Source organism: Streptomyces herbicida (assembly GCF_032656585.1).
Taxonomy (GTDB): domain Bacteria; phylum Actinomycetota; class Actinomycetes; order Streptomycetales; family Streptomycetaceae; genus Streptomyces; species Streptomyces herbicida.
Genome location: NZ_JAUYWJ010000003.1, coordinates 57333 through 168451 on the forward strand (window position 1 = coordinate 57333; position 111119 = coordinate 168451).

Here is a 111119-nt window from a genome sequence, read left to right on the forward strand (position 1 = left end):
TCGGACTGTGACCGTGTGCACAGAACGCGCTTGCTCCCCGGGGCCCGCGCACGGGCCCTCGCGTCACCCGGCGTCCCGGCCTACGCGTCATTCGTCCTGGGCTCAGCGTCATCGGCTTCGCGTCACCCGTCCCGCGCGATCCGCCGCAGCACGTCCATCCGTACGATCCGCAGCGTCCGCCGCCCGGTGACCACCACCCCGCGGTCCCGCAGCTCCTTCAGCAGTCGCTGGACCATCTCCCGCGACGCCCCGACCGACCCGGCCAGCTCCTGCTTGCTGAGGGGCACCAGGAGCTCGACGCCGGTCTCGGTGTAGCGGGCGTTCGTGCGGGCCAGCTCCAGCAGGAGGGCGGCCAGGCGCTCCCGTACGTTCATGGAGGCGAACTCCAGGCGGCGCTGGTCGGCCGCTCGCATCCGGTCCGAGGTGAGGCCGAGGAGGGCGTAGGAGACGTCGGGGGAGCGCCCGAGGAAGTCGGTGAAGCGGTCCCGTTCGACGGCGACCGCGCGGACCGGCTCCAGGGCGGTCACGGTGGCCGAGCGCGGACGTCCGGTGAGCGCGGCCGACTCGCCGACGATGTCGCCGGGGCCGCGCAGGGCGAGCAGCGCCTCGTAGCCGTTGACGGCGGCCGCGGTGACCTTGGTCCAGCCGTGGATGACGAAGAGCACGTACGAAGAGGGCTCGTGCTGGTGGAGCAGCACGTCCCGGGGGCGGAAGGCGAGCTCGCGGCCCAGGTCGAGCAGCGTCTCGCGGTCCCCCTTCTCCAGGCGTGCGAGGAAGGGCACCCGGTCGTCGAGACCGGTCCCGTCGGGTAAGTCGGCCGCCGTCATCTGTTCCCCCCGTCCCCCGCGATCGGTACAGCAACCGTTCAACGTACTGAACAAGCCGTTGGCATGGGCACGGAACGGGGCGAAAGCCCTCCGACCTTCACTCCGGGCCCACGATTGCAAGGGTGACAAACCCGGCGTGTCGGGGCGCACTCCATTTGTTTTGACCGAAGTCCGTGAGGTAGGTACGCTCAGACCTTGTGCCTGGGGTGTGCCCTGGCTCTCGTGCGTGCCTTCAACCGCATGGCGAGCCGACACCGGCCACCGTGATCTGCGCCCTTTTTCGCCTTGCGGCAAAGGTCCGCGGGATTCGACACACCCGACCGCGTGGGTCGGCGACGTTCCAGGTTAGCTGTACCTATCGGCACACAGAAACCGGAGAAGTAGTGCCTACGATCCAGCAGCTGGTCCGCAAGGGCCGGCAGGACAAGGTCGAGAAGAACAAGACGCCCGCACTCGAGGGTTCCCCTCAGCGTCGTGGCGTCTGCACGCGTGTGTTCACGACCACCCCGAAGAAGCCGAACTCGGCCCTGCGTAAGGTCGCGCGTGTGCGTCTGACCAGCGGGATCGAGGTCACCGCTTACATTCCGGGTGAGGGACACAACCTGCAGGAGCACTCCATCGTGCTCGTGCGCGGCGGCCGTGTGAAGGACCTGCCGGGTGTTCGCTACAAGATCATCCGTGGTTCGCTCGACACCCAGGGTGTCAAGAACCGCAAGCAGGCCCGCAGCCGCTACGGCGCCAAGAAGGAGAAGTAAGAATGCCTCGTAAGGGCCCCGCCCCGAAGCGCCCGGTCATCATCGACCCGGTCTACGGTTCTCCTCTGGTGACCTCCCTCATCAACAAGGTGCTGCTGAACGGCAAGCGCTCCACCGCCGAGCGCATCGTCTACGGCGCCATGGAGGGTCTGCGTGAGAAGACGGGCAACGACCCGATCATCACGCTGAAGCGCGCGCTGGAGAACATCAAGCCGACCCTCGAGGTCAAGTCCCGCCGTGTCGGTGGTGCGACGTACCAGGTTCCGATCGAGGTCAAGCCCGGTCGCGCCAACACCCTCGCGCTGCGCTGGCTCGTCGGCTACTCCCGCGCCCGTCGCGAGAAGACCATGACCGAGCGTCTGCTCAACGAGCTCCTCGACGCCTCCAACGGCCTCGGTGCCGCTGTGAAGAAGCGCGAGGACACGCACAAGATGGCCGAGTCCAACAAGGCCTTCGCGCACTACCGCTGGTAGTCGCAGTCCACATCGAGACCGAGAGAAGACTGAAGCCTTATGGCTACCACTTCGCTTGACCTGGCCAAGGTGCGCAATATCGGCATCATGGCCCACATCGACGCGGGCAAGACGACCACCACCGAGCGGATCCTGTTCTACACCGGCGTTTCCTACAAGATCGGTGAGGTCCACGACGGCGCTGCCACCATGGACTGGATGGAGCAGGAGCAGGAGCGTGGCATCACGATCACCTCTGCTGCCACCACCTGCCACTGGCCGCTGGAAGACGTCGACCACACCATCAACATCATCGACACGCCGGGCCACGTCGACTTCACCGTCGAGGTGGAGCGTTCCCTGCGCGTGCTCGACGGTGCCGTGACGGTGTTCGACGGCGTCGCCGGCGTTGAGCCGCAGTCCGAGACCGTGTGGCGTCAGGCGGACCGTTACGGCGTTCCGCGTATCTGCTTCGTCAACAAGCTCGACCGTACGGGTGCCGAGTTCCACCGCTGCGTGGACATGATCAGCGACCGGCTGGGTGCCCAGCCGATCGTCATGCAGCTCCCGATCGGTGCCGAGGCCGACTTCAAGGGCGTCGTCGACCTCGTGACGATGAAGGCCCTGGTCTGGTCCGCCGAGGCCACCAAGGGCGAGATGTACGACGTCGTCGACATCCCGGCCACGCACACCGAGGCTGCCGAGGAGTGGCGCGGCAAGCTGCTCGAGGCCGTCGCCGAGAACGACGAAGAGATCATGGAGCTGTACCTGGAGGGCACCGAGCCTTCCGTGGAGCAGCTGTACGCCGCGATCCGTCGCATCACCATCGCGTCCGGCAAGTCCAAGGACACCACGGTCACCCCGGTGTTCTGTGGCACCGCGTTCAAGAACAAGGGCGTCCAGCCCCTGCTCGACGCGGTCGTGCGCTACCTCCCCTCCCCCCTGGACGTCGAGGCCATCGAGGGCCACGACGTCAAGGACCCGGAGACGGTCGTCAAGCGCAAGCCGTCCGACGACGAGCCGCTGTCGGCGCTGGCGTTCAAGATCATGAGCGACCCGCACCTCGGCAAGCTCACCTTCGTCCGGGTCTACTCGGGCCGCCTGGAGTCCGGCACCGCCGTGCTGAACTCCGTCAAGGGCAAGAAGGAGCGCATCGGCAAGATCTACCGCATGCACGCGAACAAGCGTGAGGAGATCGAGTCGGTGGGCGCCGGCGACATCATCGCCGTCATGGGTCTGAAGCAGACCACGACCGGTGAGACGCTGTGCGACGACAAGGCCCCGGTCATCCTGGAGTCCATGGACTTCCCGGCGCCGGTCATCCAGGTCGCCATCGAGCCCAAGTCGAAGGGCGACCAGGAGAAGCTGGGCGTCGCGATCCAGCGCCTGGCCGAGGAGGACCCGTCCTTCCAGGTCCACTCGGACGAGGAGACCGGCCAGACCATCATCGGCGGCATGGGCGAGCTGCACCTCGAGGTGCTGGTCGACCGTATGCGCCGTGAGTTCAAGGTCGAGGCCAACGTCGGCAAGCCGCAGGTCGCGTACCGCGAGACGATCCGCAAGGCCGTCGAGCGCGTGGACTACACCCACAAGAAGCAGACCGGTGGTACCGGTCAGTTCGCCAAGGTGCAGATCGCGATCGAGCCCATCGAGGGCGGCGACGCCTCGTACGAGTTCGTGAACAAGGTGACCGGTGGCCGTATCCCGAAGGAGTACATCCCTTCGGTGGACGCCGGTGCTCAGGAGGCCATGCAGTTCGGCATCCTCGCGGGCTACGAGATGACCGGCGTGCGCGTCACGCTGATCGACGGTGGCTACCACGAGGTCGACTCCTCCGAGCTCGCCTTCAAGATCGCCGGTTCGCAGGCCTTCAAGGAGGCCGCGCGCAAGGCCAGCCCCGTGCTGCTCGAGCCGATGATGGCCGTCGAGGTCACCACGCCCGAGGACTACATGGGTGAGGTCATCGGCGACATCAACTCCCGCCGTGGTCAGATCCAGGCCATGGAGGAGCGGGCCGGTGCCCGCGTCGTGAAGGGCCTCGTGCCCCTGTCGGAGATGTTCGGCTACGTCGGCGACCTCCGTAGCAAGACGTCGGGTCGCGCAAGCTACTCGATGCAGTTCGACTCCTACGCCGAGGTTCCGCGGAACGTCGCCGAGGAGATCATCGCGAAGGCCAAGGGCGAGTAACGCACCGCGTTCACACGCTTTAGGCTTGACTCCGGAGCCTCAAGGGGCAAACACCCACATACCGGGATGTTTGCCCCCGGTTCCGGGCTTTCCAGCAAAGATCACCTGGCGCCGATGAAGTAAGGCGTACAGAACCACTCCACAGGAGGACCCCAGTGGCGAAGGCGAAGTTCGAGCGGACTAAGCCGCACGTCAACATCGGCACCATCGGTCACATCGACCACGGTAAGACGACCCTCACGGCCGCCATTACCAAGGTGCTGCACGACGCGTACCCGGACCTGAACGAGGCCACCCCGTTCGACAACATCGACAAGGCGCCCGAAGAGCGTCAGCGCGGTATCACCATCTCCATCGCGCACGTCGAGTACCAGACCGAGGCGCGTCACTACGCCCACGTCGACTGCCCGGGTCACGCGGACTACATCAAGAACATGATCACCGGTGCCGCGCAGATGGACGGCGCGATCCTCGTGGTCGCCGCCACCGACGGCCCGATGCCGCAGACCAAGGAGCACGTGCTCCTGGCCCGCCAGGTCGGCGTTCCGTACATCGTTGTCGCCCTGAACAAGGCCGACATGGTGGACGACGAGGAGATCCTGGAGCTCGTCGAGCTCGAGGTTCGTGAGCTCCTCTCCGAGTACGAGTTCCCGGGCGACGACGTTCCGGTCGTCCAGGTCTCCGCTCTGAAGGCGCTCGAGGGCGACGCCAAGTGGACCCAGTCGGTCCTGGACCTGATGAACGCTGTCGACACCTCCATCCCGGAGCCCGAGCGTGACGTCGACAAGCCGTTCCTGATGCCGATCGAGGACGTCTTCACGATCACCGGTCGCGGTACGGTCGTCACCGGCCGTATCGAGCGCGGTGTCCTCAAGGTCAACGAGACCGTCGACATCATCGGCATCAAGACCGAGAAGACCACCACCACGGTCACCGGCATCGAGATGTTCCGCAAGCTGCTCGACGAGGGCCAGGCCGGTGAGAACGTCGGTCTGCTGCTCCGTGGCATCAAGCGCGAGGACGTCGAGCGCGGCCAGGTCATCATCAAGCCGGGCTCGGTCACCCCGCACACCGAGTTCGAGGCGCAGGCCTACATCCTCTCCAAGGACGAGGGTGGCCGCCACACGCCGTTCTTCAACAACTACCGTCCGCAGTTCTACTTCCGTACGACGGACGTGACCGGCGTTGTGACCCTCCCCGAGGGCACCGAGATGGTCATGCCGGGTGACAACACCGAGATGACGGTGGAGCTCATCCAGCCCGTCGCCATGGAAGAGGGCCTGAAGTTCGCCATCCGTGAGGGTGGTCGCACGGTGGGCGCCGGCCAGGTCACCAAGATCAACAAGTGATCTTGAACTGACCCGGCCAGGTCTCTGACCTGGTAGCTGTCGAAGGGGCCCGTACGACTTCGGTCGTGCGGGCCTCTTTGCGTTGTATGGGGTGGCGCTGCAGTGCAGGCGGCTTCGATGGTTGCCGTGGGCCGCCCGCTTCTTGGGCCGGTGTCGTCCTTCCACGCCGGGCGGGCTCAGCGGCTTGCGGAGAGTGACCGATCAGGCCCTCGGGAAGCGACTGGAAGGAATCGGCCGGCCGGGAACCCAACTCCGGATGCGAACGCAGCCCACCTGTGCTTGATATTCGGCGTCGGTAAAGACCTTTGCCCGGGTCGTGCTTCACCGGGACGCGGCGCCGCACCGCGAGACGGTCAGCTCGGCCCAGACCGTCTTGCGGGGACGTGGTCCCGGGACAACGCCCCACCGGTCGGCGAAGGCCTCGACGAGGACGAGGCCTCGGCCGGACTCCGACTCCGGCGGATCCTTGAGCTGCGGTATGCCACCATCCGGGCGCAGGCTCTCACGCCTCGGGAGTCGATGGCCTTCATCGAGCAAGTGCTGGGAGAGACATGATCCGCAAGGCTTCTGCCGACCGTACCGAACTGACGTGGTTCAAGAGCAGCTACAGCGACGGCCCCGACGGCAACTCCTGCGTCGAGATCGCCCCTACCCCCGCCACTGTCCACGTGCGGGACTCCAAGAACGCCGGCGACGGCCCCCGGCTCACCTTCCCGCCCACCTCTTGGACCGCGTTCGTCGCGTACGCGGCCGGTGAGTGAGATCCATCCCCTGCAATTCGTCCGCGAGGTCTTCGCGCCGCTCGGCTGCGTGCTGGGCGTCGGCGCGGTGAACGCCACCGGCACGTGGTCGCTCCACGACGCCTCGGTGGGCGCCTTCCTGGAAAGCAGGCGTGAGGACGTGGAGCGCGTCTTCGCGGGGATCTGTTCGGTCTGCGGTTTCGGCGACGAAGCCTTGGAGATCGCGGGCGGAATGGCGTATTTCCGTGACTACACGGTGTCGTTGGCGGACCTGCTCCTGTGGTCCCGGGGCGTCACCGGAGTCCCTGATCCCGTCGAAATGCTTGAGGATCCGCCCACGGTGCGCCGCATGTGCCGGATGGCTGCGGACGTGCAACTGACCGACTTCCTGGACGAGTTGCTCGGCGTGGCCATCGGGGCCGCAGGTACGGAAGCTCGCGAGGGGGCGCCCCGGGTCGCCGGCATTCTCCGGACCGCCTGCGACCTGGCGGACCCCGCCGGCCGCAGTGCTGCCCCGCGCCAGGTCTACCGCATGTGGCGGGTGGCCCACCTGCCGGGCGTCCTCCGCCCTGGGGCAGATCCGTCCGAGGGGGTGAAGGCGGGCTACCGGGCCTACGACGAGGCGCTGGAGGAGCTGTTGGCCGAGCCTGTTCAGTAGCCGTGCCGCATGCAGCCCCCGTCCGCGCGTACGACGGGCTTGCCCGAGTACCAGTCCGGGCGGAAGGAGACCTCGACGCCCTGTTCGTCGGTGGTGGTGAGACCCGGCAGCCCCGCACCGGGCTCGCCCTTGCCGGGGGCCGGTACGTCCTTCACGGTCAGCCCCCGCCGCTTCCACTCCCGTCGCAGATCATCGACGGCGGCGAGGTAGTCGCCATGCCCGGCGAAGGTCAGTTCCCAGAAGAAGATGGGCTCGTCCCGGGTCACGCCGCCGTCGTCGACTCCGAAGTCGTCCACGCAGGACGTACTGCTGCCTGTCTGGGCGATGTCATCGAGCGTCCTCCCCGGCGGCTCCGCGGCCTCCTCCGGAGCCGGAGCAAGCGCACGTACCGCCGCCATGCCCGCCTGCTTCGTCTGCGCCACCCGTTCCCGGTACTCGGCGTCCGACCGCACGGGCCCGCCTTCCAGCGACTGGCAGGCGTACGCGCCGAAGCCGATGACGGCGACGAGGAACGCGCCGATCAGGGTGATGGTCCGGTACCCGTGGAGGAAGGGACGCGGCGACGTGGCGGAAGCGTCCGTGTGCATGCCACCTATCGAAGCCGCGGACCGGGCGCACCACAGCCGTAGAGGTACTCAGTAACCGCTGAGTATCGCGACCGGGACTGCGGACAGGCCCTAATCCGCCTTCTTCTGCGCCTTGCTCCGCTTGTCCTCCGTCCTCACCGCGTCGTTGACCTTCTTGGCCAGCTCGTCGTCGAGCTTCTTGAACTCGCGGACGACGGTGTCGGACATGTCGGCGAGGGCGTCGAGCTGCTGGGTGATGTCCTCGCGGCCGTCCTCCCAGTTGGACTCGAAGTCGTCGAGGGCGTCGTTGACTTTGCCGCTGCCGATGTCGTCCTGGTACGACTCGAAGAGCTTCTTGGTGTGGTTGAGGCGCGTCTTGATCGATCGGAGCCGGCGGCCGTAGTCCTCCAACTCGGTCAGCGGCAGTGAGAGATTCAGCATGGTGCCTGAACGCGCGCTGGCAGGTGCAGCGCGTCATCGCCACCGAGCCCGCGCCGGGGCTCCGGGGGCAGGCACGACCGACGGGGCGCGACGGGTGACGGGCGGAGAGGAAAGGGCGGTCATGGCGTCCGGATGGGACTGGGAGAGCGGCACGGGACTGCTGGGTCTCGATGACCCCGAGGAATGGGACGCCGCGTTCGAGCGCGGTGAGCGGCCTCTCGGCACGGCGGCGATCGGGCCGGCGTTCAATTGCTCGCTGGAGGAGGCGTCGCCCCGGATCGTGCGGGCGACGCGGTTGCCGGACCGCGCTCAGCGAGGATTCGCCTTCACGGCGGCCGGCACCGCGGCACGGCTGAACAACGCGCTCACACCCGAGCTGTACGAGGCGCTGCGTACGGAGGGGCGCCGCGGCTTCGCCGAGCACGCCATCGACGACACGCTCGACTACGTGCCGTTCCGGGATCTGCCACCGCGCTTCAAGTGGTGGAGCGTGCTGTCGACAGGGAGCAACAAGGTGCTGCGCGTGTTGCTCTGGCCCCAGGACACGTTCTGGGGGGCTGCGGGAGACCCTGCGCAGGCGCCGCTCCTGAGCGCTCGCCCCGGACATCGCAGCCCACCCGGCCCCGTCCGGCCCCTGCGCCCGGTGTTTGACCTACGTCACCCTGGGGGTATTCTCTCCGGCCCGATTGGCCAGCCCCCTGCCCCATATGGCAGACTGTCCGAGTTGCTCGGTCGAGTGTTGATGCTGCGCGCCTCCCGCCGGGAGGACCGGAAGCGAGTCCCACAGTACTCGTCGCCCTAACTGCCTGTGGGCAGCACTGGGGCGGACGTACGGGAATCTTCCGGGAAGTGTGGGCGCGGCACCGGCCAGGCGCCCGGTGGGCCTTCCGCCCCCGGCCTGCGGTTCCGGTAGGGCCGTGTGCAGTCCCGTAGGGATGTTCGAACAAGGGGCATCTCTGTCAGCGGGAGCGCGACACGCCCGACCGCGTGGGTCGGAGGACGGGAAGAGGAACACCGGGTTCCAGAGCGTTGAAGAGACAGGACTACTGAGTAGCCATGGCGGGACAGAAGATCCGCATCCGGCTCAAGGCCTACGACCACGAGGTCATCGACTCCTCGGCGAAGAAGATCGTCGAGACGGTGACCCGCACTGGTGCGTCGGTCGCGGGCCCGGTGCCGCTGCCCACTGAGAAGAACGTGTACTGCGTCATCAAGTCGCCGCACAAGTACAAGGACTCGCGCGAGCACTTCGAGATGCGCACGCACAAGCGCCTGATCGACATTCTCGACCCCACCCCCAAGACCGTTGACTCTCTGATGCGACTCGACCTCCCGGCCGGTGTCGACATCGAGATCAAGCTCTGAGGGTCGGTGAGCTGAGAATGGCTAAGCAGATCAAGGGCATCCTGGGCGAGAAGCTCGGCATGACGCAGGTGTGGGACGAGAACAACCGCGTTGTTCCGGTCACCGTCGTCAAGGCCGGCCCCAACGTCGTCACCCAGGTCCGTACGAACGATGTCGACGGCTACGAGTCCGTCCAGATCGCTTTCGGCGAGATCGACCCGCGCAAGGTGAACAAGCCCCTCAAGGGTCACTTCGCCAAGGCCGACGTCACCCCCCGTCGTCACCTCGTCGAGATCCGCACCGCGGACGCCTCCGAGTACACGCTCGGCCAGGAGATCACCGCTGAGGTGTTCGAGGCCGGCATCAAGGTCGACGTGACCGGCAAGAGCAAGGGCAAGGGCTTCGCCGGTGTCATGAAGCGTCACAACTTCAAGGGCCTCGGCGCCGGACACGGCACCCAGCGCAAGCACCGCTCGCCCGGTTCCATCGGTGGCTGCGCCACCCCGGGCCGCGTGTTCAAGGGCCTCCGCATGGCGGGTCGCATGGGCAACGAGCGGGTCACCACCCAGAACCTGACCGTCCACGCCGTTGACGCGGAGAAGGGTCTGCTGCTCATCAAGGGCGCGGTTCCCGGTCCGAACGGCGGCCTCGTCCTGGTCCGCACCGCGGCCAAGGGGGCCTGAGGTAACCGATGAGCACTGTTGACATCCTTTCGCCGGCGGGCGACAAGGCCGGTTCCGTCGAGCTCCCCGCGGAGATCTTCGACGCCAAGGTCAGCGTTCCGCTGATCCACCAGGTCGTCGTCGCGCAGCTGGCCGCTGCCCGCCAGGGCACGCACAAGACGAAGACCCGTGGCGAGGTCCGTGGTGGCGGCAAGAAGCCGTACCGCCAGAAGGGCACCGGTCGCGCCCGTCAGGGTTCGACCCGCGCGCCGCAGTTCGCCGGTGGTGGCGTCGTGCACGGTCCCGTGCCGCGTGACTACTCGCAGCGCACCCCCAAGAAGATGAAGGCCGCCGCCCTGCGCGGTGCCCTCACCGACCGGGCGCGTCACAACCGCATCCACGTCGTCTCCGGCGTGGTCGAGGGCGAGAACCCCAGCACCAAGGCCGCCAAGAGCCTGTTCGGCAAGATCTCGGAGCGCAAGAACCTGCTCCTGGTCGTCGAGCGCGCCGACGAGGCCGCGTGGCTGTCCGCCCGCAACCTGCCCCAGGTCCACATCCTGGAGCCGGGCCAGCTGAACACGTACGACGTTCTCGTCTCGGACGACGTGGTCTTCACCCAGGCCGCTTTCGAGTCCTTCGTGTCCGGCCCGAAGGCCAATGACACCGAAGGGAGCGAGGCCTGATGGCTACGCGTCACCCGAGCATTGCCTCGAAGGCCGCCAAGGCCGCCAAGGCCGCGCGCGTCGCCAAGGCGCGTCGCCACGCCACCGAGGGCAAGAACACCGTCGAGACCCCGCTGAGCAAGTCGTACACGGACCCCCGTGACGTCCTGCTGAAGCCGGTTGTCTCCGAGAAGAGCTACGCGCTCCTCGACGAGAACAAGTACACGTTCATCGTCGACCCGAACGCCAACAAGACCCAGATCAAGCAGGCCGTCCAGGCGGTCTTCTCGGTCAAGGTCACCGGGGTCAACACGATCAACCGCCAGGGCAAGCGCAAGCGCACGAAGACCGGTTTCGGTCAGCGTGCCGGCAGCAAGCGCGCGATCGTGACCCTCGCCGAGGGCGACCGTATCGACATCTTCGGCGGTCCGACCGCCTAAGGGCGGTCCGGATCGTCCGATATCGGACGAGGACTGAGAAATGGGAATCCGCAAGTACAAGCCGACTACGCCGGGCCGTCGTGGCGCCAGCGTCGCCGACTTCGTCGAGGTCACGCGGTCCACGCCGGAGAAGTCGCTGGTCCGCCCCCTGCACAGCAAGGGCGGCCGTAACAACGCCGGTCGTGTGACCGTTCGCCACCAGGGTGGCGGACACAAGCGCGCCTACCGCGTGATCGACTTCCGTCGTCACGACAAGGACGGCGTGCCGGCGAAGGTCGCGCACATCGAGTACGACCCCAACCGCACCGCGCGCATCGCGCTGCTGCACTACGCCGACGGCGAGAAGCGCTACATCCTCGCCCCGCGCAACCTGCAGCAGGGTGACCGCGTCGAGAACGGTCCCGGGGCCGACATCAAGCCGGGCAACAACCTGGCCATCCGCAACATCCCGGTCGGTACCACGATCCACGCGATCGAGCTCCGTCCCGGTGGCGGTGCCAAGTTCGCCCGCTCCGCCGGTGCCTCCGTGCAGCTGCTCGCGAAGGAGGGCTCCTACGCCCACCTGCGCATGCCGTCCGGCGAGATCCGCCTGGTCGACGTCCGCTGCCGCGCCACCATCGGTGAGGTCGGCAACGCCGAGCAGAGCAACATCAACTGGGGTAAGGCCGGCCGTAAGCGGTGGCTGGGCGTTCGCCCGACCGTCCGTGGTGTCGTGATGAACCCGGTTGACCACCCGCACGGTGGTGGTGAGGGCCGGACCTCCGGTGGTCGCCACCCTGTGTCCCCGTGGGGCAAGAAGGAAGGCCGTACTCGTTCGCCCAAGAAGGCGTCGAACAAGTACATCGTCCGCCGCCGCAAGACGAACAAGAAGCGCTAAGGACGGGTTGAGATGCCTCGTAGCCTGAAGAAGGGGCCCTTCGTCGACGACCACCTGATCAAGAAGGTGGACGCCCAGAACGAAGCCGGCACCAAGAACGTCATCAAGACCTGGTCCCGCCGCTCGATGATCGTCCCGGCCATGCTGGGCCACACGCTCGCGGTGCACAACGGCAAGACCCACATCCCGGTGTTCGTCACCGAGTCGATGGTCGGCCACAAGCTCGGCGAGTTCTCGCCGACCCGCACCTTCCGGGGCCACGTCAAGGAAGACCGGAAGTCGAAGCGCCGCTAGTAGCGGATCGCATTCAGACACGTAAGTAACTGAAGGGACAACCATGGAAGCCAGGGCCCAGGCGCGGTACATCCGCGTCACGCCCATGAAGGCCCGCCGCGTGGTGGACCTCATCCGTGGCATGGACGCCACGGAGGCCCAGGCTGTTCTGCGATTCGCTCCGCAGGCAGCCTCCGTGCCGGTCGGCAAGGTGCTTGACAGCGCCATTGCCAACGCCGCGCACAACTACGACCACACCGACGCCGACAGCCTCTACATCTCCGAGGCGTACGTCGACGAGGGTCCGACCCTGAAGCGGTTCCGTCCGCGCGCCCAGGGCCGTGCCTACCGGATCCGCAAGCGGACCAGCCACATCACCGTGGTCGTCAGCAGCAAGGAAGGAACCCGGTAATGGGCCAGAAGGTAAACCCGCATGGGTTCCGGCTCGGTGTCACGACCGACTTCAAGTCGCGTTGGTACGCCGACAAGCTGTACAAGGACTACGTCAAGGAAGACGTCGCCATCCGTCGGATGATGACGTCCGGCATGGAGCGCGCCGGTATCTCGAAGGTTGAGATCGAGCGCACCCGTGACCGCGTGCGGGTGGACATCCACACCGCTCGTCCGGGCATCGTCATCGGCCGCCGTGGCGCCGAGGCCGACCGCATCCGCGGCGACCTCGAGAAGCTCACGGGCAAGCAGGTCCAGCTGAACATCCTCGAGGTCAAGAACCCCGAGACCGACGCTCAGCTGGTTGCCCAGGCCGTTGCCGAGCAGCTCTCCTCCCGCGTCTCCTTCCGCCGCGCCATGCGTAAGAGCATGCAGTCGGCGATGAAGGCCGGCGCCAAGGGCATCAAGATCCAGTGCGGTGGCCGCCTCGGCGGCGCCGAGATGTCCCGCTCGGAGTTCTACCGCGAGGGCCGTGTGCCCCTGCACACGCTCCGCGCGAACGTGGACTACGGCTTCTTCGAGGCCAAGACGACCTTCGGCCGCATCGGTGTGAAGGTCTGGATCTACAAGGGCGACGTCAAGAACATCGCCGAGGTCCGCGCCGAGAACGCTGCCGCCCGTGCGGGTAACCGCCCGGCTCGCGGTGGCGCCGACCGCCCGGCCCGTGGTGGCCGCGGTGGCGAGCGGCGCGGTCGCAAGCCGCAGCAGGCTGCCGGCGCCGAGGCCCCCAAGGCCGAGGCCCCCGCCGCTCCGGCTGAGAGCACCGGAACGGAGGCCTGACCGACATGCTGATCCCCCGTAGGGTCAAGCACCGCAAGCAGCACCACCCGAAGCGCCGTGGTCAGGCCAAGGGCGGTACGACGGTCGCGTTCGGCGAGTACGGCATTCAGGCCCTCACGCCGGCGTACGTGACCAACCGCCAGATCGAGGCGGCCCGTATTGCGATGACCCGCCACATCAAGCGTGGCGGCAAGGTCTGGATCAACATCTACCCGGACCGCCCGCTCACGAAGAAGCCGGCCGAGACCCGCATGGGTTCCGGTAAGGGTTCGCCGGAGTGGTGGATCGCGAACGTGCACCCGGGCCGGGTCATGTTCGAGCTGTCCTACCCGAACGAGAAGATTGCGCGTGAGGCTCTCACTCGTGCGGCCCACAAGCTGCCGATGAAGTGCCGCATCGTCAAGCGCGAGGCAGGTGAAGCGTGATGTCGGTCGGTACCAAGGCGTCCGAGCTGCGCGAGCTGGGCAACGAGGAGCTTCTGGGCAAGCTCCGCGAGGCCAAGGAAGAGCTGTTCAACCTCCGCTTCCAGGCGGCGACGGGCCAGCTCGAGAACCACGGCCGTCTGAAGGCGGTCCGCAAGGACATCGCGCGGATCTACACCCTGATGCGCGAGCGTGAGCTGGGCATCGAAACGGTGGAGAACGCCTGATGAGCGAGAAGAACGTGACTGAGCAGACCGAGCGCAACGCACGGAAGACCCGTGAGGGTCTGGTCGTCAGCGACAAGATGGACAAGACCGTCGTCGTCGCCGTCGAGGACCGCGTGAAGCACGCGCTGTACGGCAAGGTCATCCGCCGTACGAACAAGCTCAAGGCGCACGACGAGCAGAACGCTGCCGGCGTCGGCGACCGTGTCCTCCTGATGGAGACCCGGAAGCTGTCGTCCAGCAAGCACTGGCGCGTCGTCGAGATCCTCGAGAAGGCCAAGTAATCCCTGCGGGGCTTCCCGCAGGACAGACCGGCCGCCTCGGCGGGGGTCCGTGGAACGACTCACGGATCCCCGCCGGGAACCGGCTGAGCTGCGTGAATCACTCGCGCTTCGCGCGCGCGTGTTTCACGCGGCCCGCTGGGCGGCCCACGTAATTCCTGCGGGGATCCACTCGCAGGACAGTTCCGCCAGGCTCTCCGGGTCAACCCCCGGAGGGAACCGGCAGACACACAGGAGATAGACGTGATCCAGCAGGAGTCGCGACTGCGCGTCGCCGACAACACTGGTGCGAAGGAAATCCTTTGCATCCGTGTGCTCGGTGGCTCCGGTCGCCGCTACGCGGGCATCGGTGACGTCATCGTCGCCACCGTCAAGGACGCGATCCCCGGTGGCAACGTGAAGAAGGGTGACGTCGTCAAGGCGGTCATCGTTCGCACCGTCAAGGAGCGCCGCCGTCCGGACGGCTCGTACATCCGCTTCGACGAGAACGCCGCCGTCATTCTGAAGAACGACGGCGACCCTCGCGGCACCCGCATCTTCGGCCCGGTCGGCCGTGAGCTGCGCGAGAAGAAGTTCATGAAGATCATCTCGCTCGCGCCGGAGGTGCTGTAAGCATGAAGATCAAGAAGGGCGACCTGGTCCAGGTCATCACCGGCAAGGACAAGGGCAAGCAGGGCAAGGTCATTGCCGCTTTCCCGCGCGAGGAGCGTGTCCTGGTCGAGGGTGTCAACCGGGTCAAGAAGCACACCAAGGCCGGTCCGACCGCTCGCGGTTCGCAGGCCGGTGGCATCGTCACGACTGAGGCCCCGATTCACGTGAGCAACGTTCAGCTCGTCGTGGAGAAGGACGGCAACAAGGTCGTCACGCGTGTCGGTTACCGCTTCGACGACGAAGGCAACAAGATCCGCGTTGCCAAGCGGACGGGTGAGGACATCTGATGGCTACCACCACCACTCCGCGTCTGAAGCAGAAGTACCGCGAGGAGATCGCGGGCAAGCTGCGTGACGAGTTCAAGTACGAGAACGTCATGCAGGTTCCCGGCCTCGTCAAGATCGTGGTCAACATGGGTGTCGGCGACGCCGCCCGTGACTCGAAGCTGATCGAGGGCGCGATCCGCGACCTCACCACGATCACCGGTCAGAAGCCGGCCGTCACCAAGGCCCGCAAGTCCATCGCGCAGTTCAAGCTGCGTGAGGGCCAGCCGATCGGTGCTCACGTCACGCTCCGTGGCGACCGCATGTGGGAGTTCCTGGACCGCACCCTGTCGCTCGCGCTGCCGCGCATCCGCGACTTCCGTGGTCTGTCCCCCAAGCAGTTCGACGGCCGTGGCAACTACACCTTCGGTCTCACGGAGCAGGTCATGTTCCACGAGATCGACCAGGACAAGATCGACCGCGTCCGGGGTATGGACATCACCGTGGTCACCACGGCGACCAACGACGCTGAGGGCCGCGCGCTCCTTCGTCACCTCGGCTTCCCGTTCAAGGAGGCGTGAGCGAGATGGCGAAGAAGGCTCTGATCGCTAAGGCTGCTCGCAAGCCCAAGTTCGGTGTGCGTGGCTACACCCGCTGCCAGCGCTGCGGCCGTCCGCACTCCGTGTACCGCAAGTTCGGCCTGTGCCGCGTGTGCCTTCGTGAGATGGCTCACCGTGGCGAGCTGCCGGGCGTGACCAAGAGCTCCTGGTAATCCCTAAATAGGGGATTCCTGAAGCTCTCGGTAAGCATCTGGGTCGGCAGGGGCCCTTCTCCGCATGCCTTAGGCTTGTGGGGTTGGGCGTCTGTCGCGCCCGTACGACTTACTACGCCGTAGGTCCACCGCGCCGCACCCGTCCCGTCTCGGATCGGGGAGAGGGATGGCGCACCAGGAAACCCCGGCGAGAGAGGCCGAAGGCCAATTCATGACCATGACTGATCCGATCGCAGACATGCTTACGCGTCTGCGGAACGCGAACTCGGCATACCACGACTCCGTGACGATGCCGGCGTCCAAGATCAAGTCTCACATCGCGGAGATCCTCCAGCAGGAGGGCTTCATCACGGGCTGGCGCGTCGAGGAAGCCGAGGTCGGCAAGAACCTCGTCCTCGAGCTGAAGTTCGGCCCGAACCGTGAGCGCTCCATCGCGGGCATCAAGCGGATCTCCAAGCCCGGTCTCCGGGTGTACGCGAAGTCCACCAACCTGCCGAAGGTGCTCGGCGGCCTGGGCGTGGCGATCATCTCCACGTCGCACGGGCTCCTCACCGACAAGCAGGCCGGCAAGAAGGGCGTGGGTGGGGAAGTCCTCGCCTACGTCTGGTAACGGAAGGGAACGGAGGAAACAGCTATGTCGCGTATTGGCAAGCTCCCCATCACGGTTCCCGCCGGCGTGGACGTCACCATCGACGGCCGTACGGTCTCGGTCAAGGGCCCCAAGGGCTCGCTGACCCACACCGTCGTCGCGCCGATCGACATCGTCAAGGGCGAGGACGGCACCCTCCAGGTGACCCGCCCGAACGACGAGCGTCAGAACAAGGCCCTGCACGGCCTGTCCCGCACGCTGGTGGCGAACATGATCACCGGCGTGACCCAGGGTTACGTGAAGAAGCTCGAGATCAGCGGTGTCGGTTACCGCGTGACGGCCAAGGGCTCGAACCTCGAGTTCGCGCTCGGCTACAGCCACCCGATCGTCGTCGAGGCGCCCGAGGGCATCACCTTCAAGGTGGAGACCCCGACCCGCTTCCAGGTCGAGGGCATCGACAAGCAGAAGGTCGGCGAGGTTGCGGCCAACATCCGCAAGCTGCGCAAGCCCGACCCGTACAAGGCCAAGGGCGTCAAGTACGAGGGCGAAGTCATCCGCCGCAAGGTCGGAAAGGCGGGTAAGTAAGCCATGGCATACGGGCAGAAGATCCTCAAGGGCGACGCCTACAAGCGCGCCGCGATCAAGCGCCGTCACATCCGGATCCGTAAGAACCTTTCCGGTACGGCGGAGCGTCCCCGTCTGGTCGTTACCCGCTCCAACCGCCACATCGTGGCGCAGGTGATCGACGACCTCAAGGGCCACACCCTGGCGTCCGCGTCCACCCTGGACGCGTCCGTCCGCGGTGGCGAGGGCGACAAGTCCTCGCAGGCCAAGCAGGTCGGCGCCCTGGTCGCCGAGCGCGCCAAGGCCGCCGGTGTCGAGGCTGTCGTGTTCGACCGTGGTGGCAACCAGTACGCCGGGCGCATCGCCGCCCTGGCGGACGCCGCCCGCGAAGCCGGGCTCAAGTTCTGAGCCTGCCGTAGCTAGCGGAAACAGAGAGAGGTAATTCCAATGGCTGGACCCCAGCGCCGCGGTGGCGGTGCCGGTGGCGGCGAGCGGCGGGACCGGAAGGGCCGTGACGGCGGCGCTGCTGCCGCCGAGAAGACCGCGTACGTTGAGCGCGTTGTCGCGATCAACCGCGTCGCCAAGGTTGTGAAGGGTGGTCGTCGCTTCAGCTTCACCGCGCTGGTCGTGGTGGGCGACGGTGACGGCACCGTGGGTGTCGGTTACGGCAAGGCCAAGGAGGTGCCGGCCGCCATCGCCAAGGGCGTTGAGGAGGCCAAGAAGCACTTCTTCAAGGTCCCCCGGATCCAGGGCACCATCCCGCACCCCATCCAGGGTGAGAAGGCTGCCGGCGTCGTGCTGCTCAAGCCCGCGTCCCCCGGTACCGGTGTTATCGCCGGTGGCCCGGTGCGTGCCGTGCTCGAGTGCGCCGGTATCCACGACGTGCTGTCGAAGTCGCTCGGCTCCGACAACGCGATCAACATCGTGCACGCGACCGTGGAGGCCCTCAAGGGCCTGCAGCGTCCCGAGGAGATCGCGGCCCGCCGTGGTCTGCCGCTCGAGGACGTCGCCCCCGCGGCCCTGCTTCGTGCGCGTGCCGGGGCTGGTGCGTAATGGCGCAGCTCAAGATCACGCAGACGAAGTCGTACATCGGTAGCAAGCAGAACCACCGTGACACCCTGCGGTCGCTTGGTCTCAAGGGGATCAACACCGTGGTCGTCAAGGAGGACCGCCCCGAGTTCCGCGGCATGGTGCACACCGTCCGCCACCTCGTGACGGTCGAGGAGGTCGACTGATCATGGCGGAGCAGAACCCGCTCAAGATCCACAACCTCCGTCCCGCCCCGGGCGCCAAGACCGCCAAGACCCGTGTCGGTCGTGGTGAGGCGTCGAAGGGTAAGACGGCCGGTCGTGGTACCAAGGGTACGAAGGCCCGTTACCAGGTTCCGGAGCGCTTCGAGGGTGGCCAGATGCCGCTGCACATGCGCCTCCCGAAGCTGAAGGGCTTCAAGAACCCGTTCAAGACCGAGTTCCAGGTCGTGAACCTCGACAAGCTGGCCGCGCTCTACCCCGAGGGTGGCGAGGTCACGGTCGAGGGTCTGGTGGCCAAGGGTGCCGTTCGCAAGAACAGCCTCGTCAAGGTCCTCGGCCAGGGCGAGATCTCCGTGGCGCTGCAGGTGACGGTCGACGCCGTCTCCGGCTCCGCCAAGGAGAAGATCACCGCCGCCGGCGGTACGGTCACCGAGCTCGTCTGATTTCTTCAGGCTCCTCGATGACGTAGACGATCCCGACCGGGGATACCTCACAATGGGGTATCCCCGGTTGGTCGTTCCGGGGGAGGCAGTGTCGCCGGTAAGGTGGCCTGCACTGTTCTTTTTCTGTATCCGTCGAACCTCAAGACCGTCACCCTTGACGCAGTTGCGCGGGGGTCGCAGGAGGCACCGTGCTCACCGCGTTCGCCCGGGCGTTCAGGACGCCCGACCTGCGCAAGAAGCTGCTCTTCACGCTCGGCATCATCGTGGTGTATCGGGTCGGCACCCACATTCCGATCCCGGGCGTCGACTACAAGAACGTCCAGACGTGCATCGAGGTGGCCAAGGGCAACCAGGGCCTGTTCGGTCTCGTCAACATGTTCAGTGGCGGGGCGCTGCTGCAGATCACGATCTTCGCGCTCGGCATCATGCCGTACATCACGGCGAGCATCATCCTGCAGCTGCTGACCGTGGTGATTCCACGCCTGGAAGCCCTCAAGAAGGAGGGCCAGGCCGGCACCGCGAAGATCACGCAGTACACCCGTTATCTGACCGTGGCGCTGGCCATCCTGCAGGGCACCGGCCTGGTGGCCACGGCCCGCAGTGGCGCGCTGTTCTCCGGTTGCCCGTCCGCGAGCCAGATCGTGCCGGACCAGTCGATCTTCACCACGATCACGATGGTCATCTGCATGACCGCCGGTACGGCCGTCGTCATGTGGCTCGGTGAGCTCATCACCGACCGCGGCATCGGCAACGGCATGTCGATCCTGATGTTCATCTCGATCGCCGCGACCTTCCCGTCCGCGCTGTGGGCCATCAAGAAGCAGGGCACCCTCGCCGGCGGCTGGATCGAATTCGGCACCGTCATCGCCGTGGGTCTGTTCATGGTGGCGCTCGTCGTCTTCGTCGAGCAGGCGCAGCGCCGGATTCCGGTGCAGTACGCGAAGCGCATGATCGGCCGCCGTTCCTACGGTGGTACGTCCACGTACATCCCGCTGAAGGTCAACCAGGCGGGTGTGATTCCCGTCATCTTCGCGTCGTCGCTGCTCTACATTCCGGCGCTGATCGCGCAGTTCTCCAAGGACAACTCGGGCTGGAAGCAGTGGATCCAGTCCAACCTCACCAAGGGTGACCACCCGATTTACATCACCCTGTACTTCTTGCTGATCGTTTTCTTCGCGTTCTTCTACGTGGCGATCTCCTTCAACCCCGAGGAAGTCGCCGACAACATGAAGAAGTATGGTGGCTTCATCCCGGGCATCCGGGCTGGCCGACCGACCGCTGAGTACCTCAGCTACGTGCTCAACCGGATCACCTGGCCGGGTTCGCTGTATCTGGGTCTGATCGCTCTCGTACCGACGATGGCGTTGGTTGGCTTCGGGGCAAGCCAGAACTTCCCGTTCGGCGGGACCAGCATCCTGATCATCGTGGGTGTGGGTCTCGAGACGGTGAAGCAGATCGAGAGCCAGCTCCAGCAGCGCAATTACGAAGGGTTCCTCCGCTGATGCGTATCGTCCTCGTCGGACCGCCGGGTGCCGGTAAGGGAACGCAAGCCGTTCGCCTCGCCGAGAAGCTGCACATCCCGCACATCTCCACGGGCGACCTGTTCCGCGCCAACATCAGCCAGCAGACGGAGCTCGGGAAACTCGCGAAGTCCTTCATGGACGCCGGAAACCTCGTCCCGGACGAGGTGACCATCGCCATGGCCAAGGACCGCATGGAGCAGCCGGACGCCGAGAACGGCTTCCTGCTCGACGGCTTCCCGCGCAACGTCTCGCAGGCGGAGGCACTGGACGAGCTGCTCAAGACCGAGGGCATCAAGCTCGACGCCGTGCTGGACCTCGAGGTTCCCGAGGAAGAGGTGGTCAAGCGCATCGCCGGCCGCCGCATCTGCCGCAAGGACTCCAGCCACGTCTTCCACGTGACGTACAGCCCGCCGAAGAAGGAAGGCGTCTGCGACGTCTGCGGCGGCGAGCTGTACCAGCGCGACGACGACTCCGAGGAGACCGTCCGCAAGCGGCTGGAGGTCTACCACACGCAGACCGAGCCGATCATCGACTACTACAAGGCGCAGGGCCTGGTCGTGACGATCTCCTCCCTGGGCCCGGTGGACGAGGTCACGCGGCGGGCGCTGGAAGCGCTCAAGCGTGACAAGGACGACGAGAAGTAGTTCTCGGGCCGTTCCGGCCGCGGTGCCCCCTCGGGTGCCGCGGCCGTACTGTTGTGTACGTAATCGGTTGACGTGAGTGACGGAGAGCGCAGGCCCCCATGGTGCAGATCAAGAGCCCCGAGCAGATCGCGAAGATGCGTGCGGCGGGGCTGGTGGTCGCCGCGATCCACGCGGCCACGCGGGAGGCGGCGGTTCCCGGGGCCAGCACCAAGGATCTGGACGAGGTCGCCCGCAAGGTGCTCGCCGAGCACGGTGCCAAGTCGAACTTCCTCGGTTACGGCGGCTTCCCGGCGACGATCTGTACCTCGGTGAACGACGTGGTGGTTCACGGCATCCCGTCCGACAAGGTCGTCCTCAAGGACGGCGACGTCATCTCCATCGACTGCGGCGCGATCGTCGACGGCTGGCACGGTGACGCGGCCTACACGGCCTTCGTGGGCTCTGGTCACGCCCCGGAGCTGATCGAGCTCTCGCGGGTGACGGAAGAGTCCATGTGGGCCGGTATCGCCGCGATGAAGCAGGGCAGCCGGCTCGTGGACGTCTCCCGTGCGATCGAGACGTACATCCGCCGCCAGCCGAAGCCGGGCGGCGGCCGCTACGGGATCATCGAGGACTACGGCGGCCACGGCATCGGCACCGAGATGCACATGGACCCGCATCTGCTGAACTACGTCGACCGCCGCCGCGGCAAGGGCCCCAAGCTGGTCCCCGGCTTCTGCCTCGCCATCGAGCCGATGGTCTCCCTCGGCACCCCGAAGACCGAGGTCCTCGAGGACGACTGGACCGTCATCACGACGGACGGCACCTGGTCCTCCCACTGGGAGCACTCGGTGGCCCTGATGGAAGAGGGCCCCCTGGTGCTGACGGCCCCCGACGGCGGCAAGGCGAAGCTCGCGGAGTACGGCATCACGACGGCCCCGGACCCGCTGGCCTGAGCTGGTCGCGTAATGATCTATCCCGTTGGGCAGACTTCCACGATTCGTGTTTCCGGGTGCGCTGACGTAGACTGACTCGTCGGCTCCCGTGCATCCGCATGTCCGCATGCGCCCTTGAGGGAAAGTGTGGGAGTCGATCAAGGTAGTCGATTCGAAGGGCGAAGCGTGGCCAAGAAGCAAGGTGCCATCGAGATCGAGGGCACTGTCGTCGAGTCTCTGCCGAACGCCATGTTCAAGGTCGAGCTCCAGAACGGCCACCAGGTCCTGGCACACATCAGCGGCAAGATGCGTATGCACTACATCCGCATCCTCCCTGACGACCGGGTCGTGGTGGAGTTGTCTCCGTACGACCTGACGCGTGGCCGGATCGTCTACCGCTACAAGTAGATCTTGCCCACGTCCCGTGTGAGCGGGACCGCCGGCAACTGACCCGGAGAACCTCACACCCATGAAGGTCAAGCCGAGCGTCAAGAAGATCTGCGACAAGTGCAGGGTGATCCGCCGTCACGGTCGGGTCATGGTCATCTGCGAGAACCCGCGCCACAAGCAGCGCCAGGGCTGACGCAGGACCGATCCCTCTGCATCCATCGCAGAGATTCGCGCGACGCAAGCTGAATATGTTCATACGCAGAACCCAAGCGAGCGATCGCTTGACACCCCCGGCTCGGAGGCCGGGGACCCAGTTCGTACCTCGTACGGCGGCTGGGAACCGGTTCTGCGGAAGACCTCCGAAGATCACCAGGAGCCATTGAATGGCACGCGTTTCCGGTGTTGACATCCCGCGCGAAAAGCGCGTGGAGGTCGCCCTCACCTACGTGTTCGGCATCGGCCGGACCCTCTCGAAGGAGACGCTGGCTGCGACCGGCGTCGACCCGAACACCCGCGTTCGTGACCTGTCCGAAGAGCAGCTGGTCGCGATCCGCGAGTACGTCGACAACAACATCAAGACCGAGGGTGACCTCCGTCGCGAGATCCAGGCCGACATCCGCCGCAAGGTCGAGATCGGTTGCTACCAGGGTCTCCGTCACCGTCGTGGTCTGCCCGTCCGCGGTCAGCGCACCAGCACCAACGCTCGTACCCGCAAGGGCCCGCGTCGCGCCATCGCCGGCAAGAAGAAGCCGGGCAAGAAGTAGTCCGCAGCGGACACCTGTCCACGGTCTTCGCTGTAGGACCGACCACCTCCCGTAGGAGTTAGTAGATGCCCCCCAAGGGACGTCAGGGCGCTGCCAAGAAGGTGCGCCGCAAGGAAAAGAAGAACGTCGCTCACGGCCACGCGCACATCAAGAGCACGTTCAACAACACGATCGTCTCGATCACGGACCCGTCCGGCAACGTGATCTCCTGGGCCTCCGCCGGCCACGTCGGCTTCAAGGGCTCCCGGAAGTCCACGCCGTTCGCCGCGCAGATGGCCGCCGAGTCGGCTGCCCGCCGCGCCCAGGAGCACGGCATGCGCAAGGTCGACGTGTTCGTGAAGGGCCCGGGTTCCGGTCGTGAGACCGCGATCCGCTCCCTGCAGGCCACGGGCCTCGAGGTCGGCTCCATCCAGGACGTCACCCCGACCCCGCACAACGGCTGCCGTCCGCCGAAGCGTCGTCGCGTCTGACCTCGCTCCGACAGGGCATTTCGGGCGGTACGGCTCCGGCAGGGGCCGTACCGCCCGTACCCTTGCAGTACCCGCACTTTCCATGGGTGCGGTTTCCGTCGGACGTCAAATAGCGGGCGTCCACGAAAGAAGGATCTGATCCACACATGCTGATCGCTCAGCGTCCCTCGTTGACCGAAGAGGTCGTCGACGAGTTCCGCTCCCGGTTCGTGATCGAGCCGCTGGAGCCGGGCTTCGGCTACACCCTCGGCAACTCCCTGCGTCGTACTCTCCTGTCGTCGATCCCGGGTGCGGCGGTCACGTCCATCCGTATCGACGGCGTCCTGCACGAGTTCACCACCGTGCCGGGCGTCAAGGAGGACGTCACCGACCTGATCCTCAACATCAAGCAGCTGGTCGTCTCCTCGGAGCACGACGAGCCGGTCGTGATGTACCTGCGCAAGCAGGGCCCGGGTCTGGTCACCGCCGCCGACATCGCGCCCCCGGCCGGTGTCGAGGTGCACAACCCCGACCTGGTCCTCGCCACGCTCAACGGCAAGGGCAAGCTGGAGATGGAGCTGACCGTCGAGCGCGGTCGCGGCTACGTCTCCGCCGTGCAGAACAAGCAGGTGGGCCAGGAGATCGGCCGTATCCCGGTCGACTCCATCTACAGCCCGGTGCTGAAGGTCACGTACAAGGTCGAGGCGACCCGTGTCGAGCAGCGCACCGACTTCGACAAGCTGATCGTCGACGTCGAGACGAAGCAGGCCATGCGTCCGCGTGACGCCATGGCGTCGGCCGGCAAGACCCTGGTCGAGCTGTTCGGTCTCGCCCGCGAGCTGAACATCGACGCCGAGGGCATCGACATGGGTCCGTCCCCGACGGACGCCGCGCTTGCCGCGGACCTCGCTCTGCCGATCGAGGAGCTGGAGCTCACCGTTCGGTCCTACAACTGCCTCAAGCGTGAGGGCATCCACTCCGTGGGTGAGCTCGTTGCCCGCTCCGAGGCCGACCTCCTCGACATCCGCAACTTCGGTGCGAAGTCGATCGACGAGGTCAAGGCGAAGCTGGCCGGCATGGGCCTGGCCCTGAAGGACAGCCCGCCCGGATTCGACCCGACCGCCGCCGCGGACGCCTTCGGCGCGGACGACGACGCAGACGCCGGGTTCGTCGAGACCGAGCAGTACTGAGAGCTCGGGACCGACTGCCGGTTCTTGGCTGCGGGACCGTTGTGATTGGTCGCGCAGTTTCCCGCGCCCCTGGGGGCGCGGGGACTCCGGGTGTCCGAAAGGGCACCCGGATCTTCGACAGACAACCGTCTGCTCGGATACTGACCCCGGTACCTGACACGGCCGGGGCAGACACACAGGAGAAGAACAATGCCGAAGCCCACCAAGGGTGCCCGTCTGGGCGGCAGCGCCGCGCACGAGAAGCTGCTCCTCGCGAACCTCGCGAAGTCGCTGTTCGAGCACGGCCGTATCACCACCACCGAGGCGAAGGCCCGCCGCCTGCGCCCGTACGCCGAGCGTCTGATCACCAAGGCGAAGAAGGGTGACCTTCACAACCGCCGTCAGGTGCTCCAGGTCATCACGGACAAGGGCATCGTCCACACGCTCTTCACCGAGATCGGCCCGCGTTACGAGAACCGTCCGGGTGGCTACACCCGCATCACCAAGATCGGTAACCGCCGTGGCGACAACGCGCCCATGGCTGTGATCGAGCTGGTCGAGGCGCTGACGGTGCAGCAGAAGGCCGTGGGTGAGGCCGAGGCCGCCACCAAGCGTGCGGTCAAGGAGGCCGACGAGGCCAAGGTCGAGGAGACCAAGGCCGACGAGGTCGTCGAGGACGCGGCTGGTGAAGGCGACAAGGACGCCTGAGGCTCTGCCTGCAGTGAACGGGTCCGCCCTTCGGGGCGGGCCCGTTCCGCGTTTCCTGAGAGGATCCAGGAGTGAGTGACGAAGTACAGCCCGGCCACGTCCGTATCCGCCTCGACCTGTCCTACGACGGCACGGACTTCCACGGCTGGGCCAAGCAGGCCGGCGGCAGGCGGACCGTGCAGGGGGAGATCGAGGACGCCCTGCGCACGGTGACCCGCTCGGGGGGCACGACGTACGAGCTGACCGTCGCCGGGCGGACCGACGCCGGGGTGCACGCCCGGGGTCAGGTCGCGCATGTCGATCTGCCCGAACAGGTCTGGCGTGAGCACCACGAGAAGCTGCTCAAGCGGCTCGCCGGGCGGCTGCCCAAGGACGTACGGGTGTGGGCCCTCAGGGAGGCGCCCAGCGGTTTCAACGCCCGTTTCTCGGCGGTCTGGCGGCGTTATGCGTACCGGGTCACCGACAACCCCGGCGGTGTCGACCCGCTGCTGCGCAACCATGTCCTGTGGCACGACTGGCCGCTCGACGTGGGCGCCATGAACGAGGCCGCCCGGCGGCTCCTCGGGGAGCACGACTTCGCCGCCTACTGCAAGAAGCGCGAGGGCGCGACCACGATCCGTACGCTCCAGGAGCTGAGCCTGGTGCGCGGGGGCGACGGGATCATCACCGCCACCGTCCGGGCCGACGCCTTCTGCCACAACATGGTGCGCTCGCTGATCGGGGCGCTGCTGTTCGTGGGGGACGGGCACCGGGCGCCCGACTGGCCGGGGAAGGTGCTCGCGGCGGGGGTCCGGGACTCGGCGGTGCATGTCGTACGGCCGCACGGGCTGACCCTGGAAGAGGTCGGCTATCCCGCCGACGAACTGCTGGCCGCGCGGAACAAGGAGGCGCGGAACAAGCGGACACTGAGCGTGGCGGGCGGCTGCGAAACCTGTTAGTTGCCTGTATTTCACAAGAATATAACGGTCATGTCAGGACTTACCTGGCGTAAGTCCCTTGTCGCCTCTTACGTCGTTCTTACAGTTCGGTTAGTCTTGCCCGGTGCGGCCCCGTGTTCGATTCGGGGTCGTTTTTGGTGGGGGTAACACGGGTTCTCGGGCCCGGAGGGTAGGAATGTCATCCATTGACTCTGCCCGCATGGCCGAGGCGGCCGGCGCTGGGGGGCGCCGGGCCGCACGGCACGGAGGACGGCGTGGCGGTGCCGAGCGGGCACCGCTCGGGCTGCTGCCCGCGCCTCCCACGCATGCGGAGAAGTACTCGTACGTGAAGCGGCGGCTGTGGGTGCTGACGCTGGCGTCGATCGTCAGCTTCGGCTGTCTGACCGTCAGCCAGATCGCGCTCGCCCAGGCCTCGCCGCTCACCTGGATCTTTGCGCCGCCGTTGTTCTTCACGGTCGTCTACTACCTGATCTCGCTGCGCGTCAACGGCTTCACCAGGGACTTCGACTTCGACCACCACCAGCGGCTGGTGCGCGGCTGGCGGCCCGCGGTCTATCCGAGCGTCGATGTCTTCCTGCCGGTGTGCGGGGAGCCGATCGAGGTGCTGCACAACACCTGGAGCCATGTGCGGCAGCTGGCCGACCGGTACCCGGGGACGTGTGTGCCCTTCGTGCTCGACGACGGTGCCAGCCCCGAGCTGGAGGCGATGGCCCGCGACTTCGGCTTCCGCTACGGGGTCCGGGAGAACCGCGGCTGGTTCAAGAAGGCCGGCAACCTGCACTTCGGGTTCGACCAGTCCGACGGCAAGTACATCCTCATCCTCGACGCCGACTTCACGCCGCGCTCCGACCTCCTGGAGGAGCTGCTGCCGTACATGGAGACGGACGAGCGCATCGGCATCGTGCAGTCCCCGCAGTACTTCCGGGTCCTCGACTCGCAGAACTGGATCGAGCGGGGCGCGGGCGCGGTCCAGGAGCTCTTCTACCGGTCCGTGCAGGTCTCCCGGCAGAACAGCGAGGGGGCGATCTGCGTGGGCTCCTGTGCCATCTACCGGCGGGCGGCCCTGGAGACCAACGGCGGTACGACCCTCATCGAGCACTCCGAGGACGTGCACACCGGGTTCGATCTGCGCGGGCTCGGCTGGGACCTGAAGTACGTGCCGGTCGCGCTGTCGACGGGCGTGTGCCCGGACACCGCCGGTGCCTTCTTCAACCAGCAGTACCGCTGGTGCTCGGGCTCCATGTCGCTGCTCGGCAGCAAGAAGTTCTGGGACGCGCAGATACGTTTCTCCAGCCGTCTCTGCTACATGTCCGGCTTCTTCTACTACATCCACACGGCGCTGTTCACCTTCATCGCGCCGCTCGTGCCCATCGTGCTGCTGCTGACCAGCCCCGAGATGCTCCAGGTCAAGCATCTGGTGTGGGTGCTGCCCAGCATCCTCTACACCACCGTGATCTTCCCGATGTGGCACAAGGCGCCGTACCGGCTGGAGGCCTGGTCGGCGCGGATGATGTACGGCTGGGCGCACGTCTTCGCCATCTGGGACATCCTGCGCAAGCAGCGGATGGGCTGGCAGCCGACCGGCTCCAAGGGCGCCAAGAAGAACAAGACCCGGCGCTTCTGGCTGGGGCTGTGGATCTGGGGCGGCGGCACCGCCGCGGTCTGGGTCGGCGCCGCCGTGTACCGGCTGTTCACCGGCTTCCCGCCGGACTTCGCCCTCGTCCTGTCCTCCGGGCTGTTCTATGCGCTGGTCGTGGCCCGCGCGCTGATCCAGCCCAAGGAACACCGTGCCCTCGCAGGTGACGCAGCATGATCCGAAGATTTCTCCGCCCCCTCGCCGTGGCCCTGCTGACCGCCACGGCAGCCTCCGGCTGCGGCCTGCTCGGGGGCTCCGGCGACCCGGCCGCCGACGCCGCCCGTGAGCCGTCCGCCTCCGCGACGGCCGCGCAGCGGCTGCCGTACGACGTGAAGCCGCTGCTGCACCCGAAGAAGGAGTACTTCGGGGTCGCGGTCGACGGCGCGCCCAGCTCGACGAAGCCCGTGGACGCCTTCGCGAGGACTGTCGGCAAGCAGCCGAACATGGTCGGCTCCTACTCCTCCTGGGGCGACGGCTTCAACGCCCACGGCGCCCAGAACGTGTTCGACGACGGCGGGCTGCTGTATGTGTCCTGGGAGCCGTTCCCCGGGCTCGACAAGATCGCCGACGGGTCTCAGGACACGTACATCAAGAAGTACGCGCAGAGCGTCCGCGAGACGAACGTCCCCGTCGCGATCAGCTTCGGGCACGAGATGAACGGTCACTGGTACCCGTGGGGGACCAAGGACACCACGGCCGTGACCTTCGTGAAGGCCTGGCGGCACATCCACGACCTCTTCCAGGACGTCGGCGCCACCAACGTGATCTGGGTGTGGAGTCCCAACGTCGTCAACCCGGTGCCGTCCGTGAAGCTGAAGCCGTACTGGCCCGGTGACGCCTACGTCGACTGGGTCGGCATCGTCGGCTACTGGACCACGACCGGCGCCCACACCTTCGACACCCTCTACGGGCCGACCCGGCGCCAGGTGGCCGCGTTCACCGACAAGCCGGTGCTGATCAGCGAGACCTCGGCGGAGCCGGGGGAGCGGCGGCGCGCCGATGTGCGCGGACTGCTCCAGGGCGTCGCGCAGGACGACGACGTCATCGGCTTCCTGTGGTTCAACATCCCCAAGCGGGCCGACTGGCGCATCCAGAGCAGCCCGCTCGCCCTGGCCGAGTTCAAGCGCCTCATCGCGGACGACGCCTTCGGATTCGAGGTGCCGCGCTCATGAGCACGCCCCCCTATGGGCAGGGCAGGCAGCAGTACCCGCCGTACTACGGCGCCCAGCCGTACTACGACGAGCACTACTACGGCGGCGGTCAGCAGCAGACGTACGACCCCCGCGTCTCCTACGCCGCCGACCCCGAGGAACCGGACGCCGACTACTACGTCCCGCACTACACCGTCCTCGACCCAGAGCCGGAGCCCGAGCCCGAGCCCGGCTATGTGCTGCCGGAGGTCCCGGTGTCGGCCTGGTCGGTGGACAACAGCCGCTCGGCGTGGATCAGCCGTGGCGCGCTGCTGCTGATCCTGCTGGTGCAGGCCGGGCTGTCCTACCGGCTCGACGGGAGCGCCTTCGCGCAGGAGGCGAAGTTCCTGCTGTCCGACGGGCCCGTGTCGGGCGTGCTGGCCGGCACCGGTCTCGCCGGGGCCCGGGCGCTGAGCCTGGTCTGGGCCCTGGGGGCGACGGCCCTGGTGTTCGGCGCGACCCGGCTGCTGTTCAACCCGCGCGCCGGTCTCGCGGCCGCCGCCATGTACTCCGTACTGGAGTCGACAGCCTTCACCGGCCGCTACGCCTCCCTGCACTCCCTGTCGCTGTTCCTGCTCGCGGCCGCCCTGTGGCTGCTGGCCAAGACCCGGCAGGCCGGCCCGGCGGCCGTGCTGCTCGCGGCTCCCTTCGCCGCGCTGGCGCCGTTCGCCGCGTACTCGGCCGCGCTGTATCTGCCGACGCTGACCGTGCTCGCCGTACTGACCGCCTACCGCTTCCGCGGCGCCGGTGCGCTCGCGCGCGGCGCCCTGTTCGCGGTGGCCACCGGAGCCCTGTGCTTCGCGGGCGTGACCCTGCACGGCATGCCGCGGGGCTGGAACGCACACGGCACACAGGGCGTGGCGGGCCTGCTGACGGACAGCGCCGAGTGGGGCGGGCTCGTCCTGCTGGTCGCCGTGATCGGCGCCGTCGGTTACGCCCGGCGGGCCCGCATGGGCGAGATGCCGTGGGCCGAGGGCGAGGCCCCGGGCACGGTCCGCAGGTCGGCCCTGGGCCTGACGATGTGCGCCACCGCCCTGCTCGCCCCGCTCTACCAGGCCTGGCTCGGCAACGGCAGCTCGCTCCACATCCACCTCGGCTTCGGCCTGCTCTTCGCGGTGCCGATGGCGGGCCTGGGTGTCTCGCGGATGATGGGCGCCCACTTCCGGTACCCGCAGATCGGCATCATGATCTACGTTGCCGCGCTGGTCGTCGGCATGGCGCAGACGCGCGACCTGTACCGGCCGCCGGACTCGGCCGGGATGATCGGCGCCCTGCGCCAAGTGGCCGACGCCAAGGGCAGCTATCTGACCGACGACCCGGAGATCTCCGCGTACTACCTCCGCGCACAGACCGAGCCCGGCCAGTGGCACCCGGCACCGCGGGGCACGGCCCTCGCGGCCGCCGTGAAGAAGGGCTCGTACGACGCGATCGTGCTGCGGGCCGCCGCCGTGCCCGGGCAGCTGCGCGGGGCCGAGCACTACCGGCTGCTGGCCGTGCTCCGGCCGTCCGGCGAGGACGCCGGTCAGGCGCCGTACCGGATCTGGGTGAAGCGATGACGACGGACACACGGACCGCGCCGGCTGCCCCGGAGACCGGCGGCCACCGGGCGCGCAGACGCCGTTCCGGCGGCAAGGGCTCCGCGCTGCTCGTCTTCGCGCTTCCCACACTGGTCGCGCTGGCCTGTGTGCTGCCCGGTCTCGGGCAGCGCCAGCTGTGGCGCGACGAGCACGCCACCTGGTGGGCCTCCACGCTGTCCTGGCACTACCTGGGCCGGCTGATCGACAACATCGACGTCGTCTTCACGCCGTACTACGCGTCCATGCACCTGTGGATCGCGGTGGCCGGCGACTCCCCGGCCGCGCTGCGGCTGCCGCAGGCGCTGGCGATGGGGGTCTCGGCCGGTCTGGTCGGGCTCCTCGGGCGGCGGATGTTCGCGGTGCGCACCGGGCTGCTCGCCGGACTGCTGTTCGCGGTGGTCCCGGCGATCACGCGATACGGGCAGGAGACCCGGCCGTACGCCTTCGCGACGCTCTTCGCCCTGCTGGCCACGCTGCTTCTGCTGCGTGTGCTGGACCGGCCGAGCCTCAAGGGCTGGACGCTGTACGCGCTGGCGATCGCGGCCACCGGCTTCGGCCATCTGGTCGCGATGTCGGTGCTCGCCGGGCACCTGGGGCTGGTGATCCTGGCCAGGCGGCGCGGCGACCGCATCGCGCACTACGCCTTCGCGGGTGCCGCGCTGCTCGGCGTGTCGATCACCTTCCCGATGGTGGCGCAGGGCACCGGGCAGAGCGGCCAGATCGCCTGGAACACCACCACGACTCAGGACCTGCTCGACTTCCCGGAGACCCTGTTCGGGTCGTGGATCACGGGCGGCGCGGTCATGGGCGCCGGCGTGTTCGGGCTGCTGCTGGCCCGCCGGTACGCCCTGCTGCTCGGCGCCTGGGCGGTACTGCCGCCGGTCCTCACCTTCCTGACCGCCGACCAGCTCCACCTCTTCCTGCCGCGCTATCTCCTCTTCACCATCCCGGCGTGGACGCTGCTGGTGGCGGCGGCCGTCACCCGGCTCGCCGGGCGGCTCGACCCACAGGCCCGCAGGGGTGCGGGAGCGCACGTGTTCGGCGGAGCGCTGGTGACCGCGGTCGCGGCGGCGTACGCCTTCGTCGCCTGGCCGGGGATCGGGGACGCGAAGAAGGACCTGCCGATGGAGCCGGACTACCGGGCCGCGGCGAAGGTCGTCGCGGCGGGGGAGAAGCCCGGCGACGGGATGGTCTTCAACGGCGGAATGTCGGAGCGCCGGGCCATGGCGTACGAAATGCGGGACCGCAAGGCGCCCAGGGACGTGCTCATGGAGTGGACCCCGCAGCAGAACGGCTCGTACGGCGCCAGCGAGTGCAAGCGCCCGGCCCGCTGCCTCAAGGGTGTCGACCGGCTCTGGCTGATCTCCACGATCAGCGACGGGCGCCCGCTGCTCACCGGCATGGACGAGAAGACGGCGGCCGTGCTGGAGAAGGACTTCGAGGCCGTGCGCACGGTCAGGCTGAACCACGTCGTGGTGCGGGTGCTGGACCGCACGTAGCGGCAGCGGCACACGAGCGCAAAGAACCAAGGACACGCAGTAAGGAGGCCGCGCGGCATGCGGCTCACTGTCATCGGCACCGGCTACCTCGGTGCCACCCACGCCGCCTGCATGGCGGAACTCGGCCACGAGGTGCTCGGCGTCGACGTCGACCCCGACAAGGTCGCCGCGCTGCGGGCGGGGCGGGTGCCCTTCCACGAGCCGGGGCTGCCCGAGCTGATCGCGAAGCACACGGCGAGCGGCCGACTCCGCTTCACCACTTCCTACGAGGAGGCCGGCGCCTTCGGCGAGGTGCACTTCGTCTGCGTCGGCACCCCCCAGCTCAAGGACTCCGAGGGCGCGGACCTGACCTACGTGGACGCGGCCTTCGCGGCGATCGCGGAGCATACGGCGCCGGACGCCCTGCTGGTCGGCAAGTCGACGGTGCCGGTGGGGACGGCGGGGCGGCTGGCGGCGGCGTACGACGCCGAGGTCGCGTGGAATCCGGAGTTCCTGCGGGAGGGCTTCGCGATCGAGGACACGCTGCGCCCGGACCGGCTGGTGTTCGGCGTGGGGTCGGCCCGTGCCGAAACGATTCTGCGCGCGGTGTACCAACCCGTCCTCGCCGCCGGTACCCCGGCCGTGACCGCCGACTTCCCGACGGCCGAGCTGGTGAAGACGGCCGCGAACGCCTTCCTCGCGACGAAGATCTCCTTCATCAACGCGATGGCGGAGGTCTGCGAGGCCGCGGGCGGCGACGTCACGAAGCTCTCCGAGGCGCTCGGCCACGACGACCGGATCGGCCGCCGTTTCCTGCGCTCCGGTATCGGCTTCGGCGGCGGCTGCCTGCCCAAGGACATCCGCGCCTTCGCCCACCGCGCCGACGAGCTCGGCGTCTCCCTGGCCTTTCTGCGCGAGGTCGACGCGATCAACATGCGGCGCCGGGACCGTGCGGTGGAGCTGGCGCGCGAGCTGTGCGGGGGAGACGTGCTGGGCGCCCGCATCGCGGTCCTGGGCGCGGCCTTCAAGCCCGACTCGGACGACATCCGCGACTCGCCCGCACTGAACGTGGCGGCCCGGCTCAGACTCGACGGGGCCGACGTCACGGTGTACGACCCGGCGGCGATGGACAACGCCCGCAAGGCGTTCCCGCTGCTCGGGTACGCGGTGTCGGCCGAGGAGGCGCTGGGCGGGGCCGACCTGGTCCTGCATCTGACCGAGTGGGCGCAGTTCCGGGCGATCGACCCGGAGCGGGCCCGGTCGCTGGTGCGCCGCCCGCGGATCGTGGACGGCAGGGGAGGGCTCGACGCGGACCGCTGGACCGCGGCGGGCTGGCGGTTCTCGGCGCTGGGTAGACCCGCGCCGAATGGGGAGGGATAAGAAATGGACGAGTCGTACCGGGACGCTCGGGTCACCGTGGTGATGCCGACGTACAACGAGGCGGCGAACCTGCCGCGGATGGCCGAGGCGGTGCTGGGGCTGCCGCTGGAGGCCCTCCATCTGAAGATCGTCGACGACTCCAGCCCGGACGGCACGGGCCGGATCGCCGAGGAACTGGCGGAGAAGTACAACGCCGACGGCCGGCACCGGATGAGCGTGCTGCACCGGACCGAGAAGGACGGACTGGGGAGGGCGTACACGGCCGGCATGAGCGCCGCGCTGGAGGAGGGTGCCGGGTACGTCGTCCAGATGGACGCCGACGGCAGCCATCCCGTGGAGGCGGTGCCGCGGATGCTCGAGGCGGCGGTGACGTCCGGGGCGGGCCTGGCCGTGGGCAGCCGCTATGTCGAGGGCGGCTCACTCGACGAGGATTGGGGAGCGCACCGGGTCCTGCTGTCCCGTTTCGCCAACGCGTACGCGCGCGCCGTGCTGGGCACGCGCATCCACGACATCACGGCGGGCTTCAACCTGTGGTCGGCTAGGACCCTGCGGGACGTGGACCTGTCCTCGCTGGACAGCGCGGGCTACAGCTTCCAGGTCGAGCTCAAGTACAAGGCCGTACGGGCCGGACACGGCGCCGTCGAGATCCCGATCCGCTTCGCGGAGCGGACCGAGGGCGTCTCGAAGATGACCCTGCGGACGCAGCTGGAGTCGGCGGTGGTGCCGATCCGGCTGCGGCTGAAGAAGAAGTAGCAGGGACGGTCGGCGCTATCCGTTGGCGGCGGCCGAGGCCTGGGCCTCACCGCGTCGGCGGATCTGCCGGAAGGTGAACTCGGCCAGGTCGTCGCCGGTGCTGAAGACCTTCGTGTCCTTGGTCGTCACGTCCTTGCCGCTGGTGAAGCCGGCGATCGTGAAGTAGGCATAGCGGCCGTAGGCGTTGGTCGTGGAGCGGCAGATCGCCGAGTCGCAGAAGGACTTGATGCCCTTGCCGGCGAGCGACTTCACGATGCTCTGCTTGTCGGCCTGGCCCTTGGCCTTGGCGGCCTCGGCCTCGGTGTCGAAGACGGCGACGCCGACGGTCACCGCGACTCCGTCCTTGGTGTAGCTGACGCGCAGCAGGCGGGTGCAGCCGTTGCCGCTGAGGACCTTGGGGAGGGTGCCCTGCGCGGCCGAGGCGCAGTTCTTCGTGTCGGCCGTGGCGCCCTTCTTGTAGACCGTCTCGCCCATGGTCAGCTGGGTGCCCGGGAAGAGGGTCTCGGCGCTGAGCGGTGCCGTGTCCTTCTTCGCGCTGGATATGAAGTCCTTCGGGTCCAGCGGCGGCGGGGCGCTCGTGGGTGCGAAGGACGGTGCCGGGGCCGACGAGTCGCTGGGTATGGAGGCGCTCGCGGGCAGGTTGGTCGGCCGGCCCGAGGCGTTGTTGTCGCCGTTCGCCGACACCACGGCCATGGCGACGGCCGCGCCGATCGCCACGGTGGCTATCGCGCCGCCGCCGATGAACAGCACTCTGCGCCGCTTGTTCCGCGTCTCCGAGGCCTCGGCGAGCGCGGCCCAGTCCGGGGTCTGGTCGGCGCCGCTGTTCCAGCGCTGCTGAGACTGCGGTTTCCAGGGATCCCACTGGGACTGGGGTCCCCCCTGCCCATAACTCATGGGGCGCATCTTAGACGGGGGACCGGGGGTGCAGGTGCGCCTCTACGAGAGGCGATAGTGGACCTTTCAGTGCAGGGCGAGACATCTCACCCAGGCGCCTGAGCGGGGCCGATTCCGGCCGGCGGGGGAGCGGGAAGCGGGCGCCTCGGGGCAGACCGGGCGGCAGATGGGACGTCCGGTCGCGATCGCGTCACACGGAGTGGCAGCCGAGGGTGGCGCGAAAATTCGCGGGAGAAGAGCAACGCCGACCCCGGACCCGTGCCCGAGGTCGAGTGGGAGGAATGGGCCAGCCGAATGTCCGTAATGCCATGATTTGCCGGGCCTCGGTGTGGCCCAAACCACCCGAGTCCCGCCGCGGGCCACACGTCGGGGGTGCCCGGAATCCGGCCTGCACTGGTTGTTCGAGTCGGCGGAGCCCGGCGGCAGCGGACCCGTTTTGACCGGGGTGCCGCGCCCCAGGTATTCTGCCTCTTCGTTGTGTATTGGCTTGCTCATTCTCACGGGACGGGCCCTTACACCGGTCCACCGGGCCGATGACCAGCGACCAGCACGCGGTTTGCGTCACCGCAGTGCGGTCAGGGCTGTCGTGATCGTCTTCGGTGACCTTGTCAGGACCATTCACTGAAGAAGCGAAGGCTACGAACCGTGCGTACGTACAGCCCCAAGCCCGGCGATGTGACGCGCCAGTGGCACGTCATTGACGCTCAGGACGTCGTCCTGGGCCGTCTCGCCACCACCGCAGCGACCCTCCTCCGGGGCAAGCACAAGCCGATCTACGCCCCCCACGTCGACGCTGGTGACTTCGTCATCATCATCAACGCCGACAAGGTGCACCTGTCCGGCAACAAGCGGACCCAGAAGATGGCGTACCGCCACTCGGGCTACCCGGGTGGTCTGCGCTCCGTCCGCTACGACGAGCTGCTGGACAAGAACCCCGAGAAGGCCGTCGAGAAGGCCGTCAAGGGCATGCTCCCCAAGAACTCCCTGGGCCGTCAGATGCTCTCCAAGCTGAAGGTCTACTCGGGCGACCAGCACCCGCACGCTGCCCAGCAGCCGGTGCCGTTCGAGATCACCCAGGTCGCGCAGTAAGTCCGGCCACCCCCTAAGACCGAAGAGAATCTGAGGAGAATCGTGGCCGAGACCACTGCCGAGCAGCCGCTCGAAGAGCTTGACATCGACAGCTACACCACCGAGTCCGAGGTTCCGGTGGAGGGTGAGTACACCTCCGAGTCCCTCGCCTCGCGTTTCGGTGAGCCCCAGCCGGCCGCCGGCCTGGGTCGTCGCAAGAACGCCATTGCCCGCGTCCGGATCGTCCCGGGCACCGGCAAGTGGAAGATCAACGGTCGCACCCTCGAGGACTACTTCCCGAACAAGGTGCACCAGCAGGAAGTCAACGAGCCCTTCAAGGTGCTCGAGCTCGAGGGTCGCTACGACATCATCGCCCGCATCGCGGGTGGCGGTGTCTCCGGCCAGGCCGGTGCGCTCCGTCTCGGTGTCGCCCGTGCGCTGAACGAGGCCGACGTCGACAACAACCGCGGCCCGCTCAAGAAGGCCGGCTTCCTCAAGCGCGACGACCGTGCGGTCGAGCGCAAGAAGGCCGGTCTGAAGAAGGCACGCAAGGCCCCGCAGTACAGCAAGCGCTAATCTTCGCTGCCTGCTCGTACTCCGAACGCCCCGGCGGCACGCCACAGTGCCGCCGGGGCGTTCGTTTATCACACAGACTTGGGTCTAATGGCACAAGACGCTCAAAGGCTTGTGTGACCGGATGTTCAGGCATGGAATGCCTGGGATGCGGAGCCGCACCGAGACGGCATCGAACCATCGACTGCCTACGGCTTCCGAAACTGACGCTTCCTCAGGAGGACAAGTGGGACGACTCTTCGGCACGGACGGCGTGCGCGGCGTCGCCAACGCGGACCTGACGGCCGAGATGGCGCTCGGCCTGTCCGTCGCGGCGGCGCACGTGCTGGCCGAGGCGGGCACCTTCGAGGGCCACAGGCCGAAGGCGGTGGTCGGACGGGACCCGCGCGCGTCCGGGGAGTTCCTGGAAGCCGCCATGGTCGCGGGCCTGGCGAGCGCGGGCGTGGACGTGCTGCGCGTCGGTGTGCTCCCGACGCCCGCGGTGGCGTACCTCACCGGCGCGCTCGGCGCGGACCTCGGTGTGATGCTCTCCGCGAGCCACAACGCCATGCCCGACAACGGCATCAAGTTCTTCGCCCGCGGTGGCCACAAGCTCGCCGACGAGCTGGAGGACAAGATCGAGGCCGTCTACGAGTCCCACCGGCACGGTGAGCCCTGGGAGCGGCCCACCGGCGCGGGCGTCGGGCGGGTGCGCTCGTACGACGAGGGCTTCGAGCAGTACGTCGCCCACCTCCTCGGCGTACTCCCCAACCGTCTCGACGGGCTGAAGATCGTCCTCGACGAGGCGCACGGCGCGGCCGCCGGTGTCTCGCCCGAGGCCTTCGCGCGGGCCGGTGCCGAGGTCGTCACCATCGGTGCCGAGCCGGACGGCCTCAACATCAACGCCGGCTGCGGCTCCACCCACCTGGACAAGCTGAAGGCCGCCGTCGTCGAGCACGGCGCCGACCTCGGCATTGCGCACGACGGCGACGCCGACCGGTGCCTCGCCGTGGACCACACCGGCGAAGAGGTGGACGGCGACCAGATCCTGGCCGTGCTCGCGCTGGCGATGCGGGAGCGTTCCGCACTGCGCTCCGACACCGTCGTCGCGACCGTGATGTCGAATCTGGGCTTCAAGCTGGCCATGGAGCGCGAGGGCATCCACCTCGTGCAGACCGCCGTCGGCGACCGCTACGTCCTGGAGGAGATGAAGGAGCACGACTTCGCCCTCGGCGGCGAACAGTCGGGTCACGTCATCATCCTCGATCACGCCACCACCGGCGACGGCACGCTGACCGGCCTGCTGCTGGCGGCGCGGGTCGCGCAGACCGGTCGTACGCTGCGGGACCTCGCGTCGGTCATGGAGCGGCTGCCCCAGGTGCTCATCAACGTCCCGGACGTCGACAAGGCGCGCGTCGGCACCTCCGCCGACCTGGCGGCGGCGATCGCCGAGGCCGAGCACGAACTCGGCGCCACCGGGCGGGTGCTGCTGCGTCCGTCGGGCACCGAGCCGCTGGTGCGCGTGATGGTGGAGGCCGCCGACATCGAACAGGCGCAGTCGGTCGCCGGCCGTCTGGCCGACGCCGTGAAGTCGGCGCTGGGATAGCCGGCCGTACCGGGCAAAGGGGCTGGGTTCTGCCGTCCGCGGGCCGACCGCAGGGTGTCCGCGGCCGGTCGCGCAGTTCCCCGCGCCCCTGGACCGGCTGAAGCCGGGTCGGCTACAGCTTGCGCAGCCGCAGTCGCTGCACCTTGTGGTCCTGGCCCTTGCGGACGACCAGGGTGGCGCGGCCGCGGGTGGGGGCGATGTTCTCCACCAGGTTCGGCTTGTTGATCATCCGCCACTGCGTACGGGCGTAGTCGAGGGCCTCCTCCTCGGACACCTGCGTGTACTTGCGGAAGTACGAGTCCGGCTTCTGGAAGGCCGTCTGGCGCAGCTTCTTGAACCGGTTGAGATACCAGCGCTCGATGTCCTCGGCGCTCGCGTCGACGTACACGCTGAAGTCGAAGTAGTCCGCGAGACCGACCCGGGTGCGGCCGTCCTTGCCGGGCAGGGCGGGCTGGAGGACGTTCAGCCCCTCGACGATGAGGATGTCGGGGCGGCGGACGGTGAGCTTCTTGTCCGGGACGATGTCGTAGATCAGGTGGGAGTAGACGGGGGCCGTCACCTCGTCCTTGCCGGCCTTGATGTCGGCGACGAAGCGGGTCAGCGCGCGCCGGTCGTACGACTCGGGGAACCCTTTCCGGGACATCAGGCCGCGGGCCTCCAGCTCCCTGGTGGGCAGCAGGAAGCCGTCCGTCGTCACCAGCTCCACGCGCGGGTGCTCGGGCCAGCGGGAGAGGAGGGCCTGGAGCAGACGGGCCACGGTGGACTTCCCGACCGCCACCGAGCCGGCGACTCCTATGACGAAGGGGGTGCCCGACTGGGACCCCTGCTCGCCGAGGAACGTGTTCAGCGCCCCTCTGAGTCCGTCGGTGGCACCGACGTAGAGATTGAGCAGCCGGGACAGCGGGAGATAGATGTCCCGCACCTCGTCGAGGTCGATGACATCGCCGAGGCCACGCAGCTTCTCGACCTCTTCAGCGGTGAGCGGCAGCGGCGTCTTGTCGCGCAGCGCGCTCCACTCGGCACGGGTGAGGTCGACGTAGGGAGTCACCTCCGGCCGGGACCGGTGGGCGCTCCGGGGCATCGAGGAGATCGGAGAGATCACAGTCCATTGTTAACGGAGTTTGAACGGGATGGTGGGTGGGGTCGGTCACGCCCGGTCCGGACTCCATCGGGCATCCACGGACACTCGTGCTGGCCGGGAGCGGGGAGCGCAGAAGCTGCTGGACATCCTGGCCCAGTTGCACGGCCTTGGACCGGTTGAACTCGTCGACCGCTCGAGAGCAAAGATGGCTGAATTTCCATTCCCGGTGAGCGAGTGCGCCCACTCGCCGGAAGGGGTCGTACGACGGTGGGAATTTCCGATTTCGGGTACGCGGCGGCTACTTTCACACCGGCGTCGGCCCATAGGCTGCGGCACATGTGCGGAATTGTGGGATACGTGGGGTCGCAGTCGGCGCTCGATGTCGTGATGGCCGGGCTGAAACGGCTCGAATACAGGGGGTACGACTCGGGGGGCGTCGCCGTGCTGGCGGACGGCGGTCTTGCCACCGCGAAGAAGGCGGGGAAGCTGGTCAATCTGGAGAAGGAGCTGGTCGAGCGGCCGCTGCCGAGCGGTACGACTGGTATCGGGCACACCCGTTGGGCCACGCACGGCGGTCCGACCGACGCGAACGCCCACCCGCACTTGGACAACGCGGGCCGGGTCGCGGTCGTGCACAACGGGATCATCGAGAATTTCGCGCTGCTGCGGGCCGAGCTGGCGGAGCGCGGGCATGAGCTGGCCTCCGAGACGGACACCGAGGTGGTCGCCCATCTGCTCGCCGAGGAGTTCTCCGTGACCTCCGACCTCGCGGAGGCGATGCGGCTGGTGTGCCGGCGGCTGGAGGGTGCGTTCACGCTGGTCGCGGCGCATGCCGATGCGCCGGACGTGGTCGTGGGCGCGCGGCGGAACTCACCGCTCGTGGTGGGCGTCGGCGAGGGCGAGGCCTTTCTCGCCTCGGACGTCGCCGCCTTCATCGACCACACGCGGTCGGCGGTCGAGCTGGGCCAGGACCAGGTGGTGGAGCTGCGCCGGGACGGCGTGACGGTGACCGGCTTCGACGGCCGTCCGGCGGAGGTGCGCTCCTATCACATCGACTGGGACGCGTCGGCAGCGGAAAAGGGGGGTTATGACTACTTCATGCTCAAGGAGATCGCCGAGCAGCCCAAGGCGGTCGCCGATACGCTCCTTGGCCGCATCGACGCGGCCGGCTCGCTGACCCTGGACGAGGTCCGCATCAGCGCCGCCGAGCTGCGCGAGGTGGACAAGGTCGTCATCGTCGCGTGCGGCACGGCCTTCCACGCGGGGTTGATCGCCAAGTACGCCATCGAGCACTGGACGCGCATCCCGTGCGAGGTGGAACTGGCCAGCGAGTTCCGTTACCGGGACCCGATCCTCGACTCACGCAGCCTGGTCATCGCCATCTCGCAGTCCGGCGAGACCATGGACACCCTGATGGCCCTGAGGCACGCCCGCGAACAGGGCTCCAAGGTGCTGGCGATCTGCAACACCAACGGCTCGACGATCCCGCGAGAGTCGGACGCGGTCCTGTACACGCACGCCGGGCCGGAGGTCGCGGTCGCCTCGACCAAGGCGTTCCTGACCCAGCTGGTGGCCTGCTACCTGGTCGCGCTGTACCTCGGCCAGGTGCGGGGCACCAAGTGGGGCGACGAGATCGGCGTCGTGATCCGGGACCTGTCGAAGATCTCGTGCGAGGTCGAGCGGGTCCTGGAGACCATGGAGCCGGTACGCGCGCTGGCCCGCACGCTCGCCACCAAGAACACGGTGCTCTTCCTTGGGCGGCACGTGGGCTACCCGGTGGCTCTGGAAGGTGCCCTCAAGCTCAAGGAACTCGCCTATATGCACGCCGAGGGCTTCGCCGCGGGTGAGCTGAAGCACGGGCCGATCGCGCTGATCGAGGAGGACCTCCCGGTGGTGGTCGTCGTCCCCTCACCGCGCGGCCGGTCCGTCCTCCACGACAAGATCGTCTCCAACATCCAGGAGATCCGTGCCCGGGGCGCGCGCACGATCGTGATCGCGGAGGAGGGCGACGAGGCGGTGGTCCCGTACGCGGATCACTTGATCCGGATTCCGGCTACGCCGACGCTGCTCCAGCCGCTGGTGGCGACGGTGCCGTTGCAGGTCTTCGCGTGCGAGTTGGCTACCGCCCGGGGGAACGAGGTGGATCAGCCTCGGAACCTGGCGAAGTCGGTGACGGTGGAGTAGCCGGGGTTTTTCAGGGCTTCCATGAAGTTCCCGCACGGTCGAGCGGGCCGAGGATCTGTTCGCCGAGGACCCCGACGTTCCGGGGACCAGCCCTGCGCAGGCCTGAGCGTTGGCCGATCAGCAGCTGCCTGCGCACCAGGCCGATCCGGTCACAGGGGAGCCGAGCCCGCGGTCGCCTGGCGGATCGTAGAGTGCCCGGATGAGCATCATCGGGGTTGGTATCGACGTGGCCGAGATCGACCGGTTCCGGGCGTCGCTGGACCGTACGCCCGGGCTGGCCGATCGGCTCTTCGTGGAGAGCGAGTTGTATCTGCCCAGCGGTGAGCGGCGTGGCATCGCCTCGCTCGCGGCGCGGTTCGCGGCGAAGGAGGCGCTTGCCAAGGCCCTCGGGGCCCCGCCGGGGCTGCACTGGGTCGACGCCGAGGTGTACGTCGAGGACAGTGGGCAGCCACGGCTGCGGGTGAAGGGGACGGTGGCGGCGCGTGCGGCGGAGCTCGGGGTGCAGTCCTGGCACGTCTCGCTGAGCCATGACGCCGGGGTGGCGTCGGCGGTGGTGGTCGCGGAGGGGTAGCGCTTGGGGTAGGGGTGTAGGGCCAGTACCGGTCCTGCCGCACAACCGAGGGAGACTCACGGCATGCGTACCGCTTACAGCGTCGAGACGGTCAGGGCTGCCGAGCGGGAGCTGATGGCCCGGCTCCCCGAGGGCGCCCTCATGCAACGCGCCGCCGCCGGACTGGCCGCCGCCTGCGCGGACCTGCTCGGGCGGGTGTACGGCACCCGGGTCGTCCTGCTGGTCGGCAGCGGCGACAACGGCGGTGACGCGCTGTACGCCGGGGCCCGGCTCGCCCGGCGCGGGGCCGGGGTGACGGCCGTACTGCTCGTTCCCGACCGGGTGCACAGTGGCGGGCTCGCTGCGCTGCGCCGGGTCGGCGGTAGGGCCGTCCGGGCCGATGCCGCCGAGGGGCTCATCGAGCGGGCCGATCTTGTTGTCGACGGGATCGTCGGGATCGGTGGCAAGGGCGGGTTGCGGCCGGAGGCGGCCGCGCTGGCCGTCGCGGCCGAGCGGTCCCGGGCCGCCGTCGTCGCCGTCGATCTGCCCAGCGGCGTCGAGGCGGACACCGGGGAAGTGCGGGGAGCCGCCGTCCGGGCCGATCTGACGGTGACCTTCGGGACGCACAAGCCGGGGCTGCTCATCGACCCCGCGCGGGAGTACGCCGGGTCCGTGCGGCTCGTCGACATCGGTCTCGAGCTGTCCGCCGAGCCCGAGTTGGAGGCGTTGCAGCACGCGGACCTTGCCCGGATGCTGCCGGTGCCCGCGGCGGAGAGCGACAAGTACCGGCGGGGTGTCGTCGGGGTCGCCGCGGGGTCCGCGCGGTATCCGGGGGCGGCCGTGCTCGCCGTCGCCGGGGCGCTGCGGGGCGGGGCGGGGGCCGTACGGTACGTCGGTCCGGCCGGCGACGCGGTGATCGCCCGCTTCCCCGAGACGCTGGTCTCCGACCGCGGACCCCACAAGGCGGGGCGGGTGCAGGCCTGGGTCGTGGGGCCGGGTGCCGGGGACGACGCGGTGACCGTGGCGGAGGTACTGGGGGAAGACGTGCCCGTGCTGGTCGACGCGGACGGGCTGCGGCTGGCGGACCGTGGCGCGGTGCGCGGACGTACGGCGCCGACGCTGATGACACCGCACGCGGGGGAGGCCGCGGCGCTGCTCGGCGTCTCGCGTGCGGAGGTCGAGGCGGGCCGGCTTGCGGCGGTGCGGGAGTTGGCCTCGCGGTACGGCGCGACCGTGCTGCTGAAGGGGTCGACCACCGCCGTGGCGGACGCGGGCGGCGGCGCCGTACGGGTGAACGCGACCGGGACGTCCTGGCTCGCCACGGCCGGGAGCGGGGATGTGCTGTCCGGACTGACGGGCTCGCTGCTCGCGGCCGGGCTCTCGGCCCTGGACGCGGGGAGCGCGGCGGCGTATCTGCACGGACTGGCCGGCCGGTACGCGGCGGACGGGGCTCCGGCGGGGGCGCATGACGTGGCGGAGGCGATCCCGGAGGCTTGGCGGGACGTGCGGGACTGAGAGGTCTGGAGGGACGTGCCGGACTGAAGCGGGTCCACCCGTCGGGTGACCTGACCGCGCGGCTCCCCGGATCAGGAGCGGCGACACGTTTGTCTGATCGCATGATCTGCAGACGAATCGAGCTCGGCAGGCGCGTCAAACACCGGGGCATGGCCGTGCTGCTCGCGGCGGCGACCGCACTCCCCGTCGCCGGCACCGCCACGGCCGTCCCCTCCGGGTCCCCGGCGGCGGGCGGTCCGGAGACCGGGCTGGTGCCCGGTGTGGCGCCGGGGCCGTCGCAGCCCTGGCAGATCGACACGCCCGACCAGATGCTGCCGCCGAAGGTGTACCGGCCCACCAAGAAGGAGGACTCCGCCGAGCCGCGGGACGCGGCGAAGGGGACGTACGACCTCATCGAGTACGTCCCGCTGGCCGACGCCGTCGCCCGGGTGAGCTGCAGCAAGCAGGCAGGTCCCTACCAGCGCCAGGTCGAGCGGTGGCTGAAGCGCAAGGTGGACGGCAAGCAGTCCGCGGCGGACTGCAAGGCCATCCGGGCCTTTCAGAAGAAGTACAAGATCAAGCCCGCGAGCGGCTTCGCGGGACCCGTCACCTGGTCCCGGATGATGCTCATTTCGGCGCGGAAGAACCCAAATTCGGCCAAGAAATGCCCTGTACGTACGTACCGTGTCGCCTGCGTCGACCTCAGCCGGCAGCTGACCTGGGTGCAGAAGGGCCGCAAAGTGGTCTTCGGACCGGTGCCGATGCGCAGCGGGCGGGCCGGGTACCGGACCAGGAGCGGATGGCACACGGTCTACTGGAAGCACAAGAACCACTGGTCGACGCTCTACAACCAGCCCATGCCCTATGCCCAGTTCTTCAGTGGCGGACAGGCCTTCCACGCCGTCTACGGCAGCATCTACACCACCGTCGGCTCCTGGGGCTGCGTCAATCTCACCCTGCCCGACGCGCGCAAGCTGTGGGACGTGCTGAAGAAGGGCGACCGGGTGTACGTGTGGGGCCGTCGGCCGGGCACGTAGGGCCTGCGAGCCGGGGCCGTCACAGGCCTCTGAGACACTGGGGGCGCGATGAGTAAGACAGCACCTGCGCCGACCGCGCCCCTGCGCGCCCGCGCCGAGATCGACCTGGCCGCCCTGCGGGCCAACGTGCGGACCCTGCGCGCCCTCGCGCCGGGCGCGGCCCTGATGGCCGTGGTGAAGTCCGACGCGTACGGCCACGGGGCGGTGCGCTGTGCCCGCGCGGCCGTCGAGGCGGGGGCCACCTGGGTCGGCACGGCCACGCCCGAGGAGGCGCTCGCGCTGCGCGCCGACGCCGGGCTGCCGCCGCACGTGCGCGTCATGTGCTGGCTGTGGACCCCGGGCGGGCCCTGGCGTGAGGCCATCGAGGCGGACGTGGACGTGTCCCTCAGCGGCATGTGGGCCCTGCGGGAGGTCACGGAGGCGGCCCGCGCCGCCGGTGCGCCCGCGCGCGTGCAGCTCAAGGCCGACACCGGTCTGGGGCGCAACGGCTGCCAGCCCGGCGCGGACTGGGCCGAACTCGTCGGCGCGGCCCTGAGCGCCGAGCGGGAGGGACTCGTCCGGATCACCGGGCTGTGGTCCCACTTCGCCTGCGCGGACGAGCCGGGTCATCCGTCCATCGACGCCCAGCTCACCCTGTTCCGGGAGATGGTGGCGTACGCCGAGGAGCGGGGCGTCCGCCCCGAGGTGCGGCACATCGCCAACTCCCCGGCCACGCTCACCCTTCCCGAGACCCACTTCGACCTCGTGCGCGCCGGGATCGCCCTGTACGGCGTCTCGCCCAGCCCCGAGATCGGCACCCCGGCCGACTTCGGTCTGCGCCCGGTGATGACGCTGTCGGCGTCGCTGGCGCTGGTGAAGCACGTTCCGGGGGGTCACGGCGTCAGTTACGGGCATCACTACATCACCTCGGGCGAGACCACCCTCGGTCTGGTGCCCGTCGGTTACGCGGACGGCATCCCCCGGCATGCCTCCGGGACCGGCCCGGTCCTGGTCGCCGGCAAGTGGCGCACGGTCGCGGGCCGGGTCGCGATGGACCAGTTCGTGGTCGATCTCGGCGGGGACCAGCCCGAGGCCGGCTCCGAGGCGGTCCTGTTCGGGCCCGGCGACCGCGGCGAACCCACCGCCGAGGACTGGGCACAGGCCTCGGGCACGATCGCGTACGAAATCGTCACGCGGATCGGAACGCGCGTTCCTCGCGTCTATGTGAACGGGGAACAAGACGGGCAGGACGGGTAACCCGCACGGGGGGCCGGTACCGGTGCGCACCGGATAAGAGCTACACCCGCATCACCCACCCAGCGAACTGCAGTACGGCGAAGAGGAGCGGTACGTGAGCGAGAGCAGTGCGGAGGCCGTCGCGGACGCCGCTGCGGCGGCCGTCGCCTCCGCCACGGGGGCGGCCGGGAGCTGGCGCAGGGCGACCGGCATCGCCGGTACCGCGATAGGTGTGCTCGCCGCGGGCGCGGCCGCCGGTGTCGCGATCGAGCGGATGACCGTGGGCCGCGGGATGCGCAGGAAGGCCCGGCTGGCACTGGACTCGGCGGGGCCGTACGGCGCGCTGCGGGGCACACCGGGCAAGGCGATCGCGGACGACGGCACCGAGCTGTACTACGAGGTCGACGACGTCGAGCCGGAGGGCGGACCGGCGCCCCGGCGCCGCCGGCTCTTCGGCCGCAAGGCGCCCGCCCCGGTCACGGTGGTCTTCAGCCACGGCTACTGCCTCAGCCAGGACTCCTGGCACTTCCAGCGGGCGGCGCTGCGCGGCGTCGTACGGACCGTGCACTGGGACCAGCGCAGCCACGGGCGGTCCGCGCGGGGTGCGGCCCAGAGCCGGGACGAGGCGCCGGTCACCATCGACCAGCTCGGCCGCGACCTCAAGGCCGTCATCGACGCGGCCGTGCCCGACGGGCCGATCGTGCTGGTCGGGCACTCCATGGGCGGCATGACGGTGATGGCCCTGGCCGCCCAGTACCCGGAGCTCATCCGCGACCGGGTCGTGGCCACCGCCCTGGTCGGCACGTCGTCCGGGCGGCTCGGCGAGGTCAACTTCGGGCTGCCGCTCGCCGGTGTGAACGCGGTGCGCCGGGTGCTGCCCGGAGTGCTGAAGGCGCTCGGCACACAGGCGGCGCTGGTGGAGAAGGGGCGCCGGGCCACGGCCGACCTGTTCGCCGGGGTCATCAAGCGGTACTCGTTCGCGTCCCGGGACATCGACCCGGCGATCGAGCGGTTCGCCGAGCGCATGATCGAGTCCACGCCGATCGACGTGGTCGCCGAGTTCTACCCGGCCTTCAACGACCACGACAAGACCGAGGCCCTGGCCCGGTTCGCGGACATGCCGGTCCTGGTGCTGGCCGGGGTCCAGGATCTCGTCACGCCCAGCGAGCACAGCGAGGTCATCGCCGATCTGCTGCCCGACGCAGAACTCGTCCTCGTCCCGGACGCCGGGCATCTGGTCATGCTCGAACACCCGGAAGTGGTCACCGACCGGCTCGCCGACCTGCTCACCCGCGCGGGTGCCGTGCCCGCAGGGGCTACCGTAAGTGGCTATGGAAGCAGCACCAGCAGCGCCGCACGACCCGGCTGAGACCGAGCTGATCATCAACGCTCCCGAGCAGATGCGGGAGTTGGGCCGTCGCCTGGCCAAGCTGCTGCGCTCGGGCGACCTCGTGATGCTCAGCGGGGAGCTCGGCGCGGGCAAGACGACGCTCACCCGTGGGCTCGGCGAGGGGCTCGGTGTGCGGGGCGCGGTCACCTCCCCGACCTTCGTGATCGCCCGGGTGCACCCGTCCCTGGGCGACGGACCGCCGCTCGTCCACGTCGACGCGTACCGGCTGGCGGGCGGCCTGGACGAGATGGAGGACCTGGACCTCGACGTCTCGCTGCCCGATTCGGTGATCGTCGTGGAGTGGGGCGAGGGCAAGGTCGAGGAGCTGACCGACGACCGGCTGCAGGTGGTGATCCACCGGGCGGTCGGCGACACCACCGACGAGGTTCGGCATGTGACGCTCACCGGGCTCGGCGGGCGGTGGGCCGACGTCGACCTCGGAGTGCTGTCGGCCTGAGCGGCCCGCAGAGATTCCGACAAGCCGTCGGCAAGATATTGCGCCGCACGTCCCGGGCGTGGTCACATGGTATCCAGTCCGTAGTTAGGTGTGCCTAACTACGCCCGCCCCCGCTCGTCAGGAGGCGTCCGTGTCCGCTTCTCAGCCCAGGGTGCAGCCCCCGCCTCATCCGGTCGCCGGGGTGTCCATGCGCGATCTGCTGGCCTCGTGCGCGGCTGCGGACGCGGTCTCCAAGCCGCCGCGCGAGCCCGAGCCGCGCGCGCCGAAGCCGGCGCGGGAAGAGCCCGCGGCCGCTTGACGCCGTACGGCGGCCGAGGGCCGTACTGCTGCCGCGGTGGATCGTACGGCTAACGGATCACGACGACCCGTACCCCGATCGTCGCGAACTTCCACATCTCGTTCCCGTCCGTGCGCCTCTCCCGGATGCCGCCCGTCTTCACGGTCGTGTCGGGATCCGCGGCGGTGCCGTCCACCGCGGCGCTGAAGCCGATGACCACATCGCCCACGCTGGTGAAGCGCACGACGTGCTCGACGGGGACGCCGTCGGTACCGGTGACCTCACGCGAGCGTGACGTCACCGCGTACGAGCCCGGGAGCGGGTCGACGCTGCCCGGGGTCACCTTGAAGGTGTGCCGCACCGTGCCGTTCTCGCCGACCAGCCACACCCGGTCGTCGTCCACCGAGTACACGACACGTTCACCCGTGCCCGACCCGCCGGGCAGGGCGGTGGGGTGCTTGGTGTCCCGGGGCGCCTTGGTGGCGGCCACGGCGGGCGAGGCGCTCGTCGAGGGCTTGCCGCCGAGACCGGCCGGGACAGTGGCCGCTGCCTGGTAGGCGAGGAATCCGACCGTTCCGACGGCCGCGGCGGTGAGCCCGGCCACGATTCCCGAGCTGGTCCCTGCCACGTGCGCCCACCTCTGCCTCGTGTCATATGTCGTACTTCGTGCAGACGGTAGCAGCCGGTGACCGTGTCACCGGGGCGGCCGTGCGAGCGGCGCGGGAGCCGTAGGCTGTTCGCGTGCTCTTGCTCGCTCTGGATACCGCCACCCCCGCCGTCACCGTCGCCCTGCACGACGGTGAGGCCGTCATCGCCTCGTCCAGTCAGGTGGACGCGCGACGGCACGGCGAGCTGCTCCTGCCGGCCGTCGACCGTGTGCTCGCCGAGGCCGGGCTCAAGCTGGACGCCCTCACCGGGATCGTCGTCGGCATCGGACCCGGCCCCTACACCGGACTGCGCGTCGGCCTGATGACCGCCGACACCTTCGGGCTCGCGCTCGGCGTCCCCGTGCACGGTGTGTGCACGCTCGACGGCCTCGCGTACGCCTCCGACATCGAAAAGGGCCCCTTCGTCGTGGCGACCGACGCCCGGCGCAAGGAGGTCTACTGGGCCGAGTACGCCGACTCGCGCACCCGGCTCACCAATCCGTCGGTCGACCGCCCCGCCGACATCGCCGACCGGGTGGCGGGACTGCCCGCCGTCGGCGCGGGTGCGCTGCTCTACCCCGACACCTTCCCGAACGTCCACGAGCCCGAGCATGTCTCCGCCGCGGCACTCGCCTCGCTGGCCGCCGAGAAGCTGGCCGCGGGCGAGGAACTGCCTCAGGCCCGGCCGCTGTATCTGCGCCGGCCCGACGCCCAGGTCCCCAAGAACTACAAGGTGGTCACCCCCAAGTGACCGAGCCCGTAACCTCCCGACTGCGCGAGATGCGCTGGTGGGACATCGATTCCGTCCTCGAGCTGGAGAAGGACCTCTTCCCCGAGGACGCGTGGTCGCGCGGCATGTTCTGGTCCGAGCTGGCGCACGCCCGGGGCCCGGAGGCCAGCCGGCGGTACGTCGTCGCCGTCGAGGGAAGCCGGATCGTCGGCTATGCGGGCCTGGCTGCCCAGGGCGACCTCGGTGACATCCAGACCATCGCCGTGGCCCGTGACCACCAGGGCACCGGTCTCGGCGGGCTGCTGCTGACCGAGCTGATGCGCGCGGCGACCGCCTTCGAGTGCGCCGAGGTGATGCTCGAGTGCCGCGTCGACAACGTCCGGGCGCAGAAGCTCTACGAGCGCCACGGCTTCGAGCCCATCGGCTTCCGGCGTGGCTACTACCAGCCGGGGAACGTCGACGCCCTGGTCATGCGACTGACCACAGCACCCGACGGCGGCTCCGCCACGGGTTCGAGCTCCGTACAAGGAACCGAGATCAATGACTGACGAACCTCTGGTCCTGGGGATCGAGACCTCCTGCGACGAGACCGGCGTCGGCATCGTCCGCGGCACCACCCTGCTGGCGGACGCCGTCGCCTCCAGCGTCGACGAGCACGCCCGCTTCGGCGGGGTGGTGCCGGAGGTGGCGTCCAGAGCGCACCTGGAGGCGATGGTCCCGACCGTCGACCGGGCGCTGAAGGACGCGGGGATCAGCGCGAAGGACCTGGACGGCATCGCCGTGACCGCCGGCCCGGGTCTCGCGGGCGCGCTGCTGGTCGGTGTGTCGGCGGCGAAGGCCTACGCCTACGCCCTCGGCAAGCCCCTCTACGGCGTGAACCACCTCGCCTCCCACATCTGCGTGGACCAGCTGGAGCACGGCGCGCTGCCCGAGCCCACGATGGCGCTGCTGGTGAGCGGCGGCCACTCCTCGCTGCTGCTGTCCACGGACATCACCTCCGACGTCCGCCCGATGGGCTCCACCATCGACGACGCGGCCGGCGAGGCCTTCGACAAGATCGCCCGCGTGCTGAACCTGGGCTTCCCGGGCGGCCCGGTCATCGACCGCTACGCGCGCGAGGGCGACCCGGAGGCGATCACCTTCCCGCGCGGTCTGACGGGCCCGCGCGACCCTGCGTACGACTTCTCCTTCTCGGGCCTGAAGACGGCCGTGGCCCGCTGGATCGAGGCCAGGCGGGCGGCGGGCGAGGAGGTCCCGGTGCGCGATGTGGCGGCGTCCTTCCAGGAGGCGGTCGTCGACGTCCTCACCCGCAAGGCGGTGCGCGCCTGCAAGGACGAGGGCGTGGACCACCTCATGATCGGCGGCGGTGTGGCCGCCAACTCCCGGCTGCGGGCCCTGGCCCAGGAGCGCTGCGAGGCCGCGGGCATCCGGCTGCGCGTGCCGCGCCCCAAGCTGTGCACGGACAACGGCGCGATGGTGGCCGCCCTGGGCGCGGAGATGGTGGCACGCGGGCGCGCGGCGTCCAGCTGGGACCTGTCCGCGGACTCCTCGCTGCCGGTGACGGACCCGCATGTGCCGGGCACCTCCCACGACCACGACCATGTGCACGAGGTCAGCAAGGAGAACCTCTACTCGTGAACGTCGCGCTGATGTGGGAGGCGAGGGCGACGCAGGACCGCGGCGAGGACCTCTTGACCTGGGCCCGGGCCCGGGAACTCCCCGCCTCCCCACTCCGCCGTGAGACCTTCCGCGGCCCCCAGGACCGGGTCCTGGTCATCACATGGTGGGACGCCCCGCTCGACGCCGACCTGCCCGAACTCCCCGAGCCCCCGGCCGACTTGGTCTCGCGACCGGTGCACCGGTGGCGGTTCGAGTCGGTGGGGGAGGGCTAGCCCGCTACCCGGAACGCCATCTGCATCCAGTGCGGCGCGGCGGTCTCGTGCGTGAACGCCTCGTACAACGGATCGGCCCCGGACCGCGGTTCGGTGATGCTCGGGTTCAACGCGTCGTGGAGCGGCAGCAATCCGGTACCCACGGTGACGCCCGGCTGAGCCGAGCCCGGACCGAGCCTGGACTGAACGGGCGCTGAGAAGCGTGAGATTCTCCGAAGAAAACGGCCTCTCGCCACCAGAACCTAACAGTCTCCTAATAATTTCGGACTTACGTTCTTGCCGTGACCGTACACGACGAGAACGGCGACGAGCGCAGGCGGTTGGGGCGGCGATCGAGGGTGCTGAAGGCCGCCGGTTTCACCCTGGCGGGTGTACTGGTGCTCGGCATCGCCACCGGGGGCTGGGCCTACTGGCACCTCAACAACAACATCAAGAGCGTCGACATCAACAGCGCGCTCGGTGACGACCGCCCGGCGAGAGCGGTGGTCACCCCGTCCGCGGCTGCCTCGGCGGCCACGGCCCCGCTCCCCACCGGTGCCGTGAACATCCTGGTCCTGGGCTCCGACTCGCGCAGCGGCAAGGCGAACAAGGAGCTCGGCGGCGGCAACAGCTCGGGCGCCCGCTCCGACACGGCGATGGTCGTGCACATCGACGCGGGCCGTACCGAGGCCACCGTCGTCAGCATCCCGCGCGACACGCTGGTCACCCGCCCGTCGTGCCCGCTGTCCTCCGGGGGCTCCACGGCGGAGGCCTACAACGCCATGTTCAACAGCGCCTATTCGGTGGGCGGACCGGTGTGCGCGGTCAAGACCGTCGAGTCGATAACGAACGTCCGCATGGACCACTACATCGAGATCGACTTCTCGGGCTTCGCGAAGCTGGTGAACGCCCTGGGCGGCGTCACCGTCACCACCGACGAGGACATCGACGACGACAAGAGCCATCTGCATCTCGAGGCGGGCACCCATCACCTGAACGGAAAGCGGGCCCTGGCCCTCGCCCGCACCCGGCACGGCATAGGCGACGGCAGCGACCTCGGCCGGATCGGCCTCCAGCAGAAGCTGGTGAGGGCCATGTTGGAGCAGATGGCGGACACCGACCTGCTCACCGACCCCGCCAGGCTGTACCGGGTCGCCGACGCGGTGACCGCCGGCCTGACCACGGACACCGGCCTCGACTCCCTGACGGAACTGATGCGCCTCGGCCAGAGCCTGAAGGGTCTGTCCGCGGACCACGTGAGAACGGTGATGATGCCGGTGGTCACAGCGCCGTCCGACCCCAACCGCGTGGTCGCGAAGGAACCGGCGGCGACCGAGCTGTGGGAGTCGCTGCGCTGAAGCGGAGACGCCCGGCTCGCCCCCGCCTACGACCTGCGGAAACGCGATGAAGCCGGGCCGTGGAAAAAATCTTCGGAGAATTTTGGGGCGCATGTCGATTCGGGTGTCTCCCGTTCGACGCATGGGTGAGAGGCGGGGAGAGGCCCCGCCCCTTGGACCGAAGGAGTCACCATGCCCCGCTATCTGTCGCTCGTGCGGATCGACGAGGCCGGCGCCCCCGCCGACGGCCCCAGCCCGGAGCTGATGCAGCGGATGGGCGAGCTGATCGAGGAGATCACCAAGGCCGGGGTGATGCTCGACACCGCTGGGCTGACCCCGTCCGCCGAGGGCACCCGCGTGCGCTGGGAGGGCGGCGAGCTCTCCGTCACCGACGGGCCGTTCACCGAGTCCAAGGAGGTCATCGGCGGCTACGCGATCATGCAGTGCAAGGACAAGGCCGAGGCGCTGGAGTGGACCAAGCGGTTCCTGAAGGTGCACGAGGAGCACTGGACGGTGACCTGCGAGGTCCGTGAGATCGCCGAGGGCTGAGATTTCTTGGCGTACGGCCGTCGGCGGTGTTGCATGGTGGGCTGTGGAACAGCAGCCCACCGAGCAGCCTCCGGAGCAGCCCTCCGCCTCCCGGGCGATCGAGACCGTCTTCCGGCTGGAGTACCCGCGCGTCATCGCCGGCGTCACCCGCATCGTCCGGGACGTCGGCATCGCGGAGGAGCTCGCCCAGGACGCTCTGGTCGCCGCCCTGGAGCGGTGGCCCGGGGAGGGCGTGCCGGACAACCCCGGCGCCTGGCTCATGACCACCGCCCGGCACCGCGCCGTGGACCTGGTCCGCCGCCGGGAGCGCTACGCCCGCAAGCTCGCGGAGATCGGCCGCGACCTGGAGACCACGGCCCCGCCGCACGAGCCCGCCGACCCGCAGGACATCGACGACGACCTGCTCCGTCTGGTCTTCACCACCTGCCACCCGGTGCTGTCCGCCGAGGCTCGTATCGCCCTCACCCTGCGCCTGCTGGGCGGCCTGACGACACCCGAGATCGCCCGCGCCTTCCTCGTCCCCGAGCCGACCGTCGCCCAGCGCATCGTGCGCGCGAAGCGCACGCTCGCGACGAAGAACGTCGCCTTCGAGGTGCCGTACGGCCCCGACCGCGAGGCCCGTCTGGGTTCGGTCCTGGACGTCATCTATCTGATCTTCAACGAGGGGTACGCCGCGACGGCCGGAGACGACTGGCTGCGGCCCGCCCTGTGCGAGGACGCCCTGCGCCTGGCCCGTGTCCTGTCCTCCCTCATGCCGAAGGAACCGGAGGTCCACGCCCTGACCTCGCTCCTGGAGTTCCAGGCGTCCCGCGCCGCCGCCCGCACCGGCCCCGACGGCGCACCGGTCCTCCTCAAGGACCAGAACCGCCGCCGCTGGAACCGCATGCTCATCGCCCGCAGTATCAAGGCCCTCAACCGCGCGGACGCCGCGTCCACGGGCGCTCCCGGCCCGTACGTCCTCCAGGCCGCGATCGCCGCCTGCCATGCGCACGCGTTCTCCTACGAGGAGACCGACTGGACGGCCATCGCGACCCTGTACGGCCTGCTCGCCGTCCGCGCCCCGTCCCCGGTCGTCGAACTCAACCGCGCGGTCGCCGTCTCCATGGCCGAGGGCCCGGGCCCGGCCCTGGAGATCGTCGACGGCCTCGCCGCCGAACCCGCTCTGCGCGACTACCACCTGCTGCCCAGTGTCCGCGGCGATCTGCTGGCCCGCCTCGGGCGTACGGCGGAGGCGAGTGCCGAGCTCGCGCGGGCCGCCGGGCTCACCCGCAACGCGCGGGAGCGGGAGCTGCTGGCCGCGCGGGTACGGGAGCTCGGCGGGCAGCCATGAACGTCACACAGGTAACTGCTGCCCCTCCATTCCCTTCCTGATCAGCAAGGTTCCATCCGACAGATCTTCCGCGCGCCGCAGACTCGTCGCGCTCTCCGCCGTCACGGCCCTCGCCGCCGGCGCGGCGGCCGTGCTGGCCCCGGCCGCGTCCGCCGGCACCACCTGGACGGCGGACAACGGCATCCTCACCGGCGACCTGGACGGCGCCGTCTCGCAGCTGTACGAGGACGGCACCGCACCCGTGGTCCGGGCCAAGAACGCGATGAAACCCGCCTGGTCGCCCGACGGCAGCCGCATGGCCTACGTCAACCAGTCGACCGGACGCGTCAACGTCGTCGGGCACGACTTCACCGGTCCCGTGGAGCTCCCGGTCAACACGACCACTCGATCGCTGCGGACCACGGCCGAGCAGTAGGCACTCAGCCGTTCGCGGGCGCCCCGATCAGCATCGTCGGGGCGCCCGCGACGCGTGTGAGGAACACGGTCGCCGAGTTGGGCCCCTGGGGCTTCACCTTCCGCCGCAACTCCTCGGGCTCCACGGCCGACCCGCGCTTCTTGACGGTCAGCGTGCCGACCTCCCGCTCCCGCAGCAGCGCCTTCAACTTCTTCACGCTGAAGTGGAGTTGATCGGTGATCTCGTAGGCGGACGCGTACGCCGTCGGCCGCAGTTCGTCCGCCGTGACGTACGCGATGGTCTCGTCGACGAGCCCGCCGCCGACCGACTCGGCCACCTCGGAGACCAGATGCGCACGGATGACGGCACCGTCGGGTTCGTACAAGTACCGCCCCACGGGCCGCACTCGGGGATCGGGCAGCCCCCGCCCGAGCAGCGAGCGCGGCCCCGGCAGCAGCGTGGCCCGCACGGCGCCCGGCCGGATCCCGGCCCCGAACCACAGCACCGCCTCCTTCACGTCGCCGCCGTCGGAGATCCACTCGGCCTCGGCGCCGGCCGGGACCGTCTCGTGGGGGATGCCGGGGGCGATCTTCAGCGCGGCGACCCGGGCCGCCGAGGCCGCGCCCACCGCCCAGGACAGTGGCGGGGAGTATGCCTCCGGATCGAAGATCCTCCCGCCCGTCGCCCGGCCACCACCCCTCAACGACGCGCTTCGCGCGGCCCCTCCTGGTCTGCCGCCCCGCCGCGCCGGGTCGACGAAGACGGCGTCGTACGAGGACGTGTCCACCTCCGTGACGTCCGCCTCGCGCACCTCGATCAGCGCACCCAGCCCCAGCACCTCGGCGTTCGCCCGCGCGACCTCCACCGTCAGTGGATCCCGGTCCACGGCGAGCACCCGGATCCCGGCGCGCGCGAGGGCGAGCGCGTCGCCGCCGATGCCGCAGCACAGGTCGGCGACGGAGGTCACCCCCAGGCCGCGGAGGCGTCCCGCCCGGTACGCCGCCACGCTCGTCCGCGTGGACTGCTCGACCCCGTTGGGCGTGAAGAACATCCGCTCGGCGTCCTCGGCCCCGAACTTCGCCGCCGCCCGCTGCCGCAGCCGGGCCTGGCCGAGGGCCGCCGACACCAGGTCCGCCGGGTGCTCGCGGCGCAGCCGGGTGGCGACGGCGAGTTCATCGGCGGGGGCCGTGCCGCGGACCTCGTCGAGGAGGGCACGGCCCTCGGTGGTGAGCAGGGAGCGGAAGGGGAGGAGGTCGTTCACGGGGTCATTGTGGGCCAGTCGGTGGATGGTGCGCTTCCGGCGGCGGTGCCTGCCCCGGTTCGGGGCCGGGGCCTGCGAGGATCCGGCACCATGCGAGCAGTCGTACAAAATGACAAAAATAGGGCCCTGAAGAGGGCAGGTCTCCGTGCGGGCGTCGCCGCGCTCGCCGTCGTCGCCGGTGTCTCCGGCTGTTCGGGGTCGGGCCCGGACGCCGGTGTACGTCCCGCTCCGGGCCAGCAGAGGCTCCAGGCGCCCCCCACACGCGCCCTGGACTCCTACGCCGCCCGTCTGAAGGCCGACCGCGCCGCCCTCGCGGCCGCCGCGCGGCACTGGGGCCTGGACCAGGTCCCCTTGATGCCTCCGCTGCCCCCGGCCCGCAAACCGCGGATCACAGCTCGGGCCGGCTTCGAGGTCGACGGCCAGGAGGAGGAGAAGCTGCCGCCGGTCTTCACCACGATCCCCACCAAGCAGAAGGTCGTCTTCCTCACCATCGACGACGGCGCCGAGAAGGACCCGGCGTTCCTGCGCATGATGAGCGACCTGAAGGTCCCGTACACCGCCTTCCTCAGCAACTACCTGATCAAGGACGACTACGGGTACTTCAGGCAGATGCAGGCCGAGGGCATCACCCTCAACAACCACACCCTTCATCACCCCTATCTGCCGGGTCTGTCCTACGAGGAGCAGAAGAACGAGATCTGCGGCATGCAGGACGTGATGGAGAAGTGGTTCGGCAGGAGCCCCACCGTCTTCCGCCCGCCCTACGGCAACTACAACGGGGACACCCTGCGCGCCGCCAAGGCCTGTGGCATCAAGTACGCGCCGATCTGGGACGAGGAGGTCTTCGTCGACCACTGGGAGTACCGCGAGGACGACGAGAGCCTGCACCCCGGCGACATCGTGCTCACCCACTTCCGGGGCCGTGACGACTGGGACGGCACGATGGTCGACGACATGCGCCGGTTCCTGAACAAGGTCACCCGCGAGGGGTACGCGGTGGCGCGCCTGGAGGACTACCTGTGAAGCGGCCGAGGAGGCGGCGGCGGTGCCGGGCGCTGACGGCGGCCGTGCTCGCCTCGGCCGTCCTGCTTCCCGCGAGCGGCTGCGCCCAGTCCGTCGACCCCATCGAACGGCTGGGCAAGAAGGCGGCCTCGCGGGTACGGCCGCACGGTCGGGACGGAGAGCCGGCGTACCGGCACTGGGGTCTGGGGTCTCCGCTCTCCCCGGCCCCGACGCCCCCGGTACGTCCCGCGGGGCGGCGCACGAAGGGCCGGTCCCTGCCTCCGGTGGTGGACCGCGTCCGCACCCGCGACCGAGTCGTCTTCCTCACCTACGGCGACGGTACGGAGAAGGACGCCCGGTTCGCCGACATGGTCCGTGAACTGCGGCTCCCGGTCAGTGTGTTCCTCACCGACCGCGCCGCCGGACCCGGGTACGCCCGGCTCGCCCGCCTCCAGTCGGCCGGCGCCGGCGTCCAGAACCACACCCTCGGCCACGCCTCGCTGCGCGGGCTGTCGTACGCGGGCCAGCGCGCCGAGATCTGCGGCCAGCAGGACAAACTCAAGTCCCGCTTCGGCCACCGCCCCCGCCTCTTCCGCCCGCCGCACGGCACCTACGACAGGACGACCCTGCGCGCGGCCGGCGACTGCGGCGTCTCGGCGGTGGTCCTCTGGCGTGCTGAGATGACGGCCGACGGCATCACCTACACCCATGGCAGCGAACGCCTCCGCCCGGGCGACATCGTCAACGTGGCCCCGGACGACTCCACCGCCCGCACTCTCTGCGACCGCACGACCCGGCTACTGCGCCGCGCCCAGTCCCGCGGCCTGACGGTCGGCCGCCTGGAGGACTACCTGTGACGCACGGCCGGCGCCCACCCACCCGCTGGCGACGGCGTCACCGAGCCGATTACAGCCCGTCCGGCGTTTGAGGACGAGGCCGTTCAGGCCGATGCGGGGGTCTGGGGGCGGCAGCCTCCCGGGAGCGGTCACCGCCACGCCGGGCACGCTGCTCGGACGTACGCCAACAGCGGAACAACGGCCGACGCGCCGCGGGCATTGGCACTCCGCTTGACCGAGTGCTAATCGCGGTCATAGTCTCGGCTCTGGCACTCCCCCCTGGAGAGTGCCAACAACGCGACGGGCAGGTCCGGCACCCGCGACGACGGATCGACCTGGTCGCCACCTCAGACAGTTAACCCCGTGAGATCTCCGAAGGGGGAGGTCGGATCGTGACGACCGCCAGCTCCAAGGTTGCCATCAAGCCGCTCGAGGACCGCATCGTGGTCCAGCCGCTCGACGCCGAGCAGACCACGGCTTCGGGCCTGGTCATTCCGGACACCGCCAAGGAGAAGCCCCAGGAGGGCGTCGTCCTGGCCGTGGGCCCGGGCCGCTTCGAGGACGGCAAGCGCGTCGAGCTCGACGTCAAGGTCGGCGACGTCGTTCTCTACAGCAAGTACGGCGGCACCGAGGTGAAGTACAACGGCGAGGAGTACCTCGTCCTCTCGGCTCGCGACGTGCTCGCGATCGTCGAGAAGTAATTCACCCGAAAGCACATTTCGTTGCTTTGAGCTGCGCCCTTGGCCCCCGCGACCCATAAGAAGCCGGGCGCCGGGGGCGCAGTTTTCGTTCATCCAAGATTTCCGAGAGGGCTCACGCTGTCATGGCGAAGATCCTGAAGTTCGACGAGGACGCCCGTCGCGCCCTTGAGCGCGGCGTCAACAAGCTTGCCGACACGGTCAAGGTGACGATCGGTCCCAAGGGCCGCAACGTCGTCATCGACAAGAAGTTCGGCGCCCCCACCATCACCAACGACGGCGTCACCATCGCCCGCGAGGTCGAGGTCGAGGACCCCTACGAGAACCTCGGCGCCCAGCTGGTGAAGGAGGTGGCGACCAAGACCAACGACATCGCTGGTGACGGCACCACCACCGCCACCGTGCTGGCCCAGGCGCTCGTCCGCGAGGGCCTGAAGAACGTCGCCGCCGGCGCGTCCCCGGCCGCCCTGAAGAAGGGCATCGACGCCGCCGTCGCCGCCGTCTCCGAGGACCTCCTCGCTTCGGCCCGCCCGATCGACGAGAAGTCCGACATCGCCGCCGTCGCCGCGCTGTCCGCCCAGGACCAGCAGGTCGGCGAGCTCATCGCCGAGGCGATGGACAAGGTCGGCAAGGACGGTGTCATCACCGTCGAGGAGTCCAACACCTTCGGCCTGGAGCTGGACTTCACCGAGGGCATGGCCTTCGACAAGGGCTACCTGTCGCCGTACTTCGTGACGGACCAGGAGCGCATGGAGGCCGTCCTCGACGACCCGTACATCCTCATCCACCAGGGCAAGATCTCCGCCATCGCGGACCTCCTGCCGCTGCTGGAGAAGATCATCCAGGCCAACGCCTCGAAGCCGCTGCTGATCATCGCCGAGGACGTCGAGGGCGAGGCCCTGTCGACCCTGGTCGTCAACAAGATCCGCGGCACCTTCAACGCCACCGCCGTGAAGGCCCCCGGCTTCGGCGACCGCCGCAAGGCGATGCTGCAGGACATGGCCATCCTCACGGGTGCCACCGTCATCTCCGAGGAGGTCGGCCTCAAGCTCGACCAGGTCGGTCCCGACGTGCTCGGCTCCGCCCGCCGCGTCACCGTCACCAAGGACGACACCACGATCGTCGACGGCGCCGGCAAGTCCGAGGACGTGCACGGCCGCGTCGCCCAGATCAAGGCCGAGATCGAGAACACCGACTCCGACTGGGACCGCGAGAAGCTCCAGGAGCGCCTCGCGAAGCTGGCCGGCGGCGTGTGCGTGATCAAGGTCGGCGCCGCCACCGAGGTGGAGCTGAAGGAGAAGAAGCACCGTCTGGAGGACGCCATCTCCGCGACCCGCGCCGCGGTCGAGGAGGGCATCGTCTCCGGTGGCGGCTCCGCGCTGGTCCACGCCGTCAAGGTCCTGGACGACAACCTCGGCAAGTCCGGTGACGAGGCCACGGGTGTCGCGGTCGTCCGCCGCGCCGCAGTCGAGCCGCTGCGCTGGATCGCGGAGAACGCGGGCCTCGAGGGCTACGTCATCGTCTCCAAGGTCGCCGAGCTGGAGAAGGGCAACGGCTACAACGCCGCCACCGGCGAGTACGGCGACCTGGTCAAGGCCGGCGTCATCGACCCGGTGAAGGTCACCCGCTCCGCGCTGGAGAACGCCGCCTCCATCGCCTCCCTCCTCCTCACGACCGAGACCCTGGTCGTCGAGAAGAAGGAAGAGGAGCCGGCCGAGGCCGGTCACGGCCACGGTCACGGCCACGCGCACTGAGTGACACGCTCCTGAGTGAAGGCCCGGCACTCCCGACGGAGTGCCGGGCCTTCGCGCTGCCTACTGCTCCAACTGGTCGAGGGCGCCCAGCTCCTGCATCAGCCCCAGCTGGTCGTGCTGCCACCAGGTCTCGGCGATCTTGCCGTTGTCGCCGAACCGGAACAGCGTCATCCCGGTCATGGTCACCTGCCTGCCGGTGGGCGCGATCCCCAGGAAGTCGCCCTTGTGCGTGGCGTTCCAGGTCCACCGCGCGCAGGCCCGGTCGCCCTGGGCGAGGACGTCCTCGACCGTGAAGGTGAAGTCGAAGGCACCCCGCCACATCCGGTACTCGCTGCGGGCGTTGTCCAGCCCGATCGTGTCCTGCGGATTGATCGGATCGTGGCTGTGGATGTCCTCGTCGAGCAGGTCGTTGAGCGGCGGCAGGTCGTCCGGAGTCGCGAGTGTGTCGAGGAAACGCCGCACGGTGTCCACGTACAACCGCTCGTCCCGTACGACATCCAGATCCGTGAACGTCGGCATCTCGTCGCACAGCGCGACCAACTCCTGGAAGATCCGGTCGGTCTCCGGGAGATTCGAGTTCCGCATCGCATCCTCGTACGACGGGAACTCCACCACTTCGACGATGTGCGACGCGTCCGAACGGTCCTTGCCGACCACCGCGTGCGTCGCCGTCCGCCTGCCCTTGGTCTGCTCGACCCAGTCGTCCATCAGCCGGTTCATCTCGTCCAGCCGGCTGGTCCTGCACTCGATGAGCTGTACGAAGGTCATGACGCCGCCTCCGGCCCCCCTGGTCCGGTTCCATCACGCCCCATTTTCGCACCGGAGCGGCGACGTCACCCGCCCGCTACTGCGGCCCGTACTTGCGTCCCGTCCTGGAGGTGATCCCGCCGAGCAGCGCCCGCGGTGTCACCTTCACCAGACCCATCAGCGTCTTGTAGCGCGGATCCGGGATGGACAACGACTTCCCGCGCGCGAGATCGGCCAGCGCCGCCGCGACCAGCTTGTCCGCGTCCAGCCACATCCAGCCCGGGATGTTGTCCGTGCCCATGCCGGCCCGCTCGTGGAACTCCGTGCGCACAAAGCCGGGGCACAGCGCCATCAGCCGTACGCCGCTGCCCGCCAGGTCCTTGGCCGCACCCTGCGTGAACTGCACGACCCACGCCTTGGACGCGCCGTACGTACCCCGCGGGACGAACGCGGCGACCGACGCGACGTTCACCACCCCGCCGCGCCCGCGCTCGCGCATCGCCTCCGCCGCCGCCGAGGTCAGCCGCAGCACCGCCTCGCAGTGCACCTTGAGCATCCTCAGCTCGTCGGCCATCGGGACATCGAGATAGCGGCCCTTGTTGCCGAAGCCCGCGTTGTTGACCAGCAGGTCGATGGGGTTCCTGCGGTCGGCGAGGCGGGCTGCGACCGCTTCGATGCCGGCGTCCTCGGCCAGGTCGGCCGTCAGTACCTCCGCCTCGATGCCGTGCCGGTCGTGCAGCTCGGTCGCCTGTTCGCGCAGCCGTTTGGTGTCCCGAGCCACCAGGACGAGGTTGTGCCCGTCAGCTGCCAGTCGCCGCGCGAACGCGGCACCGATCCCCGCGGTCGATCCCGTAATCAGAGCCGTTGTCATGGCCCAAGAGTAGTTACCCGGACTGACGGAGTCCGTGTCGTGACGTCGGCTCAGGGCTGATGCCGCGGCCCGTACTTGCCGGGGTACTTCGCCACGTACTTCCGCGCCTCCTCAAGTGCCTCCGGATGCAGGGCCGTACCCGCGGCGAGTACGTGCGGCAACAGCTCCCGCCGGGTGGTCTCGGCACGGAACTGCAGCGCCACCGTCACGTCGTGGTCCGGCCGGTGCACGATCTCCACCCGGTCGCCCGCCCGGATCTCGCCCGGCTCGATCACCCGGAGGTAGGCACCCGGCGCACCCTTCTGCGTGAACCGCTTCACCCACCCCCGTTCGCCCAGATGGGCCTGGAAGGTGCGGCAGGGAATGCGTCCGCAGGTCACCTCCAGCACGAGCGCCGGGCCGATCCGCCAGCGCTCGCCGATCAGGGCGCCGGACACGTCCAGGCCCTCGGTCGTGAGGTTCTCGCCGAAGGCGCCGTCGGCGAGCGTGCGTCCCAGCTCCCGTTCCCAGTCGTCGAGGTCCTCGCGCGCGAACGCGTACACCGCCTGGTCGTTGCCGCCGTGATGGCGCAGGTCGCACACCGAGTCCCCGGCAAGTCCGCTCCCGGCCGTGCCCTTGGGACCGGGTGCCGTCACCCGCACCGGCCCGTCGACAGGCCGCTTGTCGATGCCGGTGAGGCCCTCGGGCTGGTCCGTGTACTCAACTGCCCGCGCGTGGCCCAGGTTCACCGAGAGAAGCCTCATGTCCCCACGGTAAGGGAGCCGGCCTCAAAGCGTCGACGCACTATTGGATGCGGCACCCAAGGGCGACTTATGATCGGAGGGTGATCGAGGCCCGTCATCTCCGCGTCCTGCGCGCCGTCGCCGTCACCGGCTCCTTCTCGGCGGCGGGGCGCGAGCTCGGTTGCACCCAGCCCGCCGTCAGTCAGCAGATGAAGGCCCTGGAGGCCTCGGTCGGCACCCCGCTGCTGGTCCGCAGCGGCCGCGAGATGCGCCTGACCCAGGCGGGCGAGGCGCTCGTCCGGCATGCCTCCGGGATCCTCGCCGGGCTCACGGCCGCGGAGGAGGAGGTCGCCGCGATCGCCGGCCTGCGCGCGGGCCGGGTCCGGCTGGTCTCCTTCCCCAGCGGCAGCTCCACCCTCGTCCCGACCGCCCTCGCCGCCCTGCGCGCCGCGCACCCCGGCACCCGGGTCTCCCTGGAGGAGGCGGAACCCCCCAAGTCCGTGGAGCTGCTGCGCGAGGGTGACTGCGACGTGGCGCTCGCCTTCCGGTACGAGGGTGCGGCGGGCGCCGAGGAGTGGGACGACCTCGTCGTACGGCCGCTGCTGACGGACCGGCTGGTCGGCCTGGTGCCCGAGCGGCATCGCCTCGCGCGCGCGGAGTCCGTCGCGATCGGCGAACTCGCCGGGGAACCCTGGATCGCGGGCTGTCCGCGCTGCCGGGGCCAGCTGGTGGAGGTCTGCGAGAGCGCGGGCTTCACACCCCGTATCGACTTCGCCACCGACGACTACCCGGCGGTGGTCGGCCTGGTGGGCGCGGGTCTCGGCGTCGCCGTCCTGCCTCAGCTCGCGATCGAGTCCGTACGCCCCAGGGGTGCGCGCACGGTGGCGCTGGAGCCGGCGGTGCGGCGGGAGATCGTCGCCCTCACGCTGCCCGATCTGGCCCAGGTGCCGGCGGTCGCGGCGACGCTGGAGCAGCTGGCGGGGGCGGCCCGCAGGCAGTGAAGACGCGGGCACGCGTGCGCGTGCCCTGCGTGCGGTGATGTGCCGTTATCTGAAAAAACGTTCCTTCAGTCGTGCGGGGCGGCGTCCCCGTTGGACGTGGAAGCCGACACCAGCCGGTTCCTTGCCCGCCCCATGAGCTCTTCGCGCTCGTCCTCGGTCAGGCCGCCCCACACTCCGTACGGTTCGCGCACGGCCAACGCGTGCGCCGCGCACTCCGCACGGACCGGGCACCTCATGCAGACCTCCTTCGCCGAGTTCTCTCGAGCGCTCCGAGCCGCCCCGCGCTCACCCTCCGGATGGAAGAAGAGCGAACTGTCGACCCCACGGCAGGCAGCCAGAAGCTGCCAGTCCCACAGGTCCGCGTTCGGTCCGGGAAGGCGGGAGAAATCTGCCATTACGTGACCCCTTGCAGCCGTTCTGGGCGGATACGGTGTCAACGACCGTACATCTCCGGTCTAAGGAGATGAAAATATGACTCATTGCGAATCTAGCCCCAGACACCGTGAAACGGGAAGAAAATGGGCTAAATGGGGCATAGGTTGTGATGAAAAGTTGAGGGTCTGTCGGGCATGTCTGCACCGTGTCCGCCCCCTCACGTAGAGTGCCGAAGATGGCAGGCAGCCCCGTAACTCTTTCGAGTGACCGTCGTTGAGAGTGCGGAGGCGGTTGAAAACACAAGAGCTCGGGCAGGCGTCCGAGACGGTCGACCGCACAGGTGACGATTCCGTACCAGCCTGGAGGCACAAGGTGACGCGCATCAGCTGCGGAGGGCGGCCATGACATCCGTCCTCGTCTGCGACGACTCCCCGCTTGCCCGAGAGGCGCTCCGCCGCGCGGTCGCGACCGTGCCCGGCGTCGAGCGCGTGACGACGGCGGCCAACGGCGAGGAAGTCCTCCGCCGCTGGGGCGCCGACCGCTCGGACCTGATTCTGATGGACGTACGCATGCCCGGACTGGGCGGCGTCGAGACCGTGCGCCGGCTGCTGTCCGCGGACCCCGGCGCACGCATCATCATGCTCACCGTCGCCGAGGACCTCGACGGCGTGGCGCTCGCGGTCGCCGCCGGCGCCCGGGGCTATCTGCACAAGGACGCCTCGCGCGCCGAACTGCGGGCCACGGTGACGCAGGCCCTCGCCGACCCGACCTGGCGGCTCGCCCCGCGCCGGCTGCGCTCGGCCGAGATGGGCGCCGCGCCCACCCTCACCGCGCGCGAGATCCAGGTACTGGAGGGCATGAGTCACGGCCGCTCCAACGCGGAGATCGGCCGGGAGCTGTTCCTCTCCGAGGACACGGTGAAGACCCACGCCCGACGCCTGTTCAAGAAGCTCGGCGCCTCGGACCGTGCGCACGCGGTGGCGCTCGGTTTCCGGTGGGGACTGGTCCGGTAGGAGAGTGAACCGTAGCGGGGGTGCGGACGGTCCGGGGCTCCCCGCCTGCCATGTGGCGGGCGGGGCCGACCGGGCGCCCGCTGCTCGTTTCGCCGCGGATGCCGCATCCTTGAGGTGTGGAGTCTCTCGGGGACGAGTCGTTCGAGCGGAAGGGGAGGGCGCAGGGGATGAGTGCCGGCGCACCTGCTCATAACGCTTCGGTGCACAACCACGGGCACGATGCGACGGACCGGACGGCCGCAAGGCACCATGGACCGATGCGCGACGACGAGGCGGGCACGGCCCACGGGGTGATCGGTGCCCTGGTGCATCGCGCCGTCGACGGGGACGAGCAGGCCACGCACGACCTGCTCGCCCATGTCCACCCCTTGGCCCTGCGCTACTGCCGCACCCGGCTGTCCCGGCTTCCCGGTGACGCCCGGCACTTCGTCGAGGACCTCGCGCAGGAAGTCTGCGTCGCGGTCCTGCTCGCGCTGCCCCGCTACCGGGACACGGGCCGCCCCTTCGAGGCGTTCGTCTTCGCCATCGCCTCGCACAAGGTCGCCGACCTGCAGCGCGCCGCGATGCGCCACCCGGGTTCCACGGCCATTCCCTCGGACGAGATGCCGGAGCGCCCGGACGACTCCCTCGGTCCCGAGGAGCGCGCGCTGCTCAGCAGCGATGCCGAGTGGGCCAAGAAACTGCTGGCCAATCTTCCGGAGAACCAGCGCGAGCTGCTGCTGCTGAGGATCGCGGTGGGGTTGACCGCGGAGGAGACGGGACAGATGTTGGGAATGTCACCCGGAGCGGTACGGGTGGCCCAGCACCGGGCACTGAGCAGGTTGCGGGCGCTTGCCGAGCAGTAATCCCTGTGCAGTAAGCCCCTTCCTTGAACAGGCGGGCCGTCCGTTCCGTACGAACATACGAAGCCCGAAGTCACTCAGAACCGTGGAATGAGTGAGCCACGCTTCCCGTTAGCATGGACATCCGCACCGATCAAGGCCATTTGGGGAAGGTGTCATGACTGCCAACGTCGACGGAGTGCCCGGAAAATTCGCGACACTCGGGCTGACCTACGACGACGTGCTGCTGCTGCCGGGCCCGTCGGACATGGCACCCGACGAGATCGACACCGCCTCGTACGTCTCCAAGAACGTGCGGGTCAACATCCCGCTGCTGTCCGCCGCCATGGACAAGGTCACCGAGTCGCGCATGGCGATCGCGATGGCCCGCCAGGGCGGCGTCGGCGTACTGCACCGCAACCTGTCCATCGAGGACCAGGCCAACCAGGTCGACCTGGTGAAGCGCTCCGAGTCCGGCATGGTGGCCGACCCGATCACGGTGCACCCCGACGCCACGCTCGCCGAGGCCGACGCCCTGTGCGCCAAGTTCCGCATCAGCGGTGTCCCGGTGACGGACGGCAGCAAGAAGCTCCTCGGCATCGTCACCAACCGTGACATGGCCTTCGAGTCCGACCGCAGCCGTCGGGTCCGCGACGTCATGACGCCGATGCCGCTGGTCACCGGCAAGGTCGGCATCTCGGGCGCCGAGGCCATCGAGCTGCTGCGCAAGCACAAGATCGAGAAGCTGCCGCTGGTCGACGACGACGGCATCCTCAAGGGCCTGATCACGGTCAAGGACTTCGTCAAGGCGGAGAAGTACCCCAATGCCGCCAAGGACGCCGAGGGCCGGCTGCTGGTCGGTGCCGCCGTCGGTGTCGCCGGTGACTCCTTCGAGCGCGCCCAGGCCCTGATCGAGGTCGGCGTCGACTTCATCGTCGTCGACACCGCGCACGGCCACTCCCGCCTGGTCGGTGACATGATCGCCAAGATCAAGTCCAACTCCTCCGGCGTCGACGTCATCGGCGGCAACGTCGCCACCCGCGACGGCGCCCAGTCCCTGGTCGACGCCGGCGCCGACGGCATCAAGGTCGGCGTCGGCCCCGGCTCCATCTGCACGACCCGTGTCGTCGCCGGCATCGGCGTCCCGCAGGTCACCGCGATCTACGAGGCGTCCCTCGCCGCCAAGGAGGCCGGTGTCCCGGTCATCGGCGACGGCGGTCTGCAGTACTCCGGCGACATCGCCAAGGCCCTGGTCGCGGGCGCCGACACGGTGATGCTGGGCTCGCTGCTCGCGGGCTGCGAGGAGTCGCCGGGCGAGCTGCTGTTCATCAACGGCAAGCAGTTCAAGTCGTACCGCGGCATGGGCTCGCTGGGCGCCATGCAGTCCCGTGGCGACCGCAAGTCGTTCTCCAAGGACCGCTACTTCCAGGAGGGCGTCGCCTCCGACGAGCAGCTGATCCCCGAGGGCATCGAGGGCCAGGTGCCCTACCGCGGCCCGCTGTCCTCCGTCGTCCACCAGCTGGTCGGCGGTCTGCGCCAGTCGATGTTCTACGTCGGCGGCAGCACCGTGCCCGAGCTGCAGGCCAACGGCCAGTTCGTCCGGATCACCTCCGCGGGTCTGAAGGAGAGCCACCCGCACGACATCCAGATGACGGTCGAGGCGCCCAACTACACGCGGAAGTGACTCACGCGCGCGTGGAGAGGGTTTTCCACGGCTGAGACGTCGACGAGGGCGGTCCCGGAGCTTTTGGGGCCGCCCTCGTCGTACCTGCGCGGGAGCGGTGCCGTACCCGTCGGCGATACTGGAAGACGCTGAAACGCATCAGGGAAAGGCCACAATCGTGACTGAGATCGAGATCGGGCGCGGCAAGCGCGGCCGCCGGGCGTACGCCTTCGACGACATCGCCGTCGTCCCCAGCCGCCGTACGCGGGACCCGAAGGAGGTCTCGATCGCCTGGCAGATCGACGCCTACCGCTTCGAGCTGCCCTTCCTGGCCGCCCCCATGGACTCGGTCGTCTCCCCGGCCACCGCGATCCGCATCGGCGAGCTCGGCGGCCTGGGCGTGCTGAACCTCGAGGGCCTGTGGACGCGGCACGAGGACCCGCAGCCCCTGCTGGACGAGATCGCCGAGCTGCCGGCCGAGGCCGCGACCCGCCGCCTCCAGGAGATCTACGCGGCTCCCATCAAGGAGGAGCTGATCGGCACGCGTATCAAGGAGGTGCGTGACTCCGGCGTGGTCACAGCGGCCGCGCTCTCCCCGCAGCGCACGGCGCAGTTCTCCAAGGCGGTCGTGGACGCGGGCGTCGACATCTTCGTCATCCGCGGTACGACGGTCTCGGCGGAACACGTCTCGTCCTCGCACGAGCCGCTGAACCTGAAGCAGTTCATCTACGAGCTCGACGTCCCGGTGATCGTGGGCGGCTGCGCCACCTACACCGCGGCCCTGCACCTGATGCGCACCGGCGCGGCCGGCGTCCTGGTGGGCTTCGGCGGCGGCGCCGCGCACACCACGCGCAATGTGCTGGGCATCCAGGTCCCGATGGCCACCGCCGTCGCCGATGTGGCCGCGGCCCGCCGCGACTACATGGACGAGTCCGGCGGCCGCTATGTGCACGTGATCGCGGACGGCGGCGTCGGCTGGTCCGGTGACCTCCCGAAGGCGATCGCCTGCGGCGCCGACTCCGTCATGATGGGCTCCCCGCTGGCCCGTGCCACGGATGCGCCCGGCAAGGGACACCACTGGGGCATGGAGGCGGTCAACGAGGAGCTGCCGCGGGGCAAGAAGGTCGACCTGGGCACGGTCGGCACCATCGAGGAGATCCTCACCGGTCCGTCCCACACCCCCGACGGCTCGATGAACTTCTTCGGCGCCCTGCGCCGCGCCATGGCCACCACCGGCTACAGCGAGCTCAAGGAGTTCCAGCGGGTCGAGGTGACGGTGGCGGACTCGCAGCACAAGCGGTAGTCCGTACGACGTGATGGGGGCCGGTCACCTTGCGAGGCGACCGGCCCCTTTTCGCTGTCCGGGCGGCCTTTGGGGCGCGTGGGGTGACGTGGGGGCGCGCGGTTGCCTTCGGGGCGAATACGGGCCGGTGAGCGGGGCCGAGGGCGATAGCGTCCGGGTCGGCGCCCCAGGTTTCTGAAGCGCTTGCGGATTTTCGGATGGTGAGCGGCCGCCCCCACGTTACCTAGGGGCGGACACTCCGTGATCCATCCAGGAGCCTGCCGCAGTACCGGCTGCGGTGGGCTCCACCTTGTGCGTCGGATGGTGAGCGGCCGCCCCCACGTTACCTAGGGGCGGACACTCCGTGATCCATCCAGGAGCCTGCCGCAGTACCCGCTGCGGTGGGCTCCACCTGGTTCCGTACGGTACCGGTGGGGCCAGCCGTACGCCACCAACCCCGGGGCTCGAGCCGCGCCGCGCGCCCCGTGTGCAACCGATGCGCCGCCCCCGTCGACGTCGGCCCCACGGTGAGATGGGTTTCGACCACGTCCACCGAGCCGCGGCCTTGTTCGCCACCTGCTGCGTCCACCGCCGGTCCGTACGGCTCAATACCGCGCGGAAGGGCCCGACCGCTCAAGTGGTCGGGCCCTTCCGCGTGCTGGCCGGGTCCGCTCAGGCAGCCGCCTTCCTGGCGCCCGAGAACGCGGCCCACGCGGCGATCGCGAAGAACACGAAGGTCAGCGGGTCGGCGTCGGCCTTCCAGGCCTCCTGGACGACGTCGAAGTGCTGGAAGAACACCTCGTTGAAGCTCCTGCCGACGGCGTCGGCGCCGATCATGGCCTCGCCGACCAGCTGGCCGATGTAGACGGAGCCCAGCGCGAGGATGGGGCTGACGACGGCCAGGGCGGGGTTGCGGCCGCCGAGCCTGCCGGCCGCCACTCCGATGACGAAGCCGACGCCGACCGCCGCCCAGCCGATCTCGTGCTTGGTGAGACCGATGACGACGCCGTAGATCGCGGCGGCGACCACGGCGGCGCCGAAGGCCGCGGCCAGGCCGAGCGCGATGTTGTCCTTGCGCGGCGCGGGCGGCGCCGGGGGCGGCGGTACGGCGCCCGGCTGCTGGGCGAACGGGTTGCCGTCGGCCGGGCCGGGCTGGGGCTGCGGCTGAGGCGGCGTAGCTGACTGGCTCATGACAGGAATCCCCCCACGGGACACGAAAGGCCGACCGGACATGCCGGTTGGAAAACTGGATGGTAAAGCGGAAAGGCGCACGCACGCGTGTGCGGCGAACGTGGTGGAGATTAACAGGCCCCACCGACAACGCCACCGCGGTTTTCCCCTTCAGAGCCGGTGCGCGGCCCCCGTCGGCGTGGCCCCCCGCGTGTCCAGGAGCAGCTGCGCCTTCACCGTCAGGCCCTGGAGGTCGTACGTCCGGTGCTGCTGGAGCAGGATCGTGAGGTCGGCGTCGGCCGCGGCCTCGTAGAGGGAGTCCGCGCGCGGGACCGGCCGGTCCAGGACGCTCCAGGTCGACACGAGGGGGTCGTGGTAGCTGACGGATGCACCCAGTTCCATCAGCCGCATCGCGATCTCATGGGCGGGTGTGCCCTGCTGGTCGGCGAGATCGGCCTTGTAGGTGACGCCGAGCAGCAGCACGCGCGCGCCGCGGGCCGACTTCCCGTGCTCGTTCAGGAGGGTCGCGGCGCGCTGGACGACGTACCGGGGCATCCGGCTGTTGACCTGCTGGGCCAGCTCCACCATGCGCAGCGTGCGTCCCGCGTGGCCCGTCAGGTCCTGCGGGACGCCGTGGCCGCCCACGCCGGGGCCCGGCCGGAAGGCCTGGAAGCCGAACGGCTTGGTCTCCGCGCAGCGGATGACGTCCCACAGATCGACACCCAAGTCGTGGCACAGGACGGCCATTTCGTTCACGAGCGCGATGTTGACGTGCCGGTAGTTGCTCTCCAGGAGCTGCACCGTCTCCGCCTCGCGCGGTCCACGCGCGCGTACGACCTTGTCGGTGAGCCGTGTGTAGAAGGCGGCCGCCGACTCCGTGCAGGCGGGGGTGAGGCCCCCGATGACCTTGGGGGTGTTGGCCGGGGTGAAGTCGCGGTTGCCGGGGTCGACACGGCTCGGCGCGTAAGCGAGGTGGAAGTCCCGGCCCGCGCGCAGCCCCGAGCCCTCCTCCAGCAGGGGGCGCAGGAATTCCTCGGTCGTGCCCGGATGCACGGGCGACTCCAGGATCACCGTGGTGTGCGGGCGCAGCCGCTCGGCCAGGGTGCGGGCGGCCGCCTCCACCTGACCCAGGTCGAGCCCGCCGTCCGCACCCCGCGGGGTCGGCGCGCAGATCACCGCGGTGCGTACCCGGCCCAGCCCCGCCGGGTCGCTGGCCTGCCGGAAGCCCCGCGACAGCATCCGGCGCAGCTCGGCGGGGCTGAGCGAGCCGGCCTCGGGCCCGGTGGCATATCCGAGCGTGGGGATTCCGGCGGCCACCGCCGCCTGGGCGAGGGGCAGGCCGTAGGGACCGAGTCCGATGACGGCGAGGTCTGCGGGCATGGGTGGGCCGTCCTTCCCAGTAACCGAAGCGGGACAGGTGCGCAAGCCCGGTGGACAGGACGGGCGAGTGCAATGTCAGACTAGGAGTAAATATGACCCTTATGCGGGATTGTTTCCTTGTGTCTTCCGGGGGTTCCGCGCCTGTTGTCCACAGGCTGGGGGCGAGTGGTGGCTGAAGTCGGGCATCCCGGTCAGAATTTGGGCAGGAGGAGACGGACCGGGCTTCGCCCACCGGGTGCGGCCGACGCGACCGATGTGATCGACAGCGGGAGGCAGCGGTGAGGACAGCGACACTGGGGCCGGCACAGCGCGCCGAGTCACTGGCGGCCATGGCCGAGCGTGAGCTGGACGTACTGGTCGTGGGCGGTGGAGTCGTCGGCTCCGGCACCGCGCTGGACGCGGTGACCCGCGGACTGTCCACAGGACTGGTCGAGGCCCGTGACTGGGCGTCGGGCACGTCCAGCAGGTCCAGCAAGCTGATCCACGGCGGCCTGCGCTATCTGGAGATGCTCGACTTCGCCCTCGTCCGCGAGGCACTGAAGGAACGCGGACTTCTGCTGGAGCGGCTCGCCCCCCACCTGGTCAAGCCCGTGCCGTTCCTGTACCCGCTCCAGCACAAGGGCTGGGAGCGCCTGTACGCCGGGTCGGGCGTCGCGCTCTACGACACCATGTCGATGGCCCGCGGCCATGGCCGCGGTCTGCCGGTGCACCGCCACCTGAGCCGCCGTCACGCCCTGCGCGTCGCCCCCGCCCTGCGCAAGGACGCCCTGGTCGGCGCGCTGCAGTACTACGACGCCCAGATGGACGACGCCCGCTATGTGGCGACGCTGGTGCGCACGGCGGTGTCGTACGGCGCGAAGGCCGCCAACCGCGCGCGCGTGACCGGCTTCCTGCGCGAGGGCGAACGGGTCGTCGGCGCCCGGGTGCAGGACGTGGAGGGCGGCGGCGAGTACGAGATCCACGCCAAGCAGATCGTCAACGCCACCGGTGTGTGGACCGACGACACGCAGGCGATGGTGGGCGAGCGGGGACAGTTCCACGTCCGGGCCTCCAAGGGCATCCACCTGGTCGTGCCCAAGGACCGCATCCACTCCACGACCGGCCTGATCCTGCGCACCGAGAAGTCCGTCCTGTTCGTCATCCCATGGGGCCGCCACTGGATCGTCGGTACCACCGACACCGACTGGGACCTCGACAAGGCCCACCCCGCCGCGTCCAGCGCCGACATCGACTACCTGCTGGAACACGTCAACTCGGTCCTCGCGGTGCCGCTCTCGCGCGACGACGTCCAGGGTGTCTACGCGGGACTGCGTCCGCTGCTGGCCGGAGAGTCCGACGCCACCAGCAAGTTGTCGCGCGAGCACACGGTGGCGCATCCGGCGCCGGGGCTGGTGGTTGTCGCGGGCGGCAAGTACACGACGTACCGGGTGATGGCCAAGGACGCGGTCGACGAGGCGGTGCACGGCCTCGACATGCGGGTCGCCGAATGCGTCACCGAGGACATTCCGCTGCTGGGCGCGGAGGGCTACCGGGCGCTGTGGAACGCACGGGCGCGGATCGCCGCACGGACCGGGTTGCACGTCGTGCGGGTGGAACACCTGCTGAACCGGTACGGCTCCATGGCGGAGGAGGTCCTCGACCTCATCGCCGCCGACCCCTCCCTGGGCGAACCGCTGCAGGCGGCCGACGACTATCTGCGCGCCGAGGTCGTCTACGCGGCGTCGCACGAGGGTGCACGGCACCTGGACGACGTGCTGACCCGCCGCACCCGCATCTCCATCGAGACCTTCGACCGGGGCACCCGCAGCGCCCGCGAGGCCGCCCAGCTCATGGCGCCCGTCCTCGGCTGGGACAAGGACCAGATCGAGCGCGAGGTGGAGCACTACGAGAAGCGGGTGGAGGCCGAGCGGGAGTCGCAGCTCCAGCCGGACGACCAGACGGCGGACGCGGCGCGGTTGGGGGCGCCGGACATCGTGCCGCTGTGAGCCGGCCCGGGTGACATCACCCGAACGAGTGGCACGAAGCGGGATCTTCGTTCGGAACCCGCTCGTTCTACTGGATGCGGGGGCAGAACTCGGCCGCGAGCAGCGCGGGTTCGAGGCTCGGGTTCGCCATCGTGTCCGTGTTCACACGGAAGGTGAGGACACGGCGTCCGTCGACGGTGGCCGCGGTGCGCACATAGCTGCCGGATATACGGCCGTTGTGTCCCCACACCGTGGTGCCGCACGGGAGCTTCGTCGGAAATATCCCCAAACCGTACGCGCCTTGTGCGGTACGGGTGTTGAGCATCTCACGCAGCGGGCGCGGCGGCAGCAGCTCGCCGTCCAGCAGGGCCGCGTAGAAGCGGTCCAGGTCGTCGAGCGTGGTCACCAGCTCGCCCGCCGCGCCGGCCACGCGCGGGTCGAGATCGGTGACGTCGGACCCGTTCGCCGAGTAGGCGCGGCCGTGCGGGGAGGGAAGCGTGGTGCGGGATCCGGGAAAGGAGGTGCCCGCCAGACCCAGGGGAGCGATGATGCGCCGCTCGGCCTCGAGGGCATAGGAGTGGCCGGTGACCTGTCGGACGACCATGCCGAGCAGGACGTAGTTGGTGCTGGAGTAGGAGAAGCGGCCCGGGCGGGCCGGAGGGAGGGCGAGCGCGATGGTCACGGCCTGAAGCGGGGTCAGCGGGACGGTGCCCCTGGTGACCGCGGTGAAGTCGGCGAGACCGCTGGTGTGGGTGAGCAGGGCACGCAGGGTGATGTGCCGTCCGTCGACGTGTGCTCCGCGCACCACACCCGGCAGATACCGCTCCACGGTGTCGGACAGGGACAGTCGGTGCTCGGCCGCGAGTTGCAGGACGACCGCGGCGATGAAGGTCTTGGTGATGCTGCCGGCACGGAAATGGTCCGCGCGGGCGACGCCCCGGCCCGCCTGCGCGTAGTGGGAGGCGGTCGCGTTGCCGGAGCCGTCCTCGTCGCGGGTCAGCAGGGCCGCGGCGGGCGCCCTGCCCCGGGTGACGAACAGCGGGAGGGCCGCGTCGGTGGCCTCGGCCCGGGGTGCGGTTGAGACCACGACCGGGCCGACGAGGAGGGCGAGGGAGGTCGATATGGCCGACAGTGTCCGAAGTGGCGGCATCTCGTCCCCTCCCTTGTCCAGGCCATCATCCACCCGGGCGGAACGCGTGCCTCAGGGAGTACCCCGGTGCGCGGGCCGGCCGACGGGGTGTCGGGCACCCTGGGGCATTGACCACTTGTCGGGTGAGGGACAATGGAGGCTCTGTCAGGGCGGGTTGCATGAGGGGACGCATGTCGGAGGCGGAGCGGGCGGGGACATCTCGTCAGGACACTCGTCAGGACAAGAGCGAGCGTCTTCTCGCCGGGCGGTACCGGCTGGGAGATGTGCTCGGCCGCGGCGGCATGGGCACGGTGTGGCGCGCCGAGGACGAGACCCTCGGCCGGACGGTCGCCGTCAAGGAGCTGCGGTTCCCGTCGAACATCGACGAGGAGGAGAAGCGGCGCCTGATCACGCGCACCCTGCGCGAGGCCAAGGCGATCGCCCGGATCCGCAACAACAGCGCGGTGACGGTCTTCGACGTGGTCGACGAGGACGACCGGCCGTGGATCGTGATGGAGCTCGTCGAGGGCAAGTCCCTCGCCGAGGTCATCCGTGAGGACGGCCTCCTGGAGCCCAAGCGTGCGGCCGAGGTCGGGCTCGCGATCCTCGACGTGCTGCGTTCCGCGCACCGCGAGGGCATCCTGCACCGTGATGTGAAGCCGTCCAATGTGCTGATCGCCGAGGACGGCCGGGTCGTGCTCACCGACTTCGGCATCGCGCAGGTCGAGGGCGACCCCTCCATCACCTCCACCGGCATGCTCGTCGGCGCCCCCTCCTACATCTCCCCGGAGCGGGCCCGGGGACACAAGCCGGGACCGGCGGCCGACCTGTGGTCGCTGGGCGGCCTGCTGTACGCGTCGGTCGAGGGCGTGCCGCCCTATGACAAGGGGTCGGCGATCGCGACGCTGACCGCGGTGATGACCGAGCCCCTGGAGGAGCCCAAGAACGCGGGCCCGCTCAGGGACGTCATCTACGGTCTGCTCACCAAGGACCCGGCCAAGCGCCTCGACGACGCGGGCGCGCGGGCCCTGCTCAACACAGTGCTCCACACGCCCGAGCCGGAGTCGATGGACGCGACGAGAGTCGTTCCGCTGCCCGCCCAGCCGGCAGGCTCCGAGGACAAGCGGGGCGAGGAGGCCGGGGAGAAGCTGCGCGGGGCGCTGCGTGCCGTGCGGAAGGCGGCCGGGGCGGCCACCTCGGCGGCCGCGGCACGGACGAAGAACAGCGGCGGGGGCGAAGGCACGAACGCGTCGGCAGCCGAGGGGACTTCGGCGCCCGGGAAGGCGGCGGGTGCCGGTTCCGCCGCAGCGGACACCAAGAGCGCGAGCACCGGCGGTTCGGCCGGGGCTCCTTCTCCGGCGGCGTCGCCTTCGACGCAGGGCGCCAACCTCACCGGCTCCAAGCAGAGTTCGGGGTGGCCTGTGGTGCCGCCGCCGGACCTGCCGACGCGGCCGGTGCCCAGGGCGCCGCTCACCGATGTGGTGCCGAAGCGCACCCTGGTGATCATCGCGGTGGTGGTCGTGCTCGCGATCATCGGCACCGTGCTGGCGATCACGTTCCGCGACGGTGACGACGGCAGTGGCTCCAAGGGGGCCAAGCACAGCGGGGGTTCCAAGGTCACGGCGAGTACCGGTGCCGGCGCCGACACCAAGAAGGACAAGAACGGCGGAACCCGCACGGACGGCGACGATTCAAACTCCGCCACAGCGGGCGCGACGGCGGGGAACGGGAGCACGGCGACGCCGAGCGCGAGCGCGACCGGCAGCGGTGACACCGGGTCGTCGGGCTCCGGCGACGGCGGAAGCGCGCCTGCCGTCTCCACCCACAAGGGCGGCCAGGGGTACTCGATCGGGTTGCCCAAGGGGTGGTCGTACCAGTCCACCGGCCGCGCCGGTGACCGGTACACGGGGCCACACGGGCAGAGGTTGCTTGTCGGATGGACAAGTGCCCCCAAGAACGACCCGGTTGCGGACTGGAGGAACCAAGAGGGCTCCATGGTGCGCGCCCAGTACCGGAGGATCCGCATAGAGAAGGTCGACTACCGCGGCTGGAACACGGCCGACTGGGAGTTCACCTACGTCGAGGGCGGCACCAAGTACCGCTCCATCGACCGGGGTTTTGTGGTGAACGACCACCTCGGTTACGGGCTGATGTACACCGCGCAGGCCGCGGACTGGCACAGCGGCCTGCGCGAAGACACCTGGAAGACGCTTACGAAGTCCTTTCAGCCCAAGAAGTGAGCTGTGTGCTCCTGTTCGGGCCGCACAGGCCGTACGGGTGGGGAGCCGGGGCCGTCCTTTTGCGTCAGATCAGAGAGAACTGCCCAATGCGGCGTCAGGGCCGTTCCCGTGCAGTAGCTCCCCGGTACTCGCGTCGACAAGCACGGAGACAGGGTTGTAGGAGTTACTGGTGTCACCCTGGCGGCTATAAGTGAAGTCCCACACAGTCCGCCAACTGGCGCCTTCCTTGATCAGCCTGAGCTGGGTTGCAGAAAGATGCGAATGGCGAGGGGCATGCGACACAGCGGTCTTCGATGCGTCTGCCTGCGAGACCCTGGCCCGTGGGATCCGATCAGGAGCGCGGGTGTCCTGAGCCTCCAGTTGCATGAGGCGGCCGTCCTTGGAGAACGTGACGGCGAAATGCAGGGGCATGATGACGCCATCCCGCCTCTGTCGGTATGTGACTCGCCATGCTCCGCGGAACTGAGGATCCGGGTCGGCGGACACTTCCGTGGCGGCGGAAGCCCAAGGGAAATTACCGGAAACCAGCTTGGCGGCGAGGGTTTTGGCCCGCGTTCGGTTATCGATTCCTGTGTGGTTCGAGTATCCCTTGAGGGGTATTCCCGTGCTGCTCCAGAGCTGGTGAATCTTCGCGTCCGGCCAGGAAAACTCAGCGTTTCCGTTCTTCCAGGAGGCAACGAGGGTGCGCTGGCCCGCCCCGTAGTCATTGGGGAGATTCGAAATCTGTGTTCTCGTCACATGAATTCTATCGGACAGCGCCTCGAGGGTGTGAGAAACAGATCTCTCCTGACTGGAGCTCGCTTCCGTTATCGGCGTGCTCGAGTCCACGAAAACCATCGTCGTAGTGAAGAGCCCGGCGATCGCCACCACTCCCATGACGCCACCGGTCGCCAACAGTCCCCGGCCGCCGCCCGAAGCATTGGCCCTCTCCCTGGACGGGCTGTTCCGCAGCAGCGAAATCACGATGAGGCACACTGCACCGAGCAGCGCGCCAAGGGTGTTCGCGACGAAATCGTTGCTGTCGCAGGCGCGCCCGATCCCCGGAAGGGCTGCCTGAGTGAACTCGATGGCCATCGAGAGGGTCGAGGACACGACCACGGAGCCGGCGTACGAAGCGCCGGCCAGAGCGAAGAAGAGGCCGACGGGGGCGAACAGGGCGACGTTGAGCAGCCATTGCTCGGTGCCGACGGACCCAAGGAAATCCTTGCTGATCGTACATGTGCCGGAATAGCCCGAAGAGCCCTTCGCCGGCGTGAGCGTCGCAGAGAGGGCTACGCCCACGCCTGCGCCCGCCAATGCCCAAGAGAAGCGCTTTGGACGGTTGATCCGATGGCCGAGCAGAAAACCGGCGAGTGCGAGCACTGAAGAACTCGTCACCAGGAGAACAGCCAGAAGAGGCTGTGCGGAGAATATAGCCCTGATCATGTAAGCACCCTTGTATTGCAGCGGGGCTGAACGAAGTGACTCTTCCGTTCAGCCCCGCGCCGCTTTACCGACAGCCTGTCAGTGCGTCAGCCGTAGTACTCGGAGATCGACTGCGGCGGCGTCGCAAACTGGCCCTGACCCTGCACCTGGATCAGGCCCGTCACGTTGACGGTGCGGTCGAAGGGCACATTGTCGAAGTACTTTCGGTACGTGTGCCCGGAGGAAAGGCTGCTGTAGCTGCCGGCCCACACCGTCCCATTCGGAGTGGAGAAGCCACCCTTGACGTATATGGTGGAACCGGAGAACTTGCTGTAGTCCACCTCGATCTTACGGGTGTTCGTGTAACCGTCGGACGAGTGGTAAATGCGAATGCAAAGGTCGCCGTTGCTGAGCGTGGTGCACTCATAGCCCTTGCCGCCCCAGGCGCTTGCCTCGCCGGCGCTGAACGTCAGAGGGAGAAGCGAGAGAGCGACACCGCTGACCAGCAGTCGCATTGCCTTTTTCATGCGTGCTCCAAATCAAAGAGGCGCAGTTGTTGCGCGGGCCGAACATTACAGGCCAGTGGCTCGAAATTAAAATGGCCTCTTGGCGGCCTTTTGAGAGAGAAGTTCCTCATTGTCCTCGCCGGATCAAGAGAATCGTCGAATGGTCAACGAAAAGCGGAAGCTCTTAATCCGATAAACCCTCGCTCGGCCTCGCGGCGGGCCTGGAGTGGCGGTGAAGCGGGATGCCCGCCGGCTGCGGCGCTGAAGGATGCGGACGAGGCTCGCGAGGTCGGGTCCCCGGAGCCGGGCTACGGTTGAAGCCGCGAGAATCCGTCATCCCCTCAATGCGAGTTGCCTGTGGCACGTATCGTGAGTGGTTGCGGACCGTACGCATCCAGCTGTGTGCGCGGAACGGGCCGCAAGGCGAACGGATTTGACCAACCGGGCGGCCGGGGGAGGCAATGTGGACGACTATGCGGGTCGGGTGCTCGCCGACCGCTACCGCCTGCCGCTGCCGCCCTCCGACGAGTACGAACTCACCGAGACCCGCGCCTTCGACACCTACAGCGGGCAGGAAGTCCTGGTGCGGCAGGTGCTGTTGCCGGAGGTCGTCGAGGCGGAGGTGCTCGACGCGGACGGACTGCCCGACGGTTTCACCGCGCGTGACCGTCGGTCACGGCGCCCGCCGACCGCGCGGACGGCCACGCGCCGGCCCGCCGACCCGGCCGTGCGGCGCGCCCTGGAGGCCGCGCAGGCCGCGGCCGGCATCCCCGACCATCCGCGGCTCGACCAGGTCTTCGACGTGTTCGCCGAGGGCGGTTCGCTGTGGATAGTCAGTGAACTGGTGCCCGCGCGCCCGCTGGCCGCGCTGCTGGCCGAGAAGCCGCTGACGCCCTACCGGGCGGCCGAGGTCGCCTCCGACGTCCTGATGGCGCTGCGGGTCCTGCACGCCCATGGCTGGGTGCACCGCAACATCACCGCCCGCACGGTCCTCGTCTGCGACGACGGCCGCGTGATGCTCACCGGCCTCGCGGTCGGCGCGGCGGAGGAGGCGCTGTGCGGGTACGACCCGGTGCCGGTCCAGGAGGGTTTCCCGGAAGGGCCGACGGGCGGCGCGGCCGGCACTGCCGGGGGCGGCGCCGGGCACGGCGTCGGCGGCCCGGGTGTTTCCGCCGGTGCCCCCGGCCCCGTTGAGGCCGATCCCGAGGCGGCTCGGCGTGCCGCGATCCAGGCGCGGGCGGCCGGAGGGCTGCCCGCGGCCGGGGCGGACGGCTCCGGCGCGGCCGGAGCTTCCGGGGCGCCCACCCGCTGGGCGTTGGAGAGCGGCGGGGACATCCGGGCGGCACGGGCCGGGGCGATCGCCGCGTATCGGGCGGGCGCACGGGCTGCCGCCCGGGTGCAGCAGGCCCAGAACGGGCGAGCCGCGCTCCCCGGGGCGCGTCGGCCCGCCGACGGCGACACCGGCGCCGTCTCGCGGCCGGATGGCCCGGACCAGCCGCCGTACGCCGCCGGGCAGGGCGAGGAGCAAAACCACCGGACCCACACGACGCCGCCCGGCCAGATCGCCGATCCCTACGGCGTCCACGCCGCCCCCTGGCACGGCGCCTCCCCCCGCACCACTCCCGGCGGCACACCCCCGGCGGTGGACAACGGCCGTCGGCCATCGGCCCTTCCGCCGGCCGAAACCGCCCCGGGGAGCACCCCTGCCCCAGGGGCCGAACAGGGCCCGGGCCCTGCCCCCGCCCTGGACGTCGACGGGCTGCTTCCCGCGCCCGCGCTGCCACCGCAACACGGCCGCACCCCCGGTTCCCGCATCGGCGCAGGCGGTGGCGGACCGGCGCCCGCCGCCGACGCGGGCGGACTGCCCCTCCCGGCCCCTGCCCTCCCCCCGGCCGCCACCACCGACACCCCCCGACCCCCGGCCCGCTGGGACGAGCCGGCCGCCGCGGCCCCGCCCCGGCGGGGACCGGCCACCGCGCTCGCCGCCGAGCGGGCCCGGCAGGTGCGGATGACCGTCGTGGGGCCGGTCACCGAGCGATGGGCGCCGGAGCAGGCCGGGCCGGTGCACGAGAACTGGCAACTGGCGGCGCCGATCGGGCCCGCCACCGACCTGTGGGCGCTCGGGGCGCTGCTCTTCCGGGCCGTACAGGGGCATGCGCCGTATCCGGAGGAGTCGACGGCCGAGCTGGTGCAGCTGGTGTGCGCGGAGCCGCCCGCCTTCGCGGAGGAGTGCGGTCCGCTCAGGCCGGTCGTCGAGTCGCTGCTGCGCCAGGACCCCACCGAGCGCTTGGACTTCGAGGAGCTGCGCGGCTGGCTGCGGTCCCTGGTGCGGTCCGCCCCCGAGCCCGAGGCCGGCGCGCATGTCGTCGCCGCCCCGCCCGTCGACCCGAGTCGGCTGCCGATCGTGCGCCGGCGCGGCGAGCTGGTGCGCAGGCGGCGCACCGGGCTGCCCGCAACCGGCCCGCACGGGCGGCACAAGCGGGCCAAGCAGGAGTCCGGGTCCCCGCGCCGACTCGGCCGCACCCTGCTCCTGCTGATCCTGCTCCTGCTGGCCGGCGCGGTCGCCTACGCCATGCTCTTCTTGCCGAAGGCGGACGGCAGCGGCGCGGCGAGCGGCTCTCGCACGGGTTCCGCCGGCCAGGCGAGCCAGGCGCCCGCGCCCAGCGACAAGCCGACGAACGGACAGAGCACAGGGGCGTCGAGCAGCCCGTCCGCCTCCGAGTCGGCCCCCTCCACCGAGACCCAGACCACCACCGACCCGGACGTCGCCGACGGGTTCACCCTGCGCAAGGACCCCGAGGGCTTCCAGGTCGCCGTGGCCAAGGGCTGGGACCGCACGCCCAAGAACGGGCTCGGACAGGTGGTCTACTCGCACGGGGACTTCGAGCTCATCGTCGTACCGGGCCGGGACAGGGCGTCCAAGTACGGCAGTGATCCGATGACCTACCAGCGGGACAAGGAGAACGAGCTCCAGCCCTACCGCGGCTCCAGCTGGGCCACGGCCACCGGCCTCCGGACCATCCAGGTGGGCGACCGGACCATGGCTGAGGGGCAGTTCACCTGGACCGACGACCAGGGGCGCGACCTGTTCGTCCGCAACATCGCCATTCTCATCGGCGGTCGCTACCACGTGGTGCAGGTACGTGGCCCGGAGGCGCAGCGGGACGAGGTGACGCGGTTGTACGAGCAGGCTTCGGCGACGTACAAGTACACCGGCTGAGCCGTGCCGACCAGTGGTTCCCTCCTTTCACCAGAAGCGAAAACCGTCACAGTGCGGTTTCCTTGGGACCCCGCTTGTTCCATGCAGGCAGGCCGGTCCTTAGTCTGACCCTGTCAAGAGCATTGCGGGGCAACGTGAATCAGATGCAGGGCCTGCTCATCGCGGGCCGCTACCGGCTTGCCGACTCCATCGGCAGCGGCGGCATGGGCCGGGTGTGGCGCGCCCACGACGAGGTGCTGCACCGGGCAGTCGCCATCAAGGAGTTGACCGCTGCGCTCTACGTCTCGGAGAGCGACCAGACCGTTCTGCTTGCCCGTACCCGGGCCGAGGCCCGTGCGGCCGCGCGCATCAACCACTCCGCCGTCGTCACCGTGCACGACGTTCTCGAGCACGACGGCCGTCCGTGGATCGTGATGGAGCTGGTCGAGGGCAACTCGCTGGCCGACGCGGTGAAGGAGCAGGGCCGGCTCGAGCCGCGCGAGGCCGCGCGCATCGGACTGTGGGTGCTGCGGGCGCTGCGCGCCGCGCACTCCGCCGGCGTTCTGCACCGCGACATCAAGCCCGGCAACGTGCTGCTCGGCCAGGACGGCCGGGTGCTGCTCACCGACTTCGGCATCGCCCAGATCGAGGGCGACACCACCATCACCCGTACGGGAGAGGTCGTCGGCTCGGTCGACTACCTCGCCCCGGAGCGGGTGCGGGGCCACGACCCGGGCCCGTCCTCCGACCTGTGGGCGCTGGGCGCCACGCTGTACACGGCGGTGGAGGGCCGCTCGCCGTTCCGCCGCACCTCACCGCTGAGCACGATGCAGGCGGTCGTCGAGGAGGAGGCCGCCGACCTCCAGTACGGCGGCCCGCTCGGGCCCGTCATCACCGCCCTGCTCCGCAAGGATCCGGCCGAACGGCCTGGCGCGGAGGAGACGGAGCAGATGCTCGCCGAGGCGGCGGAGGGCCGGCGGCCGAGCTCGGCGCAGGTGTATGTGCCGACGCAGCACGACGGCTCTCGTCACGGCTCGTGGGGTGAGCACGGGTCCGGCGCGGGGCCCCAGCACGCCCCCGCCTCCGGGACCGGATCGCAGTACGGATCGGGAGCCGGGCAGCCGCAGTACGGACCGGGAGCCGGATCGCAGTACGGGTCCGGCGCGGGATCGCCGTACGGGCCCGGGACCGCACCCCAGTACGGGCCGGGCACGACCCCTCCCGGCCTTCCGCCGACCGGACCGACGGCGATCGACTCGGCTGCCACGCCCGTCCCGGCGTCGGCCCCCGCCCGCCCCCGGCGCCGGCTCCGTACGCTCGCCCTCGTCGTCGCCTTCGCCGCCGTGCTCGGCGGCGGGGCCGCGGTGGTGTACCAGAAGCTCGGCCCGGGGCGGGACACGGGCGCCCACGCGTCCGAGACCACGCCGGCGCCGGCGGACACGGCCACCGGCACCCCGGGCCCCGATGGCGCCATCTGGACGACGCACAAGGACCCGTGGGGCTTCGAGCTCTCCCTGCCCAAGAACTGGAAGCGCACGGTGTACGAGGTCAAGGGCGACCTCAGACAGGTCGACTACTCGCCCGACAACGGCCTGCACTTCCTCCGCGTCGCCATCGACACCTCACCGGACTTCGCCGACCCGTACCGGCACCAGCAGGACCTGGAACAGCAGCTCCAGCGGCTGGTCGGCTACAAGCGGGTGACCCTGGAGGAGACCACCTACCGCGACCGCAAGGCCTCGCTGTGGGAGTACACCTGGGACGCACTGAAGAAGGACCCGCCGCACGTCGCCGGGCCGCGCCGCGCGATCGACGAGGCGTACATCTCCCGCGAGGGAGTGGAGTACGCGCTCTACATGTCCTCGCCCGCGGAGGGCTGGGAGACGGCGAGCAAGCAGTTCAAGTGGGTGCTGCAGAGCTGGCAGCCCGACGCGTCCTGACGGGCTTGGCCGGACGGCGACCCGGAGCGGAGCCGTCCGGTGCGGCATGATGGGGCCCATGGGGACCGAGGGGGACGACTTCCGTGTGATTGCGGGCCGTTACCGTCTGGAGGCCCGCATCGGGCGCGGCGGGATGGGTGTCGTATGGCGGGCGACCGACCAGCTGCTGGGCCGGCAGGTGGCGGTCAAGGAGCTCGCCCAGGACGACTCCCTCTCGGACGACGACGCCCGACGGCGCCGTGACCGCACCCTCCGTGAGGCCCGTGCAGTGGCCCAGCTGCGCCACTCGCACATCATCGTGGTGCACGACGTCGCGGAGCACGACGAGCGGCCGTACATCGTGATGGAGCTGATCGACGGCGGATCGCTCGCCGACCGCATCTCCGCGCACGGTCCGGTCGACGCCGCCGAGGCCGCCCGTATCGGCATCGACCTGCTGAGCGCGCTGCGCACCGCGCACGCGGCCGGTGTTCTGCACCGGGACATCAAGCCCGCGAACGTCCTGGTCGAGTCCGGCACCGACCGGGTCGTCCTCACCGACTTCGGTATCGCGCAGGTCGCGGGCGCCACCACGCTCACCGAGACCGGTTCCTTCGTGGGCTCGCCGGAGTACACCGCGCCCGAGCGGATGTCCGGGGTCAGGACCGGGCCGGAGTCCGACCTGTGGTCGCTCGGCGCGCTGCTGTGCGCGGTGCTGAGCGGCGAGTCGCCGTTCCGGCGCGACTCGCTCGGCGGCATCCTGCACGCCGTCGTCGCCGGCGAGATCCGCCCGCCCGCGCAGGCCGAGCCGCTGCTGCCCGTCGTACGGGGGCTGCTGGAGCGCGATCCGGACCGGCGGCTGGACGCCGCGGAGGCCGAGCGGATGCTGCGGGCGTTCCTGGAGACGGGGCGTACGCCCGCGAGTACGTCCGGCAAGAGCCGTACGCCCGGGCTCGGCTCGGGCCGTACACCGAAACTGCAGGTCCCCTACACGCCGACCCAGCACGATGTGCCCCGCCCGGCGCCGACGCCGCCCGCGACGGATCCGCAGGCCAGGCACTCCACGCGGGGCGTGCTGGTGGCGGCGCTGCTCGTCGCCGCGATGGCGGGGGCGGGGGTGTCCGCGGCGGCCCTGCTGATGAAGGGGGGCGGCGGGGACGGCGGCGGTGTGCCGACGAGTTCGGCGCCGCACACGTCCGCGACCACGCCGACGGCATCGGCGGTCACCCCGACGGTCACCGTGACCCGCTCCCCGTCCGGCAACGCCCCCCTGTCCCCGAGCGCGGCCAACACCCATACGGCGCCATCGGGTTACCGCATCGCCGAGGACCCGGGCGGATTCTCCGTCGCCGTACCCGAGGGGTTCACGCGCAAGCCGCAGGGCGAGCGCATCTTCTACATGTCGCCCGGGGAGACCTTCCGCCTCGGCATCAAGGTGTCCGACCCCGAAACGGGCGGTCCGCTGGCCGTGATGCGCCGCGCGGCCGCCGAGGGCCCGAGCGCCAACCCCGGCTACCACGACGGCCGGGTCACCCGGACCACGCACAACGGACACCCCGCCGCGCTCTGGGAGTTCAGCTGGAACGGCTTCAGCACGGCGGAGGGACCCCGGCACACCTACGACCTGTGCTGGGAGGAGGCCGGGCAGTTGTACGACGTGTGGGTGTCGGCGCCGGTCGGCAAGGTGCGGGAGGCGCGGGAGTACTTCGACGTCGCGGTGGACACGTTCGTACGGTCCTGAAACAGCCGTGAACGGGAGATTCCCGGCAGCCTGGGTCACGGGTCTGTGACCGGTCTGCACTACCTGTGGAAGCGCCGGCGCGTGGCGCGGTATGGATGGACCCATGAGAGGCAACGGGGGAGCCCGTCAAGGGGCCGACGAGCCAACGAGTTTCGGTCTGCAACCGCCGAACCCGCCCGCGCACCTGCCCCATCCGGGCAATCCGTACGCCGAGCGGCTGATCGCCGGTCGCTACCGGCTGCTCGCCAAGCTCGGCCATGGCGGAATGGGCACGGTGTGGCGGGCCAAGGACGAGACGGTGGACCGCGAGGTCGCGGTGAAGGAGCCGCGCGTACCGGACCATCTTCCCGAGCGTGAACGTGCCAACGCCTTCGAGCGAATGCGCCGCGAGGCGCGTGCGGCGGCCAGGCTCGACCACCCGGCGGTGGTGAACGTCCACGACGTGGCGATCGTGGACGGCAAGCCGTGGATCGTCATGGAGCTGGTCCACGGACGGTCGCTCGGCGACGCCCTCCAGGAGGGCACCCTCGACGCGCGCGAGGCGGCCCGGATCGGTCTCCAGGTGCTGGGCGCGCTGGAGGCGGCGCACGCGGCGGGCGTCCTGCACCGCGACGTCAAGCCGGACAACGTCCTGCTCGGCCGGCACGACCGGGTCGTCCTCACCGACTTCGGCATCGCACAGATCGAGGGTGAGACCAACCTGACGGACACGGGCGGCTTCGTGGGCTCGCCCGAGTACATCGCGCCGGAACGGGTGCTCGGGCAGCGGCCCGGCCCGGCGAGCGACCTGTGGTCCCTGGGCGTGGTCCTGTACGCGGCCACGGAGGGTGTCTCGCCCTTCCGCCGCAGCAACACCCCCGCCACCCTCCAGTCCGTCCTCAACGCAACGCCCGCGCCGCCCGCCTCCGCGCAGGGCCCGCTGGCCGAGGCCATCAACGGCCTCCTCCAGAAGGACCCGGTCCACCGCCCGAACGCGGCCCGGGTCCGCGCCCTGCTGGAGACGGCCGCGAACCCGCCCGCCCCGGCGCCCACCCGGGTCGTGCAGGTCACCGGCCCCGTGGCGCCCTCCCGTCGGCTCGGCCGCAAGGCGTGGCTGGGCGTGGGCGCGCTGGTCGTCGCGGCGGCGGTGGCGGGGTACCTGGTGCTTGCCGACCCCTTCGCGGGGCCGCTCCCCGACGGCTGGACGAAGGCTGCGAGCCCCGGGCTCGGCGTGACGGTGGCGTTCCCCGAGACGTACGAACCGGGGCACCCGGCCAAGGACGACTCCGACAAGAACTGGGTCAGCTACACCGACCAGAGCGGTGCCATCCGGATCGCCCTGAACCTGGCCAGGAAGTCAGGCGACTCCCTCCACGAGATCAAGAACTCCGCGCCGGCCCAGATGTACGCCGACAACGAGAAGTTCAAGAGCGACGGCGAGTACACCCTCGGCATGCCCAAGGGGCCGCGGACGAGAGTGGACGGTGATGCCAAGTACCACGGCAGGCAGGCGGCGATGACCACCGTCGTCTACACCACCGACGACAGTCAGAATCCGCGCCCCCGCGAACTGCAGATCTTCTACTACAGGACCAAGTCCGGGGACATGTACAAGCTCACCGTCAGCTACCCGGGCAAGGGCGACTTCACCGCCCGCGGGCGGGAGGTGGCGAAGACGGCGATCGCGAACCTGGGCGTCGACAAGCTCTGACCGCGCCGGGGCTTCATCCGACCCGGACGCGCTCCCGGTACCTCCCCGGAGTGACCCCGAACTCACGGCTGAACGCATGGGAGAGGGCGTAGGGGCTGCCGTAGCCGCTCTCGCGGGCCACGGCGGCCAGGGGTACGTCCGTGTCCCGCAGCCGCCTGGCCGCCAGCGTCAGCCGCCACCAGGTGAGATACGCCATCGGCGGGCGGCCCACCAGTGCCGTGAAGCGGCGGGCCAGCGTCGCGCGGGAGACGCCCGCCTCGGTGGCCAGGCGGGCGTTCGTCCAGGCGGCCGCGGGGGCCGCGTGCAGGGCGCGCAGGGCGGCCGTCGTCACCGGGTCGGTCAGGACCGCCGGCCAGGCTCCCGTCTCCGCCTCCGTCATCCAGGCCCGGACCATGTAGACGAGCAGGAGGTCCAGCAGGCTCGGCAGGGCGAGCGCCGCACCCGGGCGGCTGTCGGTCAGCTCGTGGGCCAACAGGTCCACGGCGGAGCGCAGTTCGGGGTGGGCGCCGACTCGGTTGCGCAGGTGCACCACCTTCGGCAGCTCCGCCATCAGCGGATGCACCCGGCTGCGGTCCAGCCGGTACTTGCCGCACAGCAGCTCCACCTCGGACCTGCGGGCGCCGGTCCCAGGAGGTCCCACGAACGGGCCGCTCACCTGCTCGAACGGCACCGCTCGGGCCAAGTCCCGGGCCTCCACCGGCCCGTCGGCGAGCACATGCCCGGTCCCGTGCGGCAGCAGCACCACGTCCCCCGCGCCCAGCGCCACCGGCTCGCCGCCCCCGTCCGGCAGGAGCCAGCACGCGCCGCCCAGGACGACGTGGAAACCGGCGCCTTCGTAGGGCGCCAGGCGCACGCACCAACGGCCCCGCACCCGCAGGCGGTTGGAGGAAGGCCTGCCCTGGCGGACAGCGGAGATCGCGTCGCTCACCACATCCATGAGACGCAAGCGTATCCGGATGAGCCGGACAGGCATTGGGAAGCTCATGCAGGAGCTCCTAGTGTCCTTGTCATGGCAGATGACAACGTGCAGAGCTTCCTTATCGGTGACGTCGAGGTCCTCCGGATCGTGGAATGGCAGGGGTCCTTCGCGCCGGCCCGGCGACTGGTCCCGGACGCCGGACCCGAGCTGTGGAAGGCGTACGGCGAGCAGCTCGCCCCGGACCACTGGGACCCCGCCGCCGACCGCGCCGTGTCGGCGCTCCAGACCTGGGTGCTGCGCAGCGGCGGGCGGACCGTGCTGGTCGACACGGGAGTGGGGAAGGGGCGGGAGAGGCCCGGCAATCCCCTCTTCCACCAGCGGGACGGCGATCTCCCGGGGCGCCTGGAGCGGGCGGGCATCCGCCCCGAGGACGTCGACGTGGTCGTCAACACGCACATCCACGCGGACCACGTCGGCTGGAACACCCATGACGTGGACGGGGAGTGGGTGCCCACGTTTCCCCGGGCCCAGTACCTTCTCCCGGCCGCCGACGACGTCCACTTCGGGCCGGAGAACGAGTACGCGGGCGGCGTACGGGTGGACGACCGGCTCCTCTACGAGGACAGCGTGGCGCCCGTGCACCGGGCGGGGCTGGCCGTGCGGTGGGAGGGGGAGCACCGCATCGACGAGCACCTCACCCTGGAGCCCGCCCCCGGCCACACCCCCGGTTCCAGCGTCCTGAGGCTGGCCTCGGGCGGCGAACGTGCCGTCTTCGTCGGCGACTTGCTCCACAGCCCGGTGCAGATCCTGCGGCCCGAGTGCAACAGCTGCTTCTGCCTCGATCCGCACAGGGCCGCGCAGAGCAGGCGGCGGGTGCTCGAACGGGCGGCCGAAGAGCGGGAGTTGGTGGTTCCCGCGCACTTCGGCGGGGCCGGTGGCGTGGAGGTACGGCGGGAGGGCGGCGGCTTCTCCCTTCACCGGTGGGCCGCCTGACCGCCCGCTTCGACAAGAGCCCGGGACGCACGGTACTCATGAGGCATGAGCGAAGGCGGCGAACATGCGCCCGACGGACGCGAATCCGACGGGTTTCTGGTCGGCGGGCGCTACCGGCTGACCGAGCGCATCGGCTCCGGCACGACGGGCACCGTGTGGCGGGCGCGCGACGAGGCGGGGGAGCGGGACGTCGCCGTCAAGGAGCTCCGGCTCGCCGGTGACCCGGAGGACGAGGACCACCGCAGGGGCGTCCACCGGCTGCACCACGAGGCGCGGGCCGCCTCCCGCGTCGACCATCCCGCCGCCCTCTCCATCCACGAGGTCGTGGTCGAGGACGGACTTCCCTGGATCGTCATGGAGTTCGTCCACGGGGAGTCGCTCCGCGCGGCCCTCGAACGCGGGCTCCTCGACCCCACCGAGGCCGCGCGGGTCGGGCTCGCCGTCCTCGGTGCCCTGCGCGCCGCGCACTCCGTCGGCATCGTGCACCGTGACGTCAGGCCGGAGAACGTCCTCCTGGAATCCGGCACCGACCGCGTGGTCCTCACCAACTTCGGCATCGGCCACGGCCCCGTCCCCGGCGACACCGCCGGCTTCGTCGCCCCGGAGCAGCTGGCGGGGCGCGGCGCCGGGCCCGCCTCCGACCTCTGGTCCCTGGGCGCCCTGCTGCACGCCGCCGTGGACCACGACCATGAGCACGCCGGATCGCTCTCGGCGCTGCTCGCGCGGCTCCGGGCGGAGGTGCCGGAGGAGCGGCCGGGAGCGGAGGAGGTGGCGGCGGTACTGGAGGACATCGCCGGGGTGCCCTCGCCGCCGCCGGTACTCGAGCCCGTACCCGAGCCGGAGCCCGTGCGGATACCGGCGCCCGTACCCGCGCCCGACATGACACCCCCACCGCGGCGCCCCCTCCTCACCGCTCTCGGCCTGCTCCTCCCGAAAAAACCGGAAGCGCACTGAATCACCGGACGATCGTCGCCGCACAACCCCTGATCAGCGCATTTGCTGCCAGTGGTCACTGGCGGTGTGTGAGCGGTCCGTGAATCCCCGTTACCGGCGGGTACCCAAAGCTCCCGCCCCGGCATACCCTGCGCCTCATGACCGACTCGCAGGCCCCGGAACAGGCCACGGAAATCACTGGCACGAATCCCCTCGCCCCCGCCCCCGCGGGCGCCCGTACCGCCGCCGACGTGGTCACCCCGGAGCTGGTCGCCCAGCTCACCAAGGGCGTGGTCGGCTCCGGCCGTACCGCCAACCACACGCCCTTCACCGGCGAGAAGCTGGCCGATCTGCCCGAGTCCACCCCCGAGGACGTGGCCAAGGCCTTCGAGGCCGCCCGTGCCGCCCAGGCCGTCTGGGCCCAGCGGCCGGTACGCGAGCGCGCGGCCGTCCTCCTGCGCTTCCACGACCTGGTCCTCGAGCGCCAGGCCGAGGTGCTCGACCTCATCCAGCTGGAGACCGGCAAGGCCCGCCTCCACGCCCATGAGGAGGTCCAGGCCGTCGCCGTCGCCTCCCGGCACTACGGCCGCAAGGCGCCCGCCTACCTGGGGCCGAAGCGGCACGCCGGTGCCATGCCGACCCTGACCAGGGTGACCGAGCTGCGCCACCCGCGCGGTGTGGTCGGCCAGATCGCCCCCTGGAACTACCCCCTCGAGCTCTCCGTCGGCGACGCCCTGCCCGCCTTCGTCGCGGGCAACGCCGTGGTCATGAAGCCCGACACCGAGACCTGCCTGACGGCCCTGTGGGCCCGGGACCTGCTGATCGAGGCCGGCCTGCCCGCCGATGTCTTCCAGGTCGTGCTCGGCGAGGGTCCGGTCGTCGGCCCGGAGGTCGTCAAGCACGCCGACTACGTCTCCTTCACCGGCTCCACCCGCACCGGCCGTGAGGTCGCCCAGGGCGCCGCCGCCCGCCTGGTCGGGGTCTCCCTCGAACTCGGCGGCAAGAACGCCATGCTGGTCCTGGAGGACGCCGACATCGAGAAGGCGGCGGCCGGCGCGGTCCGCGCCTGCTTCTCCTCCGCGGGCCAGCTCTGCATCTCCATCGAGCGGCTGTACGTCCACGAGTCGATCGCCGAAGCCTTCCTGGAGCGCTTCGCCGCCCGTACGAAGGCCATGCGGCTCGGCAGGTCCCTGGCCTACGGGGCCGACATGGGCTCGCTGGTCGGCGAGCGGCAGCTGGAGACCGTCAAGCGGCATGTCGAGGAGGCCGTCGCCAAGGGCGCCAGGCTGGTCGCCGGCGGGGTCGCCCGACCCGACGTCGGCCCGTACTTCTTCGAGCCGACCATCCTCGACGGCGTCGAGACCCCGATGGCCGTGTGCGCGGAGGAGACCTTCGGCCCGGTCGTCTCCATCTACCGCTTCAAGACCGACGACGAGGCCGTCGATGCCGCCAACTCCACGCCGTACGGCCTCAATTCCTCGGTCTGGACGAAGGACGGCCGACGCGGACGCGACGTCGCCTCCCGGCTGCGCACCGGCACCGTGAACGTCAACGAGGGCTACGCCCCGGCCTATGGCAGCGTCCAGTCCCCGATGGGCGGGATGAAGGACTCCGGCCTCGGCCGCCGGCACGGCTCCGAGGGCATCCTCAAGTACACCGAGGCCCAGACCGTCGCCCAGCAGCGGCTGCTGCCGATGGCTCCGTCGCTGGGCATGGACGACGAGAAGTACGCGCAGTTCATGAGCCGGAGCCTCCGGCTGATGAAGGCGTTCCGCTTCCGCTAGACAGAACCCCGTTCTCAACGAGGAGAGCAGCACGTGTCGCAGGAGAAGTCTGTCCAGACCCGGGACGAGGACGGGTACGACTACGACGTCATCGTCGTGGGATCGGGGTTCGGCGGGTCCGTGACCGCCCTGCGCCTGACCGAGAAGGGCTACCGCGTCGGCGTCCTGGAGGCCGGCCGCCGCTTCACCCGCGACACCCTCCCGAAGAACTCGTGGGACCTGAAGAACTACCTCTGGGCCCCCAGGCTCGGCATGTACGGCATCCAGCGCATCCATCTGCTGGGCAATGTGATGGTGCTGGCGGGCGCCGGAGTGGGCGGCGGATCGCTCAACTACGCCAACACCCTCTATGTACCGCCGAAGGCCTTCTTCGACGACCCGCAGTGGCGGGACATCACGGACTGGCAGGAGGAGCTGAAGCCGTACTACGACCAGGCGCGCCGCATGCTCGGCGTACGGCTCAACCCGACCATGACGCCGTCCGACGTGCATCTGAAGGCGGCGGCGCAGCGGCTGGGCGTGGGCGACACCTTTCACATGGCGCCGGTCGGCGTGTTCTTCGGGGACGGCGACGACGCCGACGGGAAGTCGAAGACGCGCCCGGGGGAGGAGGTCGCCGACCCGTACTTCGGCGGGGCGGGCCCGTCCCGCAAGGCCTGCACCGAGTGCGGCGAGTGCATGACGGGCTGCCGGCACGGCGCGAAGAACACTCTCAACGAGAACTACCTCCACCTCGCCGAGAAGGCGGGCGCGGTGGTCCACCCCATGACGACGGTCGTGTCCGTCACCGACGACTCCCGGGGCGGATACGCGGTCGCGGCCCTGCCGACGGACGAGAAGAAGAAGGGCAAGGGGCGCACCTTCACCGCGCGGCGGGTCGTCATCGCGGCCGGCACCTACGGCACCCAGACGCTGCTGCACCGCATGAAGGCGAACGGCCGGCTGCCCCACCTCTCCGGCCGGCTGGGCGATCTGACCCGCACCAACTCCGAGGCGCTGGTGGGCGCGCAGACCGACGACCGGCGCTACCGCAAGGCGCACGGCACGAAGGCCGACTTCACCCGGGGTGTGGCGATCACCTCCTCGATCCACCCGGACGAGGACACGCACATCGAACCGGTCCGCTACGGCAAGGGCTCCAACGCGATGGGCGGTATGTCGATCCTCCAGGTCCCGTACGCCGAGGGCTCCTCGCGCGTCCTGGCCTGGCTGGCGAACGCGGCCCGGCACCCGGTCCTGGTGGCCCGTTCCCTGTCCAACCGCCGCTGGTCGGAGCGGACCATCATCGGTCTGGTGATGCAGTCGCTGGACAACTCCCTGACGACGTATCTGAAGCCGAACGGCGTGGGCAAGGGCCTGCTCACCGCCCGCCAGGGCCATGGCGCGCCCAACCCGAAGCAGATCAGGGCGGCCTCGGAGGCGGCCTCGGCGCTGGCCACGGAGATCAACGGCTTCGCGGGCAGCAACGTCGGCGAGTTGATGGGCACCCCGCTGACCGCGCACTTCCTCGGCGGCTGTCCGATCGGCGCCTCACCCGAGACCGGTGTGATCGACCCGTACCACCGGCTGTACGGCCACCCCGGCATCTCGGTGGTCGACGGCGCGGCGGTGTCGGCGAACCTGGGCGTCAACCCGTCGCTGACGATCACCGCGCAGGCCGAGCGGGCGATGTCGTACTGGCCCAACAAGGGCGAGGCGGACCCGCGCCCGGCGCAGGGCGCGGCGTACGAACGCCTGAAGCCGGTGGAGCCGGCGAACCCGGTGGTCCCGGCGGACGCGTTCGGCGCGCTGCGGCTGCCGTTCCTGGGGATGCCGGCGGTACCGCCGAAGAAGTAGCCCGCAGCGGCCGACGGCACGGCGGGGAAAGCCACGGCACGGCAGAGAAGGAGGGACCTGCGCCCCCCTCCGGGCGCAGGTCCCTCTCTTGTCCGTGCGGACCGGTTACGGCCGGCCGACCGGCTGGGCGCCGGTGGACCGGTTGCGCGTCGGTGGACCGGTTACGCGCCGGCCGCGGTCTTCCGGCGGCGCACCACGAACACCGCGCCCGCACCGGCGACGACGGCGACACCGCCGACGAGGCCGAGCACGGGCAGCGCGGAGCTGGAGCCGGTCTCGGCGAGGTTGCCGGTCGGCAGGTCGGAGACGTCACCCTGCGGCTTCTTCGGCGAGTCCTTGCTGCCGTTGTCGCTCGGGGTGGCGTCGCCCGGCGCGGGGTTCGAGGAGCCGGCCTTCAGGACCTCGAAGTCGTACTGGGCCCAGCCCTCGGCGATGCAGTCCTGGCCCTTGACGTTGTCGAGGTAGGCGCCGGAGCCGAAGGAGTAGGCGTCGCCGGCCGGGGCCTTGGCGTCGATGCCGACGCGCAGGTCGATCGACTGGCTCGCACCGGACTTCAGCTTCGCCACGTAGAAGAAGTAGTCGCCGGCCCAGTCGTCGCTGCCGATGCGGTCCCAGGAGCCGTCCTCGGGGTTCTTGAACTCCAGGTCGACGTACGGGCTGAGGAACTTCGACTCGTCGAGCTCGTAGTTCTCGACCTCGGCGTAGAAGGCGACGCCCTCGACGTCGGCCTTGGAGTCGTTTGTGACGACCAGCTTGAAGTTGTGGAAGCCGTCACCCGCGACGATCTTCCCCGGCAGACCCTTGATGTCGGCGGACACCTTGGCGTCGCCGAAGTTCTCGTCGAGGTCCTCGCAGAACGGCACATCCGGGTCCGACGGGTCCTCGCTCGGCTCGGCCGACTCGGAGGGCTCGGGCTCGGTGGACGTGCTCGCGCTGCCGCTCGGGGTCACCGAGGCGGAGGCGTCGACGCCCGGGGTCTCGGTGGCGGGAGGAGGCGTCTCGGTCTCGGGTGCGCTGGTGGAGGCCGTGTCGCTCGGAATCTCGCTCGGCGCCTCGGAGGTCACGGTGTCGGTGGGCGTGGGCGGCGTGGACTCGTCCGCGAAGGCGGCGGGAGCGGACAGGAGGGCGAGCGGGGCTATGACAGCCGTCGCGGCCGCTGCGGCCATGGCACGGCGAAGCTTCATGGAGACCTCGAGGAGTCCGGCGTGCCGCCGTGGGCGGCACGGAGTGGAGGCGGGCTCCGCGTGTGGGGCGCGGGTGTGGCCCTTGGTTCTGCTGTGTGACCGGCTCTTACCGGCTCTTACCGGTTTCTTTGATTCAGCAGGTTTGATCAGTGAGGTGGGTGAAAGGTTGCACGTTCACTCACATGATTCTTATGTGGCCTGGATCACACGTGAGATGAGAGAAAGTCAGGGGCGAAGAGGGCATGCGAAGGGCCCCGCGGGACGGAGCCGCGGGGCCCTTCTCCGTCAGCACCGACGTCAGGGCAGCGTCGGTGCCCGGGGAGCGGCGCCGGGGGGTTGCGCCGCTTGCTCTCTGTTGCCCTATCTGCCCTGTGCGCCTCGGTCGGCGCCCCGGCGCATTCGGGGCGCGCGGATGGTCTCGACCTCTGGCGGTCGGGCAGCGCATTGCAATGCGGTTGTGTGTCCGGGACTTGGGGGGCTTGCTACGCATCGTGCTGGATGGACGCGGCCTCCGCAACCGTTTGACCCAGCCCTTGTGCATTTTTGCATTTTCCGCCGGTCGGCCCCGAGCGTCCCCGGAGCCGACCGTTCTCTTGAATGACCGGGCTGCTGTCCCCTGCCGTCCGGTCACCTTCCTGGAGCGAGGTCCCACGACGCACGGCACGATCCGCACGCCTCATCGCTCCAGCGAGCCACGCGTGGTTCTTTCGGGCCCGCCCCTGGCTGGCACGGACACCGGGACCAACGAAGCGGTGCGCGGGCCGGTCACGCGCCGTACGGGTGAGTGCCGACCCGAACTCAGATACGACCACGGCACAGCTCGAGCAGGGTCATGCCGAGGGACGTCCCCGGCTTGCCCAGCGCCTCCCGGTAGTGGTCGAGGATCTCCATCTCGCGGGAGAGGTTCACCCGGCGCCCGCCGGAGGTGATCCGGGCCTCCTGGATCACGGCGGACACCGCCATCCGTTCCTGGATCAGTCCGATGATCCGGTCGTCGAGCGCGTCGATGCGCTCACGCGCACCGGTGATCACATCGGCTGCCTCGGCGGTACGGGCGCCGGTCTTCTCTGCGGGGGTGACGGTCATGTCTGGGGGGGCTCCTCATCGGATCGGACGCGGTGCCCAGGAACGGCAGGTCCCGGAAAACGACAGACGCCCCGGGCCTTGTCGGCCCGGGGCGCCTGGGAAGTCGCTCGGCGTTTCGCTCAAGCAGCACGACCATGGCAGCCGGCGGGCCGGTTGCCATAGGTAAAGAGGAAGGTGGTCTGCGTGAGCATGCGGTCAGTATGCCACGGCGCATCCCTGATCTGCCGGGGGTCTGGGGGCCAAGCCCCCGGCGCACGGGACGCCCCCCACGCCCGCCCCGTTAGAATCGACATCACAGACCCCCGCCCAAACCGCCGGAAGGCACCCCGTGTCATCAGCGACTTCCGCTGCCGCCACCCCCGACACCGTTCTGGTCGTCGACTTCGGCGCGCAGTACGCCCAGCTCATCGCCCGTCGCGTCCGCGAGGCGCGGGTCTACAGCGAGATCGTGCCGAGCACCATGCCGGTCGCGGAGATGCTCGCCAAGAACCCCGCGGCGATCATCCTCTCCGGCGGCCCCTCGTCCGTGTACGAGGAGGGCGCCCCCCGCCTGGACCGCGAGCTCTTCGAGGCCGGTGTCCCGGTCTTCGGCATGTGCTACGGCTTCCAGCTGATGGCGCAGTCCCTCGGCGGCACGGTCGACAACACCGGCGCCCGCGAGTACGGCCGTACGGACATGTACGTCTCCAGGACGTCCTCCACCCTCTTCGAGGGCACCCCGGCCGAGCAGCACGTGTGGATGTCGCACGGCGACGCCTGTTCCGCCGCCCCCGAGGGCTTCACCGTCACGGCGTCCACGGACGTCGTCCCGGTCGCCGCCTTCGAGAACGACGAGAAGAAGCTGTACGGCGTCCAGTACCACCCCGAGGTCATGCACTCCACGCACGGCCAGCAGGTCCTGGAGCACTTCCTCTACCGCGGTGCGGGCCTGACCCCGTCCTGGACCACGGGCAACGTGATCGAGGAGCAGGTCGCCCTCATCCGTGAGCAGGTCGGCGACAAGCGCGCCATCTGCGGCCTGTCCGGCGGTGTGGACTCCGCGGTCGCCGCCGCCCTGGTCCAGAAGGCCATCGGCTCCCAGCTGACCTGCGTGTACGTCGATCACGGCCTGATGCGCAAGGGCGAGACCGAGCAGGTCGAAAAGGACTTCGTGGCCGCGACCGGCGTGCAGCTGAAGGTCGTGGACGCGGAGGAGCGGTTCCTGACCGCCCTCAAGGGGGTCTCGGACCCCGAGGAGAAGCGGAAGATCATCGGCCGCGAGTTCATCCGCGTCTTCGAGCAGGCGCAGGCCGAGATCATCGCCGACGAGGGCCCGGCCGTCGAGTTCCTCGTCCAGGGCACGCTCTACCCCGACGTGGTCGAGTCCGGTGGCGGCACCGGCACCGCCAACATCAAGTCCCACCACAACGTCGGCGGCCTCCCCGAGGACCTGGAGTTCAAGCTCATCGAGCCGCTCCGCAAGCTCTTCAAGGACGAGGTCCGGATGGTCGGACAGGAGCTCGGCCTGCCCGAGGAGATCGTCCAGCGACAGCCCTTCCCGGGCCCCGGCCTCGGCATCCGCATCGTCGGCGAGGTCACCAAGGAGCGCCTGGACCTGCTCCGCGACGCCGACGCGATCGCCCGCGAGGAGCTGACCGCGGCCGGCCTCGACCGTGACATCTGGCAGTGCCCGGTGGTCCTGCTCGCGGACGTCCGCAGCGTCGGCGTCCAGGGCGACGGCCGCACCTACGGCCACCCGATCGTGCTGCGCCCGGTCTCCTCCGAGGACGCGATGACCGCCGACTGGTCGCGCCTGCCGTACGAGGTCCTCGCGCGCATCTCGACCCGCATCACCAACGAGGTCCGTGACGTCAACCGCGTCGTTCTCGACGTGACCTCGAAGCCCCCGGGCACCATCGAGTGGGAGTAGCCCTCCCGGCCTTGAAGGTCATGTCCGCTTGAGAGTGCGCACCGGCTCTCCGGGCTTCCAGACCTGGGCGACGAGGTACTTGTCGTCCTCGACGTAGGTCCGTACGACCTCCGTCAGCTCGGTGCGGAAGAGGTGGAACGGCTGCGGCGGTTCCACCTCTTTCACGTACGCCCCCTTCACCCCGGGGTCGTCGACCTCGACCGCCCGCCCGGCGATCCGGATGTCCCCGCCGCCCATGGCGGTGTCCGGGCCCGGGTTCGCCTGCAGCGCGAACCTGGGGTCCCGGTGCAGATCGAGGGCCTTCAGCGAGCCCGGCATCATGCCGAGCCACAGCTCGCCGTTCAGGAAGCGGACCTCCAGGCCGGTGGTGCGCGGGGAGCCGTCCTTGCGCAGGGTGGCGAGGACGTGGTGCCGGAACGCGCCGAAGCGCTCCTCGGCGATCTTCGCGAGTTCGGGTGCGGTGGTGCTGAAGTCCGCCCAGTTCATACGGGCCAGTCTCACGCCGATACCCGACATCTTCTGTCGGGTATCCGCAGCCACCGAGGACGTCACACCCCGTAGGGCACCGGCCGCACGTACCGCTCCCGCCCCGTCTGGTCCCGCACCGGTGTGCACCCGGCCGCCGTGAGCTGCCCGGCCAGCTTCGCGCGGCGGACCGTGTTGATACGGAGCGCGCCGAGCAACCACGCCGGCATCAGCACGGCGAGCGGCAGCAGAACGGCGTAGACGCCGGTGATCACCGCCATCAGCAGGAACAGGGCCCCGGAGCCCCAGGCCAGCGTCAGCAGCCGCTTCCGGTTGCCGGCCTCGGCCAGGCCGTCGTACCTGATGAGTGCGCAGATCAGGTCGACGTCCGCCTCGGCCTCGGGGACCGGGGTGAGCGAGTTCAGGTACATGCCCGGCACCGGGCCGCCCGCCCCCACCTGCGTGAACGTGGCCGCGTTCGTCGCCGCGCGCTGCTGTGCCCACGGCTCGGCATCGCGTACGAGATGGACGTGCAGCACCTTGTACCGGCCGACGAGGCGGACGCCGGCGTAGCGGAAGCCGAAGCACTCCGCGACGTACACGAGCGCGCCCAAGGTCTTGAGCTCGGCGAAGGGATGGACCAGTTCGACGTTCTGGCGGGTCGCGAGCTGCCGCACAAGGCTGTTGAGATGGCGTTCGGCTTGGCTCATGGAGGGCTCCGGGTGGCTGAAAACTGCTGCTGAACTTCAGGTTCCGCATCACAGACCCATGAGCCCCCGGAACGGTTGCGGCGTCATCTTTACAGAACAGCTCTGTTCTCCTGCGCTGACCGACGGTAACTTCCGGCACGTAAAGCAAAACCCAGTGCAGGAGGACCTATGCACGGGCCGACCCCGCCCCTGCCGCTGCCCACCGACCGGCTGCAGTTCGCGATGCCGCCGATGCACGAGTCGCTCGAGGACGAACGCCGGCACCGCAAGGAACGGCTCGCGGGCGCGCTCCGGCTCTTCGGCCGGTCCGGATTCGAGGACGGGGTCTCCGGGCACATCACCGCACGCGACCCGGAGTTCTCCGACTGCTTCTGGGTCAACCCGTTCGGGATGCCGTTCAAGCACGTCACCGTCAGCGACCTGGTCCTCGCCAACCAGGACGGGCAGGTGATCGAGGGCCGCTACCACGTCAACCAGGCGGCGTTCACCGTGCACGCCCAGGTGCATGCCGCCCGCCCGGACGTCGTCGCCGTCGCCCACTGCCACTCGGTGCACGGCCGCGCCCTGTCCGCGCTCGGTGACCTGCTCGACCCCCTCAGTCAGGAGAGCTGCGCGTTCTACGAGGACCACGCCCTGTACGACGCCTACACGGGCGTCGCCGTCGACATCGAGGAGGGCCGCAGGATCGCGGCCGCGCTCGGCTCCGGCAAGGCCCTCGTCCTGCGCAACCACGGGTTGCTGACGGTCGGCGACTCGGTGGACGCGGCGGCCTGGTGGTTCATGTCGATGGAGAAGTCCTGCCAGGTGCAGTTGATGGCGAAGGCGGCGGGCCGCCCCCTGCTCATCGAGCACAAACTGGCGGCGGCGACCCGTGAACAGCTCGGCGGCGACCTGGTGGCCTGGATCAACTACCAGCCGCTGTGGCAGGACATCAGCCGCAGCGAGCCCGACCTGCTGAGCTAGGGGGTGTCGTCTGGATCATCCCGCGCAGCCGCCGGCCCCCTAGAACCCGCGCAGGACAACCGCCTTCGTCATCGCGAACTCCTCGTCCGTGAGCACCCCTTCGCGGTGCAGCTCGCCCAGTTCCCGCAGCCGGCGCAGCAGTACGTCGTGGTGGTCGGCCGGCGGCGGCACCGCGCCCGCGGGCCGGTCCCGGTCGGTGTACGGGACGCCGGCCCGGGTGGACGGATGCGGCAGCCGCGCGGTGACCGCGGCCGCGACCAGCGCGGTGAGCAGATCGCGGCGCACGCTGCCCCACAGGTCGAGCGCGTACGGGTCCCGCTCGGGCGGCAGCCTGGAGAACACCGTCTCGCGGGTCACGAAGCGCAGAAGGCCGTCCTCGTAGCCGGAGTTGGGCAGCCACTCGACCTCGGCCAGGTCGAAGACGTTGACGATCCGGGGCCCGGTGGCCCGCTTGACCCGGTCCGAGGTGTCGGCCCAGTCGATACGGACCTGGGTGCCGTCGAAGGAGACCATGCCGTCGGAGGATCGCACCGAGACCGGCACCGGCGGCCCGGGCAGCAGATAGGCCTTGGTGGGCTCCTTGGGAACCTGGTCGAGGAGGAGGGCGTGCCGGATCTCCTCGGCGACGTACTCGGCCACCCCGGACCGGTCCAGGTCCACCATCAGCCGATAGGGATCGGCCGGCTCCGGCAGCCGCCCGCCCGTGGCCTGCAACAGCGGATCCGCACCCTCGCGCAGCCGCATCCGCAGCCGGCCGCGCTTGCGCTCGGGCTCGTAGACCACGCCCGCCACGGCCTCCAGGGGTACGGCGATCTCTCCGTATGTCTGCCGGAACAGCGGTACCGAGCGGTGGAGTCCCGGTGTGATCCGGACCGTGCTGCCGTCGAAGGCCCAGGTCCCGTCCCGCTGGATGATCTCGGCCATACCGAAATTCTCCCAGCCGGGTCAACACGGCAGCGCGCAGTTCACCCGCGGTGACCACCTGCCGGACCGGTGCGACGTGGCGTAGGGCACAATTCGCTGTCGTCGCATGGGAGTTGCGCGGTCACAGTCGGTCTCCGCGGAGGGCGCCGCAGGCCGTGCCCCGGGGCGTGGGTCGGTCGTGGGTCGGGTCGTGGGTCATGGGGAAGGCGGGCGTCGGGCGTGGCGGTGCAGGTTGCGAGGCAGGGCGCGGAGACGGGCGCGCGCGGGGCTGCCCACGGGGGTGGCTGCACCTGCGGGGACTGCCCGCACGGGGCGCGCGAGGGGCATCGGCGGGCCGTCGCCGAATTCTTCCTCAAGCGCGACGAGTTCGCGGCCGGACAGGGTCTCCCCGCGGCGGTGGCCCACTCCGCCTCCGCCTCCCGGCAGTGGGTCTCCGAGGAGTTGACCCAGTCCGCCGAGGCCGTCGCCGAGCGCGGCCGGGCGGAGGGTGATGCCTGGCTGGCGCGGCTGTGGCTGCGCACGCTCTGCGTCCTGTGGGCGGCCGTCGTCCTCCTGCTGCTGGTGGAGTCGCTGACCGCGATCGGCGCGGGCTGGACGAGCGCCCGCACCGCCGGACTGCTCGCCGCGCTGCTGGCGGCCGGTGCCCTGACCGGGGCCTCGTGGTTCCACCGGGCGCGCGGCGGGGCGCTGGCGCCGGTGATCGGCGAGGACAACCGCATGTCCACCTCGCGCACCGTGGCGATGGCCTGGGTGCTGCTGGTGGCGTATGCGGTCCTGGTGTTGGCGAGCCGCCTGGCCGCGGCCTCCGGCCACAGGGAACGCGACGCGCTCATCTCCGGGCTGGAACTCGCCCGCGGGGCGGGCATGGTGACCGTCCTCGCCGTGGTCTGCGGCATCGCGGTCCTCGTACGGCGCGTGGTCGGCCTGCGGATCCACGGCCAGCGGCTGCAGAAGGTACGCGCACCCCGCCCGCGCGCGGCCGACCTGCTCACCGACGACTCCGGCCGGGGCACCTTCGCCGACATCCAGTACGTAGTGATCAGCGCCGTGGCCCTGCTGTTCGCCGCCGTACGGCTGGCCCGCCGTCCCGACCGGCTGCCCGACCTGCCGTGGGGCCTCGCGGTGCTGGTCCTGGTCTCCGCCCTGACCTACCTGGCCGGCAAGTACGCGGAGGGCGGCCGCCCGGTGATCCTCTCCGTCGTCCGTGCCCGCGAGGCCGGCGATCTGGACGGGCCGATCCGCACGGGCGACGACATCGAGATCCGCGGCGCCTGTTTCGTCCCACCGGGCGCCCAGAGCGCCGACCAGCTCTCCCGCATGGTCGTCCGCATCGGCGCGGTCGACGTCCACGTCCCGCTGATCCCCGTCACCGGCGGCTTCAGCAACCCCTCGGACACGGTCCTGACGGTGCCGGTACCCGCGGACGTGGAACCCGGGTGCGTGGAGGTGCAGGTGATCACGGCGGCCGGCGCGGCCACGAACCGGTGCACGGTCGAGGTGACGGACTGAGACCGGCCGATCACCAAACGGGACTACGCTCGCTCGGGTGACTGAAAAACCCCCGCAAGAGGTTGAGCCGGACCCATTGGGCGTACGTATGGTCTGTTAAGGGGTCTCGGCACGCGGCGAGAGGCGGCTAGGAACGATGACTCACAGCATCCGTACGGACACGCAAACCCCCTATCTCGACGGCGACCGGGACTGGCGGGACACCGCCACCCGCTATGCCCTCCTTCCTCTGCGCGTCTTCCTGGGCGTCACCTTCATCTACGCCGGCCTGGACAAGCTGACCGACAGCGCCTTCATGAAGTCGGGCGGCTCGGGGTCGATCGGCGACACCATGCGCGCGGTCCGCGACTCCTCCGCCATCCCGGCCCTGGTCGACCTTGCCCTGAAGAACCCGGTCGGCTTCGGCTACGCCATCGCCTTCGGCGAGCTGGCCGTGGGCATCGGCGTCCTGGTCGGCCTGTTCGGCCGTCTCGCCGCACTCGGCGGCGCGCTGATCTCGCTCAGCCTGTGGCTGACCGTCAGCTGGTCCTCCACCCCCTACTACTACGGCAACGACCTCGCCTACCTGATGGCCTGGCTGCCTCTCGTCCTCGCCGGCACCCCCTACCTCTCCCTGGACTCGATGCTGCGCGCGCGGCGACGGCAGCGGGCGGCGGGCTACCGATAGCCCCTCGCGTGATCGTCAGCCCGGCAGGTCGGGTCCGGTCTTCGCCGCGCTCGTCCGGCCGGGACCGCTCCGTCCGTGAATGAGCCGGGTCAGGGCCGCCGCCGCGCCCGCCAGGCACAGGCCGCCCACGACGAGGGGGACGGCCACGAACCAGGGCGTCTCCCACAGGCCGCCCGCGTCACCGGCGTAGACGACGCCCGTGACGGTGAGGAAGAGACCGGCGACCAGCCTTCCGGGCTGGAACTCATGACGCAGCACGGCTCACCTCCGCCTGTCCCACACCGACTTCGAGATCGACGTCGAGCGTCCCGGCGTTCTTGCCGCCCTGCGCCGGTGTCAGCGTCACGTCCTTGTGCTTGCCCGGTGCCACGTCCACGTCCTGTTTGTCCTCACCCGGCAACTGAATGTCGCCGACTCCCACGTCGATGCTCATCCGTACGGTCACATCCGCCGGCACGATCAACCGCAGCCGCCCCGCACCCACCGCGGCCCCCGTCTGCACCGTCTGGCCCTTGGCGATGTGCACCCGGGTCAGGTCCAGGGTGCCCTCGCCGGTGCCGAGGTCGTACTTCGGCTGCACCTCGGCCACGGAGGCCGGCTTCCAGGACGTGCGTATCCAGTGGGTGGTGATGTCCTTGGGCAGGGCCGACGCCCCGGCGAGCAGCGCCGCCGTGATGATCGCCAGGAACACCGACCCCGCGCCCGTACGTCCCAGGACCGCGCTGACCGCGATGCCGAGGCCGAAGACGAGGAGGGCACAGGCCAGTCCGGCCTGCAGGCTGGTGCCCAGCGGATGCCCTTCCCAGGTCGCGCCGGTGCCCAGGCCGCCGGCCAGCAGGGCGAGCAGGAAGACCCAGCCGCCGATCCAGCGCGGACCGCGCGGCCGCGGGGGCCCGCTGCGCGGGCCGCGTATGTCCCCGCGATGGCTCCGGGAGTTGCCGAGGCCGATGTTGACGGCCGCCGCGATGTCCCGGTCGCGCGAGTCCCCGGGGCCCCACAGATATCCGGTGCCGCCGTCGTGCGTACCGTCCTTGACGATCGGGTCGCGCCACCAGGAGGGGTAGGCGGTGGGGACCGGCGGCGCCTGGGCCTCCGGCGGGGCGTCGGCCACGGCCTGCGCGGCGAGAGGATCGGGGTCGGGCGCGCCGCGCCGCCGCGACCAGTAGCCGGCGCCGGCGAGCAGCAGGGAGAGGACGACGCCGAACGTGAGCACCCCACCGTTCCTCAGCATCGTCAGGAACACTCCACAGCCGACCAGCGCGAACAGCACGGCCGCGAGGGCCTGCCCGTCGACCCGTCCGGTCAGCAGCTTGCGGACCTCGTTCTCCTCCTCGTCCTCGTACGGCACGAAGAGCCAGGCGAAACCGTAGAAGATGAGGCCGATCCCGCCCGCCGCGGCGAGCACCGCGAGGGTGATCCGGAAGATCACGGGATCCATGTCGGTGTGGCGCCCGAGCCCGGCGCACACCCCCGAGATCATCTTGTTCCGCCGGTCGCGGCGGAACCTGCGGGGGGATTCGACGGCACCGCCCTCGCCGGGCGCCGTCCCGTCCGCGGCGGGCACGGCATCCGTCGGCCCGGCGCCCGGGGCGGGGCGCGGGCCGGGGCCGGGTCCCGGACCCGTCGCGGCGTGCTCGTGATCTGTCATGCGTCCATGGTGACTGGCGTGCCGCCGCGACGGGAGTCGGAATGACCCTGGGTGAACCCTGATATCGGCCCTGAGGCGGCGCGGGGGGAGGCGTTCGACGGCCGGACTTTCGAAGATCAGGGGAGTCTCGGGGGTAGACCCTGATGCTCCGCAACTCGGGCCGTGTGACCATCGATGGCATGCCGGAAGCCGCAGCAGCGCCCATCGACGACCCGCGGCCACCGCGCAAGCTCTACCGCAGCAGCGACGGCCGCTGGCTCGGTGGTGTCGCGCGGGGTCTCGCCGGGCACCTCGGGCTGCCCGTGATCTGGGTGCGGCTGGTGTTCGTCGGCCTGCTCATGGCCGACGGCCTCGGCGCGCTGCTGTACGCCGCGTTCTGGTTCTTCGTGCCGCTCGGCGTCGGCGGGGTCGGCGGCCAGAAGCCGCCGTCCCTGGTCGGCACCGAGACCTCGCCGGACGGTCGGCGCAGACTCGTCGCGCGCAAGCCGGACAAGGGCCAGATCGTCGCGCTGCTCCTCATGGTCGTCGTGGCCATGGTCTTCGTCAGCAACGTCAACCTGGGCAACGGAGCCAAGGCGTATCTCCTGCCCGCCGTCCTGGTCGGCGCGGGCGTCGCCCTGGTCTGGCGGCAGGCGGACAACGCCCGCCGGGCCCGCTGGGTCGAGGTCGGCAGCCGCCGCCGCACCCTGACTCTGCTGCGCACCGGCGGAGGCGTTCTGCTCGTCACGGCGGGCGTCTCCGGCATCTTCGTCCTGCAGGGCTCCGCCGCCCACCTCGGCTCGGTCCTCCAGGCCGCCCTCGCGGTCCTCGTCGGCATAACGCTGCTCGCCGGGCCGTACCTCGTCCGGATGACCCAGGACCTCTCCGAGGAGCGTCTGATGCGTATCCGCGCCCAGGAGCGCGCCGAGGTCGCCGCCCACGTCCACGACTCGGTGCTGCACACCCTCACCCTGATCCAGCGCAACGCGGAGAACGCGAACGAGGTGCGCCGCCTCGCCCGCGCCCAGGAGCGCGACCTGCGCACCTGGCTGTACAAACCCGAGGGCACCGGCAAGGACGAGGCCGACGAACCGGACAGCCTCGCCGACGCGGTCCGGCGCAACGCCGCCGAGGTGGAGGACAAGCACGGCGTCCCGATCGAGGTCGTCGTGGTCGGCGACTGCCCCCTCGACGAGCGGATCACCGCACAGATGCAGGCCGCGCGCGAGGCGATGGTGAACGCCGCCAAGTACGGTGGCGAGGGCGGCGCCGTGCAGGTCTACGCCGAAGTCGAGGGCAGGACGGTCTTCGTGTCCGTCCGCGACCGCGGTCCGGGCTTCGATCTGGATTCGATACCCGCCGACCGCATGGGCGTCAGAGAATCGATCATCGGCCGCATGGAACGCAACGGCGGTACCGCCCGGCTGCGGGCGGTGCCGGACGGCGGCACGGAGGTCGAGCTGGAGATGGAGAGGGCGGAGAAGACGTCATGAGCGACGCGACCGAGGCGAACGGCACGGCGGGAGCGGCGGAGGGGGGCGGCGCGACCGGGCGTCGGGTGCGGGTGGTCCTCGTCGACGACCACCGTATGTTCCGTACGGGCGTCCAGGCCGAGATCGGCCAGACCGAGACGACCGGCGTCGAGGTCGTCGGCGAGGCCGCGGACGTCGACCAGGCCGTCACGGTGATCACCGCGACCCGGCCCGAGGTGGTGCTCCTCGACGTCCACCTCCCGGGCGGCGGCGGCGTCGAAGTGCTGCGCCGCTGCGCCTCGTTGATGGCCGACACCGAGCGGCCGGTCCGCTTCCTCGCGCTGTCCGTGTCGGACGCGGCGGAGGACGTGATCGGCGTGATCCGCGGCGGCGCCCGGGGCTATGTCACCAAGACGATCACCGGCACGGACCTGGTCGACTCCATCTTCCGTGTCCAGGAGGGCGACGCCGTCTTCTCCCCGCGGCTGGCCGGCTTCGTCCTCGACGCCTTCGCCTCCACCGACGCCCCGCCGGTCGACGAGGACCTCGACCGCCTCACCCAGCGGGAGCGGGAGGTGCTGCGGCTGATCGCCCGCGGCTACGCGTACAAGGAGATCGCCAAGCAGCTGTTCATCTCGGTGAAGACGGTCGAGTCCCATGTCTCGGCGGTGCTGAGGAAGCTCCAGCTGTCCAACCGGCACGAGCTGACCCGGTGGGCGACGGCACGTCGGCTGGTGTGACCGGGGGCTCGCGCGGCGGGCCTCACACCACCCGCGTCGCCCCGGCGAACGGCATCTCGTCGATCGGGGCCAGACGTACGGGCGCCGACGGGTTCGGGGCGTGGATCATCTGGCCGTTGCCGACATAGATGCCGACGTGGCTGATGCCGGAGTAGAAGAACACCAGGTCACCGGGGAGGAGCTCGGAGCGGGAGACCCGTCGGCCCGCGTTGATCTGGGCGTAGGTGGTGCGGGGGAGGGAGATGCCGGCGGAGCGGTAGGCGGCCTGGGCGAGGCCCGAGCAGTCGAAGGCGTCCGGGCCCGTCGCGCCCCACACATAGGGGCTGCCGAGCTTCTGGTAGGCGTACGCGACGGCCGCCGCGGCACGGGAGTTGGAGGCCGCGGTGGAACCGGAGGCGGTCAGGGCGTCCCGCGCGTCCGAGGCCGACCTCGAGGCGTGGCCCGCGGCAGCCGCGCTGTCCGCGCCGCCGTCCGTCGTGACCCCCGCCCGCTCCTGCGGCGTCAGCCGGGACAGCAGCTGTCTCGCCTCGCCGAGCTTCCCGGTGACCGTCTTCTTCTGCCGCTTCAGCTCGGCCTGCCGTGACCTGAGCGACACCAGCTCGACATGGGCGGCACCGCGCAACTGCTCGATCTCCCGGAGCTGCTTGCGCACCCGGGCCACGGCCTGGGACTGCCGGTCGCCCACCCGCTCGGCGAACGCCGTGCCCTCCAGATAGCGGTCGGGATCGGTGGAGAGCATCAGCTGCACCGTGGGATCGAGCCCACCGGCGCGGTACTGCGCCGCCGCGACGGAACCCAGCGCGTCGCGCGCCGAGTTGAGCTTGTCCTCCTTGCGGGCCGCCTCGTCCCGCAGCGCCTTCAGCCGCTGCTCCGCCGAATCCGCCTTCTCCTTCGCGCCGTTGTACTTCTCGGTGGCGACCTCCGCCTCCTGGTACAGCTTGTCCACCTTCGCCCTGACCTGCGCCGGCGTCAGCTGCGGCTCGGCGTGCCCGATGCCCTCGAAGCCCGTTGCCGTGGCCGCGCCCGCCAGGGCGATGGTCACGGCCGTGCGGGCGGTGTTGCCGCCCAGCGAGCGCTGCCGGGGCTTGCGGTGCACTGCCACCTGGACCGTCACGTCCTTTCGTACGACCTGGCCGGCTACGTGTCCGGCGGCGGCCTGCACAGGGGGAGCCGGCCGCCGCCGGACCTTTCTCGGCGGGGGTGGCCGACTGCCGCCCCTGGCCCGGGCGGCGGTGGGGAGCCGGTCACCTGGTGGAGGACGCTAAACCTGACGGTGTCGGCTCGGTGACGTCATGTATGGAAGTGCCCGCATCGGACTCTGCGGTGACCGTATGTGAGCGTGATCGGGGGCCGGGGCCGCCGTCTTCACGCAGTGCGATGACCGAAGCGGCGGTTCCGTGGTGCACGGGGGCGGTGGGGTGCTATGGGGCGCATATATGCGGGGGATTAGGCTCCGGCCTCATGGACGTACTCATCCATCTCTTCGTCGGCCTGCACATCATCGGCATCGCCGCGCTCCTCGGCGGTTTCCTCACCCAGATGAAGGCGATGGGCCGGGGCACCGCCCGCTTCGTCCCCGCAATGCTGCACGGCGCGCTGACCATGCTGGTCACCGGCGTGATCCTGGTCGGCCTCAACCAGGCCGACGGCCACCACGTCAACACCATCAAGATCGGCGTGAAGCTGGCCCTGCTGATCGTGATCCTCGGGCTCGTCTATGTGAAGCGGGACGAGGAGACGGTGGACAAGCGCCTCTTCGGTCTGGTGGGCCTGCTGACCACGGCGAACATCTTCATCGCCGTGCTGTGGACGTGAGCGGGCTCAGCGCGCGGCCCTGAACCCGGCGCGGGCCGACCGGACCGCGCCGGCGGCGACCGTGAGCCAGACGGCCACGGAGATCCACACCAGCACCCGTCCGGGCCGTTCCAGCCACAGGATGCCGAGGGCGGCCGCGACGGAGAGCGTCGCCGTCGCCGTCATCCCCATCGGGAACACCGTCGCCCAGCGGCGCACGTCGAAGCGCAGCCGAGGGCGCGCCACCTCGGCGGTCAGGAGGACGACGTAACAGGTCAGATCGAGGACGAGCAGCACGATGGTCGTGTCGCGCAGGACGCCGAGGTTGTCGTCGTCCCACAGGTACAGCCGCGCGCTGTCGGCGGAGATCAGCTTGGCACCGGCCAGCGCCGAGATCGCGAGCGCGCCGCCCGCGATCCACTGGTCCCCGGGTCCCTCGATCACCTGCCGCACGTCGAAGTGGGCAAGGGCGAACCCGTAGAGCACGAGCCCCAGCCAGAACAGCACGAGCGCAGCGTGGGCGAGCCATGCCGTCGCCTCGGCCGCGGCGAGCGTGGCGGCGAGCACGGCGAGCCCCTGCGTGGCCACGCAGCACAGGAACACCGCGCCCGGCATGCGCCGGTGCCAGTGCCGTACGACGAGGAACAGCAGCACCGGCCAGAGCACCGCGCACAGCGCGAGCAGCACCTCGGCCAGGCCCTGCCGGCCCAGTGCGGAGAAACGGGTGCCCAGCACCGCGGTCGCGGCGACGGCGGTGAGCGCGCCGGGCGTCCGCGCCTCGGCCACCCAGCGCCTCCGCTGCCGCAGCAGCCCCACGGCGAAGTCCACGGCCAGTGCCAGCCAGGCGACCGAGGCCATCGCGAGGGCGAACAGGGACAGGGCCTCGTAGCCCGCCAGCTGCAGCCCGACCGACACGATGCCGGTCGCCATCACGGCGGCCCCGGCCGTCGGCGGGCGCCGCTTCCACCAGGCGCGAAGGGGTGAGGAGGCGGGCATGGGCCCGATGCTAGGGAGCCGTGCGCACCTTGCGAGCGGGGCACGCGCGCGCGTGCCGGGAAAAACGCGCGGGTGCGGGACAGGGTCGCGTGCGCCTCGGGTTCACATCGGCCGCGGCGCTCGCGCCCCTGCCCCACGGTGGTCTCTCACGCCGGCCGCACCACGCTGTGGATGATCGACTCGCCGCCGTAGTAGATCGACTCCTCGCGGACGTAGGCGCCGGGCTTCGGGGCGTGGATCATCATGCCGTTGCCGATGTAGATGCCGACGTGGCTGATGTCGTCGTAGAAGAAGATCAGGTCGCCGGGCTCGGCGTTGGTGAGCGAGACCGTGGTGCCCACGTTGACCTGGTCGTAGGTGGTGCGCGGGAGGCTGACGCCCGCCGCCCGCCAGGCGGCCGAGGTGAGGCCGGAGCAGTCGTAGGAGCCGGGGCCGGTGGCGCCCCAGACGTACGGCTTACCGATCTGGGCGCGGGCGAAGGCGATCGCCTTCTCGGCCTTGGTGGTGTAGGAGGAGTCCGAGGAGGAGCCGGTCGAGCCCGTCGAACCGGTCGACCCCGTCGAACCCGTCGAACCCGTCGAGGTGGACGAGCCCGAGGAGCCCGAAGAACCGGAGGAGCTCGAGGAACTCGCGGCGGCGGCCTTCTTCGCCGCTTCCGCGGCCGCCTGCTTCTTCGCGAGCTCCGCGGCCTTGCGCGCGGCCTCCTCCTGCTTCTGCTTCTCGATCGCGGCGAGCCGGGCCTTCTCCTGCGCCGTCAGCTTGGACAGCAGCTCGCGAGCCGAGGCGAGCTTCTTCTGGACGGTGGCCTTGGCGGTCTTCAGCTCGTTCTGCGACTCGGTCAGCGTCTGGAGGCTCTTGGCGGCCTCCTGCCGCTTCTTCATGGTCGCCGACTGCTGCGTGATGTAGTCGTCGACCGCGCCCTTCTGCCGCGAGGTCATCCGGCCCATCAGCTGGGTCTGGTCGAAGTAGTCCTGCGGGGAGTCCGAGAGCAGGAAGGTGGCGGTGTCGGGCGCGGCGGCCCCGGTCCGGTACTGGGCGGCGGCGAACGTACCCAGTTCCTCACGTGCCTTGTTGAGCTTGTCCGTGCGCCGGGCCACGTCGTCCAGCAGGGAGTCGACGCTC

At 69.9% G+C, this 111119-nt stretch carries 116 protein-coding genes and 2 pseudogenes (1 of these 118 only partly in view); 91 read left to right on the top strand and 27 right to left on the bottom strand.

Annotation, left to right across the window (positions count from 1 at the left end; genetic code table 11):
- Positions 1-122: 122 nt before the first annotated feature.
- Positions 123-827, bottom strand: a complete 705-nt coding sequence (locus Q8A52_RS07285) for a Crp/Fnr family transcriptional regulator (protein ID WP_316750075.1) — start codon at positions 825-827, stop codon at positions 123-125.
- 383 nt (positions 828-1210) lie between these two features.
- Here Q8A52_RS07285 and rpsL point away from each other — a divergent pair, with 383 nt between their 5' ends.
- From rpsL to Q8A52_RS07320, 7 genes and pseudogenes are all read left to right on the top strand, one after another.
- Entirely contained in the window at positions 1211-1582 is a 372-nt protein-coding gene (rpsL, locus tag Q8A52_RS07290; protein ID WP_003948652.1) for a 30S ribosomal protein S12, read from the top strand.
- 2 nt (positions 1583-1584) lie between these two features.
- Positions 1585-2055 (top strand): 30S ribosomal protein S7, encoded by a 471-nt coding sequence (gene rpsG / locus Q8A52_RS07295; RefSeq protein ID WP_003992340.1) that lies wholly within the window; start codon positions 1585-1587, stop codon positions 2053-2055.
- 39 nt (positions 2056-2094) lie between these two features.
- A complete protein-coding gene (gene fusA, locus Q8A52_RS07300) occupies positions 2095-4221 on the top strand; it encodes an elongation factor G (RefSeq protein ID WP_316750076.1) in 2127 nt (708 codons plus the stop codon).
- A 155-nt stretch (positions 4222-4376) separates the two neighbouring features.
- Entirely contained in the window at positions 4377-5570 is a 1194-nt protein-coding gene (tuf, locus tag Q8A52_RS07305) for an elongation factor Tu (RefSeq protein ID WP_316750077.1), read from the top strand.
- A 459-nt stretch (positions 5571-6029) separates the two neighbouring features.
- Positions 6030-6125: pseudogene (locus Q8A52_RS07310) on the top strand (transcriptional regulator); the annotation flags it as partial.
- Positions 6122-6331 (top strand): DUF397 domain-containing protein, encoded by a 210-nt coding sequence (locus Q8A52_RS07315; RefSeq protein WP_316750079.1) that lies wholly within the window; start codon positions 6122-6124, stop codon positions 6329-6331. The pseudogene Q8A52_RS07310 and the gene Q8A52_RS07315, both read left to right, overlap by 4 nt.
- Positions 6324-6968 carry a hypothetical protein gene (locus Q8A52_RS07320; protein WP_316750081.1) on the top strand — a complete coding sequence of 215 codons (645 nt, stop codon included), beginning with the start codon at positions 6324-6326 and terminating at the stop codon, positions 6966-6968. The genes Q8A52_RS07315 and Q8A52_RS07320 overlap by 8 nt, the downstream gene beginning before the upstream one ends.
- Here Q8A52_RS07320 and Q8A52_RS07325 read toward each other — a convergent pair.
- Together Q8A52_RS07325 and Q8A52_RS07330 are read right to left on the bottom strand one after the other, a co-directional pair.
- On the bottom strand, positions 6962-7555 hold the full coding sequence (locus Q8A52_RS07325; protein ID WP_316750083.1) for a hypothetical protein: 594 nt from the start codon (positions 7553-7555) through the stop codon (positions 6962-6964). The genes Q8A52_RS07320 and Q8A52_RS07325 overlap by 7 nt on opposite strands.
- Before the next feature lie 90 nt (positions 7556-7645).
- Positions 7646-7975, bottom strand: a complete 330-nt coding sequence (locus tag Q8A52_RS07330; RefSeq protein ID WP_316750085.1) for a hypothetical protein — start codon at positions 7973-7975, stop codon at positions 7646-7648.
- 121 nt (positions 7976-8096) lie between these two features.
- Between Q8A52_RS07330 and Q8A52_RS07335 the strand changes: the two genes are divergently transcribed.
- The 38 genes from Q8A52_RS07335 (at position 8097) to Q8A52_RS07520 (ending at position 34435) form a co-directional block, all read left to right on the top strand.
- On the top strand, positions 8097-8777 hold the full coding sequence (locus Q8A52_RS07335; RefSeq protein WP_316750087.1) for a hypothetical protein: 681 nt from the start codon (positions 8097-8099) through the stop codon (positions 8775-8777).
- A gap of 254 nt (positions 8778-9031) precedes the next feature.
- Positions 9032-9340 carry a 30S ribosomal protein S10 gene (gene rpsJ / locus Q8A52_RS07340; protein ID WP_003948644.1) on the top strand — a complete coding sequence of 103 codons (309 nt, stop codon included), beginning with the start codon at positions 9032-9034 and terminating at the stop codon, positions 9338-9340.
- Between the two features lie 17 nt (positions 9341-9357).
- Positions 9358-10002, top strand: a complete 645-nt coding sequence (gene rplC, locus Q8A52_RS07345; protein ID WP_020135811.1) for a 50S ribosomal protein L3 — start codon at positions 9358-9360, stop codon at positions 10000-10002.
- Positions 10003-10010: 8 nt separating this feature from the next.
- Positions 10011-10664, top strand: a complete 654-nt coding sequence (gene rplD / locus Q8A52_RS07350) for a 50S ribosomal protein L4 (protein ID WP_316750089.1) — start codon at positions 10011-10013, stop codon at positions 10662-10664.
- Positions 10664-11083, top strand: coding sequence for a 50S ribosomal protein L23 (rplW, locus tag Q8A52_RS07355; protein ID WP_145886671.1), 420 nt, complete (start codon positions 10664-10666; stop codon positions 11081-11083). Before rplD ends, rplW begins: the two co-directional genes overlap by 1 nt.
- A 40-nt stretch (positions 11084-11123) precedes the next feature.
- Positions 11124-11960 carry a 50S ribosomal protein L2 gene (gene rplB / locus Q8A52_RS07360; protein WP_316750094.1) on the top strand — a complete coding sequence of 279 codons (837 nt, stop codon included), beginning with the start codon at positions 11124-11126 and terminating at the stop codon, positions 11958-11960.
- Between the two features lie 12 nt (positions 11961-11972).
- Positions 11973-12254 (top strand): 30S ribosomal protein S19, encoded by a 282-nt coding sequence (gene rpsS / locus Q8A52_RS07365; protein WP_023547380.1) that lies wholly within the window; start codon positions 11973-11975, stop codon positions 12252-12254.
- A gap of 43 nt (positions 12255-12297) precedes the next feature.
- Positions 12298-12645 carry a 50S ribosomal protein L22 gene (rplV, locus tag Q8A52_RS07370; RefSeq protein ID WP_019329637.1) on the top strand — a complete coding sequence of 116 codons (348 nt, stop codon included), beginning with the start codon at positions 12298-12300 and terminating at the stop codon, positions 12643-12645.
- Entirely contained in the window at positions 12645-13463 is an 819-nt protein-coding gene (gene rpsC / locus Q8A52_RS07375) for a 30S ribosomal protein S3 (protein WP_055706471.1), read from the top strand. Before rplV ends, rpsC begins: the two co-directional genes overlap by 1 nt.
- Before the next feature lie 5 nt (positions 13464-13468).
- Positions 13469-13888, top strand: coding sequence for a 50S ribosomal protein L16 (rplP, locus tag Q8A52_RS07380; protein WP_004927269.1), 420 nt, complete (start codon positions 13469-13471; stop codon positions 13886-13888).
- On the top strand, positions 13888-14112 hold the full coding sequence (rpmC, locus tag Q8A52_RS07385) for a 50S ribosomal protein L29 (RefSeq protein ID WP_055632347.1): 225 nt from the start codon (positions 13888-13890) through the stop codon (positions 14110-14112). The genes rplP and rpmC overlap by 1 nt, the downstream gene beginning before the upstream one ends.
- Positions 14112-14393 (top strand): 30S ribosomal protein S17, encoded by a 282-nt coding sequence (rpsQ, locus tag Q8A52_RS07390; RefSeq protein WP_263211605.1) that lies wholly within the window; start codon positions 14112-14114, stop codon positions 14391-14393. The genes rpmC and rpsQ overlap by 1 nt, the downstream gene beginning before the upstream one ends.
- Before the next feature lie 240 nt (positions 14394-14633).
- Complete coding sequence (gene rplN / locus Q8A52_RS07395; protein ID WP_003998823.1) at positions 14634-15002, top strand: 50S ribosomal protein L14; 369 nt, start codon at positions 14634-14636, stop codon at positions 15000-15002.
- Positions 15003-15004: 2 nt separating this feature from the next.
- Positions 15005-15328: a 50S ribosomal protein L24 gene (rplX, locus tag Q8A52_RS07400; protein WP_037929577.1), complete on the top strand. Its 324-nt coding sequence runs from the start codon at positions 15005-15007 to the stop codon at positions 15326-15328.
- A complete protein-coding gene (rplE, locus tag Q8A52_RS07405; RefSeq protein ID WP_019753095.1) occupies positions 15328-15885 on the top strand; it encodes a 50S ribosomal protein L5 in 558 nt (185 codons plus the stop codon). The genes rplX and rplE overlap by 1 nt, the downstream gene beginning before the upstream one ends.
- A 5-nt stretch (positions 15886-15890) precedes the next feature.
- Positions 15891-16076: a type Z 30S ribosomal protein S14 gene (locus tag Q8A52_RS07410; protein ID WP_003948630.1), complete on the top strand. Its 186-nt coding sequence runs from the start codon at positions 15891-15893 to the stop codon at positions 16074-16076.
- A 211-nt stretch (positions 16077-16287) separates the two neighbouring features.
- On the top strand, positions 16288-16686 hold the full coding sequence (gene rpsH / locus Q8A52_RS07415; RefSeq protein WP_316750103.1) for a 30S ribosomal protein S8: 399 nt from the start codon (positions 16288-16290) through the stop codon (positions 16684-16686).
- Positions 16687-16710: 24 nt separating this feature from the next.
- Positions 16711-17250 carry a 50S ribosomal protein L6 gene (rplF, locus tag Q8A52_RS07420; RefSeq protein WP_316750105.1) on the top strand — a complete coding sequence of 180 codons (540 nt, stop codon included), beginning with the start codon at positions 16711-16713 and terminating at the stop codon, positions 17248-17250.
- 3 nt (positions 17251-17253) lie between these two features.
- The gene (gene rplR, locus Q8A52_RS07425; RefSeq protein WP_073901437.1) at positions 17254-17637 is read left to right on the top strand and encodes a 50S ribosomal protein L18; all 384 of its coding nucleotides are present in this window, start codon (positions 17254-17256) and stop codon (positions 17635-17637) included.
- 39 nt (positions 17638-17676) lie between these two features.
- The gene (gene rpsE / locus Q8A52_RS07430; protein WP_009190144.1) at positions 17677-18282 is read left to right on the top strand and encodes a 30S ribosomal protein S5; all 606 of its coding nucleotides are present in this window, start codon (positions 17677-17679) and stop codon (positions 18280-18282) included.
- Entirely contained in the window at positions 18282-18464 is a 183-nt protein-coding gene (gene rpmD, locus Q8A52_RS07435) for a 50S ribosomal protein L30 (protein WP_095748087.1), read from the top strand. Before rpsE ends, rpmD begins: the two co-directional genes overlap by 1 nt.
- A gap of 2 nt (positions 18465-18466) precedes the next feature.
- Positions 18467-18922: a 50S ribosomal protein L15 gene (gene rplO, locus Q8A52_RS07440; RefSeq protein ID WP_023547373.1), complete on the top strand. Its 456-nt coding sequence runs from the start codon at positions 18467-18469 to the stop codon at positions 18920-18922.
- 188 nt (positions 18923-19110) lie between these two features.
- Positions 19111-20424 carry a preprotein translocase subunit SecY gene (gene secY, locus Q8A52_RS07445; protein ID WP_316750106.1) on the top strand — a complete coding sequence of 438 codons (1314 nt, stop codon included), beginning with the start codon at positions 19111-19113 and terminating at the stop codon, positions 20422-20424.
- On the top strand, positions 20424-21089 hold the full coding sequence (locus tag Q8A52_RS07450) for an adenylate kinase (protein ID WP_316750107.1): 666 nt from the start codon (positions 20424-20426) through the stop codon (positions 21087-21089). The genes secY and Q8A52_RS07450 overlap by 1 nt, the downstream gene beginning before the upstream one ends.
- A gap of 98 nt (positions 21090-21187) precedes the next feature.
- A complete protein-coding gene (gene map / locus Q8A52_RS07455) occupies positions 21188-22024 on the top strand; it encodes a type I methionyl aminopeptidase (protein ID WP_316750108.1) in 837 nt (278 codons plus the stop codon).
- Between the two features lie 165 nt (positions 22025-22189).
- Positions 22190-22411 (top strand): translation initiation factor IF-1, encoded by a 222-nt coding sequence (gene infA, locus Q8A52_RS07460; protein WP_003948620.1) that lies wholly within the window; start codon positions 22190-22192, stop codon positions 22409-22411.
- Between the two features lie 61 nt (positions 22412-22472).
- The gene (gene rpmJ / locus Q8A52_RS07465) at positions 22473-22586 is read left to right on the top strand and encodes a 50S ribosomal protein L36 (protein WP_003998809.1); all 114 of its coding nucleotides are present in this window, start codon (positions 22473-22475) and stop codon (positions 22584-22586) included.
- Positions 22587-22776: 190 nt separating this feature from the next.
- Entirely contained in the window at positions 22777-23157 is a 381-nt protein-coding gene (rpsM, locus tag Q8A52_RS07470; RefSeq protein WP_009300593.1) for a 30S ribosomal protein S13, read from the top strand.
- 65 nt (positions 23158-23222) lie between these two features.
- Entirely contained in the window at positions 23223-23627 is a 405-nt protein-coding gene (gene rpsK, locus Q8A52_RS07475; RefSeq protein WP_003956432.1) for a 30S ribosomal protein S11, read from the top strand.
- Between the two features lie 146 nt (positions 23628-23773).
- Complete coding sequence (locus Q8A52_RS07480) at positions 23774-24796, top strand: DNA-directed RNA polymerase subunit alpha (RefSeq protein ID WP_003966937.1); 1023 nt, start codon at positions 23774-23776, stop codon at positions 24794-24796.
- A gap of 189 nt (positions 24797-24985) precedes the next feature.
- Complete coding sequence (gene rplQ / locus Q8A52_RS07485; protein WP_316747357.1) at positions 24986-25483, top strand: 50S ribosomal protein L17; 498 nt, start codon at positions 24986-24988, stop codon at positions 25481-25483.
- A gap of 71 nt (positions 25484-25554) precedes the next feature.
- Positions 25555-26421 (top strand): tRNA pseudouridine(38-40) synthase TruA, encoded by an 867-nt coding sequence (gene truA / locus Q8A52_RS07490; protein ID WP_316747359.1) that lies wholly within the window; start codon positions 25555-25557, stop codon positions 26419-26421.
- A gap of 199 nt (positions 26422-26620) precedes the next feature.
- On the top strand, positions 26621-28234 hold the full coding sequence (locus Q8A52_RS07495; RefSeq protein ID WP_316747361.1) for a glycosyltransferase family 2 protein: 1614 nt from the start codon (positions 26621-26623) through the stop codon (positions 28232-28234).
- Positions 28231-29229, top strand: coding sequence for a glycoside hydrolase family 26 protein (locus Q8A52_RS07500; protein ID WP_316747363.1), 999 nt, complete (start codon positions 28231-28233; stop codon positions 29227-29229). The genes Q8A52_RS07495 and Q8A52_RS07500 overlap by 4 nt, the downstream gene beginning before the upstream one ends.
- A complete protein-coding gene (locus Q8A52_RS07505) occupies positions 29226-30803 on the top strand; it encodes a hypothetical protein (RefSeq protein WP_316747365.1) in 1578 nt (525 codons plus the stop codon). The genes Q8A52_RS07500 and Q8A52_RS07505 overlap by 4 nt, the downstream gene beginning before the upstream one ends.
- Positions 30800-32323, top strand: a complete 1524-nt coding sequence (locus Q8A52_RS07510) for a glycosyltransferase family 39 protein (RefSeq protein WP_316747368.1) — start codon at positions 30800-30802, stop codon at positions 32321-32323. The genes Q8A52_RS07505 and Q8A52_RS07510 overlap by 4 nt, the downstream gene beginning before the upstream one ends.
- A 57-nt stretch (positions 32324-32380) precedes the next feature.
- Positions 32381-33682 (top strand): UDP-glucose dehydrogenase family protein, encoded by a 1302-nt coding sequence (locus tag Q8A52_RS07515; protein ID WP_316747370.1) that lies wholly within the window; start codon positions 32381-32383, stop codon positions 33680-33682.
- Positions 33683-33685: 3 nt separating this feature from the next.
- Positions 33686-34435 carry a polyprenol monophosphomannose synthase gene (locus tag Q8A52_RS07520; RefSeq protein WP_316747372.1) on the top strand — a complete coding sequence of 250 codons (750 nt, stop codon included), beginning with the start codon at positions 33686-33688 and terminating at the stop codon, positions 34433-34435.
- A 15-nt stretch (positions 34436-34450) separates the two neighbouring features.
- On the opposite strand, the gene Q8A52_RS07525 is transcribed toward Q8A52_RS07520, so the two are convergent.
- Positions 34451-35329, bottom strand: coding sequence for a hypothetical protein (locus tag Q8A52_RS07525; protein WP_316747374.1), 879 nt, complete (start codon positions 35327-35329; stop codon positions 34451-34453).
- A 645-nt stretch (positions 35330-35974) separates the two neighbouring features.
- Here Q8A52_RS07525 and rplM point away from each other — a divergent pair.
- From rplM to glmM, 3 genes are all read left to right on the top strand, one after another.
- Entirely contained in the window at positions 35975-36418 is a 444-nt protein-coding gene (gene rplM / locus Q8A52_RS07530) for a 50S ribosomal protein L13 (protein WP_316747376.1), read from the top strand.
- 42 nt (positions 36419-36460) lie between these two features.
- Positions 36461-36973 (top strand): 30S ribosomal protein S9, encoded by a 513-nt coding sequence (gene rpsI, locus Q8A52_RS07535; protein ID WP_030745279.1) that lies wholly within the window; start codon positions 36461-36463, stop codon positions 36971-36973.
- 223 nt (positions 36974-37196) lie between these two features.
- Complete coding sequence (gene glmM, locus Q8A52_RS07540) at positions 37197-38555, top strand: phosphoglucosamine mutase (protein WP_316747380.1); 1359 nt, start codon at positions 37197-37199, stop codon at positions 38553-38555.
- Between the two features lie 112 nt (positions 38556-38667).
- Here the strand turns inward: glmM and coaA are convergent, their stop codons facing one another.
- A complete protein-coding gene (coaA, locus tag Q8A52_RS07545; protein WP_408649154.1) occupies positions 38668-39636 on the bottom strand; it encodes a type I pantothenate kinase in 969 nt (322 codons plus the stop codon).
- Between the two features lie 336 nt (positions 39637-39972).
- Between coaA and glmS the strand changes: the two genes are divergently transcribed.
- The 8 genes from glmS (at position 39973) to Q8A52_RS07585 (ending at position 48261) form a co-directional block, all read left to right on the top strand.
- A complete protein-coding gene (gene glmS / locus Q8A52_RS07550; RefSeq protein ID WP_316747384.1) occupies positions 39973-41820 on the top strand; it encodes a glutamine--fructose-6-phosphate transaminase (isomerizing) in 1848 nt (615 codons plus the stop codon).
- A 199-nt stretch (positions 41821-42019) separates the two neighbouring features.
- Positions 42020-42391, top strand: coding sequence for a holo-ACP synthase (locus Q8A52_RS07555; protein ID WP_316747386.1), 372 nt, complete (start codon positions 42020-42022; stop codon positions 42389-42391).
- A 63-nt stretch (positions 42392-42454) separates the two neighbouring features.
- Entirely contained in the window at positions 42455-43885 is a 1431-nt protein-coding gene (locus Q8A52_RS07560; RefSeq protein ID WP_316747388.1) for an NAD(P)H-hydrate dehydratase, read from the top strand.
- 101 nt (positions 43886-43986) lie between these two features.
- On the top strand, positions 43987-44901 hold the full coding sequence (locus tag Q8A52_RS07565; protein ID WP_316747390.1) for a L,D-transpeptidase family protein: 915 nt from the start codon (positions 43987-43989) through the stop codon (positions 44899-44901).
- A 48-nt stretch (positions 44902-44949) separates the two neighbouring features.
- Positions 44950-46137, top strand: a complete 1188-nt coding sequence (alr, locus tag Q8A52_RS07570) for an alanine racemase (protein WP_316747392.1) — start codon at positions 44950-44952, stop codon at positions 46135-46137.
- A gap of 94 nt (positions 46138-46231) precedes the next feature.
- Positions 46232-47485, top strand: a complete 1254-nt coding sequence (locus Q8A52_RS07575; protein ID WP_316747394.1) for an alpha/beta fold hydrolase — start codon at positions 46232-46234, stop codon at positions 47483-47485.
- Positions 47448-47963 (top strand): tRNA (adenosine(37)-N6)-threonylcarbamoyltransferase complex ATPase subunit type 1 TsaE, encoded by a 516-nt coding sequence (gene tsaE / locus Q8A52_RS07580; protein ID WP_316747396.1) that lies wholly within the window; start codon positions 47448-47450, stop codon positions 47961-47963. Before Q8A52_RS07575 ends, tsaE begins: the two co-directional genes overlap by 38 nt.
- Positions 47964-48093: 130 nt before the next feature.
- Positions 48094-48261 (top strand): hypothetical protein, encoded by a 168-nt coding sequence (locus Q8A52_RS07585; protein ID WP_316747397.1) that lies wholly within the window; start codon positions 48094-48096, stop codon positions 48259-48261.
- Between the two features lie 49 nt (positions 48262-48310).
- Here the strand turns inward: Q8A52_RS07585 and Q8A52_RS07590 are convergent, their stop codons facing one another.
- Positions 48311-48868 (bottom strand): hypothetical protein, encoded by a 558-nt coding sequence (locus tag Q8A52_RS07590; RefSeq protein WP_316747399.1) that lies wholly within the window; start codon positions 48866-48868, stop codon positions 48311-48313.
- A gap of 113 nt (positions 48869-48981) precedes the next feature.
- On the opposite strand from Q8A52_RS07590, the gene tsaB reads away from it, so the two are divergent.
- The 9 genes and pseudogenes from tsaB to Q8A52_RS07635 all read left to right on the top strand — a co-directional run bounded on the left by tsaB (position 48982) and on the right by Q8A52_RS07635 (position 55119).
- Positions 48982-49638, top strand: coding sequence for a tRNA (adenosine(37)-N6)-threonylcarbamoyltransferase complex dimerization subunit type 1 TsaB (gene tsaB, locus Q8A52_RS07595; protein ID WP_316747401.1), 657 nt, complete (start codon positions 48982-48984; stop codon positions 49636-49638).
- Complete coding sequence (gene rimI / locus Q8A52_RS07600) at positions 49635-50165, top strand: ribosomal protein S18-alanine N-acetyltransferase (RefSeq protein WP_408649155.1); 531 nt, start codon at positions 49635-49637, stop codon at positions 50163-50165. The genes tsaB and rimI overlap by 4 nt, the downstream gene beginning before the upstream one ends.
- A complete protein-coding gene (gene tsaD / locus Q8A52_RS07605; protein ID WP_316747403.1) occupies positions 50158-51255 on the top strand; it encodes a tRNA (adenosine(37)-N6)-threonylcarbamoyltransferase complex transferase subunit TsaD in 1098 nt (365 codons plus the stop codon). Before rimI ends, tsaD begins: the two co-directional genes overlap by 8 nt.
- On the top strand, positions 51252-51509 hold the full coding sequence (locus Q8A52_RS07610; RefSeq protein WP_316747405.1) for a hypothetical protein: 258 nt from the start codon (positions 51252-51254) through the stop codon (positions 51507-51509). The genes tsaD and Q8A52_RS07610 overlap by 4 nt, the downstream gene beginning before the upstream one ends.
- Before the next feature lie 12 nt (positions 51510-51521).
- Positions 51522-51668 (top strand): annotated as a pseudogene (locus tag Q8A52_RS07615) (cellulose binding domain-containing protein); the annotation flags it as partial.
- A 122-nt stretch (positions 51669-51790) separates the two neighbouring features.
- Positions 51791-52846, top strand: coding sequence for an LCP family protein (locus Q8A52_RS07620; RefSeq protein ID WP_316747407.1), 1056 nt, complete (start codon positions 51791-51793; stop codon positions 52844-52846).
- A gap of 171 nt (positions 52847-53017) precedes the next feature.
- Positions 53018-53374 carry a YciI family protein gene (locus Q8A52_RS07625; protein ID WP_316747409.1) on the top strand — a complete coding sequence of 119 codons (357 nt, stop codon included), beginning with the start codon at positions 53018-53020 and terminating at the stop codon, positions 53372-53374.
- A 43-nt stretch (positions 53375-53417) separates the two neighbouring features.
- A complete protein-coding gene (locus Q8A52_RS07630) occupies positions 53418-54704 on the top strand; it encodes an RNA polymerase sigma factor (RefSeq protein ID WP_316747412.1) in 1287 nt (428 codons plus the stop codon).
- A 130-nt stretch (positions 54705-54834) separates the two neighbouring features.
- On the top strand, positions 54835-55119 hold the full coding sequence (locus tag Q8A52_RS07635; RefSeq protein WP_316747414.1) for a hypothetical protein: 285 nt from the start codon (positions 54835-54837) through the stop codon (positions 55117-55119).
- Positions 55120-55123: 4 nt separating this feature from the next.
- On the opposite strand, the gene Q8A52_RS07640 is transcribed toward Q8A52_RS07635, so the two are convergent.
- A complete protein-coding gene (locus tag Q8A52_RS07640; RefSeq protein ID WP_316747416.1) occupies positions 55124-56359 on the bottom strand; it encodes a THUMP-like domain-containing protein in 1236 nt (411 codons plus the stop codon).
- Positions 56360-56449: 90 nt separating this feature from the next.
- Between Q8A52_RS07640 and Q8A52_RS07645 the strand changes: the two genes are divergently transcribed.
- The 4 genes from Q8A52_RS07645 to groL all read left to right on the top strand — a co-directional run bounded on the left by Q8A52_RS07645 (position 56450) and on the right by groL (position 60649).
- A complete protein-coding gene (locus Q8A52_RS07645; protein ID WP_316747418.1) occupies positions 56450-57382 on the top strand; it encodes a polysaccharide deacetylase family protein in 933 nt (310 codons plus the stop codon).
- The gene (locus Q8A52_RS07650; RefSeq protein WP_316747420.1) at positions 57379-58218 is read left to right on the top strand and encodes a polysaccharide deacetylase family protein; all 840 of its coding nucleotides are present in this window, start codon (positions 57379-57381) and stop codon (positions 58216-58218) included. The genes Q8A52_RS07645 and Q8A52_RS07650 overlap by 4 nt, the downstream gene beginning before the upstream one ends.
- A gap of 371 nt (positions 58219-58589) precedes the next feature.
- Entirely contained in the window at positions 58590-58898 is a 309-nt protein-coding gene (groES, locus tag Q8A52_RS07655) for a co-chaperone GroES (RefSeq protein ID WP_316747423.1), read from the top strand.
- Between the two features lie 122 nt (positions 58899-59020).
- Complete coding sequence (groL, locus tag Q8A52_RS07660) at positions 59021-60649, top strand: chaperonin GroEL (RefSeq protein ID WP_316747425.1); 1629 nt, start codon at positions 59021-59023, stop codon at positions 60647-60649.
- Positions 60650-60709: 60 nt separating this feature from the next.
- Here groL and Q8A52_RS07665 read toward each other — a convergent pair whose 3' ends face one another.
- The 3 genes from Q8A52_RS07665 to Q8A52_RS07675 all read right to left on the bottom strand — a co-directional run bounded on the left by Q8A52_RS07665 (position 60710) and on the right by Q8A52_RS07675 (position 63010).
- Positions 60710-61417, bottom strand: a complete 708-nt coding sequence (locus Q8A52_RS07665; RefSeq protein WP_316747427.1) for an ester cyclase — start codon at positions 61415-61417, stop codon at positions 60710-60712.
- Positions 61418-61493: 76 nt separating this feature from the next.
- On the bottom strand, positions 61494-62267 hold the full coding sequence (locus Q8A52_RS07670) for an SDR family NAD(P)-dependent oxidoreductase (RefSeq protein ID WP_316747429.1): 774 nt from the start codon (positions 62265-62267) through the stop codon (positions 61494-61496).
- 50 nt (positions 62268-62317) lie between these two features.
- Entirely contained in the window at positions 62318-63010 is a 693-nt protein-coding gene (locus Q8A52_RS07675; RefSeq protein WP_316747432.1) for an MOSC domain-containing protein, read from the bottom strand.
- Between the two features lie 80 nt (positions 63011-63090).
- Between Q8A52_RS07675 and Q8A52_RS07680 the strand changes: the two genes are divergently transcribed.
- A complete protein-coding gene (locus tag Q8A52_RS07680) occupies positions 63091-63990 on the top strand; it encodes a LysR family transcriptional regulator (RefSeq protein ID WP_316747435.1) in 900 nt (299 codons plus the stop codon).
- A 65-nt stretch (positions 63991-64055) separates the two neighbouring features.
- Here Q8A52_RS07680 and Q8A52_RS07685 read toward each other — a convergent pair whose 3' ends face one another.
- A complete protein-coding gene (locus Q8A52_RS07685; protein ID WP_316747437.1) occupies positions 64056-64385 on the bottom strand; it encodes a WhiB family transcriptional regulator in 330 nt (109 codons plus the stop codon).
- A 381-nt stretch (positions 64386-64766) separates the two neighbouring features.
- Here Q8A52_RS07685 and Q8A52_RS07690 point away from each other — a divergent pair, with 381 nt between their 5' ends.
- From Q8A52_RS07690 to Q8A52_RS07705, 4 genes are all read left to right on the top strand, one after another.
- Complete coding sequence (locus tag Q8A52_RS07690) at positions 64767-65378, top strand: response regulator transcription factor (protein ID WP_003948568.1); 612 nt, start codon at positions 64767-64769, stop codon at positions 65376-65378.
- A 257-nt stretch (positions 65379-65635) separates the two neighbouring features.
- On the top strand, positions 65636-66223 hold the full coding sequence (locus Q8A52_RS07695) for a sigma-70 family RNA polymerase sigma factor (RefSeq protein WP_263211719.1): 588 nt from the start codon (positions 65636-65638) through the stop codon (positions 66221-66223).
- Between the two features lie 154 nt (positions 66224-66377).
- On the top strand, positions 66378-67883 hold the full coding sequence (guaB, locus tag Q8A52_RS07700; RefSeq protein WP_316747443.1) for an IMP dehydrogenase: 1506 nt from the start codon (positions 66378-66380) through the stop codon (positions 67881-67883).
- 157 nt (positions 67884-68040) lie between these two features.
- Positions 68041-69165, top strand: a complete 1125-nt coding sequence (locus tag Q8A52_RS07705; protein ID WP_316747445.1) for a GuaB3 family IMP dehydrogenase-related protein — start codon at positions 68041-68043, stop codon at positions 69163-69165.
- Positions 69166-69816: 651 nt separating this feature from the next.
- Here the strand turns inward: Q8A52_RS07705 and Q8A52_RS07710 are convergent.
- Positions 69817-70335: a hypothetical protein gene (locus tag Q8A52_RS07710; RefSeq protein ID WP_316747447.1), complete on the bottom strand. Its 519-nt coding sequence runs from the start codon at positions 70333-70335 to the stop codon at positions 69817-69819.
- Positions 70336-70485: 150 nt separating this feature from the next.
- Positions 70486-71694, bottom strand: coding sequence for a nucleotide sugar dehydrogenase (locus Q8A52_RS07715; RefSeq protein ID WP_316747449.1), 1209 nt, complete (start codon positions 71692-71694; stop codon positions 70486-70488).
- Positions 71695-71972: 278 nt separating this feature from the next.
- Here Q8A52_RS07715 and Q8A52_RS07720 point away from each other — a divergent pair, with 278 nt between their 5' ends.
- Positions 71973-73679 carry a glycerol-3-phosphate dehydrogenase/oxidase gene (locus tag Q8A52_RS07720; protein WP_316747451.1) on the top strand — a complete coding sequence of 569 codons (1707 nt, stop codon included), beginning with the start codon at positions 71973-71975 and terminating at the stop codon, positions 73677-73679.
- A 67-nt stretch (positions 73680-73746) separates the two neighbouring features.
- On the opposite strand, the gene Q8A52_RS07725 is transcribed toward Q8A52_RS07720, so the two are convergent.
- Positions 73747-74808 (bottom strand): serine hydrolase domain-containing protein, encoded by a 1062-nt coding sequence (locus Q8A52_RS07725; protein WP_316747453.1) that lies wholly within the window; start codon positions 74806-74808, stop codon positions 73747-73749.
- 170 nt (positions 74809-74978) lie between these two features.
- Here Q8A52_RS07725 and Q8A52_RS07730 point away from each other — a divergent pair, with 170 nt between their 5' ends.
- Positions 74979-77027 (top strand): serine/threonine-protein kinase, encoded by a 2049-nt coding sequence (locus Q8A52_RS07730; protein ID WP_316747454.1) that lies wholly within the window; start codon positions 74979-74981, stop codon positions 77025-77027.
- Between the two features lie 69 nt (positions 77028-77096).
- Here Q8A52_RS07730 and Q8A52_RS07735 read toward each other — a convergent pair whose 3' ends face one another.
- Both Q8A52_RS07735 and Q8A52_RS07740 read right to left on the bottom strand, forming a co-directional pair.
- A complete protein-coding gene (locus tag Q8A52_RS07735; protein WP_316747457.1) occupies positions 77097-78452 on the bottom strand; it encodes a VanZ family protein in 1356 nt (451 codons plus the stop codon).
- A gap of 86 nt (positions 78453-78538) precedes the next feature.
- Positions 78539-78958 carry a hypothetical protein gene (locus tag Q8A52_RS07740; RefSeq protein WP_316747459.1) on the bottom strand — a complete coding sequence of 140 codons (420 nt, stop codon included), beginning with the start codon at positions 78956-78958 and terminating at the stop codon, positions 78539-78541.
- 442 nt (positions 78959-79400) lie between these two features.
- On the opposite strand from Q8A52_RS07740, the gene Q8A52_RS07745 reads away from it, so the two are divergent.
- The 4 genes from Q8A52_RS07745 to Q8A52_RS07760 all read left to right on the top strand — a co-directional run bounded on the left by Q8A52_RS07745 (position 79401) and on the right by Q8A52_RS07760 (position 87486).
- Positions 79401-82157 carry a protein kinase gene (locus Q8A52_RS07745; protein ID WP_316747461.1) on the top strand — a complete coding sequence of 919 codons (2757 nt, stop codon included), beginning with the start codon at positions 79401-79403 and terminating at the stop codon, positions 82155-82157.
- 143 nt (positions 82158-82300) lie between these two features.
- Positions 82301-84076, top strand: a complete 1776-nt coding sequence (locus Q8A52_RS07750; protein WP_316747464.1) for a serine/threonine-protein kinase — start codon at positions 82301-82303, stop codon at positions 84074-84076.
- A 58-nt stretch (positions 84077-84134) separates the two neighbouring features.
- Entirely contained in the window at positions 84135-85796 is a 1662-nt protein-coding gene (locus Q8A52_RS07755; RefSeq protein WP_316747466.1) for a serine/threonine-protein kinase, read from the top strand.
- A gap of 103 nt (positions 85797-85899) precedes the next feature.
- A complete protein-coding gene (locus tag Q8A52_RS07760; RefSeq protein ID WP_316747467.1) occupies positions 85900-87486 on the top strand; it encodes a serine/threonine-protein kinase in 1587 nt (528 codons plus the stop codon).
- A gap of 13 nt (positions 87487-87499) precedes the next feature.
- Here Q8A52_RS07760 and Q8A52_RS07765 read toward each other — a convergent pair whose 3' ends face one another.
- A complete protein-coding gene (locus Q8A52_RS07765; protein ID WP_316747469.1) occupies positions 87500-88423 on the bottom strand; it encodes an AraC family transcriptional regulator in 924 nt (307 codons plus the stop codon).
- A gap of 72 nt (positions 88424-88495) precedes the next feature.
- Between Q8A52_RS07765 and Q8A52_RS07770 the strand changes: the two genes are divergently transcribed.
- From Q8A52_RS07770 to Q8A52_RS07785, 4 genes are all read left to right on the top strand, one after another.
- Positions 88496-89398, top strand: coding sequence for an MBL fold metallo-hydrolase (locus tag Q8A52_RS07770; protein WP_316747471.1), 903 nt, complete (start codon positions 88496-88498; stop codon positions 89396-89398).
- Positions 89399-89443: 45 nt separating this feature from the next.
- The gene (locus Q8A52_RS07775) at positions 89444-90352 is read left to right on the top strand and encodes a serine/threonine-protein kinase (protein WP_316747473.1); all 909 of its coding nucleotides are present in this window, start codon (positions 89444-89446) and stop codon (positions 90350-90352) included.
- 137 nt (positions 90353-90489) lie between these two features.
- On the top strand, positions 90490-92115 hold the full coding sequence (locus Q8A52_RS07780; RefSeq protein ID WP_316747474.1) for a succinic semialdehyde dehydrogenase: 1626 nt from the start codon (positions 90490-90492) through the stop codon (positions 92113-92115).
- 33 nt (positions 92116-92148) lie between these two features.
- Positions 92149-93951: a GMC family oxidoreductase gene (locus tag Q8A52_RS07785; protein WP_316747476.1), complete on the top strand. Its 1803-nt coding sequence runs from the start codon at positions 92149-92151 to the stop codon at positions 93949-93951.
- A gap of 161 nt (positions 93952-94112) precedes the next feature.
- Here Q8A52_RS07785 and Q8A52_RS07790 read toward each other — a convergent pair whose 3' ends face one another.
- On the bottom strand, positions 94113-95135 hold the full coding sequence (locus Q8A52_RS07790) for an LAETG motif-containing sortase-dependent surface protein (RefSeq protein WP_316747478.1): 1023 nt from the start codon (positions 95133-95135) through the stop codon (positions 94113-94115).
- A gap of 798 nt (positions 95136-95933) precedes the next feature.
- A complete protein-coding gene (locus Q8A52_RS07795) occupies positions 95934-96221 on the bottom strand; it encodes a chorismate mutase (RefSeq protein ID WP_316747481.1) in 288 nt (95 codons plus the stop codon).
- A gap of 328 nt (positions 96222-96549) precedes the next feature.
- Here Q8A52_RS07795 and guaA point away from each other — a divergent pair, with 328 nt between their 5' ends.
- Positions 96550-98130 (top strand): glutamine-hydrolyzing GMP synthase, encoded by a 1581-nt coding sequence (gene guaA, locus Q8A52_RS07800; protein WP_316747482.1) that lies wholly within the window; start codon positions 96550-96552, stop codon positions 98128-98130.
- An 18-nt stretch (positions 98131-98148) separates the two neighbouring features.
- Here the strand turns inward: guaA and Q8A52_RS07805 are convergent, their stop codons facing one another.
- Complete coding sequence (locus Q8A52_RS07805; RefSeq protein WP_316747484.1) at positions 98149-98616, bottom strand: pyridoxamine 5'-phosphate oxidase family protein; 468 nt, start codon at positions 98614-98616, stop codon at positions 98149-98151.
- Positions 98617-98678: 62 nt separating this feature from the next.
- On the bottom strand, positions 98679-99305 hold the full coding sequence (locus Q8A52_RS07810; RefSeq protein WP_316747485.1) for a hypothetical protein: 627 nt from the start codon (positions 99303-99305) through the stop codon (positions 98679-98681).
- A gap of 168 nt (positions 99306-99473) precedes the next feature.
- Here Q8A52_RS07810 and Q8A52_RS07815 point away from each other — a divergent pair, with 168 nt between their 5' ends.
- Positions 99474-100268 carry a class II aldolase/adducin family protein gene (locus tag Q8A52_RS07815; RefSeq protein ID WP_316747487.1) on the top strand — a complete coding sequence of 265 codons (795 nt, stop codon included), beginning with the start codon at positions 99474-99476 and terminating at the stop codon, positions 100266-100268.
- Between the two features lie 39 nt (positions 100269-100307).
- Here Q8A52_RS07815 and Q8A52_RS07820 read toward each other — a convergent pair whose 3' ends face one another.
- A complete protein-coding gene (locus Q8A52_RS07820; protein ID WP_316747489.1) occupies positions 100308-101192 on the bottom strand; it encodes a DUF4429 domain-containing protein in 885 nt (294 codons plus the stop codon).
- A 219-nt stretch (positions 101193-101411) separates the two neighbouring features.
- Here Q8A52_RS07820 and Q8A52_RS07825 point away from each other — a divergent pair, with 219 nt between their 5' ends.
- Both Q8A52_RS07825 and Q8A52_RS07830 read left to right on the top strand, forming a co-directional pair.
- Positions 101412-102701, top strand: coding sequence for a hypothetical protein (locus tag Q8A52_RS07825; protein ID WP_316747491.1), 1290 nt, complete (start codon positions 101412-101414; stop codon positions 102699-102701).
- 136 nt (positions 102702-102837) lie between these two features.
- Complete coding sequence (locus tag Q8A52_RS07830) at positions 102838-103368, top strand: DoxX family protein (RefSeq protein ID WP_316747492.1); 531 nt, start codon at positions 102838-102840, stop codon at positions 103366-103368.
- A gap of 15 nt (positions 103369-103383) precedes the next feature.
- Here the strand turns inward: Q8A52_RS07830 and Q8A52_RS07835 are convergent, their stop codons facing one another.
- Positions 103384-103626: a hypothetical protein gene (locus Q8A52_RS07835; protein WP_316747494.1), complete on the bottom strand. Its 243-nt coding sequence runs from the start codon at positions 103624-103626 to the stop codon at positions 103384-103386.
- Entirely contained in the window at positions 103613-105016 is a 1404-nt protein-coding gene (locus tag Q8A52_RS07840; protein ID WP_316747495.1) for a PspC domain-containing protein, read from the bottom strand. Before Q8A52_RS07840 ends, Q8A52_RS07835 begins: the two co-directional genes overlap by 14 nt.
- 143 nt (positions 105017-105159) lie before the next feature.
- Between Q8A52_RS07840 and Q8A52_RS07845 the strand changes: the two genes are divergently transcribed.
- Both Q8A52_RS07845 and Q8A52_RS07850 read left to right on the top strand, forming a co-directional pair.
- Positions 105160-106488 (top strand): ATP-binding protein, encoded by a 1329-nt coding sequence (locus Q8A52_RS07845; RefSeq protein ID WP_316747497.1) that lies wholly within the window; start codon positions 105160-105162, stop codon positions 106486-106488.
- A complete protein-coding gene (locus Q8A52_RS07850) occupies positions 106485-107207 on the top strand; it encodes a response regulator transcription factor (RefSeq protein WP_316747499.1) in 723 nt (240 codons plus the stop codon). Before Q8A52_RS07845 ends, Q8A52_RS07850 begins: the two co-directional genes overlap by 4 nt.
- Positions 107208-107229: 22 nt before the next feature.
- Here the strand turns inward: Q8A52_RS07850 and Q8A52_RS07855 are convergent, their stop codons facing one another.
- Entirely contained in the window at positions 107230-108309 is a 1080-nt protein-coding gene (locus tag Q8A52_RS07855; protein WP_316748709.1) for a C40 family peptidase, read from the bottom strand.
- 359 nt (positions 108310-108668) lie between these two features.
- On the opposite strand from Q8A52_RS07855, the gene Q8A52_RS07860 reads away from it, so the two are divergent.
- Positions 108669-109022 (top strand): hypothetical protein, encoded by a 354-nt coding sequence (locus Q8A52_RS07860; RefSeq protein WP_316747501.1) that lies wholly within the window; start codon positions 108669-108671, stop codon positions 109020-109022.
- A 6-nt stretch (positions 109023-109028) separates the two neighbouring features.
- On the opposite strand, the gene Q8A52_RS07865 is transcribed toward Q8A52_RS07860, so the two are convergent.
- Positions 109029-109997: a tellurite resistance/C4-dicarboxylate transporter family protein gene (locus tag Q8A52_RS07865; protein WP_316747503.1), complete on the bottom strand. Its 969-nt coding sequence runs from the start codon at positions 109995-109997 to the stop codon at positions 109029-109031.
- A 146-nt stretch (positions 109998-110143) separates the two neighbouring features.
- Positions 110144-111119: the 3' portion of a C40 family peptidase gene (locus Q8A52_RS07870; RefSeq protein ID WP_316747505.1), read on the bottom strand. It continues 248 nt past the right edge of the window; 976 of the gene's 1224 nt are visible here — the last part of the coding sequence; its start codon lies off the right edge, out of view; the stop codon is at positions 110144-110146.

Excerpts from the sequence above, each read along its gene's own strand:
- Q8A52_RS07285 (WP_316750075.1), bottom strand. The coding sequence starts at position 827 with ATGACGGCGGCCGACTTACCCGACGGGACCGGTCTCGACGACCGGGTG.
- rpsG (WP_003992340.1), top strand. The coding sequence starts at position 1,585 with ATGCCTCGTAAGGGCCCCGCCCCGAAGCGCCCGGTCATCATCGACCCG.
- fusA (WP_316750076.1), top strand. The coding sequence starts at position 2,095 with ATGGCTACCACTTCGCTTGACCTGGCCAAGGTGCGCAATATCGGCATC.
- Q8A52_RS07315 (WP_316750079.1), top strand. The coding sequence starts at position 6,122 with ATGATCCGCAAGGCTTCTGCCGACCGTACCGAACTGACGTGGTTCAAG.
- Q8A52_RS07325 (WP_316750083.1), bottom strand. The coding sequence starts at position 7,555 with ATGCACACGGACGCTTCCGCCACGTCGCCGCGTCCCTTCCTCCACGGG.
- Q8A52_RS07330 (WP_316750085.1), bottom strand. The coding sequence starts at position 7,975 with ATGCTGAATCTCTCACTGCCGCTGACCGAGTTGGAGGACTACGGCCGC.
- Q8A52_RS07335 (WP_316750087.1), top strand. The coding sequence starts at position 8,097 with ATGGCGTCCGGATGGGACTGGGAGAGCGGCACGGGACTGCTGGGTCTC.
- rpsJ (WP_003948644.1), top strand. The coding sequence starts at position 9,032 with ATGGCGGGACAGAAGATCCGCATCCGGCTCAAGGCCTACGACCACGAG.
- rplC (WP_020135811.1), top strand. The coding sequence starts at position 9,358 with ATGGCTAAGCAGATCAAGGGCATCCTGGGCGAGAAGCTCGGCATGACG.
- rplD (WP_316750089.1), top strand. The coding sequence starts at position 10,011 with ATGAGCACTGTTGACATCCTTTCGCCGGCGGGCGACAAGGCCGGTTCC.
- rplW (WP_145886671.1), top strand. The coding sequence starts at position 10,664 with ATGGCTACGCGTCACCCGAGCATTGCCTCGAAGGCCGCCAAGGCCGCC.
- rplB (WP_316750094.1), top strand. The coding sequence starts at position 11,124 with ATGGGAATCCGCAAGTACAAGCCGACTACGCCGGGCCGTCGTGGCGCC.
- rpsS (WP_023547380.1), top strand. The coding sequence starts at position 11,973 with ATGCCTCGTAGCCTGAAGAAGGGGCCCTTCGTCGACGACCACCTGATC.
- rplV (WP_019329637.1), top strand. The coding sequence starts at position 12,298 with ATGGAAGCCAGGGCCCAGGCGCGGTACATCCGCGTCACGCCCATGAAG.
- rpsC (WP_055706471.1), top strand. The coding sequence starts at position 12,645 with ATGGGCCAGAAGGTAAACCCGCATGGGTTCCGGCTCGGTGTCACGACC.
- rplP (WP_004927269.1), top strand. The coding sequence starts at position 13,469 with ATGCTGATCCCCCGTAGGGTCAAGCACCGCAAGCAGCACCACCCGAAG.
- rpmC (WP_055632347.1), top strand. The coding sequence starts at position 13,888 with ATGTCGGTCGGTACCAAGGCGTCCGAGCTGCGCGAGCTGGGCAACGAG.
- rpsQ (WP_263211605.1), top strand. The coding sequence starts at position 14,112 with ATGAGCGAGAAGAACGTGACTGAGCAGACCGAGCGCAACGCACGGAAG.
- rplX (WP_037929577.1), top strand. The coding sequence starts at position 15,005 with ATGAAGATCAAGAAGGGCGACCTGGTCCAGGTCATCACCGGCAAGGAC.
- rplE (WP_019753095.1), top strand. The coding sequence starts at position 15,328 with ATGGCTACCACCACCACTCCGCGTCTGAAGCAGAAGTACCGCGAGGAG.
- Q8A52_RS07410 (WP_003948630.1), top strand. The coding sequence starts at position 15,891 with ATGGCGAAGAAGGCTCTGATCGCTAAGGCTGCTCGCAAGCCCAAGTTC.
- rpsH (WP_316750103.1), top strand. The coding sequence starts at position 16,288 with ATGACCATGACTGATCCGATCGCAGACATGCTTACGCGTCTGCGGAAC.
- rplF (WP_316750105.1), top strand. The coding sequence starts at position 16,711 with ATGTCGCGTATTGGCAAGCTCCCCATCACGGTTCCCGCCGGCGTGGAC.
- rplR (WP_073901437.1), top strand. The coding sequence starts at position 17,254 with ATGGCATACGGGCAGAAGATCCTCAAGGGCGACGCCTACAAGCGCGCC.
- rpsE (WP_009190144.1), top strand. The coding sequence starts at position 17,677 with ATGGCTGGACCCCAGCGCCGCGGTGGCGGTGCCGGTGGCGGCGAGCGG.
- rpmD (WP_095748087.1), top strand. The coding sequence starts at position 18,282 with ATGGCGCAGCTCAAGATCACGCAGACGAAGTCGTACATCGGTAGCAAG.
- rplO (WP_023547373.1), top strand. The coding sequence starts at position 18,467 with ATGGCGGAGCAGAACCCGCTCAAGATCCACAACCTCCGTCCCGCCCCG.
- Q8A52_RS07450 (WP_316750107.1), top strand. The coding sequence starts at position 20,424 with ATGCGTATCGTCCTCGTCGGACCGCCGGGTGCCGGTAAGGGAACGCAA.
- map (WP_316750108.1), top strand. The coding sequence starts at position 21,188 with ATGGTGCAGATCAAGAGCCCCGAGCAGATCGCGAAGATGCGTGCGGCG.
- rpmJ (WP_003998809.1), top strand. The coding sequence starts at position 22,473 with ATGAAGGTCAAGCCGAGCGTCAAGAAGATCTGCGACAAGTGCAGGGTG.
- rpsM (WP_009300593.1), top strand. The coding sequence starts at position 22,777 with ATGGCACGCGTTTCCGGTGTTGACATCCCGCGCGAAAAGCGCGTGGAG.
- rpsK (WP_003956432.1), top strand. The coding sequence starts at position 23,223 with ATGCCCCCCAAGGGACGTCAGGGCGCTGCCAAGAAGGTGCGCCGCAAG.
- Q8A52_RS07480 (WP_003966937.1), top strand. The coding sequence starts at position 23,774 with ATGCTGATCGCTCAGCGTCCCTCGTTGACCGAAGAGGTCGTCGACGAG.
- rplQ (WP_316747357.1), top strand. The coding sequence starts at position 24,986 with ATGCCGAAGCCCACCAAGGGTGCCCGTCTGGGCGGCAGCGCCGCGCAC.
- Q8A52_RS07495 (WP_316747361.1), top strand. The coding sequence starts at position 26,621 with ATGGCCGAGGCGGCCGGCGCTGGGGGGCGCCGGGCCGCACGGCACGGA.
- Q8A52_RS07500 (WP_316747363.1), top strand. The coding sequence starts at position 28,231 with ATGATCCGAAGATTTCTCCGCCCCCTCGCCGTGGCCCTGCTGACCGCC.
- Q8A52_RS07505 (WP_316747365.1), top strand. The coding sequence starts at position 29,226 with ATGAGCACGCCCCCCTATGGGCAGGGCAGGCAGCAGTACCCGCCGTAC.
- Q8A52_RS07510 (WP_316747368.1), top strand. The coding sequence starts at position 30,800 with ATGACGACGGACACACGGACCGCGCCGGCTGCCCCGGAGACCGGCGGC.
- Q8A52_RS07515 (WP_316747370.1), top strand. The coding sequence starts at position 32,381 with ATGCGGCTCACTGTCATCGGCACCGGCTACCTCGGTGCCACCCACGCC.
- Q8A52_RS07520 (WP_316747372.1), top strand. The coding sequence starts at position 33,686 with ATGGACGAGTCGTACCGGGACGCTCGGGTCACCGTGGTGATGCCGACG.
- Q8A52_RS07525 (WP_316747374.1), bottom strand. The coding sequence starts at position 35,329 with ATGAGTTATGGGCAGGGGGGACCCCAGTCCCAGTGGGATCCCTGGAAA.
- coaA (WP_408649154.1), bottom strand. The coding sequence starts at position 39,636 with ATGCCCCGGAGCGCCCACCGGTCCCGGCCGGAGGTGACTCCCTACGTC.
- glmS (WP_316747384.1), top strand. The coding sequence starts at position 39,973 with ATGTGCGGAATTGTGGGATACGTGGGGTCGCAGTCGGCGCTCGATGTC.
- Q8A52_RS07555 (WP_316747386.1), top strand. The coding sequence starts at position 42,020 with ATGAGCATCATCGGGGTTGGTATCGACGTGGCCGAGATCGACCGGTTC.
- Q8A52_RS07560 (WP_316747388.1), top strand. The coding sequence starts at position 42,455 with ATGCGTACCGCTTACAGCGTCGAGACGGTCAGGGCTGCCGAGCGGGAG.
- Q8A52_RS07565 (WP_316747390.1), top strand. The coding sequence starts at position 43,987 with ATGATCTGCAGACGAATCGAGCTCGGCAGGCGCGTCAAACACCGGGGC.
- alr (WP_316747392.1), top strand. The coding sequence starts at position 44,950 with ATGAGTAAGACAGCACCTGCGCCGACCGCGCCCCTGCGCGCCCGCGCC.
- tsaE (WP_316747396.1), top strand. The coding sequence starts at position 47,448 with ATGGAAGCAGCACCAGCAGCGCCGCACGACCCGGCTGAGACCGAGCTG.
- tsaD (WP_316747403.1), top strand. The coding sequence starts at position 50,158 with ATGACTGACGAACCTCTGGTCCTGGGGATCGAGACCTCCTGCGACGAG.
- Q8A52_RS07625 (WP_316747409.1), top strand. The coding sequence starts at position 53,018 with ATGCCCCGCTATCTGTCGCTCGTGCGGATCGACGAGGCCGGCGCCCCC.
- Q8A52_RS07645 (WP_316747418.1), top strand. The coding sequence starts at position 56,450 with ATGCGAGCAGTCGTACAAAATGACAAAAATAGGGCCCTGAAGAGGGCA.
- groL (WP_316747425.1), top strand. The coding sequence starts at position 59,021 with ATGGCGAAGATCCTGAAGTTCGACGAGGACGCCCGTCGCGCCCTTGAG.
- Q8A52_RS07665 (WP_316747427.1), bottom strand. The coding sequence starts at position 61,417 with ATGACCTTCGTACAGCTCATCGAGTGCAGGACCAGCCGGCTGGACGAG.
- Q8A52_RS07670 (WP_316747429.1), bottom strand. The coding sequence starts at position 62,267 with ATGACAACGGCTCTGATTACGGGATCGACCGCGGGGATCGGTGCCGCG.
- Q8A52_RS07675 (WP_316747432.1), bottom strand. The coding sequence starts at position 63,010 with ATGAGGCTTCTCTCGGTGAACCTGGGCCACGCGCGGGCAGTTGAGTAC.
- Q8A52_RS07685 (WP_316747437.1), bottom strand. The coding sequence starts at position 64,385 with ATGGCAGATTTCTCCCGCCTTCCCGGACCGAACGCGGACCTGTGGGAC.
- Q8A52_RS07690 (WP_003948568.1), top strand. The coding sequence starts at position 64,767 with ATGACATCCGTCCTCGTCTGCGACGACTCCCCGCTTGCCCGAGAGGCG.
- Q8A52_RS07695 (WP_263211719.1), top strand. The coding sequence starts at position 65,636 with ATGCGCGACGACGAGGCGGGCACGGCCCACGGGGTGATCGGTGCCCTG.
- guaB (WP_316747443.1), top strand. The coding sequence starts at position 66,378 with ATGACTGCCAACGTCGACGGAGTGCCCGGAAAATTCGCGACACTCGGG.
- Q8A52_RS07710 (WP_316747447.1), bottom strand. The coding sequence starts at position 70,335 with ATGAGCCAGTCAGCTACGCCGCCTCAGCCGCAGCCCCAGCCCGGCCCG.
- Q8A52_RS07715 (WP_316747449.1), bottom strand. The coding sequence starts at position 71,694 with ATGCCCGCAGACCTCGCCGTCATCGGACTCGGTCCCTACGGCCTGCCC.
- Q8A52_RS07725 (WP_316747453.1), bottom strand. The coding sequence starts at position 74,808 with ATGCCGCCACTTCGGACACTGTCGGCCATATCGACCTCCCTCGCCCTC.
- Q8A52_RS07730 (WP_316747454.1), top strand. The coding sequence starts at position 74,979 with ATGTCGGAGGCGGAGCGGGCGGGGACATCTCGTCAGGACACTCGTCAG.
- Q8A52_RS07735 (WP_316747457.1), bottom strand. The coding sequence starts at position 78,452 with ATGATCAGGGCTATATTCTCCGCACAGCCTCTTCTGGCTGTTCTCCTG.
- Q8A52_RS07740 (WP_316747459.1), bottom strand. The coding sequence starts at position 78,958 with ATGAAAAAGGCAATGCGACTGCTGGTCAGCGGTGTCGCTCTCTCGCTT.
- Q8A52_RS07750 (WP_316747464.1), top strand. The coding sequence starts at position 82,301 with ATGCAGGGCCTGCTCATCGCGGGCCGCTACCGGCTTGCCGACTCCATC.
- Q8A52_RS07755 (WP_316747466.1), top strand. The coding sequence starts at position 84,135 with ATGGGGACCGAGGGGGACGACTTCCGTGTGATTGCGGGCCGTTACCGT.
- Q8A52_RS07760 (WP_316747467.1), top strand. The coding sequence starts at position 85,900 with ATGAGAGGCAACGGGGGAGCCCGTCAAGGGGCCGACGAGCCAACGAGT.
- Q8A52_RS07765 (WP_316747469.1), bottom strand. The coding sequence starts at position 88,423 with ATGGATGTGGTGAGCGACGCGATCTCCGCTGTCCGCCAGGGCAGGCCT.
- Q8A52_RS07770 (WP_316747471.1), top strand. The coding sequence starts at position 88,496 with ATGGCAGATGACAACGTGCAGAGCTTCCTTATCGGTGACGTCGAGGTC.
- Q8A52_RS07775 (WP_316747473.1), top strand. The coding sequence starts at position 89,444 with ATGAGCGAAGGCGGCGAACATGCGCCCGACGGACGCGAATCCGACGGG.
- Q8A52_RS07780 (WP_316747474.1), top strand. The coding sequence starts at position 90,490 with ATGACCGACTCGCAGGCCCCGGAACAGGCCACGGAAATCACTGGCACG.
- Q8A52_RS07790 (WP_316747478.1), bottom strand. The coding sequence starts at position 95,135 with ATGAAGCTTCGCCGTGCCATGGCCGCAGCGGCCGCGACGGCTGTCATA.
- Q8A52_RS07795 (WP_316747481.1), bottom strand. The coding sequence starts at position 96,221 with ATGACCGTCACCCCCGCAGAGAAGACCGGCGCCCGTACCGCCGAGGCA.
- Q8A52_RS07805 (WP_316747484.1), bottom strand. The coding sequence starts at position 98,616 with ATGAACTGGGCGGACTTCAGCACCACCGCACCCGAACTCGCGAAGATC.
- Q8A52_RS07810 (WP_316747485.1), bottom strand. The coding sequence starts at position 99,305 with ATGAGCCAAGCCGAACGCCATCTCAACAGCCTTGTGCGGCAGCTCGCG.
- Q8A52_RS07815 (WP_316747487.1), top strand. The coding sequence starts at position 99,474 with ATGCACGGGCCGACCCCGCCCCTGCCGCTGCCCACCGACCGGCTGCAG.
- Q8A52_RS07820 (WP_316747489.1), bottom strand. The coding sequence starts at position 101,192 with ATGGCCGAGATCATCCAGCGGGACGGGACCTGGGCCTTCGACGGCAGC.
- Q8A52_RS07830 (WP_316747492.1), top strand. The coding sequence starts at position 102,838 with ATGACTCACAGCATCCGTACGGACACGCAAACCCCCTATCTCGACGGC.
- Q8A52_RS07840 (WP_316747495.1), bottom strand. The coding sequence starts at position 105,016 with ATGACAGATCACGAGCACGCCGCGACGGGTCCGGGACCCGGCCCCGGC.
- Q8A52_RS07845 (WP_316747497.1), top strand. The coding sequence starts at position 105,160 with ATGCTCCGCAACTCGGGCCGTGTGACCATCGATGGCATGCCGGAAGCC.
- Q8A52_RS07850 (WP_316747499.1), top strand. The coding sequence starts at position 106,485 with ATGAGCGACGCGACCGAGGCGAACGGCACGGCGGGAGCGGCGGAGGGG.
- Q8A52_RS07860 (WP_316747501.1), top strand. The coding sequence starts at position 108,669 with ATGGACGTACTCATCCATCTCTTCGTCGGCCTGCACATCATCGGCATC.
- Q8A52_RS07865 (WP_316747503.1), bottom strand. The coding sequence starts at position 109,997 with ATGCCCGCCTCCTCACCCCTTCGCGCCTGGTGGAAGCGGCGCCCGCCG.